Source organism: Stutzerimonas kunmingensis (assembly GCF_900114065.1).
Taxonomy (GTDB): domain Bacteria; phylum Pseudomonadota; class Gammaproteobacteria; order Pseudomonadales; family Pseudomonadaceae; genus Stutzerimonas; species Stutzerimonas kunmingensis.
Map to the genome: position 1 here is coordinate 1 of NZ_FORS01000005.1, position 111,692 is coordinate 111,692.

Sequence of the window (111,692 nt, forward strand, 5' to 3'; positions counted from 1 at the left end):
ACGGCTTCGCTGAAGGCAAAGGAGACGGTGCCATCGTTGTTGATGGTGACGTCGACGGTCGGCGCCTTGGTGTCGACGGTGACCGCATCGCGACCGGCCGAGCCTGCGTTGTCGGCGAGGTCGGTGTAGGACTTGTCGGCCACGCTGACGGCGACCTCGCCCTCGACGTCGCCATTGACGGTCAGGTCGGCCGTCCAGGTAACGCCGCCATCGGTGCTGGTCAGGTTGCTGATGCTGCCATTGGTGACGGTGACGTCACTGGCGGTGAAGCCCTTGACGGCTTCGCTGAAGGCAAAGGAGACGGTGCCATCGTTGTTGATGGTGACGTCGACGGTCGGCGCCTTGGTGTCGATGTCGTAAGTTCGTGTCGTATCAGCCGTGCCAACATTCCCAGCCACATCAGTGTGGGTCACGGACGCGCTGATCTGGTTGTTATCGGCCAGGTCCCCGGTGCCGACGTTGATGCTGAAACCAAGCTCTCCGCTTGGAAGTTCAATGACCACGCCCAGATAGCTGCTGCCGCCCAAGGTCAGCGTCACGGTATCGCCCACTGCAACTTCGCCGGTGACTTTGCCCGTTACGGCAACGATATCGCCGCCGTATTCATTGGCGTTGAGGACGTTATCTTCAGTGATCGGGTCGATTGATATCGTCAGGGCTGGAGGCTGCGTATCGAGCACGAAACTGATAGTCGTAGCGCCGGAAGTATTGCCGGCCACATCGGTCTGGCGGACGGATACGGTGTTGTTGCCCTCGACCGGGGTGAAGGACGAAGTCCATGTCTGGCCGCCGTCGGTGCTGTATTCGACGGTCGCACCGGCCTCGGTGCCGCCAATGGTCAGGGCGCCGTTGTTAGTGATGCGGTCGTTCGGGTCAGCGCTGTCGAGCTGCAGAGAAACGTTTGGAGCGGCCGGTGCGGTGGTGTCGACGAAAGAACTGGTCGGCGCGGCGCTGTCTTCCTCGGTAGCGAGTCCTGCAGAGGCCAGGCCATCGGTGCTGAAGCCGGTGGTGGCTTGCACCTGTTCACCTGTTTCATCCAGCACGATAGCTGTATGGCCGCCACCGGAGCCGCCCGCCCCGCCGCCCGCGCCAGGGCCGGCAGCGGTCGCTTCCAGATCAGTGGTGGGGTCGAAGCCGTCGGCGATTGCTTGCTCAAGCTCCGAGATCGACTCGGAATCGCTTCTGTCAGCCAGCTCGCCGGCTTGCCAGAACGCCGATTCGCCCAGGCTAACCGTCTCGCCATTCGGCAGCTCCAGCGTTACGGCACTGCCTGCCTCGGTCAACACCTGCTCACCGCTGAACAGCCGGTCACCTTCAACCAAAGCGCGGCGAACGCCGTCCGCCGATGTCGCAAACGCCTGGCCGATAACGCTTTTCACGACGACGTAGTTAGAGCTCATGCTCTTTGCTCCGAATGGTAGATGTAGACCAACTTGGGGCCTGATAGAGTGCCGCCGAGCGGTGGATGATATCCGTTATGTTTTTGACGCTAATAAAAAGTCGACGAGTGGAAGGTCAATCTATTGACCCTCGATAGTGTGATGTTAAACAATGCCCGCACTGATGTCACTGTGATATCAGGCGCGTTTTTTCATTAAGCCGAAAACGCTCAAGCAGTAGTGGTAATACGCGCCTGTATGGGTTCCGTTTGCGCTCTGTTGTCGTGTCGGCCTTGCCACTCGCCCAACTTTCGGAACCCGTCGTCATGAAGCCTTTCGCCTTGGTGCTTCCCCTGTTTTTCGCCGTCTCGGCCGCCGCTCATGCCCAGTCTTTGCAGGAGGCAATGCGCAGCGCGCTCGATACCCACCCGGAAATCAGCGCCGGCGTTCACGCTCGTATGGCGGCCGAGGAGCAGCTGCGTTCCGCCAAGGGCGGCTATTTGCCTCGAGTGGATCTGGTGGCGGGTTATGGGCGAGAGGGCACTGACAGTGTCAGTACCCGTCAGGGTGATGAGCACGGTTACCGTACGCTGAGCCGCGGTGAGGCGAGCCTGACGGCCCAGCAGATGTTGTTCGACGGTTTCGCCACCTCCAGCGAAGTGAAGCGCCAGCGTGCTACGGTCAATGCACGGGCCTATGAGTTGCTGGGCAGTGCGGAGCGCACCGCATTGGAAGTGGCGCAGGTGTACCTGGATGTTCTGCGCCGTGAGGCGCTAGTGCGTCTGGCCGAGGAAAATCTGCGCAGCCACGAGCGAATCTTCGATCAGATCAGTCTTCGCAGCCGCCAGGGCGTTGGGCGGATGGCCGACCTCGACCAGGCCGAGGCGCGCCTGGCCCAGGCGCGCAACAATCTGATTACAGAACAGACCAACCTTGCCGATAGCCAGGTCAACTACCTCGCGCTGGTAGGGCAGATGCCGACCGACTTGAGCCGGCCGACGCTGGCTGCGGTGGATCTGGCGCAGAGCTTTGAGCAGGCCCGTGAGAAGATGCTGATGGAAAACCCGCAGCTGCGTTCGGCACAGGCGGACGTGAACGCCGCCGAGGCGCAGGTGCAGGCAGCCAAGTCCGAGTTCTACCCGCGCTTCGCGCTGGAGCTCGCGAGTGGCGCCAATAACGACATCGACGGCGTGAACGGGCACGAGAACGAATGGCAGGCCATGGTACGCATGCGCTACAACCTGTTCGCGGGCGGCAGCAACAGTGCTGATCTACGCGCTCGCGCCAACCAGGTCGGGCAGGCCATGGATATTCGCAACAACGCGCTGCGTCTGCTCAGCGAGGAGATGGGGCTGGCCTGGAACGCGCTGAATAACGCACGCCAGCAGCTTCCGATTGCTCAGGAATACGTCGATCGCAGCAGCCGTGTGCGCGATTCTTACCAGCAGCAGTTCACCCTGGGTGAGCGTACGTTGCTGGATTTGCTCGACAGCGAGAACGAACTGTTCACCGCTGCGCGCCGTCTCGAAGACGTGCGCTTTAGTGAGGCTTTGAGCCATTACCGCATCCAGGCGGTCAGCGGCTCTCTGTTGCGCAACCAGGGGGTCGTGGCACCTCTGGCCGCCGTGCCGATGGATGACGTGCGCGCTCAGGTCCAGTTGCCCGCGATGAATTAAGAGGGCGGCCCTTCGGGTCCCATGATGCACTCTCAGGATGCTGTAACGCCCGAACCGGCCTTGCGCTTCGACCCGCGCTCGAGCCATGACGATCCGCTGCTGGATGGCCTGCTCTCGCTCTGCGCCTTCCACCAGAAGCCAGCCAGCCGGGCGACGCTAAGTGCCGGTTTGCCACTCGCCGATCATCGACTGACTCCTGAGCTGCTGCCGCGTGCGGCAGCCCGGGCAGGTCTGCGCGGTCGTTGGCTGCGTCGTGAGCTGACTCAGATATCCGCCCTCGCGTTGCCTGCACTGTTGCTGTTGCGTGACGGGCGTTGCGCATTGCTATTGGGCTGGCAGCCGGACGGGCGGGCGCGGGTGATGCCCAGCGAGTCCGAGGGTGGTGAGCTGGATGTCGCGCGTGAAATTCTCGAGGAAGACTACACGGGGCAGGCCTTCTTCGCTCAGCCGCAACACCGCTTCGATCTGGATCGCGGTGAACTTATCCCGCGGACGACTCACTGGTTTCGCGACACGCTGAAGCGTTCGCGCTGGCTGTATATCGACGCCGTTGCCGCCAGTTTCGTGATCAGTCTCATTGGCCTGGTTACGCCGCTGTTCGTCATGAACGTCTACGACCGTGTGGTACCGAACCAAGCCGAGGCAACGCTCTGGGTGCTGGCCATCGGCATCAGCGGTGCGTTCGTGTTCGATCTGCTGCTCAAGACGTTGCGCGGGCTGTGTCTGGATCTGGCTGGCAAGAAAACCGATCTGATCATTTCCGCCACGCTATTCGAGCGGGTGGCAGGCATGCTGATGCGCCACCGCCCGGCGCGCGTCGGGACCTTCGCCCAGCACATTCACGAATTCCAGTCACTGCGCGAGTTTCTCGCTTCGCTGACGCTGGCGAGTCTGATCGATATCCCATTCACCTTGCTGATCATTGCCGTGATTGCGCTGATCGGCGGGCATCTGGCGTGGGTGCCGCTATTGGCTTTCCCGCTGGTTGCAGCACTCAGCTTCGCGCTGCAGCGGCCCCTGGCCGACACCCTGGAACGCACCATGGCGCTATCGGCAGAGCGTCAGTCGAGCCTGATCGAAACGTTGGCAGGCCTCGATGCGGTGAAGGTCAACAACGCGGAAAGCGAGCGTCAGCATCTTTGGGAGCAGACCATCGGCAGCCTGAGCCGGCTTGAATTGCGTGCACGCATGCTGTCGAGCCTGGCGCTCAACTCCACGATGGCGCTGCAGCAGTTCGCTGGTGTGGTGATGATCGTGCTCGGCGTGTATCAGATCATCGACGGCCAGCTGAGCATGGGGGGGCTGATTGCCTGCTACATGCTCAGCGGTCGCGCCCTGGCACCGCTCGGTCAGGTGGCGGGTCTGCTCACCCGCTATCAGCAGGCCAAGGTCACGGTGCGCTCGGTGAACGACATGATGGCGTTGCCGCAGGAGCGGCAGAGTGGCGAGCGGCCGTTGAAGCGGGAAAACCTGCAGGGTGCGATCGAATTCCGCGGCGTGGATTTCAACTACCCGGAACAAAAGGACGCCGCCTTGCGGCAGATCAGTCTGGTCATTCGTCCAGGCGAGAAGGTGGGCATCATTGGGCGCAGTGGCTCCGGCAAGAGCTCGCTGGCCAAGCTGATCGTCGGCCTGCATCAGCCCGATGCCGGCAGCCTGCTGGTCGACGGCATCGACCTGCGGCAGCTGGATGTGAGCGACGTGCGCAACAACATCGGCTATGTGGCGCAGGATATCCAGCTGTTTTCCGGCACGCTGCGCGACAATCTGCTGATGGGCGCGCGCTATGTCGAAGACGATCGGGTGGTGAAAGTGGCCAAATTGGCAGGCGTGCATGAATTTGCCCGTCTGCATTCCAAGGGCTACGAACTGCAGGTGGGCGAGCGCGGCCAGAACCTTTCCGGCGGCCAGCGCCAATGCGTGGCGCTGGCGCGCGCATTGTTGCTCGATCCGCCGATCCTGTTGCTCGACGAGCCGACCAGTTCGTTGGACAACACCAGCGAGGAACGCTTGAAACAGCAGCTGGCAGAGATCGTTGCCGACAAGACCTTGCTGCTGGTAACTCACCGCACTTCGATGTTGAGCCTCGTCGATCGGCTGGTGATCGTCGACCGTGGCCAGATCGTCGCCGATGGGCCGAAGGCGTCGATTCTCGAGGCGTTGAAGAAGGGTCAGATCCGTGTCAGCTAAGCATTCGATCCCCCCGAACCAGGCGCGCGGTGGCGTCGGCTCGGTGTTCGGCTCCCGTGGCGAACCGCTGCCGGAGGTGCGCAAGGCGCTCATCGAGGATGCACCGCGGCTGGTGCGCCTGACGATATGGGGACTGGTCGCGTTCGTGCTGTTCCTGGTGCTCTGGGCGCATTTCGCCATCGTCGATGAGGTCACCCGGGGTGAAGGCAAGGCCATTCCCTCGTCACGCCTGCAGAAGATCCAGAACCTGGAGGGCGGCATCGTCGCCGAGCTGTTCGTTCGCGAGGGACAGATCGTCGAGGCCGGCGATCCGCTGCTGCGTCTGGACGACACGCGTTTCGCCTCCAACGTAGGTGAAACCGAAGCTGACCGCCTGGCGCTGGCAGCGCGAGTGGAGCGCCTGTCGGCCGAGGTTGAGGGGCGCGACCTGGCGATGCCCGAACATGTGCTGCGTGATGTCCCCAACCTCGCCGACAGCGAGCGCGCCTTGTTCGAGAGTCGCCGCGACCAGCTGCGCGATGAAATCGGCGGGTTGGAAGAGCAGCTCGCCCAGCGTCGTCAGGAAGTGCGCGAGATGAGTTCCAAGCAGGAGCAGTTCCGCAGCAGCCTGGCCCTGCTGCGCAAGGAGATCGCGATGTCCGAGCCGCTCGTCTCAAGCGGCGCCATCTCACCGGTGGAAGTGCTGCGGCTCAAGCGGGCTGAGGTGGAAAGTCGCGGGCAACTCGATGCCACCACCCTGGCGTTGCCTCGAGCCAATGCGGCGATCAAGGAGATCGAAAGCAAGATCGGTGAGACGCGCGGGCGTTTCCGCAGCGAGGCCCTGACTCAGCTCAACGAGGCACGTACCGAGCTGTCGAAGCTGAAGTCCACCGGCAAGGCGCTGGAAGACCGGGTGCGCCGTACGCTCGTTACCTCCCCGGTTCGGGGCGTTGTCCAGCAGATGCTCGTCAGCACCATTGGCGGCGTCATCCAGCCAGGCAGCGATATCGTCGAAATCGTCCCGCTCGACGACACGTTGCTGGTCGAGGCCAAGGTTCGCCCGCAGGACATCGCCTTCCTGCATCCGGGGCAGGAGGCTATGGTCAAGTTCAGCGCCTACGACTTCACTGTTTATGGCGGCTTGAAGGCGGAGCTGGAACACATCAGTGCCGATAGCATCACGGACGAGGATGGCAACAGCTTCTTTCTTATCCATCTGCGCACCGACAAGAGTCACCTGGGCAGCGATGAGAAACCCTTGCTGATCATCCCCGGCATGATGGCTTCGGTAGACATCATCACCGGTCACAAGAGCGTGCTGAGCTATCTGCTCAAGCCGATCATCCGCGCCAAGGCCGAGGCACTTCGCGAGCGCTAGGTGGTGGCGCAGGAAAAATCTGCTAACAATGGCTGTCAGTAGGGCCGATCCACACTGCGCAATAATGCGCCGTCGACCATCTGGGAGTTTCCATGAGCAGCACTGCGCCAGCCAGCGAAGGCGAAAAAATCCTCATCGTCGATGACGATGCCCGTCTGCGACGTCTGCTCGAGCGTTTTCTCGACGAGCAGGGCTACCGCGTCCGTACCGTGGAAAACACCGAGCAGATGGATCGTTTGCTCAGCCGCGAGCTGTTCCAGCTGGTGGTGCTCGACCTGATGATGCCGGGAGAGGATGGTCTGTCTGCGTGCCGTCGGCTGCGCGAGGGCAACAATCAGATCCCGATCATCATGCTCACCGCCAAGGGCGACGAGGCCAGTCGCATCCAGGGCCTGGAGCAGGGTGCCGACGACTACCTGGCCAAGCCCTTCAACCCCCGTGAGCTGCTCGCGCGCATTCGTGCGGTGCTGCGTCGGCAGGCGCCGCAGGTTCCGGGCGCGCCGGCCAGCGAGGACGAGACCGTCACCTTCGGCGAGTACGAGCTGTCGTTGGCCACGCGTGAGCTGAAGAAGGGCAACGAAGTGCACATGCTCACCACCGGTGAGTTCGCCGTGCTCAAGGCGCTGGTCCAGCACGCACGCGAGCCGCTGACCCGCGACAAGCTGATGAACCTTGCCCGCGGGCGCGAGTGGGATGCACTGGAGCGCTCCATCGACGTGCAGATATCCCGCCTGCGCCGGCTGATCGAGCCGGACCCGTCCAAGCCGCGCTATATCCAGACCGTCTGGGGTGTGGGTTACGTATTCGTGCCGGACGGCAACAAGTGAGTTGGCTGCGGCCTGCTGCAGGCTTCGAGCGCGTTACGCTCGCGGCCTGCCGTCCTGGGCCTGCCGCCGGGACTTCATGAAAACTCCGCTCTGGTTCCCGCAAAGCTTCTTCGCCCGCACCCTGTGGATGGTGCTGATCGTGGTGCTGTTCTCCAAGGTCCTGACGCTGGTCTATCTGATGACCAACGAGGACGTGCTGGTTGACCGCCAGTACAGCCACGGCGCGGCACTGACGCTGCGTGCATACTGGGCCGCCGATCTCGAAGACCGCGATCGTATCGGTCGCGCCGCCGGCCTGCAGCTGGTGGCCGAGCAGAAAGTGCCGCGCAGCGAATACCACTGGCCCTACACCGAGATCTTCCAGCGGCAGATGCGCGACGAGCTGGGCGACGATACCGAGGTGCGCGTGCGTATCCAGCCGTCCACGGCGATCTGGGTGCGCGCGCCCGCGTTGGGGCCGGACTGGGTGCAGGTGCCGCTGTACGCCTATCCGCTGCGTGGCCAGCGCATCTGGAGCGTGCTCGGCTGGTTCCTCGGTATCGGCCTGCTGTCCACCGGTGCGGCGTGGATCTTCGTCAGCCAGCTCAATCTGCCGCTCAAGCGGCTGGTCTTCGCCGCACGGCAGATCGGCAAGGGCCGGCGCGTGCGCCTGCCGATCAGCGATACGCCGAGCGAGATGACCGAGGTGTATCGCGCCTTCAACCAGATGGCCGAGGACGTCGAGCAGGCTGGCCGGGAGCGCGAACTGATGCTGGCCGGGGTTTCCCACGATCTGCGCACGCCATTGACGCGCCTGCGCCTGTCGCTGGAGCTGATGAGCAGCGATGACGAGCTGACCGACGACATGATTCGTGATGTCGAGGACATGAATGCGATCCTCGATCAATTCCTCGCCTTCGTCCGCGACGGCAGCGATGAACCGGTGGAAACCACCGATCTCGGGGAACTGATCCGCGAAGTGGTGGCACCCTACAACCAGCAGCAGGAGATCGTGCGGCTGTGCGTCGAGCCGATGCCGCCGTTCGCCCTGCGTCGGGTATCGGTCAAGCGGCTGCTGGTCAACCTCATCGAGAACGCCTTGCGCTACGGCGGCGGCGGGGTGGAGGTGGCGGCTTATGTGTCGGGCGACCAGCACGCGCCCTACGTGGTGCTGAGCGTGCTCGACCGCGGCCCGGGGATCGATCCCGCCGAGCTGGAATGCATCTTCAATCCGTTCATCCGCGGTGATCGCGCTCGTGGCGGGCAGGGCGCCGGGCTGGGTCTGGCGATCGTCAAACGCATCGCTTCACAGCACGGCGGCATCGTCGAGTTGCGCAACCGTGAGGGCGGTGGTTTGGAGGCGCGCGTCAGCCTGCCGCTAGGATTGCTGCTGCCGCGCGATGCGGTGCAGGGCAAACCGGCCGAGTAGCCGGTTCGCCACGAGGCGGAATCAGCCCTTGCCTTTGGTACGGGTCAGGTGCGGCCCGCCGTTCTTCTCCAGGTACTGGATGATCAGCCCGGCGACGTCCTTGCCGGTGGTCTCTTCGATGCCGGCCAGGCCCGGCGAGGAGTTGACCTCCATCACCAGCGGGCCATGGTTTGAGCGCAGGATGTCAACGCCGGCGACGTTCAAGCCCATCACCTTCGCCGCACGGATGGCGGTCATGCGTTCTTCCGGGGTGATCTTGATCAGGCTGGCGGAGCCGCCACGGTGCAGGTTGGAGCGGAACTCGCCGGGCTTGGCCTGGCGCTTCATCGCCGCGATGACCTTGTCGCCGACCACGAAGCAGCGGATGTCGGCGCCGCCGGCTTCCTTGATGTACTCCTGCACCATGATGTCCTGCTTGAGACCCATGAAGGCCTCGATCACCGATTCGGCCGCCTTCTCGGTTTCGCAGAGCACCACGCCGATGCCCTGGGTGCCCTCCAGTACCTTGATCACCAGGGGGGCGCCGTTGACCATCTGGATTAGATCGGGAATGTCGTCCGGCGAGTGGGCGAAGCCGGTCACGGGCAGGCCGACGCCGCGGCGCGACAGCAGTTGCAGCGCACGCAGCTTGTCCCGCGAGCGGGCGATGGCGACCGATTCGTTGAGCGGGAACACGCCCTGCATCTCGAACTGGCGCAGCACCGCACAGCCATAGAAGGTCACCGAGGCGCCGATGCGCGGGATCACCGCGTCGAAGCCGTCCAGCGGCTTGCCGCGGTAATGGATCTGCGGCTTGTGGCTGGCAATGTTCATGTACGCGCGTAGCGTATCGATCACCACCACCTCATGGCCCCGCTGCTGGCCGGCTTCGACCAGGCGTCGGGTGGAATACAGGCGCGGATTGCGCGACAGCACGGCGATTTTCATGGAGCACCGGAGGAAGTGAGAATCTGGGGTTTGTCTTGGATATAGGTTCGCGACGGATCGATCAGCCATTGCCCTTCGACCAGTGCCTTTGAACCGAGCAGCAGGCGATAACGCATGGTCTTGCGGCAGGTCAGGGTGAACTCCACCGGCCAGACATGACTGCCGAGTGCAAGCAATGTTCGCACCACGTAGCGCGTCTGCACCTGCCCGTTGGAACTCTTGATCAGCTTGCGCGTGACCAGCGGTGCCTCGCAGCGGTGGCGGCGCTGTACCAGCGTGCCCAGGTGGGCGGTGAATCGGACCCAGCGCTGACCGTCGCGTTCGAACTCGCTGATCTCGGTAGCATGCAGCGCCGATGTGCTGGCCCCGGTATCGACTTTCGCGCGCAGGCCCACCACGCCGAGATCCGGCAGGGCGATCCATTCACGCAGACCGATCACGGTATGGGGGTCGAGTCTCTTCAATGGGAGCGTCCGAAGAATTTGCCGGCATTCTAGTCGGGGTGCATGACAACTGCATCCGTCTGTAACACCCTAGAACGACGTGTAGAGGATAGAGCTGGACGATGGCCGAAAAAGACGACGACAAGGTGCGCCTGGACAAGTGGCTGTGGGCTGCGCGCTTCTTCAAGACCCGTGCGCTGGCCAAGGCGGCCATCGAGGGTGGCAAGGTGCACTGTCGTGGCGAGCGTTGCAAGCCGAGCAAGGAACCGAAGGTGGGCGACGAGCTGCTGATCCGCATCGGTTTCGACGAGCGCACGGTGGTCGTCCGCGCTTTGTCGGCGGTGCGCCGCGGAGCGCCCGAGGCGCAAACACTCTATGAGGAAACGCCGCAAAGCCTGGCCGCGCGCGAGGAAGCGGCGGCGCAGCGCAAGGCCGGCGCACTGGGGCTGCAGACCGATGGGCGGCCGAGCAAGAAGCAGCGCCGGCAGATCCAGTACCTGCGCGACTACAAACCGGACTGATCTTCGCAACGCTGGCGAGCTGCATCACTCACGAGGCCGTCCGGCAGCCGCCCTTGGTCCGGGCGGGCTTTGCGCCTAAAATCGCCGGCTTCCTCCGCCGTTCCAGCGAGCCCCGGCATGTCCGACCAAACTCAGCGCTTTATCTTTGACGATTCCGACGTTCGCGGCGAAATCGCCACGCTGGACGAAAGCTTCCAGCACGTGCTGGCCAAGCACACCTACCCCGAGCCCGTCGCCCAGCTGCTTGGCGAGCTGCTCGCCGCTGCCGCGCTGCTGGTCGGCACGCTCAAGTTCGACGGGCTGCTGATTCTCCAGGCGCGTTCCAGCGGAGCCGTCCCGCTGCTGATGGTCGAGTGCTCCAGTGCCCGGGAGGTGCGCGGCATCGCGCGCTATCACGCCGAGCAGATCGAGACGGGCGCAACGCTGGCCGAGTTGATGCCCGAGGGCATGCTGGCGATCACCGTCGACCCGGCCAACGGCCAGCGCTACCAGGGCATCGTCGGCCTGGACGGGGTCAACCTGGCGGAATGCCTGACCAACTACTTCGCTGCGTCCGAGCAGCTGCCGACGCGCTTCTGGCTCAATGCCGACAGCCGCCGGGCCTGTGGCCTGCTGTTACAGCAGCTGCCGGCCGATCGAATCAAGGATGCCGACGAGCGTGACGCCAGCTGGGAGCACCTGCGCACCCTGGCCGACACCCTGACGGCCGAGGAACTGCTCGGGTTGGATGCCGAGACGCTGTTGCACCGGCTCTACCATCAGGAGCAGCTGCGCCTGTTCGACGCGCTGCCGATCCGCTTTCGCTGCAGCTGCTCGCGGGAGCGCTCGGCCCGTGCGCTGATCAGCCTGGGCGAGGAAGACGCCCAGCAACTCGTGGTCGAGCAGGGCGGTGCGGTGAGCATCGATTGCCAGTTCTGCAACGAGAAGTACACCTATGATGCCGCGGACGTGGCCCAGCTTTTCGCCGGTGGCGGCAGCGACGCACCCTCGTGCACCCGTCATTGAGCGGCGCCTGGCGCTCGGCGGCCATCCGCGGAGCGCCAGTACGCTAAGGAATGAGGCAGGGATGGACCTGCAGCCAGCCAGTGAACTATTTGGCCATCACGGCCTCATACCCAGCGCGGTGCATTATCTGGCATAATCGCGCGCACTTTTTTCGATGTAGTTCGTCGCTCGGCGGGCTACAACAGCATGGAGGAATCGGCCCAAGGCCGACGGGAACACTCATGACGCAAGCCACCAACGCCGTGTACACCGACATCAGCACCGCTCAACTGATTGAAGAAGCCGTCAAGCGCGGAGAGGGCGAACTGTCCGCCAATGGCTCTCTGGTGGTGAAGACCGGGCACCGCACGGGTCGTTCTCCGGCTGACCGCTTTATCGTCGAAGAGCCCAGCACCCAGCACAAGATCGCCTGGGGCCCGATCAACCGTCCGTTCCCGGCCGGCAACTTCGAAGCACTGTGGAACCGCGTCGAAACCTACATCGCCGAGCGCGACAGCTTCGTCTCCTACGTCCATGTCGGTGCCGATCCCGAGCACTACCTGCCGGTCAAGATGACCACCGAAACCGCCTGGCACAACCTGTTCGGCCGTTGCCTGTTCATCACCCCGGAACAGTTCAACCAGGCTAGCCTGAGCGAGTGGCGCATCCTCAACGCACCGTTCTTCCAGTGCGTACCCGAGCGTGACGGCACCAATTCCGATGGCTGCGTGATCATCAACTTCGCCGAGAAGAAGGTGCTGATCGCCGGCATGCAGTACGCCGGTGAAATGAAGAAAGCCATGTTCTCCGTGCAGAACTTCCTGCTGCCGGACGTCGACGTGCTGCCGATGCACTGTGCCGCCAACATCGGCGAAGATGGCGACACCACTCTGTTCTTCGGTCTGTCCGGCACCGGCAAGACCACCCTGTCGGCCGACGAGAGCCGCTACCTGATCGGCGATGACGAGCACGGCTGGGGCGTTGGCCGCGTGTTCAACATCGAGGGTGGCTGCTACGCCAAGTGCATCGACCTGTCCGAGAAGAACGAGCCGGTGATCTGGAAGGCTATCAAGTTCGGCGCCGTGCTGGAGAACGTGGTCCTCGACGAACGCACCCGTCTGCCCGACTACGCCGACGCCAGCCTGACCCAGAACAGCCGCGCCGCGTACCCGCTGCAGCATGTCGAGAAGCGCTCCGAGAAGAACCTCGGCGGTGAGCCGAACGCGGTGATCTTCCTGACCTGCGACCTGACCGGCGTACTGCCGCCCGTGTCGATCCTGAACAACGAGCAGGCTGCCTACCACTTCCTGTCCGGCTACACCGCGCTGGTCGGTTCCACCGAAATGGGTTCGGGCAGCGGCATCAAGTCGACCTTCTCCACCTGCTTCGGCGCGCCGTTCTTCCCGCGTCCGGCTGGCGAGTACGCCGAGTTGCTGATCAAGCGTATCAACGGCTTTGGCTCCAAGGTCTACCTGGTCAACACCGGCTGGACCGGTGGTGGCTACGGCGTCGGCAAGCGCTTCAACATCCCGACCACCCGTGCGGTGATCGCGGCGATTCAGAGCGGCGCGCTGATCGGTGCCGAGACCGAGCACCTGCCGATCATCAATCTGGACGTGCCGAAGGCCGTCGCCGGCGTCGATACCCAGCTGCTGAACCCGCGCAACACCTGGGCCGACAAGAGCGCCTACGACCAGGCCGCAAAGGAACTGGCAGCCAAGTTCGTCGAGAACTTCAAGAAGTTCGATGTCTCCGGCGCCATCCGCAACGCCGGCCCGCAGCTCTAAGCTGCCTGCTGCGTGATTCGAAAAGCCGCCTCCGGGCGGCTTTTTCGTTTGTGCCGGGGGGGGGATTCGGATCAAAGGCGTCGATGATTCTTATCGGTCAAGGCGCATGGATTCGATTGGTCGGCGCCCTTAGCATGGCGCCACCTGTTGATCACGAGGAAGCGTCATGAATACCGTAGAAGCCATCCGCACCCGTCGCGCCGTCAAAGTCTACGACCCGAGCTTCCAGCTCAGCCGGGAGGAGAAGGACGAGCTGCTGCAACTGGCACTGCTGGCACCCTCTGCCTTCAACCTGCAGCACGTGCGCTTCGTCGAGGTGAGCGACCCTGAACTGCGGGCGCAGATCCGCGAGGTGGGCTGGAACCAGGCGCAGATGACCGATGCCTCGATGCTGGTGGTGATCTGCGCGCAGGTCGACAGCTGGGAAAAGAATGTCCGCCGGGTCTGGGATGGTGCGCCAGGCGAGGTGCAGAACTTTATGGCCGGCGCCATCGATGCCTACTACCGCGACAAGCCGCAGGTCCAGCGTGACGAAGCCATGCGCAGTTGCGGCCTGATGGCGCAGACGCTGATGCTCGCGGCACGGGCCAAGGGCCTGGATTCCTGCCCGATGGATGGCTTCGATTTCGACGCGGTCGGCAAGCTGATCAACCTGCCGGACAACCATGTCATCGCGCTGATGGTTGCGGTGGGCAAGCGCGCTGCCGAGCCGAAGCCGCGGATCGGCAAGTTGCCGTTCGATGAGGTGGTGATTCGCGACCGCTTCTGAGTCTTCTGGCGAAGGGCGCGTAATGCGCCCTTCCGCCTGGGCCAGCTGGCCGCCAACTTTGCCCACCTCAAAGTCCCATCCGGCCCGCCCAGGGCCATCGCTGGGCTGATGGCCACGCGCTCCGACGACTGGCCGCACATGTCAGCCGCTTTGCAGTACCGTCTCCCTCCTTTTGCTACCCTCCGGCCTCCAGTCAAAGGAGTGACTCAGCATGATCGAACAGACCCTCGCCGCCACATTCGGCTACGACGGCTTCCGCCCCGGCCAGGAGCGGGCCATCCGTGCCGTGGTGGCCGGCCGCTCGGCGGCGGCGATCTTTCCCACCGGCTCGGGCAAATCCCTGTGCTATCAACTGCCGGCATTGTTGTTGCCGCATCTGACCCTGGTGGTTTCGCCCTTGCTGGCGCTAATGCAGGACCAGCTGGCGTTCCTGCACCGGCACGGCATCGCGGCGGCAAGCATCGATTCGGCGCAGAGCCGCGAGCAGGCCAGCGAAACCATGGCCCGCGCCAAGTCCGGTGAACTGAAGATCCTGATGGTCTCGGTGGAGCGGCTGAAGAACGAACGCTTCCGTAACTTCATCAGCCAGGTGCCGATCTCGCTGCTGGTCGTCGATGAGGCGCACTGCATCTCCGAATGGGGGCACAACTTCCGCCCGGATTACCTCAAGCTTCCCGACTACCAGCGTCAATTCAATATCCCGCAGGTGCTGCTGCTGACCGCCACGGCGACACCGCCGGTGATCGCCGATATGCAGGCCAAATTCTCGATTGCGCCGGACGACGTGGTGACTACCGGCTTCTACCGGCCCAACCTCAATCTGCTGGTGGAGCCGGTCAGCGGCTTCAACAAGCAGCGCCGGTTGGTGGAATGGCTGGGCGACAAGAGCGGCCAGCCCATCATCGTCTACGTCACCCAGCAGAAGACCGCCGAACAGATTGCCGAGCACCTGGCGCAGCGCGGCTTCCCGGCCAGCGCCTATCACGCGGGTATGGCGCACGAGCTGCGCGAATCGATCCAGCGCCGCTTCATGGCGGGCGAGCTGAACTGCATCGTCGCTACCATCGCCTTCGGCATGGGCATCGACAAGGCGGACATCCGCAACGTGGTGCACTACGACCTGCCCAAGTCGGTGGAAAATTACAGTCAGGAAATCGGTCGGGCAGGGCGCGACGGCAATGCTTCGGATTGTCTGGTGCTGGCCAACCGGGACAGCCTCAGCGTGCTGCAGAATTTTGTCTATGGCGACACACCGGAGCGCGAGGGCATCCGCTGCGTGCTCGACGAGCTGCTGCAGGCGGCTGCTCCTGATCAAAAGGGCAGCGGACAGTGGGAGCTGATGCTCAACCAGCTATCGGACCAGAGCAACATCCGCCAGCTGCCGCTGAAAACCCTGCTGGTGCAGCTGGAGCTGCGCGGCATCATCGCGCCACGCTTCGCCTATTTCGCCGAATACCGCTTCAAGTACCTGCTCGAACCCGAGGTGCTGGTGGCGAAATTCGAAGGTGAGCGGCGGCAGTTCGTCGAGGCCATCGTGCACAGCTCGGCGCGGGCAAGGACCTGGTGCACGCTGGATTTCGATGCACTCTACCAGCGGCACGGTGCGGACCGTGGGCGGGTGGTAAAGGCTCTGGAGTACTTCCAGGAAAAGGGCTGGATCGAGCTGGAGAGCAAGCAGATGACCGACGTCTATGCGCTGCTCGATCCATCCTTCGACGCAGAGGGTTTGAGCATTGAACTGCATGAATACTTCAAGCAGCACGAAGCGAGCGAGATCACCCGTATCGACAACATGCTGGCGCTGTTCGAATCCAGTGAATGCCTGAGCCAGCGGTTGGCCGGGTATTTCGGTGACTTGCAGGCGCCGCAGCACTGCGGGCATTGCTCTGTCTGCAACGGACAGGTCGCGAAACTGCCGGAACCGCCGGCAATGGCGCCGCTGGAACAGATTGACCTGGCCGCCCGCTGCGCCGAATTCAGTCAGCGCTTCGCGCAGCTGAAGGGCGGTGCGCCCAGCGCCGAGTGCCTGACGCGCTTTCTCTGCGGCATCAGCGTGCCGGTGTTCACCAAGCTCAAGGCGCGCCAGATCCCCGGTTTCGCCTCGCTGGAGGCTTATCCCTACGCCGAGGTTCGCGCGCGCCTAGCTGGTTAGCGCGCGGTCAGGCCAATCAGCCGGTCGGCGACGCCCTTGGTCTGGCGTGAGGTGCCAGCGGTGAGGTTGCTCGAGTTCTCCAGTGCATCGAGCAGCCCGGTCAGCGAGCCGACACCGGCCGATTGCGTCTCGATGTGTTGCGCCACCGCGCGAATCTCGCTGGCCAGGCGGTCGATGTCGGTGCCGATTTCCTCGGCGTTCTTGCCGGTGATCTCGGCCAGCTTACGTACCTCGTCGGCCACCACCGCAAAACCGCGGCCCATGTCGCCGGCGCGCGCCGCCTCGATCGCCGCATTGAGCGCCAGCAGGTTGGTCTGCCCGGCGATCTGCTGGATGGTCTGCACCACCGACTGGATGCGCTGACTGGACTGCGCCAGGTCGCGGGCGCTGCTGACCACCTCGTCGGCCTGGTGGACCATCTGCTTGACCGAGCTGCCGGCCTGTTCGATGACAGTGCCCTGCTGGTTGATGTTCAGCGTCAGGTCGTCCATCGAGCCGTGCAGCTCGTTGGCGCACTGGCTCAGCTGCTCGGACATGGACTGCCGCTCATGGTCGGCCTGAGACAGCACCTGGCCAAGGTCGGCCAGACCACGGAATACCGGGCGGATGTGCTCATCCAGCCCGCTGACGTCCACGGCGCTGCTGTAATCCTGGCGCTTGAACTGCTCGATCTGCTTGACCACCACCTGGCTGAGGCCGGTTAGCTTCTTGATCTGTCGGCGCAGGAAGAACGCTTTGAACTCACCGTGATAAGCGATGAAGTTGTCGGTGTACTCGTCGTGAAATTCGTCCTTGCCGTTGGTGCGAAAGAAAAACACAGCGGTCAGCGTCTGATTGAGGTTGAGGCCGAGAATCTCGCCGAAGGTCGAGTAACCGGCCACCGGTACGTCATCGAACACCGGGTCCATGCCGCCCAGTGCCTGCTCGTTGTTCAGCCGGCGCAAGATGCAGTCGTTGAGGATGCCCACCAACGGTTTGCCGGGTTTGTTCTGCATGAATCGTTGATAGTCGCGGCGGGTGGTTTCGGCCAGCGGCGTGCGCTTGACCATGATCAGCTCCTCGCCGGGCGCGACGTCGCAGAACAGGTGGACGCGTTCGTTGGCGAAGTCGATCTGCGAGATCGAGCGGACGAACACTTCCTCGCCGACGCGAATGGCGAAGGAGTAGTCCGAGAGCCGCTGCTCCAGCTCCTGCGGCGCGCATTTGAGCGCCTCGCACAGCGCCTGGACCATGGTGCGGATGTTGCCGCGAGCGTCGACCACCTGGCTGATGTAGCGGTCTTCCAGGGACGCGCTGAGTACGCTCAGGCTCAGTGGCGTCGGTTCGAAGTTCTGGCTCTTGAACACACCGAAGCGTACGTCCCGCGCGCACTTGAGAAAGACGATCAGCGCGTGGTTCTGGTAGCTGCGTTTGCCGTCATGCAGCTGGGTCTTCTGAAAATCCAGCTTGCCACCGGCTGAGCCGCCGACGAACAGGCAGGGAAAGCGCCCGGATTCGTAGAGCGCCTCCATGAAGAAGGATTCCGAAGCGGAGAGACCATCGAAGAAGATGTTGGCCAAGGTGTCGCGGTAATCGATCTTCATCGACACCTGCACCCGCTTGATCGACGCCGTGAGGCGCGCGATGCGCTCGCTCATCGACAGTCGCTGACCCTGGCCACGGATGTCCTCGCACTCCAGCGGCACACGAACGATCTCGGCGGCGGCGATGACGCTGGCGTCGAACAGCTGCAACACCACCCGATCCCACTGCGCGCCGGTCGCACAATAAAGCCGCTGGCCTTCGCTCGACAGCTCGCCCGCGGTGGTACACAGGCTGATCGTCGCCTGCGGAAAGCGCTGCGCTATCTGCCTGGCGACCTCATCCAGATCCACGTGCGGCGAGACGAAACCGGCAATGTAGGTCGGGTTGAAGCGCAGGGTGGCGAGCTGCTGGGCAAGCTGGTGAGCCGAGCAGAGCAGGCTCGCCGTGCCGCTGGATTGCGTGTGGCCTGGCTTGAATCGGGAGAGCGAAATCATGGGCGTTACTCGCTTGAGGAAGGGAAGCGGGAAACTCGGCCGCTCCCGCACTGATCAGCCGTCGATCAGAGGCTACATTTTTTGTTATCGGCACCCCGGCCGCGAGCTGCATGCCCGTTCGGCGCCGTCACCGTCAGCCACGTTATCGGCCGCCGGATCGAAGATCGACATGCAACCATGGTCTTCATCCGGAAGTACTGGGTGAGGCGGCGATTCCTCTTGATGTGGCGCAACGGAAGTCGCGCGCGGCTGTGCAATTGTCGACCGGTGACCTGTTGCCGCAGTTGTTGTAGCCGATAGCCAAGGAAAGCCTCTCGAGGAGCGACGCCATGCCCCGCCTGTTCACCGATCTTGGATTTTGCTGGAAGATCACCCTGCCCATTGCCGCTCTGGCGCTGTTGCTGGTGCTGATGGGCGTTTTCGGGATGCGTGGCATCGAACGCGTGACCGACTCCAGCGAGGTCTTGGGAACGCGCCATCTGCCGGCCATCGGCTTGCTGCTCAATGCCGATCGCGACCTGTATCAGGCCTTTGTCGCCGAGCGTAGCCTGCTCGACAGCGATGCTGGCGACCATGTGCAGGCACTCAGGGCCAGCCATGCGGAAAACCTCAAGCAAGCCTACGACCGCGTGCAGAAGTACGCAGCCATGCAACCGGGCGCCGAGGCGCTGGCGCTGGTCGAGCAGTTCAATGGCGGCTTTCAGCAGTGGTCCGCGCTATCGCAGCGGGTCATCGAGCAGGTCGATCTCGATCCTCAGGCCGCCAGCGCGCTGAGCTTCGGTGACAGCGAGGTGCGCTTCGATGCCATGCGCGATGCCATCGACAAACTCGGCGAACTCGAAGGCGCAGCCGCCGAGGCCGAGGGCGCGGCGGCGATCGCCGAAGGCGCCGCCACATCCAGGCAGCAGACCGCGGTGCTGATCATCGGCCTGCTGGGCTGCGTGCTGTTGATACTGGGTTTGCCGATGGTGGTGTTGCATCCGATGCGCCGACTGCTCGATCGCCTGAAGCAGATCGCCGATGGCGATGGCGACCTGCGCGCCCGCCTGGAGGTGCATTCGGCTGACGAGCTGGGCCAGCTCGGCAACGCCTTCAACCGTTTTCTCGACAAACTGCAGCCGCTGATTGCCGAGGTCGGACGGGTTACCGCTGAGGTCGAGACCGCCGCGCGCGGCATGGCGGCAATGGCTGAAACCAACGATCAGCTGATCAGCAGCGAACACGCCGCGGTCGATCAGGTGACCACCGCCGCGACCGAGATGAGCGCGGCGGTGCATGAAGTCGCGCTCAATGCGCAGAACGCGTCGGACGCCGCGCGTGCGGCGGAAACCCAGTCGCGCCAGGGCGCGTCGGTGGTCAGCAGTACCATCCAGTCCATCCGCCAGCTGGCCGGGGAGGTCGAAGGCGCTTCGCAGATCATCGGTGCGCTTGCCGAGGAAACCGCCAGCATCGGCGCGGTGCTCGAAGTGATTCGCGGCATCGCCGAGCAGACCAATCTGCTCGCGCTCAACGCCGCCATCGAGGCCGCGCGCGCCGGTGAGCAGGGCCGCGGTTTCGCCGTGGTGGCCGACGAGGTACGGGCGCTGGCCGCGCGCACACAGGATTCGACCAAGGATATCCAGGCGCGCATCGAGCGCTTGCAGAGCGGCGTCGACAAGGCCGTGCAGGCCATGCAGAACGGCAGCGACAAGGCGCGAGACAGCGTCGAGCGGGCATCCGGCGTCGATCAGGTGCTGGCGGAAACGTCCGTGTCGGTGCAGCGGATCAATGACATGGCCGCCCAGATCGCCACGGCGTGCGAGGAGCAGAGCAGCGTTACCGAGGAAATCGCGCGCAACATCACCGATATCCGTGACCTGTCCAACGAGGCGGCCACTTATTCCTCGCAGAGCATGCTCGCCAGTCAACAGCTGTCCGGGCTGTCGAAGACGCTGGCGGAACTGGTTGGCCGTTTTCGTACCTGAGACCTGAGACCTGAGACCTGAGACCTGAGACCTGAGACCTGAGACCTGAGACCTGAAACCTGATATCTGGGCGCTGTCTTACAGCGCGCCCCACAGCAGCCGGCCCAGGCCGCTGTCGTTCGGCAGCAGAAGCAGGCTGAGAATGAACACCAACAGCAGTCCTGCGGCATAACAGAGACTGCTCAGCCGGGAGCGTACCCAGGGACGCGGCGCGGCGGGTGCCTCGCCATCGGGACTCTGCTGGCGCGACTGGCGTAGGTTCAAGGACATGTTCGTCTCGACAGTTACCAACCCGCCGTCAGCGCAGCAGGCATCGGAAGCGGCGCAGTAAAGCGCAAATAGGGGCATATTGCCACTATTGCGGCATCGTTATCGTACGCTTCGGCGCTACATGAAACATCAGGAAAAGCTCCGTACGTCGCCGGGCCGGTATCGCGAAATGACTCGACCATACTCAGAGGTCGATATCGCAAACGACCGGAGACCCCACCCATGCCGACGCGCCGCCAGATCATTCAACGTACAGCCGTGGCCGCAGCGATGCTGGCGCTCGGTCCGCTGTTGCCGTCGCTGGTGCGGGCAGCCGAGGCGCTGCGTCGACGCGAGATTCCCGCCACCGGCGAGATGCTGCCCATCATCGGCCTTGGCACTTCGCGGACACATGACATAGGCCTGGATTATCCCGAGATGACACGGTTGCTCGAGGTGCTGCGCGTGCTGCTCGACGGCGGCGCATCGCTGATCGATACCGCGCCGAGCTACGGCAATTCCGAGCGCGTCGTCGGTGAGCTGGTCGAGCGCCACGGCCAGCGCGACAAGGTCTTCCTCGCCAGCAAGGTGTCCTCCAGCGGTCGCGAGCGCGGCATGGCGCAGATCGAAGCGAGCTTCAAGGCGCTGCAGACCGACACCATCGACCTGATCCAGGTGCACAACCTGCAGGACACCCGCATCCAGCTCGGCCTGCTGCGCGAACTCAAGCAGGAGGGGCGGGTGCGCTGCATCGGCGTGACCCACTATCTGGAGTCGGCCCACGACCGCCTGCTGGAGACGCTGAAGCAGGAGAAGGTCGACTTCGTGCAGTTCAACTATTCGGTGGGCGAGCGCAACGCCGAGAAGCAGCTGCTGCCGTACTGCGCCGACCACGGCATCGCCACGCTGATCAACCGGCCGTTTACCCGTGGCAACCTGCTGTCCAGGGTCAGGGACAAGCCGCTGCCGGCCTGGGCAGTGGAGATCGGTGCCAGCTCCTGGGCGCAGCTGCTGCTCAAGTTCATCCTTGCCGAGCCGGCTGTAACTGCGGTCATACCGGCGACTTCCAACCCGCGCTACATGGCCGACAACCTGCTCGCCGGGCAGGGGCGGCTGCCGGATGCGCGGCAGCGGCAGATGATCGTCGACGCCTTCCGCTGAGCGCCGAATGCCGACTTCGCTAGCCGCTCGCGGGGCCGCGCTGATCAATGCCCGCCCGGGCGAACTGCGTGCTGCGCTAGCCGGGTTCAGCCTGTTCTTCTGCCTGTTCTCTGGGTACTTCATGCTGCGGCCGATTCGCGAGTCGATGGGCATTCAGGGCGGCGTCGAGAACCTGCAGTGGCTGTTCACCGCGACCTTCATCGCCATGCTGGTGGCGGTGCCACTGTTCGCCTGGCTCAACTCTCGGGTCGCGCGCATCCATTACATCGACTGGGTGTACGGCTTTTTCTGCGTCAACCTGCTCGTGTTCGCGGGGCTGTTTTTCCTGCTCGGAGACAGCGTCTGGCTGGCGCGGGTGTTCTACGTGTGGATCTCGGTCTACAACCTGTTCGTGGTCTCGGTCGCCTGGAGCCTGATGGCCGATGTGTTCGACGCGCCACAGGCGCGCCGGCTGTTCGCCTTCATCGCTGCTGGTGCCAGCGTGGGCGGGCTGGTCGGACCGGCGACGAGCGCGCTGTTGGTCGGCGTGCTCGGTCAGTTCGGGCTGATGCTGCTGGCGGCGCTTTTGCTGGTCGCCGCGGTCGCGTTCAAGCACTACCTGATGGTCTGGCGCGAGGAGATGGGTGCCGGCCGTCCCGGCGCCGAACATGCCGAAAGTCCACGGCGACCGGTAGCGGGCAATCCATTCAGTGGCCTGACGCGGGTGCTGGGCTCGGGCTATCTGCTCGGCATCGCGGCGTTCGTGCTGCTGCTGACGACCGCCAGCACCTTTCTCTACTTCGAACAGGCAAGGCTGGTCGCCGAGCTGTTTCCGGATCGTGCCGAGCAGGTGCGGGTGTTCGGTGCGATCGATTTCGTGGTGCAGGCGGGCGCCTTGCTGTCGCAGCTGTTCATCACCGGGCGCATCGCGCAGCGGCTCGGCGTGCGGATTCTGCTGGCCGCCGTACCGGCGCTGGTCTGCCTCGGTTTCGCCGGCCTGGCTCTGGCGCCGACCTTTGCCGTGCTGGCCGCCGTGATGATCGTGCGTCGCGTCGGCGAATACGCCTTCGTCCGCCCGGGCCGCGAGATGCTCTTCGCGCCGCTGGATGCCGAGAGCAAGTACAAGGCGAAGAACTTCATCGACACCGTGGTCTATCGCGGCGGCGATGCCCTGAGCGGCTGGGCCAAGAGCCTGCTCGACAGTCTCGGTCAGGGCGTCTGGCTGATCGCCCTGGTCGGCGCCGTGTGCGCGGCGGTCTGGGGTGTGCTGGGTTGGCTGCTCGGTGGTCGGGCTGACCGTGCGGGCGCCACGCCCGCCGACCCGCCTGGGCCCGCAACCGGACGAAGCAGCTGAACCTCGCCGACGCGCACGCCTCGAACCTTAGTAGGTACGTCATCTATCAGGAGTAGTTGTATGCAAGTGCAGGTCAATAGCAACCACATCCCTGGCAGCGTCGAGCTGCACGAGTGGGTCGGTACGACCGTTGAGGATCGGCTCGAGCGTTTCGACGACTTCCTCACCCGAGTGGAAGTCCATGTCAGCGATGAGAACGCGCAGAAGGCCGGCGCCGATGACAAGCGTTGCCAGATCGAGGCGCGGCCCAAGGGGCATCAGGCGGTGTCGGTGACGCACAAGGCCGAGTCGCTGCAGCTGGCGGTCGATGGCGCGGCGGACAAGATGCAGCACGCGCTGGAGCATCTGATGGGCAAGCTGGACACCCGCGTACTGTCCAGCGGCGAGTTGAATGATCCGCTGCTCGATGAGCAGCCTCAGGCCGTCAAGGATGCGATGCTCGAAGAGGAATTCCTGGAAAAGCAGGACGAGCTCGACAAGTGACCCCGTCGCCCCGGCCGCGTGCCGGGGCGTTTCCACCCGCTTCATTCTCTTTCTATCCCCCTGCTGCCAGGCATGCGTCTTGGCGGCCGGGCCTGTGTATCCGGTAGCCAGATGCAGATCATCCTCGTGCGGCACGGTAGACCCGACCACGGCGCAGCGCGCTGGAGCACGCCGGTTGGCATGAAAACCTGGGTCGAGCGCTACAACGCTGCCGAGGTCGTCGCCGCCGAGCGCCCGGACAGTCTGGTCGCGCTGGCAGGCTCGGTTGGCATCGTGGTCTGCAGCTCCCTGCAGCGCTGCATCGAATCGCGCTCGCATCTGGAATGCGACTGCTGTGAACTGCCTGATCCGCTGTTCGTCGAGCCGCACCTGCCGTATCCCGAGTGGGGCCTGCCGCTGTTGCCGTCGCGCTTCTGGCGCCTGGCGTTTCGCACCGCCTGGTTTCTCGGCTTCGCCAGCCATACCGAGCACATCCGAGAATCCACAAGGCGTGCCAGCGCAGCGGCCGATCGGTTGATCGAGCTGGCCGAGGCCAATGAAAGCGTGTTGCTGATGGGGCACAAGATCATGAATGCGCTGATCGCCCGGCAACTTCGTCAGCGCGGCTGGCGTGGTCCCGCACTTCCGCTGCTCACCGGCTACTGGCAGCCGAGTCGCTACAGCAAGGGCTGAAAGCCAAGCTAGAGCACTCCGTACAGCATGCGTTCCGCCTCCCTTCGGTCATTCGGCAACCGCTTTGGCTTGCCAGATGAAACGTTTCAGCTACCTTGAGCATGAGTCATAACAACAAAGGGAACCCCCATGACCCGTTTGCAGCTTCTCCTCGGCCTGGGCATCTGCCTGGCCACTCCTGCCATGGCCTGGGAACAGGTGCTGATCGACCACGACAAGCCGGCGAAGAACTGGCGCATCACCAGCGAAGAGCTGGGCATCGACGCGCCGACGCCATTCTCGGTCAGCATGCGTACCTTGCATGGCGGCCGGCAGGAAGGCGTCAGCCTGATCGAGATCGACAACGGCAGCATGCGCATGACCGTTGTGCCCACGCGCGGCATGAATGTGCTGGAAGCGGTGGCCGGCGAGGTACGCCTGGGCTGGGATTCGCCGGTGGATGAAGTGGTCAACCCGGCCTTTATCGAGCTCAACGGGCGCGGCGGGCTGGGCTGGCTCGAGGGCTTCAATGAACTGGTCACCCGTTGCGGCTTCGAGTGGGTCGGCCACCCCGGCGAAGACAACGGCGAACTGCTCACGCTGCATGGCCGTGCGGCGAACATTCCGGCCTCGCGGGTAGTGCTGCAGATCGACGAGAAGCCGCCCTATGCCATTCGCTTGCGTGGAGAGCTGCAGGAGAAGGCCTTTAAGAAACTCGACTTCGCAATCCTCACCGAGCTCAGCACAGAGCCCGGCCGCACCGGATTCTCGTTGCACGACACGCTGACCAATCAGGGCGACTACGCCAAGGAATACCAGGTGCTGTACCACACCAATTTCGGCACGCCGCTGCTGGAGGAGGGCGCGCGCTTCGTGGCGCCGGTCAAGCAGGTCTCACCGTTCAACCCCCGCGCGGCGAAGGAGCTGAGCGACTGGCAGCGCTATCGCGGCCCAACCAGGGACTACGACGAGACGGTGTTCAACGTGGTGCCCTATGCGGACGAACAGGGCCAGACCCTGACCATGCTGCACAACCGCGCCGGCAATCTCGGCGTCAGTGTCGGCTTCAATACTGCCGAGCTACCGGTGTTCTCGCTGTGGAAGAACACCGATACCGAGAAGCAGGGCTACGTGACCGGTCTCGAACCAGGTACCAGCTTTTCCTACAACCGCCGCTATCAACGGCCGTTGGGATTGGTGCCGAAGATTGAGCCAGGTGAGCAGAAGCATTTTCGCGTGAGTTACGAGCTGCTGGTCAATAGCGCCGCAGTCGACGCCGCGCGCAAACGGATCGAAGCGGTACAGGCCGGTCGCGACACTGAAATTCGTGACGAGCCGCTGGTTGACCTGTCGAAGGACTAATACGTCTGCTGGACAGGTTTCGCGCGTTTTGGATCTCGTCGCAGCGATGCACCGTCGATTACGATGCATCGCTTGCTCAGGATGGCTCTACGTCGGGCCTTTCAGGGCGACTGCGAGGCGTTCCTTGGGTCTGAAAGTTCCCCGGCTCCTGCAGCTATAGCAAAAGGCTTACAAGAGGCTGCGGCGTTCGACCCTTTTACCGTCCACGGTGTGTAATTAATCTACACCCACTCTGAAGCGCAGGACGCGCTCAGGATCAGGAAGATCGACCATCGCCAGGACGGCAATCGAAGGGAATTCGGAAAGGTCAGAAAAAACCCGCTTCGGCGGGTTTTTGCTTTTCTGAGGAATTCATATGCCGCTGGTGCTGAACGTCGACCGCGCCTATTTCCGACATTCAGAACTAGCACTATTATTTTACGATCATGGGAAAAGCCGTTGCGTCAGATATTACGGACGAAAAAAAGCCCCGCCGAAGCGGGGCTTTTTTGTATCAGGCGTCTTAGGAGACTTGAACCTGATCAGCCTGCATCCCTTTCTGGCCTTTGGTAGCCATGAAAGAGACCGCTTGGCCTTCGCTCAGGCTTTTGAAACCTGTGCTTTCGATTGAACGATAATGAACGAACAGATCTTCGCTGCCATCGGTCGGCGTAATAAAGCCGAAACCTTTTTCATCGTTGAACCATTTGACTGTGCCATTTTGACGAGTAGACATGAGTATCTCCCAAGGTGTTTTAAGGCTGCAGCACTGAAGCATTCGGTGCCGAGACTGAGAAGCGAGAAGCAAAACGAACCGAGGAGATGAAACAGAGAAACATCATGCCGGGTGTCGAAGTGTTAATTGCGAAGCAGTGGGGCGAATATACGTAGTTTTAAATATATGTACAGCTTTTATTTGCAATTTAAATAAATTGGTCCCTTTAAGTAAGCTCGCGAACTCAAATATTTATGGTTTAACTAGTTGTTAATTCTCAATATTTTGTGAGCCTATGGGGGGAAGAGAAATAATTCAACAAATGTTCCACGCTAATAATTCGTAGCGGGAGCATTGTTTGCCGACAAAGCAGCGGGGTGCGTGGCCGCGCAAAGGCAGCCTTCTGTCCCGCCAGGCTGGTAAGCGCGACAGTGAAACGACACGTTCGTTTTAGCTATAGCGAAAGGCTTACAAGAATCCCGGTTTTTGGCTCTTCATTGCCTGCGGCCTGATGATTAATCTATGCCCACTCTGAAGCGCAGGACGTGCTCAGGATCAGGATGATCGACCACCGCCAGGAAGGCAGCCGGAAGGATTCGGATAGGTCAGAAAGAACCCGCTTCGGCGGGTTTTTTGTTGCCCGCGCCATGCGCATCAAGCGCAGATAGGTGATTTTTAAGCGGCGGTGGATAGTCGGTCGGCAACATCAGGCTTCGTCGAGGAGGCCGCGGATCTTGATCAGCAGGTCTGCACCTTCGAACGGCTTGAGCACCAGCTCCATGCGCTCATCGACAAAGCCCTCGCGACTGGATGCGCTCTCCGCATAGCCGGTCATCAGCACCACCGGCAATGTCGGGCGCTCGCGGCGTGCCCATTCGGCCAGCTGGCGACCGGAAAGACGGGGTAGCCCGACATCGGTCAGCAGCAGGTCAATCGACGGGTCGGCCTCGAGCAGAGACTGGGCGGTTTCCACGTCTCCCGCCTGGCTGCAGCGGTAGCCGGCTTCGATCAGCGTCTCGGCGATCAGCATGCGCACGCTGGGCATGTCTTCCACCACCAGCACGTGCTCGTGGCCGACCAGCCGCATCGAACTATCCGGCGCTGCGGCGGGCGTCGCTGCCTGTTCGCCGTTGGCGGCGGGCAGCAGGAGGGTGACTTCGGTTCCGGCGCCGAGCGTGCTGCGAATGCTCGCATCGCCACCCGACTGCAGGGCAAACCCGTAGATGCTCGATAGCCCCAGCCCTGTGCCGCGGCCCTGCGGCTTGGTGGTGAAGAAGGGATCGAAGACCTTGTCCAGCACGCCGGGCTCGATACCCGTTCCGTCATCGCTCACGCACAGACCGATGTAGCGCCCTGGCGCGAGTTCCGCCTCCTGGCTGCCATCCGAGGGAAAGGTACTGATGCGGATATGCCCGCCTTCGGGCAACGCATCGCGGGCGTTGATCACCAGATTGAGCAGGGCGCTCTCGAACTGGCTGACGTCCACGCGCGCCACCGCGGGCTCGGCGGTGAAGTCGAAGGTCAGCGTGATGCGTTCGCCGATGGTGCGCCGCAGCAGGTCTTCCAGCGAGCGGATGCGTTCGTTGATATCCAGCGCCCGTGCATCCAGCGGCTGTTTGCGAGCGAATGCCAGCAGGCGATTGGTCAGCGACGCTGCACTGCGCGCCGAGCTGAGCGAGGCATCGGCAAAGCGCAGCACGCTGTCGGCGCGGCCTTCGATGATGCGCTGCTTCATCAGCTCGATGCCGGTGATGATGCCGGTGAGCAGGTTGTTGAAGTCGTGTGCGATACCGCCAGTGAGTTTGCCCAGGGCGTCCATCTTCTGCGCCTGCAGCAGCTGCTCTTCGGTGCGCGCTCGCTCGGCGACCTCGTGGGCGAGCTGACTGGTGGTAGTCGCGATTTCCTGGCGCTGTGCGCGTTCACGCAGACGCTGTTCGGTTACGTCCTCAACGAACACCAGGCCCAGGCCCTGTGCGCGGTACGGGGAAATTTGCCACTCGGTCTCGCGGGTATCGCCGTTGACCTGCATTTGCAGCGGGGTTTGCCAGCGCTCGCCGGCCTGAAGATGTGCGCTCAGCTCGGCGAGAATCGCTTCTTGGCCGGCGGCGAAACGTTGCGACAGGGGAGCCGTCGGGCCGACGGCTCCCACCAGCAGTTCAAACGCATGGTTGCACTCGTGCAGCTGCAGTTCGGCGTCGAGCACCGCGATGGGCGCGGCGACATGGAAGAAGATTTCCCGGAAGCGCGCCTCGCTGTCACGCAGTGCGCGCTCGGTATCGCGCACCCGCAGCAGGGTGCGCAGCGTTGCCAGCAGCACGTCGGGGTCGACCGGGTGGATCAGGTAGGCATCGCCGCCGGCATCGAGGCCGGTGATGATGTCGTTGGTCTCGATGGAGGCGGCGGACACGTGAATCAGCGGCAGCAGGGCGGTGTTCGCATCGGCGCGCAGCTGGCGGGCGATGTCGAAGCCGCTCATGTCCGGCAGGTTGACGTCGAGGATCAGCGCATCCGGCGCGGCGTTGGCCACCAGTTCCAGGCCTTCGCTGCCAGTGCCGGCTTCCAGCACCTGATAGCCATGGCGTTCCAGTACCCGGCGCATCGCATAGCGCGTCGGCGCGTTGTCGTCGACGATCAACAGACGGCTGTCACGCTCCATCGGAAGGCTCCGTATCAATCGCCAGAGGCAGAACTACATAGAACTCCGAGCCCTTGCCTGGTTCGCTTTCCACACCGACACGGCCGCCGAGCAGTTCGGCGAAACGCTTGCACAACGCCAGGCCGAGGCCGGTGCCGCGCAGGCGCTTCTGCAGCGGCGAGTCGACCTGGGCGAAATCTTCGAAAAGCCGGTCGTGCAGCTCGGGGGCAATGCCGATACCGGTGTCGCTGACGGCGAAGCGGACCTGCTGCGGGTTTTCCATCCGTGCCGACACGCGCACCACCCCCTGGGGCGTGAACTTCACCGCGTTGGAGATGAAGTTGCGCAGGATCTGCGCCAGCTTCTTGTCATCGGTATAGAGCCGCGGAATGCCTTCGGGCTCTTCGAAGATGAGGTCGATCGGCGAGCCCTCGACGATGGGGCGGAACATGCCGCGCAACGCCGAGAACAGGTCGAGCATGTCGAACCAGGCCGGGGAAATGCTGACGCGGCCGGCTTCGATCTTGGCCAGGTCGAGCAGATCATCGACCATTTCGCTCAGCTCGCTGGCGGCCGAGCTGACGAAACGCACCTGCGTGTGCTGTTCCGGGCTCAACGGGCCGTCCAGTTCGTCGCTGAGCAGGCGGGTGATGCTGAGGATCGAGCCCAGCGGCGTACGGAACTCGTGGCTCATGTACGACAGAAAGCGACTCTTCAGGTCCGAGGCCTGGCGCAGCTGCTCGGCCTGGGTGTCCAGCTCGGCATACAGCGCCAAGACACCCTGATTGGTTTCTTCCAGTTCGGCGCGCAGCGACTCGTTATCGCGGCGCAGCTGCTCGAGCAGGCCGGCGTCGCCGGACTCGGGGGACGTCGGATCAGCCACGAGGAGCCTCCAGGTTGAGTGCCAGCACGGTCACGTCGTCGCGACCGCGGCAGAAGTCGCGATGCAACAGTGCGGCGATGATGGCCGGGTGACGGTGAACGAGACCGGGGTAGTCGCGCAGATTCCAGCGTGTTTGCAGGCCATCGCTGTAGAGCACCAGGAGCCGCGCCTCGCCCAGCGGGTAGTCGAAGACATGCGCCTTGCGAAAGCGCACGCCGACGATGCCAGGATGCGAGGCCAGGCCACGCGAGCCCTCGCTAGCGATCAGGCTGGCGCCGATATTGCCGATGCCGGCGAAATCCAGCGTCTGACGCTGGCCGTCGAAGTGCGCGATGGCTGCGGCGCCGCCACGAGTGCCGTTCATCGCCTGGTGCATATTGCTGAACAGGGCGAAGGGGGAATCCAGTGGGGATTCTGCAAACGCCACCGCACCTGCCAGTGCGGCCTGTTGGGCAAGCTCGCCATGGCCGATGCCATCGATGACCAGGGCGCTGCAGCGCTGCCCATCGAAGGCCAGCTGCCAGGCGTCGCCACAGGCTGTTTCGCCTGGATAGGGATGCTGGCTGACGCCATAGCGCCACGGCGGCGGCTGCACGCCGCGAGGAAACAGCTGCGCCAGCACCACCGAGCCGCGGGCATCGGAGTAGGCGTCGAACACCTGGGCCTGACGCGCCAGCGCGCCGAGCCCGATGCCCTGGGTGCCGCGGGTGGAAAAGCCGTCGGTCAGGCATTGATCGAGGTCGAAGCCCGGTCCGCGGTCGACCGCGATGATTTCGACGCCGCACCCCTCTCGTCCAGGAATTACGCGAAGGTGCAGTTCGCCGCGCCCGGCGTGCTTGAGCAGGTTACTGCCCAGCTCGGTGGCGAGCAGGGCGGCGCGCCCGGCATCGGTGGTGTCGAAGTCGTGCTGTTCGGCCAGCCGCTGGGCGACCCGGCGGGCGTGGCCGATCTGGCTGTTGTCTTCGATCAGCAGGACCTGGGTGACGCTTCCCTGAACGTTCATGTCCACCGCGTGATGGTGATTCGGGTGCCCGCGCCGACCGTGCTGTCGAGTTCGAACTCGTCAACCAGCCGCTTGGCGCCGGTCAGGCCCAGGCCGAGGCCGCTACCGGACGTCCAGCCGTCGGTCATGGCCAGTTTGATGTCGGCGATGCCCGGGCCTTCGTCGCGGAAGGTCAGGCGTACGCCGACCCGCGTGCCGTCCTCGATCAGCTGCCAGTCCATGTCGCCGCCGCCACCGTAGACCACGGTGTTGCGCGCCAGCTCGCTGACCGCGGTGACCAGCTTGGTCTGGTCGATCAGGCGCATGGCGCATTCCTGGGTCAGCTTGCGCACGGTCTGCCGCGCCAGCACGACATCCTGTTCGAGGCGCACCGGCTGGCTGCCGCTGCTGCGCACGATCATTGCGCGGCCACGCGGGCGCGCAGCAGCTGCATGCCGCGCTCGACGTTCAACGCGGTGCTGACGCCGGGGAGGTCGAGGCCGAGTTCGACCAGGGTGATGGCCACGGCCGGTTGCATGCCGACTACCACGGTCTCGGCGTCCATGATCCGTGACAGGCCGGAGATGGTGCCGATCATGCGGCCGATGAAGGAGTCGACCATGTCCAGTGCGGAGATATCGATCAGCACGGCCTTTGCCGACGTCGCGCTGATGCGTTCGGCTAGGTCGTCCTGCAGGGTCATCGCCAGTTGGTCGTGCATGTCGACCTGGATGGTGACGAGCAGAAACTCGCCCATCCGCAGAATGGGTATGCGATCCATTAGACGGCCTTCGTCACGGTGAGGCCGGAACGGCGCAGGGCCAGAGCCAGGGCGTCGGCCAGGCTGGCCTTGGTGACGATGCCTTGCAAATCCAGGCCCAGATGCACGATGGTTTGCGCGATCTGCGGACGCACGCCGCTGATGATGCAGTCGGCACCCATCAGGCGAATCGCGGTGACCGTCTTCAGCAGATGTTGGGCGACCAGGGTGTCGACCGTCGGCACACCGGTGATATCGATGATGGCGATTTCCGAACCGGTATCGACGATGCGCTGCAGCAGCGACTCCATCACCACCTGGGTGCGCTGCGAGTCGAGGGTGCCGATCATCGGCAGGGCGAGCACGCCGTCCCACAGCTTGACCACCGGGGTCGACAGCTCCAGCAACTCTTCCTGCTGACGCTTGATCACTTCTTCGCGGGACTTCTGGAAGGTGCGCACGGTGTACAGCCCGAGGCTGTCGATCAGCTCGGATACCGCCCACAGCTGCTCGGCGAATACTGCCGGTTCGTTGGCGTATTCGCTCTGCAGCAGGGTCATCAGCGGACGCTTGATGGCGAAGATGAAACCGGCGGTCTGTTGCGAATCCATGCCGAGCAGGGCGCGGCTGCGCGAGAGTTTTTCCAGGTACAGGCGCATGCTGTCCCAGGCCGGACCGTTGATATCGGCCGAGCCGTCTGCCGTTCCGCTGATCAGCTGACGGATGAAGTCGACGGTCTGCTGGGCCAGTTCTTCGGGCTTGACGTTGTGATAGCCGCCCAGATTCTGCAGGTCGGACTTCCAGCTGCTGAGCAGTTCGGCCTGATTGCGAGTAATGGTGTCGGTGGTACGTTGCAGCAGGGCCGCCATAGGTCTAGCTCCGGATTTGATTTGATCGTCCATGTTCACCATGGCGCATTAGCAAGAGTAGATATCCACCTTGCTGCGATGTTCCGCGCAGCCGGCCGCAGTCGCCTGCTTTCGGGAAATTCCCGACGGAAAAGCTGGGAGATACTAGCAAATGGATATTAGTCAGGCGTGAGATTCGTTGCGCTCGATTCGCGCCTCAGCTAGGCGCCACGGCGTCTATCTGTTCGATCAGCCATTGCAGCGCCGAGTCGTTCTGTCGCTGTGCGACGCTGACGATATCCAGCGCGAAGGTGCCGAGATCGAACGGCAGATCGAAGGTTTGCAGGGGTAGCAGCGTGGCGAAATAGCGCGCCAACTGGGTCGGCAGTACGGCAGCGAGGTCGCTGCTGGCGACGATATGCGCGGCCTGCAGGTAGTTCGGCGTGGTGTAGACAACCTTGCGTTCAAGCCCTTGGGCTTCCAGCCACTGGTCGACCATGCCGCGGGTCTGGCCACCATGCACCCACAGGTGGCGCAGGCGCAGAAACGCATCCAGATCCAGCCCCGCTGTCAGCAGCGGGTGGTCGCGCCGCACCGCCACCTGCAGCGTCTCGCTGGCCCAGCGACGTACGTGAAAGCGTGACGGCACCTCGAGAAAGCGCCCGAGCACCAGGTCGACCTCGCCGTTGTCCAGCGCTTCGACCGGCAGCGTCGGCGTCAGGTGCTGGATCGCCAGCTGGATGCCGGGTGCGTGCTCGGCCAGGCGCCGCATCAGCGCGGGCATGCAGATCAGCTCCACATAGTCGGTCACGGCGATGCGGAAACGCTGGTGGCTGCGCGCCGGATCGAAGGCTTCGCCGGCAATCAGGCTGTGCTCGATCTGCTGCAGCGCGTGGCGGATCGGTGCTTCCAGTGCCAGCGCCCTTGGTGTCGGCTGCATGGCTCGGCCGGCACGCACCAGCAGCGGGTCGTCGAGTAGTTCGCGCAAGCGGGCCAGGGCATTGCTGACCGCCGGCTGGCTTAACGACAGGCGCTCGGCGGCACGCGAGACGTTGCGCTCGCGCAGCAGGGCATCCAGCACGCGGAGCAGGTTGAGGTCGAAGTTGTAGGTATTCATTCGATGAATCCGAAACATCACAAGACTAAATTTCAAAAATAGTAGCGTCTTCGTCTATGGTTGGTCTCCAGTTTTTCCAGCCTTGCAACGAGGACATCTGCAATGAGCCAAGACCGCTTCGATATCCAGACCGCCGCCGTGATCGGCGCGGGCACCATGGGCCGCGGTATCGTCATGAGCCTGGCCAACGCCGGCGTGCAGGTGCGCTGGCTGGACAACAACCCCGAGATGCTGGAGCAGGCGCTGAACGTGGTGGCTGACACCTACGCGCACAATGTGCGGCAGGGCCGGATCGACGAGACTCAGGCGCAGGCGCGCCGGGCCTGCATCAGCAAGGCGGCCGATTACCAGGCGCTGGCCGATGTGGATCTGGTGATCGAAGCGGTCTACGAAAACCTCGAGCTCAAGCAGAACATCTTCCGCGAGCTGGACGGCATCGTGAAGGCGAGCGGCATCCTTGCCAGCAATACCTCCGCGCTGGATATCGACGCCATCGCCGCAGTCACTGGCCGCCCCGAGCAGGTTGTGGGTCTGCATTTCTTCAGCCCGGCGCACATCATGAAACTGCTGGAGATCGTCCGCGGCGCGAAGACTTCCAAAGTGGTGCTCGAAGCATCCACCGAACTGGGCAAGCGCATGGGCAAGGTCAGCGTGGTCGCCGGCAACTGCCCGGGCTTCATCGGCAACCGCATGCTCGCCACCTACGTGCGGGAGGCGCGGATGATGCTGCTCGAAGGCGCCTACCCGCATCAGGTGGACGCCGCGCTGCAGGGCTTCGGTTTCGCCATGGGCCCGTTCCGCATGTACGACGTGGTCGGTATCGACCTGGAGTGGCGCGCCCGTGAACTGTCCGGCAAGGGCCAGGATGAGCCTGAGGTGCAGGTCGACAATCGTCTGTGCGAGCTGGGCCGCTTCGGCCAGAAATCGCGCATGGGCTACTACCGCTACGCCGAGGGCAGCCGCCAGGCCGAGCACGATCCTGAAGTGGACGCGCTGGTGCAGCGTGAGTCCGAGCGGCTCGGTTATGAGCGTCGCGAGATTGGCAGTGAGGAAATCCTCGAGCGCTGCCTGCTGGCGCTGGTCAATGAGGGCGCCAAGATACTCGAGGAAGGCATGGCCGAGTCCAGCGCCGATATCGACACCGTCTACCTCTACGGTTACGGCTTCCCGGCCGAAGTCGGTGGCCCGATGACCTGGGCCGACCGTCAGGGTCTGCCGGCCATTCGTGAGCGCCTCAACGCACTGGCCGAGCGCCACGGCGAGCACTGGCAGCCGGCCGGACTGATCGACAGCCTGGCCACGCTCGGCGGCCGCTTCGCCGACTACAAGAAGGAGGCATGAGCATGGAATACAAGGCTCCCCTGCGTGACATGCGCTTCGTGCTGCACGAGCTGTTCGACGCCACCGGCCATTGCGAATTGCTCGGCAACGGCCTGGACCGCGAGCTGATCGACGGTGTGCTGGAAGAAGCCGCGCGCTACACCGGCGGTGAGATCGCGCCGCTCAATCGCAACAGCGATGAAGAGGGTGTGACCCTGGAAAACGGCGAGGTGCGCACGCCGCAGGGCTTCGTCGAGGCCTACAAGCAGTACGTCGACAACGGCTGGGCGAGCATGACCGGGCCGACCGAATACGGTGGCCAGGGCTTCCCACAGCTGGTGGCCTGCAACTTCCACGAGATGCTGATGGGCGCTTCACTGTCCTTCCGCATCTATTCCGGCCTGACAGAAGGTGCGGTGCTGGCGCTGTACAAGCACGGCAGCGACGAGTTGAAAGATGCCTATCTGGAGAAGCTGGTCAGCGGCAGCTGGAGCGGCACCATGTGCCTGACCGAACCGCAGGCCGGCACCGACCTCGCGCTGTTGCGCACCCGCGCCGAACCCCAGGCGGACGGTAGCTACAAGGTCAGCGGCAGCAAGATATTCATCTCCGGTGGCGAGCACGACATGAGCGAGAACATCGTGCACCTGGTGCTGGCGCGCCTGCCGGATGCGCCGGCCGGCGTGAAGGGCATCAGCCTGTTGCTTGTGCCCAAGTTCCTCGCCAACGCCGATGGAACGCCGGGCGCGCGCAACTCACTGAGCTGCGGCGCCGTCGAGCACAAGATGGGTATCAAGGGCGCCGCCACCTGCGTGATGAATTTCGACGGCGCCACTGGCTGGATCGTCGGCGAGCCCAACCAGGGCCTGGCATGCATGTTCACCATGATGAAAGACGCGCGGTTCCAGGTCGGTCTGCAGGGACTTGGCATTGCCGAACAGGCCTATCAGGGCTCGCTGGCCTATGCCCGCGAGCGCCTGCAGTCTCGCGGACTGGCCGGCGCGCAGCACCCCGACAAAGTGGCTGACCCGATCATCGTGCACCCGGACGTGCGGCGCATGCTGCTGACTCAGAAAACCCTGGTCGAGGGCAGCCGCATGCTGGCGGCCTATTGCGCCCGGCAGCTGGACCTCGAACACGGCCATCCCGAGCCGACTTATCGCAAGGCGGCGAGCAAGCGCGCGGCGCTGCTGATCCCCATCGTCAAGGCGTTCTTCACCGATATGGGCCAGGAAGTCGCCAGCCTCGGCGTGCAGGTCTACGGTGGCCACGGCTATATCCGCGAGTGGGGCATGGAGCAGTTGATGCGCGACAGCCGCATCACCCAGCTCTACGAGGGCACCAATGGCATCCAGGCGCTGGACTACATCCGCCGCAAGCTGCTCGGCGATGGCGGCGCGGAGTTGTCGGCGTTGCAGGCGGAGTTCAGTGAGGTCTGTGATCGGCAGACCGACCGGCCGGCACTGCACGACATGGCCAGCAAGGTACAAGCGCGGATTGGCGAATGGCGCGAGCTGAGTGCCGAGATCATTGCGGCGACCGGGCGCGATCCGCAGGAGATCGGCGCGGTGTCTGTGGATTTCCTCCAGTACTCCGCCTATGTCTTATTGTCCGGGCTGTGGCTGCAGGCCGCGGCGCGCGCGCAGGATGCGTTGGAGCAGGGTACGGGTGAAGAGGCGTTCTATCAGGCCAAGCTGGCAAGTGCAGATTTCTACCTGCGCCGTGTACTGCCGCGGGCGAGTGCGCATCGGGAAGCGATTCAGGGTGGGGCCGAATGTTTGATGGCGCTGCCGGAAAGCGACTTCGCGTTTTGAGCTAATCGATCACAGGAGGCACCGATGCATCCGTTCAGCTTTGCCACAACCGCTCAATTGATCTGCGAGCCTGGCTCGTCGCGCCGGCTGGCCAGCCTTTGCAAGGAGCGCGGGGCACGCTCGGTGCTGGTCGTGACTGATCCGGGCATCACCCGTTTCGGCCTGCTCAATGAGGTATTGCCGGGCTTCGAGGCGGAAGGGCTGCGAGTCGCCGTTTACGACCAGGTCATTGCTGATCCGCCAGCAAACATCGTGATGGCTGCGGTCGAGCAGGCTAAAGCGAGCGGTGCCGATCTGGTGATCGGCTTCGGCGGCGGCAGCTCGATGGATGTCGCCAAGCTGGTGGCATTGCTGGCGCATCCGGGCCGCGCGCAGTCGCTGCAGGACATCTATGGCGTCGGCAATGCCAAGGGCCAGCGGCTACCGCTGATTCAGGTGCCGACCACGGCGGGCACCGGGTCGGAAGTCACGCAAATCGCCATCATCACCACCGGCGAGACGACCAAAATGGGCGTGGTCTCGCCGCTGCTGCTGCCGGATCTGGCGTTGCTGGATGCCGATCTCACCCTCGGCTTGCCGCCTGCAGTCACGGCAGCGACAGGCATTGATGCCATGGTGCATGCCATCGAGGCCTATACCAGCGCGCTGAAGAAGAACCCCATGTCCGACCTGCTGGCCCGAGAGGCATTGCGGCTCTTGGCCGCCAACCTCGACGAAGCAGTACACAACGGCAGCAACCGCGAGGCACGCCAAGCCATGCTGCTCGGCGCCTGTCTGGCCGGGCAGGCGTTTGCCAATGCGCCGGTGGCGGCGGTGCATGCCTTGGCCTATCCGCTGGGAGGCAACTTTCATATTCCGCACGGGCTGTCGAATGCGCTGGTGCTGCCGCAGGTGCTGCGCTTCAACGTCAGCGCGGCGACCACTCATTACGGCGAGCTGGCGCCGATCATCCTCGGTGATCGTTTGCGCGCCGACGACCCGTCCACCTATCCCGAACAGTTGATCCAAGAGTTCGAACAGATGAGTGCACGTGTTGGCCTGCCGACCCGCCTGCGTGATGCCGGTGTGCCCGAGGACATGCTGCCGCAACTGGCCAAGGAGGCAATGCTGCAGCAGCGCCTCTTGGTCAACAACCCGCGCGAAGTCACCGAAGCCGATGCGCTGGCGATCTATCAGGCGGCGTATTGAGCGCCTTTTTACTACTGCACGTGGAAACCACCCATGCCTGAGCAACCCAAGCACCTGCGCCACGATTACCGGCATTTCCAGCCGATCACCACGCGCTGGCACGACAACGATATCTATGGTCACGTGAACAACGTCGTCTATTACGGTTTCTTCGATACCGCGGTGAACAACTATCTGATCCAGCAGGGCGGGCTGGATATTCAGGGCGGTGAGATCGTCGGTTTCGTGGTCAGCTCCGCCTGCGAGTACTTTGCGTCGATCGCTTATCCGGACGTCATCGAGGTCGGGCTGCGGGTGGCCAGGCTGGGCAACTCGTCGGTGCAATACGAGCTGGCAATCTTCCGCGAGGGTGAGCAGGAGGCGTGCGCCGCGGGTCGCTTCGTGCATGTCTTCGTTGAACGCGCAAGCAACCGTCCCACCGCCATTCCCGGGCGCTTGCGCGCCGCGCTGGAAGCCTTGAGTTAACCAACTCGGCGCATCCAGCAGAAGCCCGTAAACGAGATCGCCCGGAGCGGCTGGGCCGGTCCGGGCGAGGCAGTGATGGCTGCGAGACGGCAATGCCTGCCGTCTGCGGTCCTCAGTGATGCTTGTGTTTGTGCTTGTAATGACCTTTGGCTTTGCCTGGATGGCCGTAGTAGCGGCGATCATCCCGGTAGCGACGGTCACGCCGGTAGTCATCATCATCGTCGCCGTAGGCATTGCCGATCGCGCCGCCAGCGCCGCCGCCCACGGCTGCGCCGATCAGCCCACCCGTGCTGCCACCGACCTGCTGGCCGATGACATTACCGCCTGCCGCACCGAGGCCACCACCAATGGCCGCTTCGGTACGGCTGCGTTTGTCCGCACCGACCATGCCGCCGGCCGCGCCGCCAACGCCGGCACCAATGGTGGCGCCGGTCGAGCCCCCCAGGTGTTCTCCCACCACAGAACCCAATGCACCGCCGAGCGCGCCGCCGACGGCGGCTTCGGTGTTGCTGCCGGCGAAGGCTGCAGCGCTGAGCAGGCTGGTGGACAACAGGAATATCGAGGCGTACTTCATGGAGTGATCCCGTATGTGGATTGCGCCGCGATCCTCACGTGCCGCTGCGCTTGCGGCAAGAGCGATCCGATGAAATGCGTGATCCGGTTGGCGTTTGCTAACTATTTGATTTTGCTTAGGAACAAGAGGTGTTTCGAGTGGTCTTAGCTCGCTTGTGGGGCCTGCGCGCAGGGCCTTTACCCGCTCGGAATCAGCATCAGCCTTGCGCGCGCACCGCTGCGGCAGGGCTGTAGATCCGCGGCGGGCTGTGCTGTGGCAGGTGGATGAGGTTGAGGTTATGTCGCTGCGCCCACTGGGCGGCCAGGCCGGTGGGTGAAGACAGGCTCACCAGCGCTGGAATCCCGGCCCGCTGCACTTTCTGCACCAGCTCCAGGCTGCAGCGGCTGGTGACGATCGCCAGGCCACCGGCCGCTGCACAGCCGGAGCGGGCCATGGCACCGATCAGCTTGTCCAGCGCGTTATGCCGCCCGATATCCTCGCGGCCCAGGCGGATCTCGCCGTTGGCGTCCATGAACAATGCGGCGTGCACCGCCCCGCAGTCGCGCCCCAGCGGTTGAAACGCTTCGATACGTTGACGCAGGTCCTGCAACCAGTGCGAGGGCGGCAGTGGCGCTGCCGGCATGACCGGCAGGCGCGGGAGTGCCTGCTCCAGCGCTTCGACCCCGCAGAGCCCGCAGCTGCTGTTGCCGGGTAGCTGGCGGCGTTGCAGCTTGAGGCGCCAGAACGCGCGGCTGGCGATGTCCAATTCGGCGCGCAGCGCACTGCCGCTGCCGTGCAGGCGAATGTCGTAGATATCATCCAGCGACTCGACGAAGCCATTGGCCAGGCTGAAGCCAACCACGAAATCTTCCAGATCGGCCGGCGAGATCATCATCACCGCCTGGCTCAGCCCGTTGTAGGCGATCGCCAGCGCGCACTCCTCGGCAAGATCGACTGCGCATTGCGCGACATCGTCGATCGGCTGGTAGCAGTAACGCTGGCTGGCACCGGCAGGTGGTTGCGCGGCAGCGGCGACGCCGGCATTCAGGCGAGACGGGGCGTTCATCGGCGATTCGGTCCAGTTAGTCGCCTGTTTGGCAGGTTCGGTTGGTCAATTTCGGCGTCCATGGCCCCGATACTGGGTTGCTGCTCCTCGCCATAACCCCCTATGACTCGTCGCAGCGCTTTGTCTCGGCCATTTACATCCGAACCTGCCTCAACCCACTCACCGCACAGGTCACGAGGTCTGATGAGACCGGCGTTCTGCATCGCTGCAACTGCAGTGCATGCTCGCGGCCGGCGGATAGAGTTATGACCCCTGCCGGCCGCGGACGATTCACCGCTGGTCGCTATCCGCCAGCATGTCGCGTACGCGCTTGGCCAGCGCATCGAGGTTGAACGGCTTGCTGATCATGTCCATGCCCGGTTCGAGGAAGTCCGTGCTGGCGGCCTGCTTGGCATAGCCGGTCATGAACAGCACCGGCAGATCGGGACGATGCTGGCGCGCGACATCCGCCAGTTGCCGGCCGTTCATGCCGGGCAGTCCGACATCGGTGACCAGCATGTCGATGGTGGGCGTGCTCTCAAGCAGGCGGATCGCCGCATTGCCGTCGGCGGCTTCCAGCGTCTGATAGCCGAGCATCTGTAGCACGTCGATGACTAGCAGGCGCACCGCCGGATCATCCTCGACCACCAGGACGGTTTCGCCTTGCTGGGCCTGAAGCGGGCCGTCGTCTTCGCCGGCTGGCGCGACGCTGACGCCTTGGTCCTCGAATACGGGAAGGTACAGGCTGACCTGGGTGCCTTCGCCCGGTTCGCTGGCGATCTGGATATGGCCGCCGGCCTGCCGGGTGAAGCCGTAGACCATGGAAAGGCCGAGCCCGGTGCCCTGGCCGATGGGTTTGGTGGTGAAGAACGGTTCGAAGACGCTGGCCAGCACCTTGGGGCTCATGCCGCAGCCGCTGTCTGTCAGGCAGAGGATGACGTAGCGCCCGGCGGCCAGATCGCCCACATCGCCCTGCCTGTACAGTTCGACATTGCGAGTTTCCAGCAGCAGGGTGCCGCCGTCAGCCATGGCGTCGCGGGCGTTGATGACCAGGTTGAGCAGCGCGCTTTCCAGCTGGTTTTCGTCGCTGGAAACCGGCCACAGACCTTGCTGCAACTGATTGCGGATGTGGATGTGGCTGCCCAGCGTGCGGCTGAGCAGGTCGTGCATCGACTCGATCAGCTGGTTCAGCTCGACACGCTTGAGATTCAGCGGCTGGCGCCGGGCGAAGGCGAGCAGGCGGTGGGTCAGGGCCGCGGCGCGATTGGCCGAGGTGACCGCGGCATCGATGAAGCGCTGGGTTTCGCCGTGGCGGCCGGACTGGATGTAGCGCTGGATCAGGTCCAGGCCGCCGATGATGCCGGTCAGCATGTTGTTGAAGTCGTGGGCGATGCCGCCGGTCAGCTGGCCGACTGCTTCCATCTTCTGCGCCTGACGCAGCGCTTCCTGTGCCTGCTCGCGGCTGGCCATTTCCTTGAGCAGGCGTTCGTAGACTTCCGCCAGTGCCTGGGTGCGCTCCTGAATACGGCTTTCCAGCGTCTCGTTGAGTTCGCGCAGCGCCTGTTCGGCGCGCCAGCGCTCAGTGACATCCAGCGCCATGACGAAGAAACCGAGCACGTTGCCCTGGCCGTCGCGGCGCGGCAGGTAGTGCACCAGCATGCGTCGGGGCTGGCCGTCACGGTGCGGGCTATGGGCCTCGAAGGTCACGTCGCGGCCGGCGAGGGCGTCACGGATGCTTGTCTGGCGCTCGGCGTAGCCGCGTTCACCGAGCACTTCGCGGGCGGTCTTGCCCAGCAGCCATTCGGTCGAATGGCCGAACCAGTCGGAGTAGTAGCGGTTGTTAAAGCGAAAACGTTCCTCGGCGTCGACGTAGCCGATGAGCACCGGCAGAGCGTCGGTGACCATCTTCAACTCGGCTTCGCTCTGGCGCAGGGCATCTTCGCTGGCCTGCTGTCCGGTGATGTTCATCACTGCGCCGGGGAAGCGCTGTGGCCAGCCCTGCTCGTCGCAATGGCAGCGCCCGCGCGCCAGCGCCCAACGGGTGACGCCATCGTCGCTGCGCAGCCTGTAGCGCTCGTCGAGCGTACCGCGCTTGACGATGCAGCGCTCCAGCGCGGCGCGCAGGCGTGGCACGTCGTCGGGATGGACATGATCGAAAAAGGCTTCGCTGCTCAGGCCGTTCGGCCCGGACTGGGCCACCGGCAGGATGCGGGAAAGCTCAGCCCCCGCCGGAATCTCGCTGGCCTGGATGGCCCAGTCCCAGATGCCGATCAGGTCGCTGGCCTCGAGTGCCAGTTGCAGGCGCTGTTCGCTGGCGCGATGCACCTCGGCGCTGAGCTTGTAGTGCAGGGCGGTCTGCGACAGGCGGGTTTCGGTGCGCACGCGTTCGCTGGTTTCGCTGAGGCACAGCAGCAGGCCGCCGATGCCGTGCGAGGCGTTGCGAATGGGGCTCAGGGCGAGGTCGAACCAGGCTTCCACCGGAGCGCCATCGCGTTCGATGACCAGTTGCTGATTGCGCAGCACTCGTGGCTCACCGCGGCGGGCAGTGTCGCAGGCCGGCTCCAGCAGGGTCCAGGTCGCGCCCCAGCGGTGGCAAGCGGGCTGGCCGAGTTCGGCCGGGTGGCGATCGCCGATCAGTGCGGCGTGGGCGTCGTTGTACAACTGCTGCGCCTGGTCGCCCCAGAGGATGCACATCGGCAGGGGTGCTTCGAGAATGGTGTCCAGCAGCAGCCGTAGCGAAGCCGGCCAGGCGTCAGGAGTTCCGAGCGCAGTCGCCCCCCAGTCATGCCGGCGGATTCGCTCACTCATCTCGCTGTGACTATGGGGCCAGAATTCGGCGCCTACTACTGCCATGTTGCTTCCTATCGATCATCCGTGGGCGAACTACGAGCGGCAGGGCATGTGCTGCGCACCGCTGCGCTGTTTCGATGCGTGCCGGCCCGGGCTCGTCCTGAGCCGGTTCCCGCCGACGGCAACTGTTGCGTAGTGTAAAGCTTCCGGCTGCCGAAGGCAGCGCCAGCCGTCACGCTGGACCGCCGTGCAGGCTGCGGATCAGGTCGAGGTAATCGTCAACCGCGGCGAATTCCTCGGTGTCCTTCGGTGCGCGGCGACTGTCCGGCTCGCGCACCGCCAGCAGATGCGCAATGCCGAAGCGCTGCGCACTGCGCAGGATCGGCAGGCTATCGTCGATGAACAGTGCGCGTGCGGGCTCGAACTCCAGATCCTGGCGCAGTGCGTGCCAGAATTGCGGCTCCTCCTTCGGATAGCCGTAGTCGTGGGAGCTGATCAGGCGGTCGAACCAGGGCGCCAGTTCGATCTTCTCCAGCTTCAGCGACAACGAGTCGCGGTGCGCATTGGTGATCAGCACCACGCGCTTGCCGGTATGGCGCAACGCGGCGAGAAATTCGTCGGCATTTGGTCGAAGGGCGATCAGCTCGGCGATCTCGCGTTTCATGTCGCGAATCGGCAGGTTGAGTTCGCGGGTCCAGTAGTCCAGGCAATACCAGGTGAGTTTGCCGACGTGCTCGTTGAACAGTGGTGCCAGTTCCAGCTCGGCCATGGCGCGGCTTATGCCGTGCAGCTCGGCGTAGCGTTGCGGCAGCAGTTCGAGCCAGAAATGATTGTCGAAATGGAGGTCCAGCAGCGTGCCGTCCATGTCGAGCAGGACGGTATCGATGTCGGACCAGGGCAGGTTGGCGGTCATGTGCGGGCTCGCGTCAGCGGTGTATGGACGGGACGGCGTCGGTCAGCTGGTCGCAAAGCACTCACGGCCAGCGCAAAAAGCCGGGTTATGATAGCCGCTCGCGTTTCCAGGAGTTTCCCATGCGCCAGAAACCCACCGTGCTAGCCCGTGAGATCGTTGCTAGCAGCCGACTGTTCCGTGTCGAGGAGCTGCAGCTGCGTTTTTCCAATGGTGTCGAGCGCACCTATGAACGCCTGGTCGGCAAGGGCAGCGGTTACGGCGCGGTGATGATCGTGGCGCTAGCCGATGCGGAGAATGCACTGCTGGTCGAAGAATATTGCGGCGGCACCGACACCTATGAGCTGTCGCTGCCCAAGGGCCTGATCGAGCCGGGTGAAGACGTGCTCGAAGCGGCCAACCGTGAGCTCAAGGAGGAGGCCGGCTTCGGCGCGCGCCGCCTGGAGCTGCTTACCGAGCTGTCGTTGTCGCCCGGTTACATGAGCCAGAAGATTCAGGTGGTGCTGGCGCGCGATCTGTATCCGGAGCAGCTGCCCGGCGACGAGCCGGAGCCGATGCGGCTCGACAAGGTCAACCTGCACGAACTGTCCAGTCTGGTGCAGCACCCGCAGTTCAGCGAGGGGCGCGCATTGGCCGCGTTGTACCTGGCCAAGGATCTGTTGACCCAGCGCGGAGAGTTCGGCCAATGAGTCATCCCTATCTGTCGTCGGTCATCGATCTGGTGCGTCAGGCGGGCGAGGCGATCCTGCCGCACTGGCGCAGCGAGCTGGATGTCCAGACCAAGACCGACGAATCGCCGGTGACCGTCGCCGATATGGCTGCGCATCAGGTGTTGCTGGACGGCCTGCTGGCGCTGGATAGCGCCATCCCGGTGCTGTCCGAGGAGGATTGCGAGGTGCCGCTGAGCGAGCGCGCCGGCTGGACGCGCTGGTGGCTGGTTGACCCGCTGGATGGCACCAAGGAATTCATCGCCGGCAGCGAGGAGTTCACGGTCAACGTCGCGCTGATCGAGGCGGGCAAGGTGTGCTTCGGCGTGGTCGGCATTCCGGCATCCGGACGCTGTTACTACGGCGGCGAGGATTTCGGCGCCTGGCGCAGCGAAGTGTCCGGCGCGACTCAGCCGCTGCGCGTGCGCCAGCAACCGGAGCAAGCGTTTACCGTGGTCGCCAGCCGGCGCCACAGCAGTCCGGCGCAGGAGCAGCTGTTGAGTCGTCTGGGCGAACGTTTCGGTGAGCTGGCGCTGGCGAATGTCGGCAGTTCGCTGAAATTCTGCCTGCTGGCCGAAGGTGCTGCGGATTGCTACCCGCGCCTGGCGCCGACCTCGCAGTGGGATACCGCTGCCGCGCAGGGGGTGCTGGAAGGTGCCGGTGGCGAGGTGCTGGATGTCAGTGGTGCGGCGCTGCGCTATGACGCGCGGGAAAGTTATCTGAACCCGTCTTTCCTGGCCCTGCCCAGAGGCGTCGACTGGCGCGACTGGCTGATCGAACTGGCCAATCGCGAGTAACACGGCGCGTCTGCCTGGAGCGGGCATTGCGCCGACTGAGCAAGCCGTCGCAGACGCGTGCAATGTAATCCTTCGCTTATTTGTGCAGCACGAACTGCCCGGTGAAGCGCACCGCGTCACGGCCGTCGGCCGCCAGGATGCGGCTTTTCAGCTCCAGCCGCGAACGGCCACGGCGACGATAGATCGATTCGAAGCGCTCCCAGGCCTCGGGGCTCGGCGCTGAACAGATGGCGATTGCATCGTCCACCACCGGCAGCGGGTACTCGATCTGCCCTTCGTGGATGACGATGTGCCCATCCTCGATGCCCGCCTCGCGCAGCCGCAGATGCAGCCAGCCCCAGCCTGCCAGCACCGAAGCGCAATACAGACTGCCGCCGAACATACTGCTCTTGTGGTTGATGTTCGGCTGCAGCGGTACCTGCAGGCGCAACTCGTGGTTTTCCCACTGCTCGACGCGCAGCCCGAGCGAGCGGGTCAGCGGAATGTCGTGATGGAGGATGGCTTCCAGGTAGCGGCTATCGCGGCTCATGCCGGGGAGGTTCCTAAACGTTACGAAGGTACAGACAGACGCCAAGCATGACTCCTGAGTCACGCTTTGGCCAGTCCGTTCAGGCTATCCGTGGCGACGAATCCGGGCACGCCGCGCTGCTGTCTGCGGTGTTCCGCATCGGTGCTGGCGGGTGCAGCGGCGATATCCGATGGTGCGCCGCGTCAGCCGGCGGTTTTGCTTCGGTAGGCGCAATAACCTGGGCGCGGGCCGATACGCGGGTGGTTGCGGCAGGTGTCCGGGCGCTTGGCATAGACCGTGCAAAGCCGCGTCTTGCGGTCCAGATAGAGACAGTCGCCATTGGTCAGGCGGGTCAGCGTGAAGATCTCGTGCTTGTGATTGAAGTGCTCGACGATGCCCGCCTTGCTCAGGCGCTTGGCGATGTTCTTCGCCGGCTCGTCGCGCTCGAAGGCATCGACCAGGTCCAGCCGGATCAGGTCGTCGATGCGTACCTCCACCGGCAGGGTGCAGCAGGTCGCATGGCAGTCGCGGCACAGGCCGGCGCTGTAGCGCACCCAGGTTTCCAGGCGTTCCGGGTCGGCGGAGGCGATCAATCTTGTCTTCACGGGCAGTCTTCGGTGCGTTCGGGCGCGCGGATCATAACGAGTCGCGCGGCGATTGCCAGCGTCTTCCGACGGCGGCGACCGGACGGGCGGTAGCGCAGATGTAAAGGAAACCTGCAACGCTTTTTCTGGAATGTCGAATGGAGGTGAACGGGCATGGCTGCCGCGAGTCCCTCTTGTGTGTCTTCGCTAACCGAGGTCTGTCCATGACGCAGGAAACAGCCATTGCCACCGCTGAAGAAGTTGCCGCTTTCCGTGAGCGAGTGTTGCGCAAGCTCACCTACTCGGTTGGCAAGGATCCGGAGAACGCCTCCGATTACGACTGGTTCCATGCGGTAGCCTTGGCTACTCGCGACAGCACCATCGACCGCTGGATGGATTGCACGCGCGAGGCTTACACCAGCGGGCAGAAGCGGGTTTATTACCTCTCTCTGGAGTTTCTCATCGGCCGCCTGCTGGTCGACAGCCTGAGCAACCTCGGCCTGTTCGACGTGGCGCGTGAAGCGCTCGCCGGGCTCGACGTGGATATCGAACGCATCCGCCTGCTGGAGCCTGACGCGGCGCTCGGCAATGGCGGCCTCGGCCGGCTCGCGGCCTGCTTCATGGAGAGCATGGCGACCCTCGGCGTGGTCTCCCATGGTTACGGCATCCGTTATGACCACGGCCTGTTCCGCCAGGCCATCGTCGATGGCTGGCAACACGAGCAGACCGAGACCTGGCTGGATTTCGGCAACCCCTGGGAGTTCGAGCGCTCCGAGGTGAAGTATCTGATCGGCTTCGGCGGCAGCGTCACGGCGGCCACCAACGAGAAAGGCGAGGTCCAGCACTTCTGGCACTGGGCCGAAGGGGTACGGGCGATCGCCTATGACACCCCCATCGTCGGTTGGCGCGGCGCCGGGGTGAACACGCTGCGCCTCTGGCGTGCGCGGCCCGAGGCGGATTTCCATCTGGCGCGCTTCAACGCCGGTGACCATATCGGTGCAGCGGCCGAAGAGGCCCGCGCCGAAAGCATTTCACGGGTGCTCTATCCGGCCGACAGCACCGAGGCCGGGCAGGAGTTGCGCCTGCGGCAGGAGTATTTCTTCGTCGCCGCCTCGCTGCAGGACCTGCTGCGTCGCCACATCAAGCAGCGCGGTTCGCTGGACAGCCTGCCCGAGTACACCGCCATCCAGCTCAACGACACCCACCCGGCGATTGCCGTGGCCGAGCTGATGCGACTGCTGGTCGACGTCCATAGTTACGAGTGGCAGCATGCCTGGCGGCTGACGACGGCGACGCTGTCCTACACCAACCACACGCTGTTGCCCGAGGCGCTGGAAACCTGGCCGGTGGGCCTGATGGAGCGCCTGCTGCCGCGGCACATGCAGATCATCTACCTGATCAACGCCTACCATCTCGACCAGCTGCGCGAGCGCGGCGTCCACGATGCCGAGCTGCTGCGCTCGGTATCGCTGATCGAGGAAGATCACGGTCGCCGGGTGCGCATGGGCAATCTGGCCTTCCTCGGTTCGCACAGCACCAATGGCGTATCCGGGCTGCACACCCAGCTGATGCGCAAGACCGTGTTCACCGATCTGCACAGCCTTTATCCGCAGCGGATCAACAGCAAGACCAACGGTATCACCTTCCGCCGCTGGCTCTACCAGGCCAATCCGCAGCTGACTCGGTTGCTGGTGGAGCATGTCGGCGAGGAGGTGCTCGATGAGCCGGAGACGCGCCTGCGCGAGCTCGAACCCTTTGCCGAACAGGCCGCGTTCCGCCAGCGCTTCGCCGAACAGCGGCTGGCCAACAAGCGTCATCTGGCCAATGTGATCCAGGAGCGGCTGGGTATCAGCGTCGACCCGACCGCGCTATTCGACGTGCACGTCAAACGCATCCACGAGTACAAGCGCCAGTTGCTCAACCTGCTGCACACCGTCGCGTTGTACCAGGCGATTCGCTCCGATCCGGGCGGCAACTGGGTGCCGCGGGTGAAGATCTTCGCCGGCAAGGCGGCGGCGAGCTATCACCAGGCCAAGCTGATCATCAAGCTGACCAACGACATCGCCAATACCATCAATGCCGACCCCACCGTGCGCGGCCTGCTCAAGGTGGTGTTCCTGCCCAACTACAACGTCAGTCTGGCCGAGGACATCATCCCGGCGGCGGACCTGTCGGAGCAGATTTCCACCGCCGGCCTGGAGGCTTCGGGTACCAGCAACATGAAGTTCGCCCTCAACGGGGCGCTGACCATCGGCACCCTGGACGGCGCCAATGTGGAGATGAGCGAGCAGATCGGCCTTGAACACATGTTCATCTTCGGCCTCACCGCGCAGCAGGTGAATGTGCGCAAGCAGGCCAACGAGTACAACGCCGAAGCCATCATCGGCGCGTCGCCGCGGCTCAGCGAAGTGCTCTCGGCGATTCGTGGCGGTGCCTTCTCGCCGGGTGATCCGGGCCGTTACACCGGGCTGGTGGATGGCATCAGCTGGCACGACACCTTCATGGTCTGCGCCGATTTCGAGGCTTACTGGCAGGCGCAGCTGGATGTCGAGGAGTGCTGGCGTGATCCGGCACGCTGGTGGCGTTCCTCCGTGCTGAACACCGCCCGCACCGGCTGGTTCTCGTCGGACCGCACCATTCGCGAGTACGCCCGGGAGATCTGGAAAGTGCTGTGATGGCCGGCGCGCCGGAGGGTCATCCGCCGGCGCGCAGCCACAAATGGCGAGGGTTGCCGACCGTGCTGGCAATCTGGCCGCCGCTTCGCTGAACTCTGCAGGGGGCGGACCTGTCTGAGGGGAGTTAGTTTTCCTACGGCCTGCTAAACTGCGCGGGTTTATTCTTCCTCCGGAGTCATTTCCATGTCACGCGTAACCCTCAGTCGCTACCTCATCGAGCAGACTCGCAGTAACAACACGCCTGCTGATCTGCGCTTTCTCATCGAGGTCGTGGCACGAGCGTGCAAGGAAATCAGCCACGCGGTATCCAAGGGCGCCCTCGGTGGCGTACTGGGTAGCGCCGACAGCGAGAACATCCAGGGCGAAGTGCAGAAGAAGCTCGACGTGCTCTCCAACGAAATCCTGCTGGAGGCAAACGAGTGGGGCGGCCACCTGGCCGGCATGGCGTCCGAGGAAATGGACAACGCCTACCAGATTCCCGGCAAGTACCCGAAGGGTGCCTATCTGCTGGTCTTCGATCCGCTGGACGGCTCGAGCAATATCGACGTCAACGTCTCGGTCGGCACCATCTTCTCCGTGCTGCGCTGCCCGGATGCCTGTTTCAGTCAGAACGACGCACTCGGCGAGGAAGCCTTCCTGCAGCCGGGGACCAAGCAGGTTGCCGCCGGCTACGCCATCTACGGCCCGCAGACCATGTTGATTCTGACTCTCGGCCACGGCGTGATGGGCTTCACCCTGGATCGTGAGCTGGGCAGCTTCGTGCTTACCCACGAGAACCTCAGCGTTCCGCAGAGCACCGCCGAATTCGCCATCAACATGTCCAACCAGCGCCACTGGGAAGAGCCGGTGCAGCGCTATGTCGGCGAGCTGCTGGCCGGCAAGGACGGCCCGCTGGGCAAGAACTACAACATGCGCTGGATCGCCTCGATGGTGGCCGACGTGCATCGCATCCTCACCCGCGGCGGCCTGTTCATGTACCCGCGTGACAACCGCGACCCTTCCATGGCCGGCAAGCTGCGCCTGATGTACGAGGCCAACCCGATGGCGATGATCGTCGAGCAGGCCGGCGGCGCCGCCACCAACGGTACGCAGCGCATCCTGGAAATTCAGCCGGAGTCCCTGCACCAGCGCGTGCCGGTGTTCCTCGGTTCGAAGGAAGAAGTCGAGCGCGTCACCGGCTACCACCAGGGCTGACCGATGCAGGCGCCCTGGCAGGACTTGCTCCACTGGTGGTTCGGCCAGGGCACCAGCGCCAGCGAGATCGCGGCTGAAAAGCAACGACTCTGGTTTGGCTACCGCGCAGAACAGGACGACGAGGCGCGCCAGCGCTTCGGCGCACTGGTCGAACAGGCTCTGAACGGCGAGCTGCAGGACTGGGCCGAACTGCCCGAGGGCTGGCTCGCGCTGGTGCTGCTGCTCGATCAGCTGCCGCGCATGATCCATCGCAACACGCCGAAGGCTTTCGCCGGCGACGAGCGCGCCCAGCACCTGGTTCGCGATGGCCTGGCCCACGGCGGCGACATGCTGTTGGCGCCGATCCAGCGCGTGTTCATCTACCTGGTGCTGGAGCACGCGGAGAATCTGGCAACCCAGGATCTGGCCGTCGCGCAGTTCACGGCCTTGCGCGACATTGCCGACGAGGCGGAACAGCCGCTGTTCGTCGGCTTTCTCGACTATGCCGAGCGTCACCGTGAGGTGATCTCCCGCTTCGGCCGCTTCCCGCATCGCAATGCAACTCTCGGCCGCGAAGCCAGCGACGCCGAGCGACTATTTCTGGAGCAGCCGGGCTCGTCCTTCTGAGCGCGGATGCCATTTCCGGCCAAGGCTCCGCGGCACCGCTTCCGCGGGGCATTGAACCTTAGAACAAGCAAGGAGCTCGATATGCCATTGCGTACCCCATTGCTGATTGCCTGCGTCGTCCTGCTGGCTGGCTGCAGTCCGATCACCCAGGAAAACTTCGCCAAGCTCAAGCCCGGCATGGAACGGGTGGAAGTCGAGCAGTTGCTCGGCAAACCCTCCGAATGCGCCGGTGCGCTGGGGATGTCGAGCTGCACCTGGGGCGAGAAGAATCGCTTCATCAGCGTCCAGTTCGCGGGCGACAAGGTGATGATGTTTTCCGGCAAGGGGCTGAAATAACTGCTGATGTAACTCAGGAGAGATCCCATGCGTGCGAGTGTCGTTGCCCTGCTGTGCCTGATGCTGTTGAGCGGCTGCGCAGGAGGCGGGCGCGAACAGCCCCCTGAAACGGTCGGCGAGGTCGACCTTCAACGCTATCAGGGGACCTGGTACGAGCTGGCGCGCTTGCCGATGTTCTTTCAGCGCAATTGCATACGCTCCGAAGCGAATTACCAGTTGCAGGCCGATGGCAGCGTGGCGGTGACCAACCGTTGCGAAACAGAAGACGGCGACTGGCAGGAAGCCAAGGGCGAAGCGGTGCCGCAGGAAGCCGGTATTACCGATCGGCTGTGGGTGCGCTTCGACAACTGGTTCAGCCGGCTCTTTCCCGGTCTGACCAAGGGCCACTACTGGGTGCTCTATCTGGACGAGGGCTACAGCACTGCGCTGGTCGGCAGCCCGGATCGCAAGTATCTCTGGCTGCTTGCGCGGGACACCGAGGTCGACCAGGCGACCCGCGATCGCCTGCTCTCCGAGGCCGAGCGGCGCGGTCACGACACCAGCGAACTGATCTGGCGCCAGTAATCGTTTGGCCTGCTCAGTCCCATTCCAGACGCGCCAGCTGCCATTCGCCTCGGTCCTGGCGCCACTCGAGTCTGACCTGATAATGCCCCGCCTGCTGCGGCAGGAGTGATTCGGCGCCGGCGAGCGTCACCTGTGCCTCGGTATGGCCGCGATCGGGATAGGTCGGATCGACCCAGCTGCGCTGGCTGAGGGCGATTACCCGGACATTGCGATGGCGCAGGAACATCAGTGTTGCCGTGCGCCGCGCCCATTCCTGATCGTACTGCCGCTGCGCCTGGAAATCTGCGTGCAGCAGTTCCATCAGGTCGCCGACCTGCTTGTTCTCCAGGGTCGTCTGCAACTGCTCGGCGGCCTGCTGCAGCGCTGCTTCCGGGTCGTCCCGGCCGCAGCCGGCCAGAGTCATTAATAGCGCCAGTGCCGCTATTTTCCATGCTGACATGCTCAACTCCGTGAACCTCGTTATGATGCCGCTAACGTCATGGGGGCCAGCCGGCCCGCCGCAGATCAGGAGTGTGCCATGCAGACCTTGTATCCGGAGATCAAACCCTACGCCCGACACGAGCTGGCGGTGGAAGAACCGCATGTGCTCTATGTCGACGAGAGTGGGTCGCCGGATGGTCTGCCCGTATTGTTCGTCCATGGTGGTCCCGGCGGCGGCTGCGATGCCCTCAGCCGCCGCTTCTTCGATCCGACCCTGTACCGCATCATCACCTTCGATCAGCGTGGCTGCGGACGTTCGACGCCCCATGCCAGCCTGGAGAACAACACCACCGCACATCTGATCGCCGACATGCAGCGCATCCGCGAGCATCTGGGCATCGACAAGTGGGTGCTGTTTGGTGGTTCCTGGGGCTCGACGCTCTCCCTGGCCTACGCGCAGAGCTATCCCGAGCATGTGCATGCGCTGATCCTGCGAGGCATCTTCCTCTGCCGTCCGCAGGACCTCGCCTGGTTCTATCAGGAAGGCGCCAGCCGGCTCTTCCCGGACTACTGGCAGGATTTCCTCTCGCCGATTCCGCTGGAGGAACGCGACGACCTGATGCAAGCGTTCTACCGCCGTCTCACCGGCAACGACCAGATCGCCCAGATGCACGCCGCCAAGGCGTGGTCCTGCTGGGAAGGTCGCACCGCCACGCTGCGGCCGAATCACAACGTGGTCGAGCGGTTTGCCGATGCGCACCGGGCGCTGTCGATGGCGCGGATCGAATGCCACTACTTCGTCAATCAGGCCTTTCTCGAGCCGGATCAGCTCTTGCGCGACATGCCGAAGATCGCCCACCTGCCGGGCATCATCGTGCACGGCCGTTACGATGCCATCTGCCCGCTGGACAATGCCTGGGCGCTGCATCAGGCGTGGCCGAACAGCGAGTTGCAGATCATCCGCGACGCCGGGCATTCGGCGGCGGAGCTAGGTATTACCGATGCGCTGATACGGGCGACCGGTGAGATCGCCCACCGCTTGCTCGATCTGCCTCCGACAGACGCCTGACGGAGCCGCCCAGCGATGAAAGCGTTAATCCAGCGTGTCCGTCAGGCACGGGTCGAGGTAGCAGGCGAGGTGGTCGGTGCCATCGATCAGGGCTTGCTGGTGCTGGTGGGCGTCGAGCGCGAGGACGATCATGCCCGTGCCGACAAGCTGTTGCACAAGCTGCTCAACTACCGCGTCTTCAGCGACGAGCAGGGCAAGATGAATCGCTCGCTGAAGGATATCGATGGTGGTCTGCTGCTGGTATCGCAGTTCACCCTGGCGGCCGATACCCGCAGCGGGCTGCGGCCGAGTTTCTCCAGCGCCGCGCCACCAGTGCACGGCGAAGCGCTCTACGACTACCTGCTGGCCCAGGCGCGCCAGCAGCATCCACAGGTGGCCTGCGGGCGTTTCGGCGCCGAGATGCAGGTGCATCTGGTCAACGACGGTCCGGTGACCTTTCTCCTCGAAAGCTGACGCGCGTGAATCAGTGCCGGACCGGTTCCAGGTCGTTCTCGCGCAGCCAGGTGATCGCGTACTCGCGCAGCTGCACGGTCTGGTAGTCCAGCCAGGCCTCTCTCACCGCAGGGAAATCCTCCAGTTTGAAGTCGAAGGTGCGCAGCGGCTTGCGGCCGTTCAGCGCACTGCTCAGCACCGCGTGGGCGATCGGGTCGTGTTGGGTGAAGAGGAAGGCCTCACGCATCGCCATGGATTGCGCGAGCTCCAGCGGTTCGATGTGCAGATAGCGATCCTGCTGTACGTCGTATTTCTCCATGACGCCGGGGGCTGGCTCGCTGGGAAAAACGGCGCGGATGGCACCGCTTTCCAGGTCCAGGTAGTACTCGGCGCTGTCGCGTCCATCCAGAGCGTACTCCAGACGGTGCATGTCGATGGTCAATGGTCGCATGGCAAGAACGGCTCTTTTAGGGATTCGTTGGAGTGTCGAGGCCGCAGCGCAGACGCACTGAAGCGTGAGCAGTCCTAATCTGTGACTCCCTTGCACCGGGTGGGTGCGTTACGTTCATCGGGGCGCATCAGTCAGGCGGCGAATGGTGACAGTGGTGAGTCAGCCGTTCAGGCTCAGAACAGTCGGGCCAGCAGCGCGCTGACCGCCGTTTCCACGCGCAGGATGCGCTCTCCCAACTGAACCGGTCGCAGGCCGGCGGCAGCCAGTTTGTCTACCTCGTAGGGGATCCAGCCACCTTCCGGGCCGATCGCCAGGGTGACAGGCTGCGTTACGGCACGGGGGCAATGGGGAAAATCGCCGGGATGGCCGACCAGCCCCAGGGTGTCTGCGGCAAGCTGAGGCAGGTGATCCTCGACGAAGGGCTTGAAGCGCTTCTCGATAATGACCTCCGGCAGGACGGTGTCACGCGCCTGTTCCAGGCCGAGGATCAGCTGCTCGTGGATGGCGGCGGGCTCGAGGAATGGCGTTTGCCAGAAGCTTTTCTCGACGCGATAGCTGTTGAGCAATACCAGCCGCGGAACGCCCATGGCGGCCACGGTCTGCAGCACGCGGCGCAGCATCTTAGGTCGTGGAAGCGCCAGTAGCAGGGTCACCGGCAGCTTCGCCGGCGGTGGTTGGTCGAAGCTGACCTGCAGCTCTACCTCGTGGGCATCCAGGCGCAGGAGCTGTCCGCTGCCCATGTTGCCGCCCACGCGGCCAACTCTGAGCTGCTCGCCCGCCTCGGCGCGATGGACCTGTTGCAGGTGAGTCAGGCGCCGGTCACGCAGCAATACACGGTCATCGGCGATGAAATCGGCCGTGTCGAGCAGCAGCAGGTTCACGGACGCGGCGCGGGGGGCTGGTCGCTGGCTTCTGCAGGGTCTTCCTCGGCATCGCCACGGAACTGCGCTTCACGCGTCTTGATCATGCTGCCGCAGATCACCCCGGCTTCGAACAACAGCCACATAGGTATCGCCAGCAAAGACTGAGAGAACACGTCCGGTGGCGTCAGCACCATGCCGACGGCAAAGCAGCCGACGACCACATAGGGTCGGCTCTTGCGCAGGGTGGCGACGTCGACGATGCCCACCCAGATCAGCAGAAAAGTCGCCACTGGAATCTCGAACGCCACGCCGAAGGCGAAGAACAGCGTGAGCACGAAGTCCAGGTACTGGCCGATGTCCGTCATCATCGCCACGCCTTCCGGCGTCACGCTGGCGAAGAAGCCGAACATGATCGGGAACACGACGAAATAGGCGAAGGCCATGCCGGCGTAGAACAGGAAAATGCTCGACACCAGCAGCGGCACGGCGATGCGTTTTTCGTGCTTGTACAGGCCTGGGGCGATGAAGCCCCATATCTGGTACAGGATGATCGGCATCGACAGGAACAGCGCGACCATCAAGGTCAGCTTGAACGGTGTCAGGAAGGGCGAGGCGACGCCGGTGGCGATCATCGTCGCGCCTTCCGGCAGATAGGCGCGCAGCGGTGCGGCGACTAGTGCGTAGATCTGCTGGGAGAAGTAGAACAGCCCGCCGAACAACAGGCCGATGGCCACGACGCAGCGCAGCAGGCGCTTGCGAAGTTCGGTCAGATGAGCGATCAGGGGCATTTCCTGATCATCGATGGAAGGCTGGCTCATGGTTCTGGCGATCTGTCGGGGCGAGGGGTAGGTGCAGGTTCAGCAACAGGTGCAGCTGGCGGCACTTCCGGGCTGGGACTGGGCGTAACGGCGGCGCCGGTACTGTCCGCAGTTTCGCTCGCCGTGATTTCGGTCGGCGGTGGCGTGGTGGTGCTCGAGCTGGTGGACGAAGTCGGTGGCATGATGCTTTGCTTCATTTCCCGCTCCAGGTCGAGGATGCGCTCGTTATGCAGCTGCCGACGGATCTCGTCGGCACCGATCTCGCGCTCCACCTCGGCCTTGATGTTGCTGAAGCTGCGTTTCAGCCGGCCAACCCACAGTCCCGTAGTGCGAACCGCACCGGGCAGGCGTTCCGGCCCGAGCACCATCAATGCCACCAGGCCGACCAGTAGCAGTTCGGTGAAACCGATATCGAACATCAGGACGTGCTCACATCAATAGGGAGAGCGGCCGGGCAGCGAAGGTCGCCGCTCGGCCGCATGGAACGTTATCACTGGTCTTTCTTGGTCGGTTCTTCGACCTTGCGCGCCTGCGCGTCAATGGTCTGGTTCTGCTTGTCTTCGACGCCGGGCTTTTCCTCGTCGGTGCCCATGGATTTGCGGAAGCCCTTGATCGCATCACCGAGGTCGGAGCCCAGGCCCTTGAGGCGCTTGGTGCCGAACAACATGATGACGATGAGCAGAATGATCAGGAGTTGCCAGATGCTGATGCCGCCAAAACCCATGGTGATATCTCCGATGTGAATCAGGTTTGCGGACGCGCGGCTTTTTCCGCGTGTCCGGAGAGACCGAAGCGTCGATCCAGTTCATCCAGCACGGCCTGCGGGTGCTGGCCGAGCGCGGCGAGCATGACCAGGCTGTGGAACCAGAGGTCAGCGGTTTCGTAGATCAGGTCGCTGGAGTCGCCACTGACGGCGGCGTCCTTGGCGGCGAGAATGGTTTCCACCGATTCCTCGCCGACCTTCTCGAGAATCTTGTTCAGGCCCTTGTGGTACAGGCTGGCAACGTAGGAGCTGTCCGGCGCCGCGCCTTTGCGGGCTTCCAGCACCTCGGCCAGACGGGTCAGGGTGTCACTCATGCTTGTGCTCCGCATAGATGGCGTGCGGGTCCTTGAGGACCGGCTCGACGACCTTCCAGGCGCCGTTTTCGAAAACGCGGTAGAAGCAGCTTTCCCGGCCGGTGTGACAGGCGATGCCGCCGATCTGCTCGACCATCAGGATGATCACGTCGGCGTCACAGTCCAGGCGCAGCTCGTGCAGCTGCTGCACATGTCCGGACTCCTCGCCCTTGCGCCACAGCCGGTTGCGCGAACGCGACCAGTAGATGGCGCGGTTTTCCTGCGCAGTCAGCGTCAGGGCTTCGCGATTCATCCAGGCCATCATCAGCACGCGGCCGGTCTTGTGGTCCTGGGCGATCGCCGGCACCAGACCGTCGGCGTTCCAGTTGATTTCGTCCAGCCAGTTCATCGGATTCTCCGCTCAATGGGCCAAGTGTGCCAGCCTGCACCAGGGATGGCTATCGGCGCACCACGATGAAGATGCCGGCTACCAGCATCACCCACGCCGGCCAGGCGGTTACGGCGGTCAGGCTGTCGGCGCTGGCCGCCAGGGTCGCGCCGCTGCCGAGCAGTACGGCGCCGATCAGACGCAGCGGCCAGCCGTGGTGGCGCTCGCGCCAGGGCGGCGGTGGGTTGTTCGCGTGAGGGTGCGCCATGCGCTCGAGCAGCTCGCGGGTCATGTTGGCCAGGTGTGGCAGTTGTTCAATCTGCGCGTGCACGTTCTTGATCAGCTGCTTGGGGCTCATGCGCTCGCGCATCCAGCGCTCGAGGTACGGCTGGCCGGTGCTCCAGAGGTCGAGATCCGGGTACAGCTCACGGCCGAGACCTTCGATGTTGAGCAGGGTCTTCTGCAGCAATACCAGCTGTGGCTGCACTTCCATGTTGAAGCGCCGCGCCACCTGGAACAGGCGCACCAGCAGCTGGCCGAAGGAGATGTCCTTCAGCGGCTTCTCGAAGATCGGCTCGCAGACGGTGCGGATCGCGGCCTCGAATTCGTTGACCTTGGTTTCCGCCGGCACCCAGCCCGAATCGATGTGCAGCTGCGCGACCTTGCGGTAGTCGCGCTTGAAGAAGGCCATCAGGTTGCGCGCCAGATAATCCTGGTCCTCGGGCGTCAGGCTGCCGACGATGCCGAAGTCCACCGCGATGTACTGCGGGCTCCAGGGCTGGTGGGTGCTGACGAAGATGTTGCCGGGGTGCATGTCGGCGTGGAAGAAGCTGTCGCGGAACACCTGGGTGAAGAAAATCTCCACCCCGCGCTCGGCCAGCTGGCGCATGTCGGTGTTCTGTCGCGCCAGCCCAGCCATGTCGGTCACCGGGACGCCGTAGATGCGTTCCATCACCAGCACCTGCGGGCGGCAGTAGTCCCAGTACACCTGCGGCACGTAAAGCAGCGCCGAGCCCTCGAAGTTGCGCTTGAGCTGGCTGGCGTTGGCCGCTTCGCGCAGCAGGTCGAGCTCGTCGTAGATGGTCTTGGCGTAGTCGTCGACCACTTCCACCAGGTGCAGGCGGCGCGCGTCGATGGAAATGCGCTCGGCGCTGTTGGCCAGCATGAACAGCCAGGCCAGATCCTGGCTGATGATTGGCCGGAGGTTCGGGCGCACTACCTTGACCACCACTTCCTCGCCGGAACGCAGCTTGGCCGCGTGCACCTGCGCCACCGACGCGGAGGCCAGCGGTTTGCTGTCGAAACGGGCGAAGATTTCCCCTACCGGAGCGCCCAGCTGGCGCTCGATGAGTGCCGTGGCGACGGCTGAATCGAAGGGCGGCACGCGGTCCTGCAGCATCGCCAGCTCTTCGGCGATATCCGGCGGCAGCAGGTCACGGCGGGTGGAGAGGATCTGCCCGAACTTGATGAAGATCGGCCCCAGGCCCTCCAGTGCCAGACGCAGGCGTGCGCCGCGCGACAGCTCGCTGTGGCGTCGCGGAATCCAGCGCCAGGGCAGCAGGTAGCTGGTGGCGCGCAGCCACCAGGGCATCGGCAGGTCGAGGATGATGTCATCGAGGCGGTAGCGGATCACCACCAGCAGGATGCGAAACAGGCGGCGTGCGGCGGCGAACAGCTTCATTCGGGGCGATCTGGATTCAGGTTGAGGGCGAGGCGCTCGATGCGGGCTTCGAGTCGGTCGAGGGCAAGTTTCATGTCATCCAGCTCGTCGAAACGCGCCTGGGCTTCGGCCTGGCCGACCAGCATCCGCGCTTCCTCGCTGAGGTAGTCGGCCAGGTCCTGACGCAGCGAGTCGGCGCTGTCGCGCACCCAGTCCACTGGGCTGCGCAGGCTGGAGCCGAGCAGCTGTGCGCCGACCGGGCCGAGCCAGCGGGAAATTTCGTATTCCCAGTCCAGCTCCAGATCCTGCAGCACCTCAGCGAGGTTCATCAGCAGCCCACTGTCGCCGTCGATCTCGACCTCGGGGCCATGCAGCACTGCGGTCTTGTTGCGGCTGACGGCCAGGCGCAAGAGGCTGCTCGCAGGCGCGCGCAGGCGGCAATCGGCATCCGCGCCCCAGTTGCTGGCCAGGCGCAGGCCTTCGTCGTCGGCAAGGATGAACAGCCGCCAGGCCGGCGCCGTGCAGTCGATCTCGATGATCCGGCCGCTCAGGCGTGCCAGTCGTGGCAATGCCGTGGGGTCCAGGCGCAGGACGCGATTGATGCCACGCTCGGCACCGGCCAGCAGGGCAGCGCGCAACATCAGGGTTTGATGCCGCGGTGCAAGGCGACGATGCCGCCGGTCATGTTGTGATAGCTGACGCGCTCGAAACCGGCGGTCTCCATCATGCCTTTGAGCGTTTCCTGATCCGGGTGCATGCGGATCGACTCGGCCAGGTACCGATAGCTCTCGGCGTCGTTGGTGATCAGCTTGCCCATCATCGGCAGCAGGCTGAACGAGTAGGCGTCGTAGGCCTTGGAAAACAGCTGGTTGGTCGGCTTGGAGAATTCCAGTACCAGTAGGCGGCCGCCCGGCTTGAGCACGCGCAGCATCGACGCGATTGCGTCTTCCTTGTGCGTCACGTTGCGCAGGCCGAAGGCGATGGTGACCACGTCGAAGTGATTGTCCGGGAAGGGCAGCTTCTCGGCATCGGCCTGAACGAACCTGACGTTGCCGGCCACGCCCTTGTCCAGCAGCTTGTCGCGGCCGACCTTGAGCATCGAAGCATTGATGTCAGCCAGCACCACCTCGCCGGTGGGGCCGACGATGCGCGAGAACTGGCGGGTCAGGTCACCGGTGCCGCCGGCGATGTCCAGGATGCGATTGCCGTGGCGGGCGCCGGACAGCTCGATGGTGAAGCGCTTCCACAGGCGATGCACACCACCGGACATCAGGTCGTTCATCAGGTCGTACTTGGCGGCCACGGAGTGGAACACCTCGGCCACCTTCTGCGCCTTCTGGCTTTCCGGCACGTTCTTGTAGCCGAAATGGGTGGTCGGTTCTGCGTCATGCGCTTTGCGAGGGTCGGTCATGTCACTTTCGCCGGAAAGAATGTGCCCGGCATTCTAAACCTAAATAGGCGGCTGATAAGCGTCGAGCTGGCGGTCGCGGGCAAAAGGGCTAGCGGCGACCTGTCGCAGGATGGCGCTGGCGGGGACAGGCCTGGGGGACAGAGGGTTCACTGGCATGAGCAGGCGGGGCGGCCAGGCGATCGACGGCGCCGCTTTGCTATAGTGCGCGCCTTTTCGGGCGCAGCCAGGAGTCCTCATGGCCCAGATCATCGTCGAACGTACCCACAATCTTGGCCGCGAGGCCGCACGCGAGAAGGCCGACGAACTGGCTGCACGCCTGGCTCGCGAGTTCGGTGTGAGCTGTCAGTGGCAGGGCGATGTGCTGGCAGTCAAGCGCAGCGGCGCGGATGGGCGTATCGAAGTCTACGAGGACAGCGTGAAGGTCCTGCTCAACCTCGGCCTGCTGCTCTCGGCCATGGGCAGCAGCATTCAGGGTCAGATCGAGCGGGCGCTGGACAAGGCGCTGGCCTAAGCTGGCGGTCAGCCTGGCGGGCGCCTCGATAAGGTGCCGGGCGTAGGGCGGATGTCGCTTTTTACATCCACCGCGACTCCAATCGGTGGGCCGCCACCCGGTGGATCGGTGAAGCGTGATCCACCCTACGGCTTCGCCCTCACAACATCAGCTTGACCACCGACTCATCCGGATCGCGCGACTTGCCGGCGGCCGCCAGTGCCGCGAGATAGTCCTCCCACAACGCCTGCTGATTCAGCGCCAGGCGCTCCAGGTAATCCCAGGTGAACAGGCCGCTGTCATGGCCGTCGCTGAAGGTCAGTTTCAGCGCGTACTGGCCGGCCGGTTCGATCTGCTCCAGGCCTACGTTCAGCTTGCCGGTCTGCAGCACCGGATTACCGTGGCCCTGCACCTCGGCCGAGGGTGAATGCACGCGCAGGAATTCGGCGGACAGCACATGGCGCTCGTCGCTGCCATATTCCAGCTCCAGGGTTTTCGACGCCTTGTGCAGCTTGATTGCGGTGGGGATGCGCATGCAACGCTCCGGAAGAACCGGCCGTGGCGATTGCCACGGCCGCGACGGTTAGAGGATGTAGCGCGACAGGTCTTCGTCCTGCGCCAGCTCGCCGAGATGCTCGTTGACGTAGGCAGCGTCGATGCGGATCGCCTCGCCGTCCTGTTTGGCGGCGATATCGGCAGCGCTGAAGGAAACCTCCTCCAGCAGGCGCTCGAGCAGCGTGTGCAGGCGACGCGCACCGATGTTCTCGGTCTTTTCGTTGACCTGCCAGGCGATCTCGGCGATGCGTTTGATGCCATCTTCGAGGAATTCGACGTGCAGGCCTTCGGTCTTCAGCAGCTCGCGGTACTGCTCGGTGAGCGCCGCGTGCGGCTCGGTGAGGATGCGCTCGAAGTCTTCCGGTGACAGCGCCTTGAGCTCGACACGGATCGGCAGGCGACCCTGCAGTTCCGGCACCAGGTCGCTGGGCTTGGACAGGTGGAAGGCGCCGGAGGCGATGAAGAGGATGTGGTCGGTCTTGACCATGCCGAGTTTTGTGTTGACCGTGCAGCCTTCGATCAGCGGCAGCAGGTCGCGCTGCACGCCCTCGCGGGAGACATCGGCGCCGCTGGTGTTGCCACGCTTGGCGACCTTGTCGATCTCGTCGATGAAGACGATGCCGTGCTGCTCGACCGCTTCCAGGGCGCGGGCCTTGAGGTCTTCTTCGTTGACCAGGCGCGCGGCTTCTTCGTCGCGGATCAGCTTGAAGGCTTCCTTGATCTTCAGCTTGCGGCTCTTCTTCTTGCCCTTGCCCATGTTGGCGAAGAGGTTCTGCAGCTGGTTGGTCATCTCCTCCATGCCTGGCGGTGCCATGATTTCCACGCCGGCCGGGCTTTCGGCGACCTCGATGTCGATTTCCTTGTCATCCAGCTGGCCTTCGCGCAGGCGCTTGCGGAACAGCTGGCGGGTGTTGGAATCGCTCGCCTGCATGGGCTCCTCGGAGAAGCCCACCGGACGTGCCGGCGGCAGCAGGGCGTCGAGAATGCGTTCCTCGGCGGCGTCCTCGGCGCGGTGGCGCATCTTGTGCACCTCCTGCTCACGCAGCATTTTCAGCGCGGCATCCGCCAGGTCGCGAATGATCGATTCGACGTCACGGCCGACATAGCCGACCTCGGTGAACTTGGTCGCTTCCACTTTCAGGAAGGGCGCATTGGCGAGCTTGGCCAGGCGGCGGGCGATCTCGGTCTTGCCGACGCCGGTCGGGCCGATCATCAGGATGTTCTTCGGGGTGACTTCCTGGCGCAGCTCGGCCGGCAGCTGCATGCGCCGCCAGCGGTTGCGCAGGGCGATGGCCACGGCGCGCTTGGCGTCGTCCTGGCCGATGATGTGGCGGTTGAGTTCGTGGACGATCTCGCGGGGCGTCATGGACATTTTTTCGATACTCCGGGAGCTGGGCAGGGAACGAGCAGGCAGCTTGAAAAACCTAGGCGAGGCGGGCATCGCAGTATTGCCAACGCAGCTGGTTTCTCATCGGCCTGTCAGATCGCGCTGTCCAGCTCCTCTATGGTCAGGTTCTGATTGGTGAACACGCAGATGCTGCCGGCGATGTTCAGGGCCGTTTCGGCGATTTCCTGGGCCGACATGTCGGCGCCGGCCTTGAGCAGCAGCGCCTTGGCCGCGGCCTGGGCGAAACCGCCGCCCGAACCCATGGCGATCAGGTCGTCTTCCGGCTGCACCACGTCGCCGTTGCCGGTGATGATCAGCGAGGCGTCCTTGTTGGCCACCGCCAGCATGGCCTCCAGGCGGCTCAGCGAACGGTCGGTACGCCAGTCCTTGGCCAGCTCGACGGCGGCGCGGACCAGGTGACCCTGATGTTTCTCCAGCTGCCCTTCGAAGCGTTCGAAGAGGGTGAAGGCGTCGGCGGTGGCGCCAGCGAAGCCCGCCAGAACCTGGCCGTGATAGAGGCGGCGGACCTTCTTGGCGTTGCCTTTCATGACGGTGTTGCCCAGGGAAACCTGGCCGTCGCCGCCCATGACGACTTTGCCGTTGCGGCGCACTGAAACGATGGTGGTCAAAGGAAAATCTCCACACTGCGGGGCGATGAATGCCCGAATGCGGTTGATATGGGGGACTGCTGCCGGCTTTTCAACGGCTGTCGGCGAGGTTCATCGACAGCCGTGGTTCTGCACGAGGCGCTAGGCAGGCCCGGGTTGTTCGCTGCGCTGCGGGCGACTGGGCTGGCGCGGCACGTCGCCGGCAACCGACGCGGCGATCAGCTTGCGCAGGCGCACCGGAATCGACTTGGCCGCCGGCACCTTGCTGCGTTCGGCATGGTGCCAGACCGGCAGCAGGGCATTGCATTCCGGGTAATAACCGGCGCAGCAGCCTTCGGGGATATCGTACGGCGTGACCCGCAACGGGCTGACCGCGCGGTGCACGCCATCGTCGACCACGGTGATCGCCTCGATGCGGTCGCCTTCGGCCAGGCCGAGGCGGACGATGTCGTTGCGGTTCATCAGGATCACCGCGCGGGTGCCATGGATGCCGCGGAAGCGGTCGTCGTAGCCGTAGACGGTGGTGTTGAACTGGTCGTTGCTGCGCAGCGTCATCATCTGCAGCACGTCGTGCTGCTCGTGGCCGTCTTCTTCGGTGTCGGGGTCGGCAACCAGCGATGGCGGGTTGATGAAATTGGCTTTGCCGGACTCGGTATCCCAGCGTCGTTCGCTGGCGCCAAGTGGGCGATGGAAGCCGCCGGGCTCCATCATGCGCACGTTGAAGTCGTGGAAGATCTCCGGGTAGCTCTCGGCAATGGCGTCGCGTATCAGGCTGTAGTCCGCCACCCAGGCGTCCCAGTCCAGCATCGGGTTGGGTGCCAGTGTGGCCCTGGCCAGCCGCGCGATGATTGCCGGTTCCGACAGCAGCAGTTCGCCGGCCGGCTCGGCGGCCCCGCGCCAGGCGCGGATACAGCCGGTGCTGTCCTCGGTGGTGTGACGCTGCTCGCCGGTGGCCTGACGGTCGATCTCGGTGCGCCCCAGGCAGGGCAGGATATAGGACACCTCGCCGGTGATCAGGTGGTTTCGGTTGAGCTTGGTCGATACCTGTACCGATAGCCGCAGGTTGCGCCATGCCGGCTCCATCAGCAGGGTGTCGGGAATGGCGCGGACGAAGTTGCCACCCAGGCCGATGAAGCCACGGATGCTGCCATCGAGAATGCCCTCGCAAGCCTCCACGGTGTTCACGCCGTCATCGCTTGGCGGCTCGAAGCCGAACTGCCGGCGCAGGTTGTCCGCCGGCACCTTTGCCGCCTTTTCGGTGATGCCGACGGTGCGCTGGCCCTGCACGTTGGAGTGGCCGCGCACCGGCAGGATGCCTGCGCCTTCCTTGCCGATGTTGCCGCGCAACAGCAGCAGGTTGACCAGCATCTGGATGGTCTGCACGCCGTAGCGGTGCTGGGTCAGGCCCATGCCATAAGGGGCGATCACCCGTTCGCAGCGCGCATAGACAGTCGCTGCCGCTTCCAGCGCGGCGCGGCTGAGCCCCGAACGGCGTTCCAGCTGCGCCCAGCTGTAGCTGCGGATGCGCTGTTCGAAATCCTCGAAGCCATGGGTGTGCTGCTCGATGAAGTCCACGTCGAGCATGCGCTTGCGACCCTCGGCGACGGCCTGGTCGTCCATTTCGAACAGCGCCTTGCACATCCCGGCGATGGCCGCCATGTCGCCGCCGATGGCGAGCTGGTGATACTGGGTGCTGATCACCGTGCTGTCTGGGGTGAGCATCTCGCGCGGCGACTGTGGGTTGACGAAGCGCTCCAGTCCGCGCTCGCGCAACGGGTTGAAGGTGACGATCTGCGCACCGCGTTCACGGGCTTCCTGTAGCTGATGCAGCATCCGCGGGCTGGAGGTGCCGGTGTTGTGGCCGAAGAAGAACAACCCGTCGGTGTGTTCGAAATCGTTCAGGGTGACGGTCGCCACCGGCACGCCGATGCTCTCCGGCAGCGCCACCGAGGTGCTCTCGTGGCACATGTTGGAGCTGTCCGGCAGGTTGTTGGTGCCGTACAGCCGCGCCAGCAGGCCATACATGTAGGCCGTTTCCAGCGCCGCGCGGCCGGACATGTAGAACACCACCTGGTCGGGATCGGCCATGGCCTTGAGCTCGGCACCGATCTCGGCGAAGGCTTCATCCCAGCTGACCGGCTGATAGTGATCGCTGGCAGCGTCGTAGCGCAGCGGTTGGGTCAGCCGGCCCTGCTGCTCGAGATCGTAGTCGCTCCAGTTGAGCAGCTCGCTAACGCTGTGCCTGGCAAAGAATTCCGGGCCGCAGCGCAGCGACGTGGTTTCCCACGCAGTCGCCTTGGCGCCGTTCTCGCAGAACGACAGTGGTCGTGACGGATGCGGCTTGGCCCAGGCGCAACTGACACAGGCGAAACCGTCGATAGGTTTGTTCTGCTTGAGCAGCAGGCCGATACCGGCCGGCGAGACGCGCTCACGCAGCAGGATATTGGCGACGGAGTAGGCTGATCCCCAGCCGCCCGCGGGCGCGTGGTAGGGCCTGAACTTGGTCTGGGACACGTCGTTTCTCCTGCTGCCAAGGGAGCTTGTCTGTTTACGACGGGGACCACGGCGGATCGTTCAGGGCCCTTTGTCACAAGGTTGTACCGCTCACTCCATGGCGAAGCCGTGCTGGCGCCAGGCCTCGTACACCGTGACGGCCACGGTGTTCGACAGGTTCAGGCTGCGGCTGTCGGGGCGCATCGGCAGGCGCAGGCGTTGCTCGTTGGGCAGGGCGTCGCGGATCTCCGGCGGCAGGCCGCGGCTCTCCGGGCCGAACAGCAGCGCATCGCCGCGCCGATAGCTGACTTCGTGAAAGGGCTGCGAACCCTTTGTGGTGAATGCGAACAGCCGCGGGCCGTCCGCGTTTGCGGCGTCGATGCCGATCCGCGCGAGGCAGCTCGGCAGGTCGGCGTGGCGCTCCAGCGTGGCGTACTCGTGGTAGTCGAGGCCGGCGCGGCGCAGGCGCTTGTCGTCCAGCTCGTAACCCAGCGGCTCGATCAGGTGCAGGTGGCAGCCGGTATTGGCGCAGAGCCTGATAATGTTGCCGGTATTGGGCGGAATTTCCGGTTGGAACAGGATCACGTGAAACATGCGCAGCACCGAGGTTGAAGACCGGCGGCATTCTACCGGGGCGCAGGACCCGATGCGCCGCATACGCCGGACCTTTTTCGGTTCGCTGGTGCTGATCGGGCTGCTGGTGGGGCTGATGATCGGCCGGCTCACCGCGCCCGGGCCGGTGCAACTGGCACTGGTGGAGGTGCAGCCGCAAGGCCTTTCGTTGCAGTTCGACCGCGAACCCGAGGTATATGACGAGCATCTAGAAGGGGCGTTCGCCCTGCTGTTCCAGGCCGAAGGCGAGCCACAATCCGGACAGCTGCAGATCGACGGCATGACACTGGCCTGGCGCGTGCAGCAGACCGGGAAAGGCCTGTTGCTGCATCTGGTGGCGGCGCGGCGACTGCAGGGGCAATGGCACGGCGAACGCCACGATGGTGGTTGGCGTATCGCCGTGCAGGTGGCGGCCGACAAGCAGCCATGATCCAGGTGACGCCCTTGGCAGGGCGCTAAAACGATGCGGTGTCAGCCGCGCTCAGCTGTCGTCGCCGTCATCGTCATCGCTGCCATCGACGCGCATGCCCAACTCCTTGATCTTGCGCGTCAGGGTGTTGCGACCCCAGCCGAGCAGCAGCGCGGCGTCGCGGCGGCGACCGGCGGTGTGCTTGAGCGCGGTCTCGATCATGATGCGTTCGAAGGCTGGCACCGCCTCGTCGAGCAGGTTGCTCTGGCCGCGCGCCAGGGCCTGATCGGACCAGTTGCGCAGCGCCTGTTCCCAGTTGTGCGCGGGCTGTGCCTCGGCCTGCTGGTTGAGCAGCTCCGGCGGCAGGTCGTCGACATGCACTTCACGGCCGGATGCCATCACCGTGATCCAGCGGCAGGTGTTCTCCAGCTGGCGCACGTTGCCCGGCCAGGGCAGGTGCTGCAGATAATCCTTGGTTTCCGGCTTGAGCACCTTGGTTTCCACCGAGAGCTCCTGCGCGGCGCTGGCGAGGAAGTGCTCGGCGAGTGCCGGGATGTCCTCGCGGCGATCGGACAGGCGCGGGATGTGGATGCGGATGACGTTCAGGCGGTGGAACAGGTCTTCACGGAACTTGCCCGCCTGCACCAGTGTTTCCAGGTCCTGATGCGTCGCGGCGATGATGCGCACGTCGACCCGCACCGGCGTGTGGCCGCCGACCCGGTAGAATTCGCCATCGGCCAGCACGCGCAGCAGACGGGTCTGCGTATCGGCCGGCATGTCGCCGATCTCGTCGAGAAACAGGGTGCCGCCGTCGGCCTGCTCGAAGCGGCCGCGGCGCTGATTGGCCGCACCGGTGAAGGCGCCTTTCTCGTGGCCGAACAGCTCCGACTCCATCAGGTCCTTGGGGATAGCCGCCATGTTCAGCGCGATGAATGGCGACGCCGAACGCGGGCTGTGGCGGTGCAGGGCATGGGCCACCAGCTCCTTGCCGGTGCCGGACTCGCCGTTGATCAGTACGGTGATGTTGGAATGGCTGAGCCGGCCGATGGCGCGGAACACCTCCTGCATCGCCGGCGCCTCGCCGATGATCTCCGGAGTGTGGTGGCGGTTGGCCGGTTCCTGCTGGTTCTGCTGCTCCTGGGCGTGCTGATTGGCGCGCTTGACCAGCGAGACGGCGTCGTCGACGTCGAACGGCTTGGGCAGGTATTCGAAGGCGCCGCCCTGGTAGGAGGCCACCGCGCTGTCCAGATCCGAATGCGCGGTCATGATGATCACCGGCAGGCGCGGGTACTGCTCGCGGATCTGCGAGAGCATGTCCAGACCGCTGAGGCCGGGCATGCGGATGTCGGAGATGATCACATCCGGCTGCTGGCGGGCGAGGCGGGCCAGCACACCGTCGGCGCTGTCGAAGCTCTGCGTGACCATGCCTTCCTGTTGCAGGGCCTTTTCCAGGACCCAGCGGATGGAGCGGTCGTCGTCGACGATCCAGACGTTTTCGCTTCGGCTCATGCTGATGTGGCTCCTTGTTCCAGCGGTAGGAAGATCGAGAACACGGTGTGGCCAGGATGGCTCTCGCATTCGATCAGACCCTGGTGCTGACTGATGATGTTCTGGGTGATGGCAAGGCCCAGACCGGTTCCGTCCGGGCGGCCGCTGACCATCGGGTAGAAGAGCGTGTTCTGCAGTTCGGCGGGAATCCCCGGGCCGTTGTCGATGATCTCGATGCGTGTCACCAGGCGATGACGAATATGGCCGATAGTGAACTGCCGCAGTGTGCGGGTGCGCAGGGTGAGACGGCCGAGGCCCAGCTCGTTCTGCCCGGCCAGTGCCTGCATGGCGTTGCGCATGATATTGAGCACGGCCTGGATCATCTGTTCGCGGTCCATCAGGACTTCGGGAATGCTTGGATCGTAATCGCGCACCAAAATGATGCTTCCCTGGCATTCCGCCTCGATCAGGCTGGCGACATGTTCGAGCACTTCATGAATGTTGGTCATCGACAGCGACGGCAGCTTGTTAGAGCCGAGCATGCGGTCGACCAGATTACGCAGGCGGTCGGCCTCCTCGATGATGACTTCGGTGTAGTCCTTCAGGTGTTCTTCGGGCAGCTCGCGGGCCAGCAGTTGTGCCGCACCGCGAATGCCGCCCAGCGGATTCTTGATCTCGTGGGCCAGGCCGCGCACCAGCATCTTGGTGGTTTCCTGCTTGGACAGCTGGGCCTCTTCCTTGGTGATGCGCAGCAGGCGGTCGCGCGGCAGCACTTCCAGCAGCAGCATGGTTTCCTGCCGGGTCAGTACCGGGGTCACCGCATAGTCCACGGTCAGTGTCTGGCCGGTGGCGGAGGTCAGGGTGGCTTCGCGCTTGGTGAACGGATGGGCTTCTTCAACCGCCTGGCGCAGGGCCGCCAAGGCTTCCGGCGACTCGGTGAACAGCTCGCTGATGAACTGTCCGTGGCTGCGTTGGCCACTGACGGCCAGCAGCATTTCGGCAGCCGGGTTCATGTACTCCAGGCGCAGGCGCGAGTTGAGCAACAGCGTCGCGGTAGTCAGATTCTCGATCAGCAGGCGTTGCAGGGCTTCGTTGATCATGGCTGGTCTGCGTCCGGAAGTTCAGGCAGGAAATGCAAGAACCAAACCAAGCGCGCCATTGCGGCGCGGATCGGCGTGATGCTGCAGCCCTACGGGCTGTCCGGTGACCCAAATTGGTGACGAGCGATCCGCTCACCTGATGGGCGCACCAAACAGGTGCACCCCATGATCATAGAAAGGGCACGAAGGGAATGTCGCGTTTTTCCACCGGCTTGTCCTTTAGCGGGCATTCCGGGCGAACGCCGTAATCGGCCTTCTGGCAAGGATTGACCATGCGCCGCTGGGCCAGCGAGGTGCGGATCAGATGAAAGGGTTGATTCGCGGTGCGTTGCAGCACGCGCTCCTGTTCATCCACGACAGCCACCGCCAGCTGATGGGTGCCACGATCGACGTTACTCAAGGCGAAGGAAGTCTGTTCGCCGGGTGTGCCGAACGGCTGGTCATCGAGCAGTACCTGATAGGCGTGGCCGGGGTGTAGCGTCGGTTCGGCCTGCACGGTGACGCTGACATTGCCGGCGTTGTTGCGGATCGCTTCGTCCGCCGTCGGGCTGAGGATGTGCAACTGATAGATGATGCTCGCGGTTTTCGGTGCTGCCGGCTCCGTAGGGCGTGCGGCGGGCATCGGCGGCGCAGGCATGCTGTTGGACGGCTTGAGGTGAACTTCTTCGGCCGCCTCGCCGGCCGGGCGATCGGTGAAGACCCGATTGCCCTCGGCGTCGACATAGGAGTAGACGCCGGCGAGGCAGGGCAGGGCGGCCGCCAGCAGTGCGACGGCCAGGGTCTGCCGCAGGATGATCAAGGAGCAGGCCTCGGAGGCTTCGGACGCAATGCCGGGCTGGACGTATTCACCCGTTGCACGGTGAACAGCTCCGGCTGGCTGCGCTGGATGACCTTCTCGCCGCTCAGCACCTCGACGTGCAGGCGATGCTCGCCCCGCTCGACATTGTTCAGTTGCAGCGAGGTTGCGGCACTGGCGGCAGCCTGGGGAATGCCGTCCAGCACGAAGCGCAAGCTGTGGCCGGGCCGTAGCGGCGGCTCCAGCAGCGCGCTGACGATGAAGGTGCCGTTGTTGGCGCGCAGGGCTTCATCATCGGGAATCCCGCTCAGCATCAGTGTCTGGTAAGGGGCCGACTGCGTCTGCTGGCTGTCCGGCAGCGGTGGCGGCGGTTCGGGCGTGCGGATATTTACCGTATTGGCTGGCGGCAGGTCGACGGTATCGGCCTGGACACCCTCCGGTGGCTGATTGGTGAACACCGTATTGCCTTGTGCATCGGTGTACTTGTAGATCTCGGCGAAGGTCGGAAGGCTGAGAATGAACAGCAGGCTGAACAGTGCGCTACGCATGGGAGGCTCCGCGGAGTTGGACTGCCGAAGCCTTGCACTGCGCCGAGTTGCAGGCAAGTGGGATCGGTGGGATTTGCGAGGCGTGACAAGCTGCACGAATCGCCGCCGGACTGCAGAAACGAAGAAGGCCACCCGAGGGTGGCCTTCCTGTCACGCGAGCTGGATCAGACGCTGTAGTACAGGTCGTATTCCAGCGGGTGCACGAAGGTGCGCACCTTGATCTCTTCCTCGGACTTCAGCTCGATGTAGGCATCGATGAACTCGTCGGAGAACACGCCGCCCTTGGTCAGGAACGCGCGGCCCTTGTCCAGCTCTTCCAGGGCTTCCTTCAGGCTGCCGCACACCTGCGGGATCAGCTTGCCTTCTTCCGGCGGCAGGTCGTACAGGTTCTTGTCGGCCGCATCGCCAGGGTGGATCTTGTTCTGGATGCCGTCCAGGCCAGCCATCAGCAGTGCTGCGAAGCACAGGTACGGGTTGGCAGCCGGGTCCGGGAAGCGCGCTTCGATACGACGGGCTTTCGGGCTGGAAACGTACGGAATACGGATCGAGGCGGAACGGTTGCGGGCCGAGTAGGCCAGCATGACCGGTGCTTCGAAGCCCGGGACCAGACGCTTGTAGGAGTTGGTCGACGGGTTGGTGAAACCGTTCAGCGCCTTGCCGTGCTTGATGATGCCGCCGATGAAGTACAGGGCGGTCTCGGACAGGCCGGCATAGCCTTCGCCAGCGAAGGTGTTCTTGCCATCCTTGGAGATGGACATGTGTACGTGCATACCCGAACCGTTGTCGCCATACAGCGGCTTCGGCATGAAGGTCGCGGTCTTGCCATAGGCGTCGGCGACGTTGTGTACGCAGTACTTCAGGGTCTGAACTTCGTCAGCCTTGGCAACCAGGGTGTTGAACTTCACGCCGATCTCGTTCTGACCGGCAGTCGCCACTTCGTGGTGGTGAACCTCAACGACCAGGCCCATTTCTTCCATGGCGTTGCACATGGCGGTACGGATTTCGTGGTCGTGATCGCACGGCGGAACCGGGAAGTAGCCGCCCTTGACGGCCGGGCGGTGGCCCTTGTTGCCGCCCTCGACATCCTGGTCGGTCATCCAGGAGCCCTGCTCGGAGTAGATCTTGAACATCGAGCCGGAGATGTCCGACTTGAACTTGACCTGGTCGAAGATGAAGAACTCCGGCTCCGGGCCGACGAATACGGTGTCACCGATGCCGGTGCCTTTCAGGAACTCTTCGGCGCGCTTGGCGATGGAGCGCGGATCGCGGTCGTAGCCCTGCATGGTGCTCGGCTCGACGATGTCGCATACCAGGATCAGGGTCGGCTCTTCGGTGAACGGATCCAGCACGGCGGTTTCGTCGACCGGCATCAGGATCATGTCGGAGGCTTCGATGCCTTTCCAGCCATGGATGGAGGAGCCGTCGAACATCTTGCCGTGCTCGAAGAAGTCTTCATCCTGGGCATCACGAGCCGGAACGGTGACGTGGTGCTGCTTGCCTTTGGTATCGGTGAAGCGCAGATCAATCCACTTCACATCGTAATCTTTGATCAGTTGAAGCGACTTCGACATGGTGTTCTCCAAGTGGTGGAAGCGTGACAGTGAGCTTCCGAATCAGGGTGAAGCCGGGCGGCGATGTTCCGCCAAGGCGACCTGCCTCACAAGGGAGCAAATTGCATGCCAGTGCTCTTTCTTGGGACTGCAGGCCGCTGGCAGCGCTGCGGCAGCGTTTGCGCGTCTCAAAGCGTAGCTGCTGCACTGGATTGATGCGCGGTATTGGTGCGGCTCGCCGGTGATGTGCATTCTTTTGGTGCGTTCTGCTGCGTTTGAAGAAAGCGGTTAAATGTTGAGCAGTTTCCGCTATACTCCGCGCCCCTCTTTTCCTGCCACGTCGGCGCCGCGCTGTTTCCATGAAGCTGATCGTCAAGGTTTTCCCCGAAATCACCATCAAGAGCCCGCCGGTGCGCAAGGGCTTCATTCGTCAATTGGCGAAGAACATCCGCACCGTGCTGCGCGAGCTCGATCCCGACCTGCGGGTCGAGGGCGTGTGGGACAACATCGAGGTGGAAACCGTGCGCAGCGAGCCGAAGCTGCTGCGCGAGATGATCGAGCGCCTGCGCTGCACGCCCGGCATCGCTCATTGCCTGGAAGTGCACGAGTACCCGCTGGGCGATCTCGACGACATCGTCGCCAGATGCAAGGCGCACTACGCCGAGCGCCTGCCGGGCAAGATCTTCGCCGTGCGCTGCAAGCGTGCTGGCAAGCACCCGTTCAGCTCCATGGACGTCGAGCGTCACGTCGGCAGCCAGCTGCGCCAGCAATGCGCTGCCGCCGGCATTTCGCTGAAGGCACCGGAAGTCGAAGTGCGCATGGAGATCCGCGACCAGCGCCTGTTCGTCGTGCACGAGCAGCATGACGGCATCGGTGGCTACCCGCTGGGCGCGCTGGAGCAGACCCTGGTATTGATGTCCGGTGGCTTCGATTCCACCGTGGCCGCCTATCAGATGATGCGCCGCGGGCTGATGACGCATTTCTGTTTCTTCAATCTCGGTGGCCGCGCCCACGAGCTGGGCGTAATGGAAGTCGCTCATTATCTGTGGAAGAAGTACGGCAGCTCGCACCGCGTGCTGTTCATCAGCGTGCCGTTCGAGGAAGTGGTCGGCGAAATCCTGCAGAAGGTCGACAACAGCCAGATGGGCGTCGTCCTCAAGCGCATGATGCTGCGCGTCTCGACGCAGATCGCCGAGCGCCTGCACATCGACGCGCTGGTCACCGGCGAGGCGATCTCGCAGGTCTCCAGCCAGACCCTGCCGAACCTCTCGGTAATCGACTCGGCCACCGACATGCTGGTGCTGCGCCCGCTGATCGCCAGCCACAAGCAGGACATCATCGACACCGCCTTTGAGATCGGCACCGCCGAGTTTGCCAAGAACATGCCCGAGTACTGCGGCGTGATCTCGGTGAACCCGACCACCAAGGCCAAGCGCTATCGTATAGAGCACGAAGAAAAGCAGTTCGACATGGCTATCCTGGAGCGTGCGCTGGCGAATGCCCGCCAGGTCGCCATCGACCGCGTGATCGACGAGCTGGGCCAGGATTTGCAGGTGGAAGAAGTCGTCGAGCCGAGTGCTGGCCAGGTCATCCTCGACATTCGTCACCCCGACAGCGCCGAGGACGAACCGCTCGAGCTGCCGGGCATCGAAGTGCAGACGCTACCGTTCTATGCACTGAACAACCGATTCAAGGAGCTGGATGAAAACCGCCAGTACCTGCTGTATTGCGACAAAGGTGTCATGAGCCGCCTGCATGCTCACCATCTGCTGAGCGAGGGGCATGTCAATGTACGCGTCTATCGTCCGGCCTGACTCATCGGTGAAACAGCCGGGGCTGCTTGGCGGCAGCATCCGCCACCGCCCTCCCGACCGGCACTGATCGCAAGGCCAGGCCGTACAACCCTCGGACAGACTGTCTTCGTCCGGACTTTTTCCAGCTTCCAGCCTCAGCTCGAAGCTATCTACAGAGAAAAGAATCAGTGATCGAGAATCTACGCAACATCGCCATCATCGCCCACGTCGACCATGGCAAGACCACCCTCGTCGACAAGCTGCTGCGTCTGTCCGGCACCCTGGATCGCAAGGAGCTGGAAAACGAGCGCGTGATGGACTCCAACGACCAGGAAAAGGAACGCGGTATCACCATCCTGGCGAAGAACACCGCGCTGAAGTGGAACGGCTACAACATCAACATCGTCGACACCCCCGGCCACGCCGACTTCGGCGGTGAAGTCGAGCGCGTGATGAGCATGGTCGACTCCGTGCTGCTGGTGGTCGACGCCCAGGACGGCCCCATGCCGCAGACCCGCTTCGTGACCCAGAAGGCGTTCAAGGCCGGCCTGCGTCCGATCGTCGTGGTGAACAAGATCGACCGTCCGGGCGCGCGTCCTGACTGGGTCATCGACCAGATCTTCGACCTGTTCGACAACCTCGGCGCCACCGACGAGCAGCTGGACTTCCCGATCGTCTACGCCAGTGCCCTGAACGGCATCGCCGGCATGGACCACGAGAAGATGGACGACAACATGGATGCGCTGTTCCAGGCCATCATCGACCACGTTCCGGCCCCGAAGGTCGACCTCGACGGTCCGTTCCAGATGCAGATCTCGCAGCTGGACTACAACAGCTTCCTCGGCGTGATCGGCATCGGCCGCATCGCTCGCGGCACCATCAAGGCCAACAGCCCGGTCACCGCCATCGGCGCCGACGGCAAGAAGCGCAACGGCCGCATTCTGAAAATCATGGGCCACTCCGGTCTGCAGCGCGTTGAAGTGCAGGAAGCCGAAGCCGGTGACATCGTCTGTGTATCCGGCATGGATGAGCTGTACATCTCCGACACCCTGTGCGACCAGAACGCCGTCGAGGCCCTGCCGCCGCTGACCGTCGACCAGCCGACCGTGAGCATGACCTTCCAGGTCAACGACTCGCCGTTCGCTGGCAAGGAAGGCAAGTTCGTCACCAGCCGCAACATCAAGGACCGTCTGGAGAAGGAACTGCTGCACAACGTCGCCCTGCGCGTCGAGCCGGGCGACAGCCCCGAGAAGTTCAAGGTTTCCGGTCGTGGCGAGCTGCACCTGTCGGTACTGATCGAAACCATGCGTCGTGAAGGCTTCGAGCTGGCCGTAGGCCGTCCGGAAGTGGTGATCATCGAGAACGAGGACGGCGAGAAGCAGGAGCCGTACGAGAACGTCACCATCGACATCGAGGAGCAGCACCAGGGTCCGGTGATGGAGCAGATGGGTCTGCGCAAGGGCGACCTGAGCAACATGGTTCCGGATGGCAAGGGCCGTGTCCGCCTGGAGTACACCATCCCGGCGCGTGGCCTGATCGGCTTCCGTAACAACTTCCTGACCCTGACTTCCGGCTCGGGCATCCTGACCTCGACCTTCAGCCACTACGGCCCGATCAAGGCCGGCGAAGTGACCAACCGCCAGAACGGCGTGCTGGTCTCGATGGCCACCGGTACCGCGCTGACCTACTCGCTGGAAACCCTGCAGGCACGCGGCAAGCTGTTCCTGGCGCCGGGCGACGAGATCTACGAAGGCCAGCTGTGCGGCATCAACAGCCGTGACAACGACCTGGTGCTCAACCCCACCAAGGGCAAGAAGCTCGACAACATGCGCGCTTCCGGCAAGGACGAGGTCATCGCCCTGGTTCCGCCGATCAAGTTCACCCTCGAGCAGGCGCTGGAATTCATCGCCGACGACGAGCTGGTGGAAGTGACGCCGAAGTCGATCCGGCTGCGCAAGAAGTACCTCAACGAGAACGACCGCAAGCGCTTCGAGCGTAGCAAGGTCTGACACCGTTGCGAGACCACAGAAAGGCGCCTTCGGGCGCCTTTTTGCTGTCTGACCTTTCGTTCATATGGCGAAAGGCCTGAGCCGTGGAGCTAAAAAAGAAAGCCGTATCGCTCAGCGTTTTGAGCCGTTGCGCGGGTCATCCGCCGGGTCGAGATAGCTGATGCCCCAGGGGCCGGTGGCAATCAGCTGCACGATGGTTTCCTCTTCCTCAGTCCAGACGTAGTGGGCATGCTCGGCGGGCAGAGCAAAGCTGTCACCAGCCTGCAGAACCTCCCCCCGGGCCTTATCGAATGTCTTTCCCATGCCGTTGCCGAGCTTGCCCTTGAGTACGGTTATCACCTCGCTGAACGGATGCGTGTGGGCTGGAATCGGATAGTTCGGCGGAAACTTCAACATGACCACGAACACCCCGTCCTGGCTGGGGTTGCCGACAAGCAGCGCACTTTGAGCCCCAGGCGGCAGGCTCGTTTCGGCCTGCCAGTCGAGCTGTCCTAGGCGGAATGCCTGCATATCGCTGACGGCGAGCCGTTCAATGGGGTCGGCTGCCCAGGTCGGATTCGCCAGGGTGATAAGCACAGCGGCGCACATTGCTATTGTTTTCATGGAGAGGGTCCTGCACGAGGCTTGTATGAGATGGCGCGAGTCGCCACGCCTCCGCAGGCCAGCTGCAGGGAGTCGGCGCTAGCATGTACGAGCATACTCAGGTATGCCGCGGGGCTTGGGCGTCCGCGCGCGCAGCGATACCAAAAGCCGATAAAAGCAATACCTTCTATGTAGCGAAGGAGGCTCGGGCGGTGCCCGCTGGTACCCCCTTCGACAGAGGCCCGGGGGCTCGCCTAGATTGCCGGCCGTGGAGTTCCTGCGTGCGGCCGCACCAGTCATTGCATACCGGCGACCGGCAAATAAAAAAAATTGTACAAGGCCTCTACAGGTCCCGTACTTGAGCTTGCGATATCTCGCTGCGAACACTAGAACGCCCGAACTCAGCTGTTTCGGGTAGTCAGGATGTCGATAAAACTTGTACAAGCAATGTCACGGTGACATTATGTTGTACAAGTTTTTTCCCGCTTCAAGTATCGCTCGGAGCATCAACGACTGACTGAATGGCTGCCTCGCAGTCTGGCTAGAGGAGTGTTCGATGAACAAGCAGATGTCGGTATCCATGCGCCTGGGCCTGGGGTTCTGGTGATCCTGGCGCTGATGGTGACGGTCGCCGTGGTCAGTGCGCTCAAAGTCGACGTCATCGACCGGAGCATGAGCCAGATCAGCTCGCAGGCCGGCCTCAAGCAACGCTATGCGATCAACTTCCGCGGCAGCGTGCACGACCGTGCGATTGCCGTGCGGGACGCCGTCAGTGCGGCCGATCCGGCGTTCGCCCGTGAGCAGGTGGCGGAGATCGAGCGGCTGGCGCAGCTGTACACCGATTCGGCACAGCCGATGAAGGCGATGCTTGCGCAGCCCTCCGCCGAGGCCGTGGAAAAGCAGCTGATGCTGCAGATCGAGACCATCGAGGCGGAGACCAACGCGCTGACCCAGCAGGTGGTCGAACTGCGCTTCAACGAGGGCTCGGAGCGCGCCTACGAATTTCTCCTGGAAAACGTCGCCGGGGCCTATAGCGAATGGCTGCGGCTGATCAACGCTTTCATCGATCACCAGGAATCGAGCATCAATCAGGACGTGACCGTGGTCCGCGATACCGCCAGTGGCTTCCTCGCGCTCATCGTCGCGGTGACCGGCGTGGCGGTGCTGCTGGGTGTGGCCATTGCGGTGGTGATCATTCGCAAGCTGCGTTCGACCCTCGGTGCCGAGCCCGACGAGGTGGCGCGCGTGATCGGCAACCTGGCCAATGGCGATCTGGGTCAGCTGATCGTCACGCCATACCCAGACAGCGTCATGGGTGCGACGGCGAAGATGGCCAGCCGGCTGACCTCGATCATCGCCGAGGTGCGCGCGGCCGCCGATGGCGTCGGCGTCGCCTCGGGTGAATTGCGTACCTCATCGGCGAACAGCAATCAGCAGATCCAGCACCAGTCGGCCGAGGCTGAGCAGGTCGCCACGGCGATCAACCAGATGGCCACGACGGTGAACGAGGTCGCGAGCTTCGCCGCCCGTGCCGCGGCTGCGGCGAAGAGCGCCGACGAGCAGGTCGAGACCGGTACGCGGATCGTCGGCGAGACGGCCATCTCCATCCATAACCTGGCCAAGGTGCTGGAGAGCGCGACCGAAACCGTCAATCAGGTCTCGGCGCAAAGCGGCGACATCGAGAAGATCCTGCAGGTCATCACCGCCATCGCCGAGCAGACCAACCTGCTCGCGCTCAACGCCGCAATCGAGGCGGCCCGTGCCGGCGAGCATGGCCGTGGTTTCGCGGTGGTGGCCGACGAGGTGCGCTCGCTGGCCAACCGCACGCAGCTGTCGTCCAGCGAGATCAGCGAGATGATCGCCTCGCTGCAGGCTGGCGCTGGCAGGGCGGTGGAGGTAATGCAGTCGAGCAAGCTGCTGGCGCAGCAGACCGTCGAACAGACGCTGCAGGCGGAAAATGCGCTGACCAAGATTCGTCAGGAAGTGGGCTCGATCAACGAGATGAACGCGCAGATCGCGACGGCTTCCGAGGAGCAGAGCGCGGTGGCGGAAGAGGTCAACCAGAGCGTCACGCGCATCCACGACTCGACTGTCGCCAGTTCCGCTGCATCGAATCAGGTGGCGTCCTCCAGCCAGGACCTGACCATGCTGGCCGAGGAGCTGAATCGGCGGGTCAACTACTTCCGCGGTTGACGCAGCCCGTTCGCCGAACAAAAAAGCCCCGACCGCAAGGCCGGGGCTTTTTCATTCCAGGATCACCGTCGCTCAGGTAAAGAACAGCGGCACCACCACGCTGGAGATCAGCAGGATCAGCGCGCCGCCCAGGCGCGAGGAGATCTGTGCGAAGGGCATCAGCGACATGCGACGCGCGGCGGACAATACCGCGACATCACCGGTGCCGCCCATGTTGGCCATGCACAGCCCGGCGGTGATCGCCGATTCAATCGGGTAGAAGCCCACCAGTTTGCCTACCAGGCCCGCGCCGAATGCCGCACCGGCGACCACGGCGAAAACGATCAGCACATAGGTCAGCGAGATGGCGTCGATCACCTGACCGAGGTCGGTGAAGGCCACGCCGATGCCGAACAGCAGGGCGAACGTCCAGTTGCGCGCGACGAAGCGGAACCACTGGGAGGCGGCGTCGTTGATCGACTCGGGCACCAGATTGGTCACCTTGAGCAGCGCCACCAGCACGATCATCAGGGCGTAGGGATGCAGCGGCACGAACTCGCCGAGAATCTGCCCGGCGACGAAGAAGCTCAGCGCCGCGACCAGACCGACGCCCAGCGCCGGCAGGGTGATAGCCCCTTCCTTCTCGTTGACGTCCACGCCGGGCATCATCTGGCCGTTGCCGGTCAGCGATGGATAGCGGTTGCCGAGGCCATTGAGCAGCCCGGCGATGATGATCGCGAAGACGTTGCCCAGCGCCAGGGCCGGCACCAGGATCGAGATGTAGTAGCTGGCCGGCTGGCCGAGCAGCTGCTCGTAGATCTGGCTCATCGGTACCGCGCCGGCGCCCATGCCGCCGCCCATGATGGGCATGGCGATGACCACCACCGCATCCTGCGGCGAGAAACCCAGCAGCGCGCCCACGGCCATGGCGAACAGCGCGGCGAACAGCACCGAGCAGAGCAGCGGCAACGCGTAGCGCGAGCCGACCTTGACCAGCACCTTGGCGTCCATGCCGAGGATGCTGCCGGTGATCAGCGCGGCGATATAGAAGTCGAGAAAGCCGCCGCCCTTCATGAAGCTGGCGACGTCATCGGCCACGGCTGTCGGCAGCCAGCCGAAATAGACCATCGCCGCGGCGCCGAACAGCGCGAGGATCGCGCCGCCGCCGAGGTAGGTCTTGATGATCGGTAGGCGGTCACCGGCGAAGCCAAGCAGCTCGCCGAGCAGCATCATCACCAGCAGCGCGCCGATCATGCCGCTGGGCAGCGTGTCGGTAGTGATGGCGGCGGCCATGACGAGCAAGGCGATGGTGAACAGAGGCAACGGCAGGTTGAAGATGCGTTGGGACAGCAGGGGAATGTTCGGGCTGCCTTCAGGCACGGCAGCGCTCAGCGTGGTCCGATTCATTGTTGTACTCCTTCGAACGTGGCGGCCAGGCGGCGCACGTACGGGTGATGTTTGCGAATGCGCAGTCGGACAACCACGCCGGGGCTACCTTAAGCAGAGATGCTTCGCGGCCAATGTTTGGCGAAGTTAAAAAACCATTACGAAACTAAAAAAAGTGGAGCCGAGCTTGACCCTGGAGCCCCGGGCTGGCTCGATCCGGCCCTCTAGCGCGGCGCGTCGAGCGTCCGCTCATGCACTGGAGTGATGGCTGTGCGCTTGCGCCTGAATACGCTGATCTCGCTGCTGGTCGCCGTCATGGTGGTGCTGGCGCTGGCGCTCGCCCTCTGGCTGTTCAACGTGCAGCTGCAGGACACCCTCGAAGAGGGGCAGGCTTCGCGGGTGACCAACCTGGCGCAGAGCGTGGCCGCACGCACCGATGTGCAGCGAGCGCTGGCCAGCCCGGATGTCGACTTCAGTCCCGGTAATCCGCTGCAACGGGACATCGATGGCCTGCGCCAGCGCCTGGGCGTGGACTTCATCGTGGTGATGAACCCGCGTGCCCAGCGCCTGACGCACCCGGAGCCTGCCCGCATCGGCCAGGCCTTTCGCGGTGACGACGAAGGCCCGGCGCTGACCGGCGAGACCTATGCCTCGCGTGCCGATGGCAGTCTGGGGCGCAGTATTCGCGGTTTCGCTCCGGTGCTGAACGACGAGGGAGCGGTGCTCGGTGCCGTCTCGGTGGGGGTCACCCTGGCTTCGCTCGGCGAGCTGCTCAAGGCTCATCAGCGCGGCGTGGTGCTCGGTGTACTGGCGTTGATGCTGGTCACCGCCCTCGGTGCGCACCTGCTGGCACGCTATATCAAGCGCGTGCTGCTGGGGCTGGAACCCTATGAGATCACCTGGCTGGTGGAGGAGCGTCAGGCGATGCTGGCCTCGGTGCGCGAAGGCGTTCTGGCGGTCGACGACCAGGCGCGCATCACCCTGGTCAACCCCGCCGCCGAGCGCCTGCTGGCCAGCACCGGCCTCGGCAAACCACCGCTGGGCCGGCCGATCGCCGAATACTTGCCCAACAGTGGCCTGCCCGAGGTGCTGGCCAGCGCAACCGAGCAACGGGATCGTGAGTTCAGCCTCAACGGTCGGGCGATCCTCGCCAATCGTGCGCCGATCCGTCATAAGGGCCGGGTGATCGGCGCCATCGCGACCTTCCGCGACAAGAGCGAAGTCAACGCCCTGGCCGAGCAGCTGACCGGTGTCAGCCGCTATGCCGAAGCGCTGCGGGCGGCGACCCACGAATTCAAGAACAAGCTGCACGTGCTGCTCGGGCTGGCACAGATGGGTGATCTGGATGCCCTGCGCGCCTATCTGCGCGACCTCGCCGATCACCAGCTGGCGCCGGCGACATCACTGGTCGAGGGGATCGGTGAACCGGTGCTGGCGGGCTTTCTGCTCGGCAAGCAGAGCGAGGCCCGCGAGCGCGGCATCCTCTTTCAGGTGGATGTCGAACACCCGGTGCCGGCCGCCGTGCCCGAGCAGATCCATGGCCTGGTGACCATCCTCGGCAACCTGCTGGAGAACGCCTTCGAAGCGGTGGCCGACGAGGACGAGCGACGGGTCAACCTGACGCTGGACTACGACGAAGCGCTGCTCTCGCTGCACGTGCAGGACAGCGGTGGCGGAATCGAAGCCGCAGTGCGCGAGCAGATCTTCCAGCGCGGCGTATCCACCAAGGGCGAGCGGCGTGGCATCGGCCTGGCCGCGGTGCAGGAACAGGTCGAGGCCTGGGGCGGCAGCCTGGCGGTGTATTCCGAGGCCGGTCGTGGCAGCCTGTTCGAGGTTGAATTGCCCTATCGGAGCGCCGCGGGAGACGTCGAATCATGAAAGCAGTCATGCGCGTGCTGATCGTCGAGGACGACCCGATGGTCATGCGCCTGAACGTCGATTACCTGGCCCGGCTCGAGGGGGTCGAGCTGGTCGGCCAGTGCGAGAGCGTGCCGACCGCGCTCGAACTGCTGGAGCGCGAGGCGGTGGACCTGCTGCTGCTCGACGTCTACCTGCGCAACCGCTCCGGGCTGGAGGTACTGCGCCATCTGCGCGCGCAGGACCGCAACACCGATGCCGTGCTGATCACCGCCGCTTCGGAGATCGAGACCGTGCGCGCGGCGCAACGTCTCGGCGCGCGGGATTACCTGGTCAAACCGTTCAGTTTCGAGCGCTTCCGCGATGCGGTCGAGGCCTGCCGCCGTGCCCGCGATGCGCTGTCCCGCCTGCCGGATCAGCTCGGCCAGGGCGATATCGACCGGCTGTTCAGCCAGGCGCCCGCCACCGACCTGCGCCGCCCCGGCGACCTGCCCAAGGGGCTGACACCGGCATCGCTGGCGCAGGTGGCGCAGGCGATCCTGGCGCTGGACGAGGACAGTTTCACCAGCGAAACCCTGTTGCCGGCCACCGGCATGTCGCGCGTGTCGGTGCGCAAGTACCTCAAGCATCTGAGTGATGCACAGCTGCTGGAAGAATCCTTTCACTACGGGCAGATCGGCCGGCCCTCGTTTCGCTATCGCTGTCTGGACCGCGCCGCGTTGCTGCGGCTGGTGCAGGGCTAGGGACGCGTGCCCGCTGCAGAGGACGGTTCGTGCAGCGCGCCGATGATCTCGCCAAGCAGCCGGTGCAGCGCGTCGCGATGCCCCATGGCACCGCTGGAGGGCTGCTGGGTGTTGGAGGTCATCACCACCGTCATCTCGAGGCCCGGCATCACGTAGACCATCTGTCCGCCATAACCCCAGCCATAGCGCACCGCTTCTCCGTCCAGCTCGGTGATGAACCAGCCATAGCCGTAGCCGTGCCCGGTGTAGCGCGAGCGGGTGCGGGGTGTCCAGGACGCTTCTATCCAGTCCTGTGAGAGCAGCCGTTCGCCCGAGGCCGTGAGCCCGCCGCGGCGGTAGAGCTCGCCGAAGGCCAACAGCGAGCGTGGCGTCATCGCCATCTCGTTGCCGCCTAGGTAGATGCCCTGCGGGTCGCGCGTCCAGGCGCTGATGGTGAAGCCGTCGAGTGGCGCCAGCCACTGTCGCGCCAGCTGCAATGTGGATTTGCCGGTGCGGCGCGTAAGGATTGCCGAGAGCAGATGGCTGGAGCCCGTCGAATAGATCATTGCCGTGCCCGGGTCGGCCTCGAACGGGCGTGCCAGCGCCGCACGAACCCAGTTGCGACTCGCCACCCAGGCGCCATAGTTGCGCCCGGAGGTGGAGCCTAGCCCGGCCTGCATGCTCAGCAGATTGCCAACCGTCACCTGCTGCAGACGTGGATCGGGCTTGCTCGGCAGGTCGGCTGGCAGCAGCTCCGCAATGGGCTGCTCGACGCTCTCGATGACGCCCTTGTCGATGGCGATGCCGACCAGTGCGGAAATCACCGATTTGGATGCGGACTTGATGTTGCTCGGCGTGGTCGTGCGATGCCCGCGGTAACCGCGCTCGGCAAGGATCTCGCCACGCTGGGCGATGATCAGGGTTAGCAGCTGCTCCAGGCGCTCGGCCTGCTCGAGTACGGCGGTCAGCCGGGTATCGGCGACTGCCAGGGGGCAGAGAAGGAACAGCATCGCCAGGCAGAGTGCGCGGCGAGGGCGGGGGCTCGATGGGTGCAGGAGGCGCAGGGCAAGTGAGTGCATGCAGGGTTCGACCCTGGCCTGGCGCCACCGTGCAGTCCGGGAGCCGGGCGGCGGTCCGGCTCTCGGATGCCGAGCGAGGTTACTGGCGAATCCAGGTCTGCGTACGGCCCAGCGCCTCGATGCCGATGTAGCCGCGGACTTCCAGCTTGTCGCCGCCTTCGACCAGCCTGGCCTTGGCGCGGTAGGTCTTGCCCTTGGCCGGGTCGAGGATGGTGCCGTCGCTCCAGGCCTGTTCGCCGTCCGGCTTGAGGTCCCAGAGAATGGTCATGCCGGTGATGGGCTGATCCTTGCGCTCGCCGTCGCATTCGCTGCAGACCGGGTTCGGTCCGTGATCCGATTTCAAGATTTCGGCGACCTCGCCGCTCAGCGTGCCGTCAGCGGCCTGCTGGATTTCGACGATGGACTTGGGCTTGCCGGTTTCGTCGTCGATGGTCTGCCAGCGGCCGGCAGGCGATTCGGCGGCAAAAGCCAGTGAAGAGAGCGAGAGTGGCAGGGCCAGCAGCAGGGCATTGAAAAGAGGACGCATGGTGTCTCCAGTGATGGAAAAGGCAGCGCCGACTCTAGCACCGGGCATTTGCCTGCACTTGCCCTGGCCGGCTGACCGGTCGGTTCTCGTCGCTTTCGTCATCCTCAGTCGTCCTGATCGCGGGATGGCTGGCGCCCGATCGCGGCCGCCAACGCCAGTGCCACGACCGAGCTGTGTGCGGCGTTGGTGCCGTGGTTGGCTCCCGGAAACAGCTGGAATTCGCTGTGCAGGCCGCGCCCGGACAGCCGCTGCAGACGGTCGATCAGGTCCCGGGCATTGCCGACCATGCGCCGCTCGGCCATATGGCGCTGGCGCGGGTCGTCCATGGCGGCATCCGCCGCCGGCTCTTCGGCACCGCCAGCGGTGACCAGCAGGCGCGCGGCGACGGGCTTGCCTGCGAGACGCCGTTCGAACGCTTCGAGCGTGCGTTCGACGTAGCCCTGGTACCACCAGATCGACGGACTGGCGGCCACATAGCCGTGAAATGCCTGCGGCTTGGTGAACAGCGTGTAGAGGGTGAACAGGCCGCCGTAGGAATGGCCGAACAGCGTCTGCCGTCGCGCGTCTACCGGGTAGCGCTTGGCGATCAGGGGTTTGAGTTCGTGCTCGATAAAGGCCAGAAAGTCATCGGCACCGACCGATGGCGGCGGTTCGCGGCCCGGCAGGCGCTGGCGATCCTCGGCTTTGGGCGTGTAATCCTCGGCACGCGCCTTGAAGTCGTACAGGGCCTCGCCGGGGTAGCCGATGCCAACCACCAGTACCGAATCGCGAAGATTAGGGTCAGGCCGATCCTCCAGCGCCTGGGCCTGGATCGCCAGCCCCGGAAACAGGGCATTGCCATCCAGCACATAGAGCACCGGATAGCCACCCGGCGGTGGCGCGTGTCGCGGCTCCGAGACGAAGATGCGGTAGTCCTTGCCAGTGCGTTGCGAATGCAGGTCACGCTGGCTGCTGTGCGGCAGCTGAACCGGCTGCCAGCCGGCATCTTCCCCGGCTTGTGCCTGTACGGCGGCGAGTCCCAGACTGGCGAGCAGGGCGAGCAGGGCGCCTTTCATGGCTCGACCTGCCTGTGGCTTGGCGGCAGTGGCCCGTCCAGCCAGTTCACCTTCAGTGCTTCCTCGCCCGAGAAGCGATGGAGGTGGTCGTCGATGACGAAGCGCAGGCGCTTTTCCGCCTCGCCGGCCTCGGCCTGGCAGTCGATCAGCAGTTGCTCGTCATCGGCGAGCATCCGGCACTGGCCGAAGGCGAATTCGACCTGCGCCTGACGTTCGTCCAGCTGGACTTCGGCCTTGTGCGCGAAGTGTTTGCACAGCCGCATCATGTTGCGTGACGCGCGGGGTGTCGCCACCTGGGCGTGAAACTGGGGCATGGTGATCTCCGGAAGTCAGCCGCCGACGCCTACGGGCGCAGGCGGCCAGGTGGGTCAGAACTCGTAACGGGCGCCCACCGTGAAGCTGCGCGACGGGCCGTAGAAGTTGAAGGTGCCGACGCTGCCAACCCGCGAAACGTATTTGCGGTCGAGCAGGTTGTTCACGTCGAAGGTGCCGGTCAGCTTGTCGGTGATCGGGTAGGACAGCTTGGCATCCACCACTGCATATCCTGGTGCGCTGAGGCGCGGGCTGCCGGCGCGTTCGATGTAGTAGTCGCTCATCGCGGTCACGCCACCACCGATCCCCAGGCCGCGCAGGGAACCGCCGGGCAGGGTGTACTTGGTCCACAGCGAGGCCTGGTGCTGGGGCATCAGCGCGAAGAGCGCGTTGTCGTCACCGGCCAGGTTCTCGGTTTTCATATAGGTGTAGCCGGCCAGCACTTCCCAGTCGGGGGTCAGGTAGCCGCTGACTTCCAATTCGCCACCGCGGATGCGGGTCTTTCCGGTGGCCTCGTAGACGCCGCTGATCGGCGCGCCGCTGTCATCAATGGCGCCGGCCGCGCGGTTCTCGTCGGTGAGCTGGAAGGCGGTGATGCGCGCGTTCAGGTCGCCGCCGAAATAGCTGCCCTTGATGCCGACCTCGTACTGTTCGCCTTCGCGCGGGTCGATGATGCGGCCGTCGGCACCGGCCTCGCTCTGCGGCTTGAAGACCTGCGAGTAGCTGGCGTAGAGGGAGTGCTGGTCATCCAGATCGAACACCAGGCCGCCGTAGGGCGTGACATAGCCTGACTCGCGAACATCCTGCGTGGCGCTGCTGTTTTCGCCTTCGAAGCTGCTGACCCGCGCGCCGCCGATCAGCGCCAGGCGCTGGATCGGGCGGAAGGTCAGCTTGGCGTAGAGGCCGGCTTCGCGCTCGTCAGTTTCGGTCGGCGTACTGAAGGTGACGTTCGGCTTGCTGGTGTCGCCCGGCTGGTAGCTGGCGACGTCGATGGCGCCGAGATTGCCGCGAGCGTCCGCGTACTCGGTCTCGTAGCGTTTGAAATCGCTGCCGATGACGAACTCGCTGACCTGCCCGAGCAGCTCGAACGGTTGGCTGTAGTTGGCATCCACGGCGAGGGTGTCCTGCTCCAGATCGCGGGCGGTGTAGGCCAGGCTGGTCGCGCCGCTGTTGACGTTGCGTGCGGTGAAGGCATAGAGGTAATCGGTCGCGCGCCTGGAGCCGCGCACCGCCACGCGACCGTAGCCGCCATTGTCGAAGCGATGGGTCAGCTCGGCGACGACGTCGGTGCCGCGACTGTCGAAATCCCCCCAGTCGGCGCCCAGGTAGGTCGAGCGGCTGAAGTCTTCCAGGCTGCCGTCGGTGGCGGCCGGATAGCCGTTGTGCGGAAGGATGTCCTTGGTCTGGTGGATCAGCCCGAAAGACATGACGGTGGAGTCGGACAGGTCGATATCCAGTGCGCCATAGAAGCTCTCGCTGGTGTTGGCGTTGTAGTCGACCTCGCCGTTGGTGTCGGCGCGGGAGATGACCGTACGGCCGCGCACGCGCCCCTGCTCGTCGAGCGGGCCGGACAGGTCGGCTTCCAGGTAATTGGTGTCCCAGCTGCCGTAGCGTCCTGTCAGGCTGCCCTGGAACTCGCGAGTCGGGCGCTTGCGCACCATGTTGACGATGCCGCCCATCTCGCTGGTGCTGTTGAACAGCCCGGACGGCCCGCGCATGACCTCGACCCGATCGAACGGCGACAGCGACGGCAGCGTGCCGTTGATGCTGGCCATCGGCGCGGGCAGGCCATCGATGTTGAATTCGTCGTACTCGTAGCCGCGCGCATAGATCGACGAGCGCCCGCTGTCGTTGCTCAGGGTGCGCAGGCCGGTGGAGTACTTGGCCAGGTCATCCAGGTTCACGAACTGGCGGTCGCGGATGTAATCGCTGGTGTACACGCTGATCGACTGCGGGATGTCGCGCAGTTCGGCCGGCGTCTTGGTGCCGACGGTGGCGGCCGGCACAGTGTAACCGCCGCTTTGCTCCGAAGACGGCATGTCGTACAGGCGGTTGCCTTCTACGGTGATGCTCTCCAGCTGCACCGGTTCGGCCTGAGCGGCGACACTCTGCGCCAGGGCGCTCAACGGAAACGGGGCGAGCAGGCCGGCGAGCAGCAATGGCCTGAGGCTTGAGGTGCGGAGAATTCTGTCCATGGGCGGCTCCTGTCGCGGCGGCGGCGACGTGTTGGCAAACGTTCGCGCTGCTTAATGATAATGATTTGCATCAAAAGATGTCGGCGCGTAGTCTGCCACCCAGCCGCTTCGCGAACCTTTGCGGGGCCGAACATTTGCTTTGCAATCCCGTCAGTTCGAGGCGCAGCGCCGCATGAATCAAGCTGATCACATCATTCGTGGCGATGAGTTGCCGGCCATGAGCAGGCCGGGGCTGCGCCTGCCCAACGAGGATGACGACCGCCTGCTCTACGGCCGGGTGAAGTGGGCGCAGCTGCGGGATGGCCTGTCGCTGCACTGGTCCGATTGCGAAGAGCTGCAGGATTTCGTCACCGAAAACGTGGTTGGTCCGCGGGTATCGTTCGTGCTCTTTCTGCAGGGCCAGAGCCGGGTCAGCTATGGCGATCTGTCGCTGACGCTCGGTCAGTCGGCGTCGCAGCGAGCCCCTGAGGGCGTGGCGGTTTCGATGAACGAGCCCGTGCTGTTCCGCCGCCAGGCGCGCCGCGGCAGTCATATCCGCAAGCTGGTGGTGAGCCTGACGCCGGACTGGTTCAAAGGGCGCGGGGAGGGTGTCGGCTCGAGTGATGGCGCGATCCGCCGCTTCATGGACAGCCACCTGATGCCGCGCATCTGGAAACCCTCGGCGCGGCTGCTGACGCTGGCCGAGCAGATGCTCAACCCGCCCGGCTATGACCCGCTGCTTCAGGGCCTGTACCTGGAAAGCCGCGCACTGGACATCGCCTGCGAGGCACTGATCAGCCTGGGTGATGGCTCGGCGTCGGCGGAACAGGGCCTGCGCCCGCAGGAGTACCGCCGTCTGCAACGCCTCCTCGCGCTCCTCGACAGCGGTGAGGCCGACGACTGGACGCTGGAGCGCATCGCCCGGGAGGTGGGCGTTAATGCCACCACGCTGCAGCGGCAGTTTCGCCTGTTCAAGGGCATGACCGTGTTCGAGTACCAGCGTGCCCGCCGGCTGCAACTGGCGCGGGAGGCATTGGAGCGTGAAGGTGCCAGCGTCAATGAGGCCGCCTGGCGCGCCGGCTACAACAGTCCGGCCAACTTCGCCACGGCGTTTAAACGCCAGTTCGGCATCAGCCCGCGGCAGGTGCGGGCGCGGGTTTGAACTGGCTGGGGCTGAGTCGGGCAGGATTCGTTGCCGCGTCCCTTGCCTGATCGGCTCCGGCCATTCGTCGGTTTGCCGCACCGTTAGCCTGTCGCTGCGGATCAGTGGTTGAAGTTTCCCGGCCGAGCGCCGAAAAAGAAGCATCGCTCGACGAGCAACTGCTGCTCTTCGACGTCACGCTTCGATTCGTTGCCCGGTGCCATGCGCCGTGGGGGACTGCCTCATGAAAACGTCGCTGGCTCGCCTTTGCAGGCTGTTGCCCGCCCTGGTGCTGTGCTGGGCGCCCGGTGCGATGGCGGGGCACGTCATAACCGCGGTCACCGAAGAGCTGCCGCCCTACAACATGACCGTCGATGGCGAGCTGACCGGCATGGGCACCGAGGTGGTGAAGGCGGTACTGGAGGAGGCCGGCGAGGACGTGCGCATCCGTTCCATGCCCTGGGCCCGTGCCTATGACATCGCCTTGAACAACGAGAACGTGCTGATCTATTCCATCGCCCGCACGCCTCAGCGCGAGCCCTTGTTCAAGTGGGTCGGGGTGATCGCGCCGACCCGCTGGTTCCTGTTCTCGCTGCCCGGCACCGAGTTCGACCTGAAAACCCTGGACGATGCCCGGCAATACCAGATCGCCACGGTCAAGGCGGATGTCGGCGAGCAGTATCTGATCGACAAGGGCTTCGCCGTCGGCCGCAACCTGCAGTCGAGCAACAAGTACGAGCACAACTACCAGAAGCTCAAGGCGGGGCGGGTGGATCTGTGGATATCCAACGAACTCAATGCCCATTACCTGGTGCGTCAGGCCAGTGGTGATCCGAACGAGGCGGCGGTGCCGCAGCTGAGCCTGGACGACCTTGGCGGTGCGGATGGCCTGTGCATGGCGTTCAGTCGCGACACTCCGGATGAGGTCGTCGAGCGCTTCCGCCAGGTGCTGGCTCGCGTGCGGGCCGATGGGCGCTACGACGCGATTGTCGCGAAATAGCTGAAATGAACGACGACTCAACCAGCACGATCAGCGAGCCCGTGCCGCGGCCGGTGGGTTCGCTCGGCCGCCGGCTGGTGCTGGCCACCCTCGGTTTCTGCCTGCTGTTCACCCTCGCCACCGTCGGGCTGCGGACCTGGACCGCCTGGCAGAACAACCTGGCGGAGATGAACGCCGAGTTGGCGCTGATCGATCAGGTGTTCCGCAGCACCCTGTCCAAGGCGATCTGGGAAATGGACAGTGATTCCCTGCATTCGCAGCTCGACAGCGTGGTGCAGGCCGCACCCATCGGCCGCGTCGAGCTGCGGATCATCCGCGCCGGCCGCGAGCCGGAACTGGTTCAGCGGCAACGGGGTGAGCAGCCGGCCGAGCACCGCGCGCCGCGCCTGCAGCATCAGTTGAGCTACGAACCCTACGCCGGCGCCAGTGAGACGGTGGGCGAGCTGGTGCTCGAAGGCAATGAAGAACTGCTCTGGGAGCGCATGCTTGCCGAGGTCTACGACATCGTCATCACCCAGGTCATCCAGTCGCTGTTGCTGGCCGGGCTGATCATGTGGATGTTCAACCGCACGGTCACCCTGCATGTGCGGCGCATTGCCCGTCACCTGACGCGGCTGACGCCGGACAATCTCGATCGCAGCCTGCGCCTTGATCGTTCACCGAAGCGGCACGACGAGCTGAGCCTGCTGGAAGGCGGCGTCAACAGCCTGCAGGCGAAGCTCTCGGCCTATCTCGAGCGCCAGCACCAGGATGAGCTGGCCCTGGCCGCACACCGGGACCGCCTTGCCGAGCTGGTTGAAGAGCGCACTGCCGAACTGCGCGCCGCCAATGTGCAACTGGAAGAGCTGTCGCGCAGCGATCCGCTTACCGGACTGGCCAACCGGCGCCAGTTCGACGAGATCAAGGAAGTCGAATTCCGCCGTGCGCTGCGTCAGGACCAGCCGTTGGCGGTGCTGATGTGCGACGTGGATTTCTTCAAGCGCTACAACGACCACTACGGTCACGCCCAGGGCGACCAGTGCCTGCGAATGGTCGCCGACACGTTGCAGTCCGTATTCGCCCGCGCCGGCGAGGTGGTCGCGCGGCTTGGCGGCGAGGAATTCGTCGTGCTGCTGCCCGGCGTCGATGCCGAGGCCGCGCGGCGGGCAGCGGTGCGCCTGCAGCAACGCCTGGCCGAGCGCGAGTTGCCCCACGAGGCTTCCGCCGTTTCACCCTACGTGACCTTCAGCATTGGCCTGGCCGTGCTCGATCCGGACACCATGGACCAATTCGACCAACTGCTGCACCGCGCGGACGAGGCCCTCTATCGGGCCAAGACCCACGGGCGCAACTGCATTTCCGCCTGATCGCATGAGGACTGCATGATGCATCCGTTTACCTGGACCGCTTTCTTCCTTGCGTTGCTCGGCACCACCACGGCCAACGCCGGTCCGCTGCGCGTGGTGACCGAAGACACTGCCTACAGCTACTTGGAGAACGGCAAGGTAGCCGGCACGGCGAGCCGGGTCGTCGAGGCCACCCTGCAGCGCGCCGGCCTCAACGACTACCAGGTCAGCCTCTACCCGTGGGCGCGGGCGTATGACATGGCCCTGCGCGAGCCCGGCGTACTGATCTACCTGATCGCACGCACCTCCGAACGCGAAGCGCTGTTCCGCTGGGTCGGCGAGATCATGCGCATCGACTACCACTTCTACAAACTCAGCGAGCGTGGCGATATCCGGGTGCCGGACCTGGAGGCGGCCAAGGCCTACCGGATCGGCGTCATGCGCGACGACGTCCGGCACCAGTACCTGCAGGCCAACGGCTTCAGCAAGATCGTGGTGAGTGCGCACAACAGCGACAACTTCAAGCGCCTGGTCAACGGCCAGGTTGACCTGGTGCCGATGCCCGAGCGCGACATGCTCGCCCTTTGCGCCGAGGCCGGCGTCGACCCGGCCACGGTCGAGAAGGTCTTCAGCCCGCACACCTCGACGCAGCTCTACATGGCCTACAGCCGCCAGACCGACGACGACACAGTGCTGCGCACCCAGGCCGCCTTCGAGCACCTGCAGGCCGAAGGCGAGGTGGCGCGGATCATGGCGGGGCAGCCGTGAACTGACCTGGTGACGCGGTCTGGCGGTAACCGTTCCAGGCGGCCGAGAGGGGGTTGGGCGAACCTTGGTTCCGTCGCAGTAACGGTGTTTTCCGCGTATGCAGAACCATTGATTCGCCCCCGCTTTTCCTCCCAGCAGCGCCCAGCTGACTCGCCGGGCCACCAAGCTGGCCGGCACGGCAAGTCGTCATTCCAAGCCACCCCGCTAGACTGGCTTCGTCTCCATGAAAACAAGAAGAACGAATGAGTAGCACCGACGGCATAGCACTGGATACCTGGCGCGCCAGCGCGCGCGAGTTCGATTTTGGCGGCAATCGCATCCGCTACTGGACTGCTGGCGAAGGTGAGCCGCTGCTGCTGATCCATGGATTTCCCACTGCCAGCTGGGACTGGCACAAGGTCTGGCAGCCACTTGCGGCGCGCTATCGGCTGATTGCCTGCGACATGCTCGGCTTCGGCTATTCGGCCAAGCCGCGCGGGCACGCTTACAGCCTGATCGAACAGGCCGATCTGCAGCAGGCACTACTGGCGGAGCTGGGTATCGACGGCGCGATTCATGTGCTGGCGCATGACTATGGCGACAGCGTCGCTCAGGAGCTGCTGGCGCGGCATTGCGAAGGGCGCATCGCGCTGACCAGCTGCGTGTTCCTTAATGGCGGGCTGTTCCCGGAAACCCATCATCCGGTACGGGTGCAGAAACTGCTGCTCGGGCCGTTCGGCTTCCTGCTGGGCAGGCTGTTCTCGCGGCGTACGCTCGGGGCGACCTTCGGCCGGGTCTTCGGTGCGCAGACGCAGCCGAGCGACGCTGAGCTGGACGATTACTGGCGACTGATCGCCGAGAGCGACGGACCGGCGGTGATGCACCGGCTGATCCGCTACATGCCCGAGCGGGTCAGGCAACGCGAGCGCTGGGTTACGGCCATGCAGCGCTGCAATGTGCCGCTGCGAGTGATCGACGGCGCGGCTGACCCGATCTCTGGTGCGCACATGGTTGCGCGCTACCGCGAGCTGATTCCGACGCCCGACACCGTGCTGCTGGAGGGCATCGGTCACTACCCGCAGGTCGAGGCGCCGCAGCGGGTGCTCGAATACTACTTCGACTTTCGTGCGCGTCTTGCCTCTGTAGACCGCGACTGTTGAGCCGGCGGCACGTCATCGGCTCTTCGACGGTCGGTGCGATTGCGCGGGGCTCAGGTTTAACGTGGCGAGGTAGGTTCTTGTGGAGCGGCTCCAAGGGCGGTGCTGAATACGGATCTGGGGGTGTTGCCCGACCGGTTGCTTCTCGTCAAATACCCGTTTGAATCCAGCAACTTCAGGGTTCCGGCAGCCAGACGCAAGAAGCCCCGCCGGCATCAGCCAAACGGGGCTTTCTCGTTAGCCTGCGCGAGCTGCCTCAGGCAGCGCCGCGCGGTGTCGGTGATGTAATCACTGCTGCATCATCGCGATCACACGGTTACGCAGTTCCGGGTCGGTCTGCACGGCTTCGTTGATGGCGTTGTATTCGTCGATGCTAATGTCCTTTTCCTCGATCACGCCGAGCATTTTCTCGTTGGCCTGCTGCTGAAGCTCACGGGCCTTGTCGGCGTCTTCGGTCTTTTGCAGCTTGCCTGTGAATTCCTCGCGGATCTCCATGATCTCGCCAAGTGATTCGGCGAAGTTCTCCAGTTTCTTTTCACTGAACTGCTGCGCCTGTGCGCCGGCCGCCGGCTGCGCGGCGGGGGCCGGGTTGGCTGATTGCGCCGATGCAAGGGGGGCGGCCAGGCCGAGGAAGAGCGAGAAGATTCCGGCGAAGGCGAGACGAGCGTTGTGCTGGGTCATGTTCATTCCTGCTTCGGTTAAAGACGCCTTCAATAGTGCAGCAGCCGTGCCAGGTGCTCGGTCTGAACGTAACTAATTGATATGTAAGTAATTTCTCATTTAATCGGAGCGCGCTGGCTGCAGCGGAAGCCCTCCTGTACTGTGCCGGAATGACACATGTATCAATCTGGCAGCGCCCGGCGAGCCTCCGTGGCGCGCTTCTGCTCAAGGTCATCGTGCCGCTCATGGCGATCATGTTCGGCTTCAGTTCGGTGGTGCTCTGGACGGTCGAGCGCAGCAGCGAGCGGCGCCTGCAGGCCGAGGTGGAGCTGGTGGCGCGGGCGGTGCGGCTGCCGCTCAGCGCCAGCCTGGAAAAGAACCATGAGCGCACCCTGCAGCAGGTGCTGGAATCGGTGCTCGGCGTCGGTCGCGTGTACGGCGCCTACGTTTACGATCGCGACGGCAAGCTCGCCGCCTATGCCGGTGCGGTGGAGCCGGATCAGGACGAGTCGGCGATCCAGCAGCTCACCGCCGGTGGCGAGCGGACCGGTACCTATCAGCGCATCAATGGCCGCCCGGTGTATTCCTACTTCGTTCCGCTGGAAGAAAGTGGCGGGCAGATCAATGGCCTGTTGCAGGTGACGCGACGCTGGGGCGATTTCGAGCAGGACATCCGCCGCCTGCGCCTGATCGCCGCGGGCCTGGGCGGCTTGCTCGCCGGCGTGGCGCTGGTGGTGATCCTGCTCGGCCATCGCTCCGCGGTGGGCAAGCATCTGCAGCAGCTGGCGCGCAGCATGACGCGTGTCGCGGCCGGCGAGCGCGAGCATCGTGCACCGCGCAGCGGGCCACAGGAGATCGTGGTGCTGTCCGCTGCCTTGAATCAGATGCTCGACAGCATCGCTGCCGCCGAGCGCCAGGTGGCCGAGCAGCAGGACCGCGAGGAGCAGTTGCAGGCGCGCCTGCGCCAGAGCCAGCAACTGGCGGCAGTGGGGCGGCTGGCGGCCGGGGTGGCGCACGAGCTGGGCAGCCCGCTCAGCGTGATCGATGGCAAGGCGCAGCGCGTATTGCGCGACGACGAGCTGGGCGAAACCCATCGCCGCGCGCTGTTGCAGATTCGCCAGCAGGTAGCGCGGCTCAGTGCCATCGTCCGCCAGCTGCTGGATTTCGGTCGTGCCGCAGGCTCGCCGCTGCGCAAGGTGCCCGCCGAGGTGCTGGCGCATTCGGCAGCCGCGGCGGTGGCCGATGAGCTGGCCGCGCTGCAGGTTCGGCTGGAGCTGCAGGCACCGGCACAAACCCTGTACTGCCGGGTCGACCCGCCGCGTTTCGAGCAGGCGCTGACCAATCTGCTGCGCAATGCCGCCCAGGCCAGCCCTGGCGGATTGGTGCGCCTGCGCTGGTGGCGCGATGGTGCCGAGCTGATGTTGCAGGTCGAGGACGACGGTTCCGGCATTGCCGAGTCGAACCGAGCCGCGCTGTTCGAGCCGTTTTTCACCACCAAAGCGGTGGGCGAGGGCAGTGGGCTGGGGCTGGCAGTGGCCCATGGCGTGGTCAGCGAGTGCGGTGGACGTATCGAACTGGTCGACGGCAGCCTGCCGGGCGCGGCCTTCCGTATCGCATTGCCATTGATCGACGAGGAGGTCGAGCATGACTGAAGTGACGCAGGAGCGGGTCCTGCTGGTCGAGGACGACGACAGCCTGCGCCAGTTGCTGGTCGAGGAGCTGGAAGATCGCGGCCTGCAGGTGCGCGCGCTGGCCAGTGCGGAGGAGGCGGTCGGCTCGCTGGAAAGCTGGGAGCCGGCGCTGGTGGTCAGCGATCTGCGCCTGCCCGGTGCCGATGGCATGGCGTTGCTGCGACGGGTCAAGACGATGCAGGCGGCGCCGGCGTTCCTGGTGATCACCGCGTTCGGCAGCATCCAGCAGGCGGTGGCGGCGCTCAAGGAGGGCGCCGACGAATTCCTCACCAAGCCGCTCGACCTCGAGCACTTCGCCCTGGCGGTGGCCCGGGCGCTGGAGACACGCCGTCTGCGCGACGAGGTGCGGCGCTTCCAGCAGCTGCTAAGCGATGATCGCTTCCACGGCATGCTCGGCCGCAGCCGGACGATGCGTGGCTTGTTCGACCAGATCCGCCAACTCGCCCGTGCCGAGGGGCCGGTGCTGGTGATCGGCGAGAGCGGCACCGGCAAGGAGCTGGTCGCCCGCGCCGTGCATGCGGAAAGCGAACGTGCCAGAGGGCCATTCCTTGCGATCAACTGCGCCGGGCTGCCGGCCGAATTGCTGGAAAGCGAATTCTTCGGCCATGTCTCTGGCGCCTTCACCGGCGCCAACCGCGCGCACAAGGGACTTTTCCAGCAGGCCGACGGCGGCACGCTGTTTCTCGACGAGATCGGCGAGATGCCGCTGCCGCTGCAGGCCAAGCTCCTGCGCGTGCTGCAGGAGGGCACGATCCGCCCGGTGGGTGCCGAGCGCGAGCTGAGCGTTGATGTGCGCATCATCGCGGCGAGCAACCGCCCGCTGGAAACCGAGGCCGGCCGTGAGGCCTTCCGCGAGGACCTGTTCTTCCGCCTGGAAACCTTCATCCTGCAGGTGCCGCCGCTGCGTGATCGCGAGGAGGACCTCGAACTGCTGGCCGCCGGCTTCGTCGCCCACTTTGCCGCGCGCAGCGGGCGGCCGGTGCGCGGCATCGCGCCGGCGGCACTGGCGCAGCTGCGACGCTATCCGTTCCCGGGCAACGTGCGCGAACTGCAGAACGCCATCGAGCGTGCGGTGACCTTCTGCCACGGGCGCAGCATCGAGCTGGAGCACCTGCCCAGCCGCATCGCCGACTATCGTGATGACAAGGCGCGCAGTGCCGGCGCCGAACTGCTCGCTCAGCTCAGCGATGGCCCGCTGCTACCGACTCTGGAGGAGCTGGAGCTGCGTTATATCGAGCATGTGCTGAAGCTGGTGGACGGCAACAAGCGCCGCGCCGCGGCCCTGCTCGGCATCGGCCGGCGCACGTTGTACCGTCGCCTCGGCGAGCGTGAAGACGGTTGATCGGACTCGCCGCAAGGCGCCCGAAAGCGCACACTGCCGGCCTTTTCTCAGTGAGGAGCGAACATGCTCAATAACGACGTCCTGCGCAGCCTGCGCTACACCCTCAAGGCCAGTGATGCACAGATGGCCGAAATTGCCGCCCTGGGTGGCTGCACGGTGGACGAGGCCGAGGTTCGCGCCTGGCTCAGTCGCGAGGACGAGGACGGCTATCAGGAATGCGCGGACGAAGCGATGGCGCGTTTTCTCGACGGGCTGATCTACTTCAAGCGCGGCAAGGACGAAAGCCGTCCGGCACCGCCGCTGGAGCTGCCGGTCAGCAACAACCAGATCCTGAAAAAACTGCGGGTGGCCTTCGAGCTGCGCGACGAAGACCTGCAGGCGATCCTGCATGCCGCCGACCTGCAGCTGTCGAAATCCGAACTCGGCGCACTGTTCCGCAAGCCCGGCCACAGCAACTACCGCGCCTGCGGCGATCAGCTGCTGCGCAATTTCCTCAAGGGCCTTTCGCTGCGCCAGGGTTGAGCGGCAAGGGCGGCTGAGCGTTCTCTACGCGGCCGCCCGCATGACACCTGGTTAGCGGCTGGCCAACCGGCTCGGGTGTTGCGGCGAGCGGGGCCCGCTGAGAATGCCGTTAGGGATGCCGGCAGTCAGCAGGCGACGGCTGGTGATGCCAGCGATCTCATGGCCGCGATCGCTGAGGGTGTTGACGATCTGGTTGACGGCTGCGGTGATGAGCATGCCCACCAGGCCTCCGCTGCTCTGGTTCTGGTTTTCCGCCGAGCTGGCCAGCGCCTTCCCTTCCCAGAGCAGGTCGCCGCTGCGCAGGTCGACGAGCTTGCCGTGCGCTTCCACTGCGACTTCGCTAGTCAGTACCTTGTAGCTGCTGCCGTAACGGGTGACCTCGATATACAGGGCTGCGTCCGCGCCGAAAATCTCGCGAAGTTTCGCCGGCGGGGCCATGTGCATCTCGTCGGCATTCATCAAGCCGTTCTGTTTGAACGTCTTGTCCACCACAGCCACCGGCAGCACGTAATAGCCGGCTTCGGCGAGCGGGTAGCTGACTTGCGAGAGCACGCTGTAGCTGGCCTTGATGTCCGGTGAGCGATTGACCGGGGGCAATACCAAAATCGATGCCGGATTGTTCCGCTCGAATGCACTGTAGTCGTAGGGTGTCGGTGTCGCGCAGCCGCCGAGCACGCTCAGGGCAGCGAGCACCAGCAGGGTTTTCAGACTGATGTTTGGCATCATGGCCTCTTATTTCTCGAAGTTGCGCATCAGAAAGTCCATGTAGGGCGCGGACTCTGGGAACAGGGTTTTCTCGGTTTCAAACTGCTGGCGAACCTGATCGCCCTTGCCAACTTCGGCGTAGAGCATGCCGAGGTGGGCGTGAAAGCCCGGTGCCGGCGTCACATCCCGCGCGCGGGCCTGCTGCAGGCTGGCTTCCAGTGCGGCGATCTGTTCCTGCGGGCCTTTTTCGTTCTTGAAGTGCTCATAGACCTGCTCTTCGTAGCCGGCCCAGTGGTAGAGGGTTTTCGGTTGGCTGGCACAGCCAGTCAGGGCGGCGAGCGACAGCAGTGCGACTGCGAGCGCGCCGGTTTTCAGATAGGTATTCATCGTTCTCGTCCTTGAGGGTTATTGCACGGGGCGCCATGCGCCGCTGTCGACGCCGGTGACGAGGTTGTTCACCGCTTCGCGGATGGCCAGATCCAGCACCTTGCCATTGAGCGTCGAGTCATAGCTGGCGGTGCCGCCGAAGCCGATGACTTCACGGTTGGAAAGGCTGTACTCACCAGCGCCCTGTGCTGAATAAACCACCTCGGAGGTACTGACATTGACGATGTTCAGGTTGACCTTGGCGTAGGCGATCTGGGATTTGCCTCGGCCCAGGATGCCGAACAGCTGATGATCGCCGACTTCCTTGCGGCCGAATTCGGTAACGTCGCCCGTGACGACGAAATCCGCACTGCGCAGGTTTGCGCGTCTGGCCGCGATGGCACTTTCCTGGGCAATCTCGGACATATTGTCGCGGTCGAGGACGTTGAAACGGTTCGACTGCTGCAAATGAGTGATCAGGATGGTCTTGGCTTGGCCGCCGAGGCGATCGACGCCATCGGAAAACAAGCCGCGCATGTAGCTCGAACGATTGTCGAACTTGCCCACCGCAATCGGGCTGCGCTGGCCATGGTAGACGCTCTGTGCCGAAGTCACCTTGGCGACCTCCAGCGTACGCGACTGCTCTGTAGCGCAGCCGCTAAACAGGATGCTCAGGCCAATCAAAGGCGCGGCCATCAAATGCTTCTTCATATCGGGTTCTCGATCAATGACGCCGAGTCACAGGTCCCTGTGGTCGGGCTTGGGGCGAATGTGTGCTGTTGCTTCAGCAATCGGCTGCAGGCGATGCGGCCGGGTGCCGGCGGGGCGGGGTAGGTATTCGGACGCTTCCATGTGTCGGATCCTGCTGATGCTTGGCTGGGAATCGTGCCTGGCCGTTTCGCCGGTCGCGTTGCCGTTCCTTGCAGGCGTGCCGAGCGGTGGCGAGTCTACAAATCCCTTTGGCAATGTGCTAGCACTGGTGCGGTGACAAGGTGCGAGGCGTCACAGCCATTCGTCGGTACGCTGTCGACGGGCTCGCAAACGCTCACCGGAACGTTTATCCCTCTGCATCGGCCTAACTCCTGACGAATCCAGAGAGCACACCCATGACCTTTTCCATCATCGCCCGCTGCCCGCGCACCGGTCAGTTCGGCGTGGCCGCGGCCACGGCGATGCCCGCGGTGGGCAAGTTGCTGACCCACGCGGCGGCCCATGTCGGGGCGGTGGCGACCCAGGCGCAGATCAATCCGTACCTCGGTATCGACGGCCTGCGTTTCCTGCGCCAGTTCAGCCCGGCGGCCGAGGTGCTGGAGCGGCTGCGGCGCACCGATCCCTGTATGAGCCAGCGCCAGTGCGCGGTGATCGACAGCAAGGGCCGCACGTCCTGCTGGACCGGGGAAAAGTGCCTGCCCTGGGCCGGCTCGATCGCCGGCGAACAGTTCTGTGTGCAGGGTAACCGGCTCAAGGGGCGCGAGGTGCTGGAGGCCGCCTGCGAAGCCTATGAGCGCAGCGCACACCTGCCGCTGGTGGAGCGTTTGATGGAGTCGATCGCCGCCGGCGATGCCCAGGGCGGCGATCGCCATGGCGAGTCATCGGCAACGGTGTATGTGGTCGATAACGAGGAATACCCGCTGTGGGATATCCGCGTCGACCATCATCCCGGCCCGTTCGCCGAGCTGCGCCGGCTGCACGATGTGTTCGCGCGCGACGTGGTGCCGGAAATCCTCGCCATGTCGACGCGCGCCAATCCCGCCGGCGCTGCCGAGGAAGATTCCATCTAGTAGTCGCTGCTGACTGCGGCCGGGTTGGCTAGCGGGCTAGCCGATGGCGGCAGCGGCTCCAGACGCAGCGCGCCCTGGGCGCGGTTGCGTACCGCCATCCAGTCCTCCAGTGCCGCCAGCGAGCGCGGCGGCGAGATCAGGTAGCCCTGGAACAGGTCGCAGCCGGCCTGCAGCAGTGCCGACTGCTTTTCCATGTTGTCGACGCCCTCGGCATTCACGCGCTTGCCCTGGGCGTGGCAGAAGGCGATGAGGGCGCTCAGGCTCTGCTGCATCTCCGGGCGGGTCAGCCGGGTGATAATCGCCATGTCCAGCTTGATGGTGTCGGCAGGGTACTCGAGCAGCTGCTGGATCGAGGTATAGCCGACGCCGAAATCGTCGATGGCCACGCGAAAGCCTGCGCGGCGAATCGCCTGGACCACTTCCATGGTGTTCTTGCACAGCTCGGCGGCGTAGGTTTCGGTCAGCTCGATCTCGATCCTGCCCGGCTCGACGCCGTGATGGGCGGCGCGCTCGACCAGATAGCGGCAGATGCGGTCGTCGTTGAGCTGCGCGGAGGACACGTTGATCGCCAGCAGCACGCCTTCGCCGAACAGCTGCACCAGCTTCGGGTACTCCGCCAGGGCATGATCGATGACCCAGCTGTCGATCTTCCGGAACAGCCCGGCGCGTTCGGCGATGGGGATGAACTCGCCGGGCGATACCGTCCCGAGGATCGGTGAATGCCAGCGCAGCAGCACTTCGCAACTGACCACTGCGCCTTCGCGATCCAGCGCCGGCATGTAGACCAGGCGCAGCTGGTCGTCGCCGTCGAGCTCGCGCAGCTGGTCTTCGATCAGGCGGATTCGCTCGTTGCGTCGCTCCAGCTCGCCGCTGAAGGCCACCGCGGTGTTCTTGCCCTCGGCCTTGGCCTGGTACATGGCGGTGTCGGCGCGGGTGAGCAGCTGGGTGATCGAGTCCGCATCTTCCGGGTAGCAGGCGGTGCCGATGCTGACGCTGACCGGATACAGGCGATCCTCCAGACGAAACCCGCCGCGGCAGAGGCCGAGCAGCGCGTCGCACAGTTGCTGCAGGCCGCCGTCGCCGGTTTCGCTCAGCAGCAGGATGGCGAACTCGTCGCCGGACAGGCGCGCCAGGGCCGTTTCCGTCTGCGGGTAGTCGGTGCGATGCCGTTCGAGCACGCCGCGGGCACGCTGGGCGAAGATTCGCAGTAGAGCGTCGCCGGCCTCGTGGCCGTGTTGATCGTTGACCTGCTTGAAGTTGTCCAGATCGAGAAACAGCAGTGCCAGCCGCTTGTGCGTGCGCATGCACTGCTCGTACATGGCATTGGCCAGCACGCCGAAGTGCGCCCGATTGCTGACCTGGGTCAGGCTGTCCTCCCAGGATATTTCGCGGATGCGTTGCAGCGCTTCGGTGTTGCGGTCGTGCAGGGTCTTCATGTTCACCGTCAGCCGGCCGATCTCGCCGCCATCGGTCGGCTCGTCGAGCGCGTCGCGCTTGCACAGCAGCAGGTCGGTGAGCTGGTCGTCCAGCTGGCTGATGGGGCCGGTAATGGAACGGCGGATCAGCCACAGCAGCAGGCCGATGGAGATCAGGCAAATAAGCGCGCCGCCGGCGATGAAGGCGAGCCCCAGGGTCTGCAGGCGCTCGGCGGTGTAGTGCGACGCCGGTGTCAGCCGAGCATGCAGCGAACGCGACAGCGAAACCCCGGCGGACAACCCGGCGACCGCCGGCAACGGCTCGTCGGAGATTTCGACAGGCGCACCGTATTCGCTTTCCAGGCTGCGCTTGAGCTTGAGGAAGCGCTCCGGGCGCACCGCCAGCTGAATGGCGAAGGCCTCGGCGCGCTGGCTTGGCAGTGGCCGGCTGCTGGAGGCCGGCAGGATGAAGTCGGTGTTCATCAGCAGCGGGTCGTCATTGGCCTGCTCGACGTAGAGGGTGTTGCCGGATGCCGAAGACCGTCTGGCTTCGCTGACGATACGCTGCTGGCTCGCATTCATCGAGGCGAATGGCGACAGGCTGCTTTCGAAGTAGTAGGCCGGCCTGCCATCGGGCTGCACGACGGCGAGGGAAACGAAGGTCAGCTCGGTATTGGATAGCGAGCGGATGCTCTGCTGGATGCGCAGCCCGAGGGTGTCGTTGCGAAAGTCGGTGTCCGACTCGCGCAGGAACAGCAGCAGCGCCTCGCTATCCATGATCGAGTAGAGCACGCTGCGATTGAACGCCTCATAGTCCAGGTAGGCGGAGGTCAGCGCCGAGAGCTGCTGCTCCAGGCGCGCCTGCTCCAGCCCCAGCAGCGAGGCGCGCTGGGTCAGGTAGGCGGTGGTCGAGGCAACCAGCTGGATGATCAGAATGACCGGAAAGATCACCAGCAGCGTGCGTTTACCTAGCGTCATGGGCGTTGATCAGTGCACTGATGATGCGCCGCCGCGTCTGCGTGCCCTCCAGCGGTCGCGTCTCGTAGACCTGGCTTCTCTCAAGCACCGCTTCCGGCGGGTAGATGGTCGAATCCGCGCGGATATCCGCCGGTAGCAGGGCCTGCGCCGCAGCGTTCGGTGTGGCGACGCCCAGATCGGCGGCATTCAGGGCGGCGATTTCCGGCTGCTGGAGGAAGTCGAGGAAGCGCCGCGCCAGCGCCTTCTTCGCGGTGCCGGTCGGTATCGACAGGCAATCGACCCAGAGCAGCGTGCCCTCTTCGGGCACCACGTAGCGCCAGGGCCCGCCGTCGACCCCTTCGACTTCGTTGAGCACCTGCTGGTCGCCGCTGTAGGCCAGGGCCATGTCGGCCTGGTCGAGGTAGCGCTGGCTGCGCAGTGAGGTGATCACGTACTCGTAGGTCAGCACGGCGCTGGACTGGGTCATGAGCAGGTCGAAGGCGGCCTTGAGTTCGTCGTTGTTCGAGGTGTTGATCGAATGGTTCTGCAGGATCAGCGGACTGGCGAGGATGTCCTCGTGATCCTCCATCATGATGATGTGTGGCTCGTCGGCGCGAGCCGGTTGCAGCAGGTCCTTCCAGGATCGTGGCGCGCTTTCCAGGCGGTCGCTGCGATAGGCGATGCCGAGCGTGCCCCACAGGTAGGGCACGCCGTAGCGCCCGCAGCTGTTGCGCCAGCGTTGCGGGACATGACGCAGCGTCGGCAGCTGCTTGTCGTCGATCGGGTCCAGCAGGCCGCGGGCGCCAAAGCGCGAGGCGCTGATCAGCTCCGTCAGGGCGATATCGATCTGATGCTCGGGCTTGGCGAGGACTTCGTCGCGCTTGTCGCCGCTATCGAAGTAGATCTGCCTGATCTCGACCCCGGTTTCGGCTTGCCAGCGTTCGATCACCGCTTCGCTGAGGTATTCCTCCCAGGTTAGCAGCGTCAGGTGTTCGGCCGCGTGCACGGGAGTTGAGGGAAACAGCAGGCTGACCGTCATCAGCAGGGTGCTGCGCATACGCCATGGCGCCGGTTTGTTGTTCTTCTCGGTCATTGGTCATCCATCCCAGGCATTGGCCGCCGTCGCAGTGGGCGCACATTCGACGGGTCTGCCCGGGTTATCGGTAGCGGGTGATGGCACTTTAATGGCGTCAGAGAGTCGGCGGCAACGAATTTGTAATCTTGGCCACATCCGTTCCGATCGGCGGTGCGCGAAGCCCGGCAGTCAAACGGGTTGTTCGTCGCAGATGGCCTGCCGGCACTCGATTCTTGAGCCAGACTCCAATACAGCCCGTGCCGGAACCAAGGAGCCTGCCATGACCTTCAAGATCCCCTTTTTCGATCGAGTCCAGGCAGGTGCGGCGCTGGCCGAGCGCCTGGCGGAGGATGCCGACTGGCGCGATACGCTGGTCCTGGCATTGCCGCGCGGCGGTGTGCCGGTAGCATTCGAGGTGGCACAGCGGCTGGGCCTTGAGCTGGACATTCTGGTTGTGCGCAAACTCGGCACGCCGGGCAATCGCGAACTGGCCATGGGCGCCATCGCCAGCGGCGGCGTGCGTGTGATGAACGACGACATCGTGCAGTACATCCACGTCTCCAGGGCCGAGATCGACGGCACCATCGCCCAGGAAACCCACGAGCTGCAGCGGCGCGAACAGGCCTATCGCGGTGAACGACCGCCGCCGCTCATCGCCGGGCGTGCCGTGATCCTGGTGGACGACGGGCTGGCGACCGGCGCGACCATGCGCGCCGCGGTGCAGGCGGTGCGCCACCTGGGCGCGACGTGCATCACCGTTGCGGTGCCGGTGGCGGCTGCGCAGAGCATCGCGCAGCTGGAAAAACTGGCGGATCGCGTCGTTTGCCTGCATGTACCCCATGACCTGTATGCCATCGGTCGCTGGTACGAGCATTTCGAGCAGACCCCCGACCGCCAGGTGGTGGAGCTGCTACAGCGCGCGTGGACCCAGGGAGGGCAGGCGGCATGACCGCGCTTGCGGCGACACCCATGCGCTTCACGCTCGGCAAGGCACGTCTGCATGGCGAGCTGTGCCTGCCGCCCGCGGCCACCGGCCTGGTAGTGTTCGTCCACGGCAGCGGCAGCAGCCGGCACAGCCCGCGCAACCGCAGCGTGGCGCATTGCTTCAACGAAATGGGACTGGCGACCCTGCTCTTCGATCTGCTCACCAAGCACGAGCAGCCCATCGACGAGATCACCCGGCAGCTGCGCTTCGACATCCCGCTGCTCAGCCAGCGCCTCAGCGGCGTGGTCGACCAGCTGAGCAGCGATGCGCGCTTGCACGATCTGCGCATCGGCCTGTTCGGCAGCAGCACCGGCGCCGCCGCGGCACTGACCACCGCCGCCTCGCGGCCGGCGGACATCGCCGCGGTGGTTTCCCGTGGCGGCCGGGTCGACCTGGCGGATCTGTCGCTGGCGCGGGTCAAGGCGGCTTCGCTGTTCCTCGTCGGCAGCGGCGACCTCGAGGTGCTGGAACTCAACCGTGCCGCTGCTGCCCGTCTGCAGTGCGTGCATCAGTTGGTGGTGGTACCGGGGGCGACGCACCTGTTCGAGGAACACGGCACGCTGGAGGAGGTGGCGCGGCTGGCCGGCGACTGGTTCCTGAGACACCTGTGCTGATCCTGCCGCGGGCCGCAGCTGGGAGAAACAGGCGGTGCAGCGCCGCTGGCCAGGCCGAACGGCAATCTGCTGATACAAGGCTCTTCGCGGTGTTTGGTGGACAGCGGCGAACTCTTGGCCTCGACTTGTAACAAAGATCGGAATGCCAAGGAGGTTGTGATGACACAGGCCGCATGGCGTCGCGGAGCCACCGACGCACTCTTCTGGTCACTGCTCTATACCGCACTCTGGGCGCTGTTCGCTGCCGGACAGGGCTGGGTGCTGGGTGTGCCGACGATCACCCTGGCCATCGCGCTGAGCCTCTGGCTCGGCCTGCGCCCGATGGCCATGCGCCTGGCGGCGCTGCCGGCGTTTCTCGGCTTCTTTCTCAAGCACATGCTGCTCGGTGGCTGGGATGTGGCGCGGCGTGCGCTGCAGCCACGCTGTCCGCTGCAGCCGGCGTGGCATCCCTATCCGCTCACCAGCCAGTCGCCGCGGGTGCGCCTGTTGCTCTCGGCGATGGTCGGGCTGTTGCCCGGGACCCTGGCGTCGCGAGTCGATGCCGACGAGATGCGTGTGCACGTGCTGGATGAACGCCTGCCCTGGCAAGCCACCGTGGCCGAACTGGAACTGCGCCTGGAGCGGCTGCTTGGCGCGGAGGGGCGGCCTTGATGGCAGTGTTCTGTGCACTTCTGCTGCTGACCCTGATCATCGGCCTGTGGCGCGTACTGCTCGGCCCGCGGCGGGTCGACCGGCTGCTTGCAGTGCAGCTGTTCGGCACCACCGGCGCGGCGCTGCTGCTGGTGTTGGCGCAGTGGCAGGGCGCGCCGGCACTGCGCGATGCGGCGCTGGTGCTGGCGCTGCTGGCGGCGATGATCAGCGCCGCGCTGGTACAGCTGCTGCGACGTAGCCGCCATGAGTGAACTGCTCGACTTCTTCAGCTGGCTGCTGCTGGCCGGTGGGCTGGGGTTCTTCGCCGCCGGGAGCATCGGTCTGCTGCGCTTTCCCGATACCCTGAGTCGCCTGCACGCGCTGACCAAGGCCGACACCCTCGGCCTCGGCCTGGTGGTCGCCGGCCTTTCGCTGCGCGCCGGCGGGGTGCTGGAAGTCGCGCAGATGCTGCTGATCTGGCTGCTGGTGCTGGCCTCCGGCGCCACCGCCTGTCAGCTGCTGGCACGTCAATCCGACGAGGAGGACGGCGATGACTGACTGGCTGCTGGATGCGGTCCTCGGCCTGTTGCTGCTCGGTCTGGCCGGTGGCGCGCTGCATGTGCGCCAGCTGTATGCCGGCGTGTTGCTGTTCATTGCTTTCGGGCTGGTGCTGGCGCTGGTCTGGGCGCGGCTGGGCGCGGCCGACCTGGCGCTGGCCGAGGCGGCCATCGGCGCCGGGCTGACCGGTGTGCTGCTGTTCGCCGCGCTGGCGCGTCAGCCACGGGCCGGCAGCGAGCCGCAGCTGTCGCGCCGCCGGCGTCTGGCCGCGGTGGCGGTGGTGCTGCCGCTCCTGTTGATGGTGTTGCCGCAGCTAGCGCCGCTGGCCGAACTGCAACCGAGCGTGCCGACGCAGATCGATGCCGCGCTGGCGCAGAGCGGCGTCGAGCATCCGGTCACGGCGGTGCTGCTCAATTTCCGCGCCTGGGACACCTTGCTCGAGCTGGCCGTCCTGCTCCTGGCCCTGCTCGGTGCACGGCAGCTCGGATCGCTGCAGCCGCAGCTGAGCGAGCCCTGGCCTATGCTGCGCGCCTGGGGCCGAACACTCGCGCCGCTGCTGGTGCTGGCCGGCGGCTATGTGCTCTGGCGTGGTGCCGCCTCGCCCGGCGGTGCCTTCCAGGCCGGCGCGCTGCTGGCCTCCGGCATCGTCCTGCTGCGTCTGGCCGGTGCGTTGCCGGCGTTGCGCTGGGGCTTCTGGCCGCTGCGTCTGCTGGTGTTGGTCGGCCTGCTGCTGTTCGTCGCGGTGGCGGCAGCCTGCGCCTGGTTTGGCGATGGCTGGCTGCAGTACCCGACCGGCTGGGCCAAGCCGCTGATCGTCGTCATCGAGGCCGCGGCGACGCTGTCCATCGCCGCGAGCCTGAGCCTGCTGGTGATCGGCGACGACCCGGAGCCGCAGTCATGAGCGTCACGCTGTTCTGGATCGCCGTCGGCTTCGCCCTCTGGCTGCTCGGCCTGCACGGGTTGCTCACATTGCGCCATGCGCTGCGGCGGATCATCGCCATCAATCTGATGGGCAGCGGCGTGTTTCTGGTGATGATCGCCCTGGCGGCGCGTCACGCCCCGAGCGATCCGCTGCTGGTGGCGCTGGTGGTCACCGGGCTGGTGGTGGCGGTGAGTGCGACCGCCCTGGCGTTGCGCCTGAGCAGTGCGCTGGCCACCTCGAAGGCGCAAGAGCGATGAACGCCGCCCTGGTCAGCCTGCTGCTGCCGCTGGCCGGTGCCTTGCTGCTGATCCTGCTGCGCCCGGCGCGCAGCGGCCGCTGGGTGATCGCGCTTAGCCTGGGCGCGCTTCTGGCGGCGATCATGGCGCTGCAGGTGGTGCTCGATCATGGCGAGCGAAGCCTGCTGGTCGGTGGCTGGGAGGCGGGGCTGGCGATCCGTTTCCGCCTGACCCCGCTGGCCGCGCTGCTGCTGGTGTTCACTGCCGGATTGCACCTGCTGGTGGCGCTGTACGCGGCGCGCATCGCACATGCCGCCGGGAATCAGGATTACTGGCCATTGTCCTGCCTGTTGCACGCGGCACTGGCCGCGCTGTGGCTGTCGGCAGACCTGTTCAACCTCTACGTGACGCTGGAGTTGCTCAGCCTGGTCGCGGTGGCGCTGGTGTCGCTGGCGGGGCGCAAGGCCTGGAAGCCGGCGCTGAACTACCTGCTGCTGTCGCTGGCCGGCTCACTGGCCTATCTGCTCGGTGTGGCGCTGATCTACGGGCGCTACGGCGTGCTCGATCTGGCCATGCTGGCGCAACTGACCGAAGCCGATGGCGTGACTTATCTGGCGCTGCTGTTGATGACCCTCGGGCTGATGCTCAAGGCCGCGCTGTGGCCGCTGCACCTGTGGTTGCCGCCGGCCCACGCCGCGGCACCGACTGCGGTCAGCGCGCTGCTCTCGGCACTGGTGGTCAAGGGGCCGCTGTACATCCTCTGGCTGATCTGGAGCGAGATTGCCCCGGCTGAATTCGGCCGCGACGCCGGCCTGCTGTTCGGCGCCGCCGGTGTGCTGGCGCTGGTCGGCGGCGGCTGGTCGGCGCTGCGCGCGCCGCGACTGAAGACGCTGGTGGCCTACTCGACGGTAGCCCAGCTGGGCTACGCGCTGCTGGCGCTGGGGCTGTTGCTGCATCTGGACGAACCGCGCCTGCATGCGGCCCTGTGGCTGTTCGTGCTGGCCCACGGGTTGGCCAAGGTCTCGATGTTCCTCGCGGCTGGCGAATTGCAGAGCATTCTCGGCAGCAAACGGGTGAGCGGCATGAAAGGCGCGAGTCAGAACGTGCCGATCGCCCTGGCGGCGTTCGCCGTGGCCGGCGGCAGCCTGATCGGCTTGCCGCCCAGTGGCGGTTTCCTGGCCAAGTGGCTGTTGTTGCAGCCGCTGTTCGAACGGCCGCAGCACTGGCCCTGGGCCTTGGGCGCATTGCTCGGCACGCTGATGTCGGCGGCCTACGTGTTTCGCGTCGTCGCCCATGGATTCGACCGTGCCCGGCCGAATCCACCGAGCATTCATGCCGACCGTCTGGCGCAGTGGCTGGCGTTGCTGCCGGCGCTGCTGGTCTGGGGGCTGGCGCTTATCAGCGAGCCGCTGTTGCTCTGGCTGGGAGGGCTCGGGCGATGAGCTGGCATGCGTTTCTGCCATTGGGCATCGTGCTCAGCTCGCTGCTGCCGGGCCTGGTGATCTTCGGTCTGCGCGAGGACCAGCAGCGCCTGCGTGTGACCCTCAACCTGCTCGGCGTGACGCTCAAGCTGGTGCTGGTCGGCAGCATGCTCTATGGCGTCAGCCAGGGCAGCGAGTACCGCTTCAGCGTGCCACTGTTGCCGGGCGTGCCGCTGGTACTGCAGGCCGATGCGCTGGCCTTGCTGTTCGTCGCGCTGTCATCGCTGCTGTGGGCGGTGACGACGATCTATGCCATCGGCTACCTGGAAAACTCGCCGCTGCGATCGCGCTTCTTCGGCTACTTCAGCCTCTGCGTCAGCGCCACGGTGGGCCTGGCGCTGGCGGGCAATCTGGTCAGCTTCCTGCTGTTCTACGAACTGTTGACCCTGGCCACCTTTCCGTTGGTGGTGCATCGCGGCACGCCGGAGTCGCTCGCCGCGGGGCGCGTCTATCTGGCCTACACCGTCGGTGGAGGGTCGCTGGTGCTGATGGGCGTGGCCTTGCTGCACAGCCTGGCCGGCACGCCGGATTTCCAGGCGGCCGGCTACCTGCTGGACGTAGTCGGCGAGCATGACCTCGGGCTGCGCGTGGCCTTCGCCCTGCTGATTCTCGGCCTTGGCGTGAAGGCGGCGCTGATCCCGCTGCACGGCTGGCTGCCGCAGGCGATGGTCGCCCCGGCGCCGGTCAGCGCCTTGCTGCACGCGGTGGCGGTGGTCAAGGCCGGGGCCTTCGGCATCGTGCGGGTGGTCTACGACGTCTTCGGCGCCGAGGCGCTGACGCAACTGGATCTCACCACGCCGCTGCTCTGGCTGGCGGCGGCGACCATCCTCTACGGCTCGCTGCGCGCCTTGCAGCAGCAGGAGCTGAAGAGGCGCCTGGCCTACTCGACCATCAGCCAGGTGTCCTACGTGACGCTTGGCGTCGCGCTGCTCGGGCCGATCGCGGCGGTGGGCGGCCTGGTGCATCTGGTCCATCAGGGGCTGATGAAGGTCACGCTGTTCTATTGTGCGGGCAATTTCGCCGAGACTCTGGGCATTCACCGCATCCGCGAGATGGACGGCGTCGGCCGGCGCATGCCCTGGACCATGACGGCTTTCTCCATCGGGGCGCTGGGCATGATCGGCATTCCGCCGATTGCCGGCTTCATCAGCAAATGGACGCTCGGCCTCGGCGCGCTGGAGGTCGGTCAGGACTGGGTGCTGCTGGTGCTGCTCGGTTCGGCGTTGCTGAATGCCGCCTACTTCCTGCCGCTGCTGTGGCGGGGCTGGTTCGCTGAGCCGGCGGACTGGCACCAGAACCGCTGGGTCGATGAGCGTTTCGAAACCCATTGGATGCTGTTGCTGCCGCCGCTGATCACGGCGCTGCTGTCGCTGCTGGTCGGCCTGCTGGCGGCCACCGCGCTCAGCCCGCTGGGCTGGAGCCAGTTGATCGTCGAGCGGGAGTTCGCCATATGAACGCCTGGCTCTGGCTGCTGGTGCCTTTCGCACCGTTGCTCGGCGGCGTTCTGCTGTTGTGGCTGCGCGAACGCAGCCTGCCGTGGCTGTGGCTAGCCTGTGCGCCGGCGTTGCTGGCAGCGCTGCAACCGCCGCCAGCGTTGGAGTTGCCGTGGCTCTGGGAGGGTGTGCGCTGGGGCGCCAGCGATACGCTGACCCGCACCTGGCTGGGCTTTACTGCCGTGCTCTGGAGTTGCGCGGCGACCTTTGCCAACAGCAGCCTGGCCACCGATCGGAAGCGGCTGCGCTTCTGGGCGTTCTGGCAACTGGCGCTGGCCGGCAATCTGCTGCTGATCATCGCCACCGACGCATTGAGCTTCTACCTCGGCTTCAGCGCCATGAGCCTCGCGGCCTATGGGTTGATCGTGCAGCGCGGTGGACCGGGCCCGCGGCGGGCCGGACGCCTCTATCTGCAACTGGCGATCTGCGGCGAGATGCTGCTGCTCGCCGGGCTGTTGCTGCGCAGTCACAGCACCGAACAGGCCTTCGACTTCGCCACCTGGCAGGCGCAGCCGATCGACCACCTGACCCTGGCCCTGCTGGTGCTCGGGCTCGGCCTGAAGGCTGGGTTCTGGCCGCTGCACGTCTGGCTGCCGCTGGCCCATCCGCAGGCCCCGGCACCCGCCAGCGCGGTACTCTCCGGGGCGATGCTCAAGGCCGGCATTCTCGGCATCTGGCGCTGCCTGCCGGAGAGCGATCCGACGCTGGCGGCCTGGAGCACGCCGCTGCTGATCGCCGGCCTGTTCGGCGCGCTCTATGCGGCTGCGCTGGGGCTGTGCGCGGCCAAGTCCAAGGCAGTGCTGGCCTGGTCCTCGGTGAGCCAGATGGGCTGGATGCTGATGATCCTGGCGCTGGCCTGGAGCCCGGAGGCGCCGTCTGCGGCGCTGCTGACGGTGCTGGTGCTGTTCGGCGTGCATCACGGGCTGGCCAAGGGCGCGCTGTTCCTCGCCGCCGGGATGGTCCACGAAGGGCGGCTGTCGCGTCTGGGCTGGGTGCTGCTGA

Annotated in this window: 107 protein-coding genes and 1 pseudogene (1 of these 108 running past the window's edge); 55 read left to right on the forward strand and 53 right to left on the reverse strand. The window is 64.6% G+C overall.

Going from position 1 to position 111,692, the window contains the following annotated elements:
- Positions 1 to 1,400 (reverse strand): retention module-containing protein (locus BM275_RS13370; RefSeq protein WP_139229574.1); only part of this gene is annotated, 1,400 nt, incomplete at its 3' end.
- A gap of 305 nt (positions 1,401 to 1,705) precedes the next feature.
- On the opposite strand from BM275_RS13370, the gene BM275_RS13375 reads away from it, so the two are divergent.
- The 5 genes from BM275_RS13375 (at position 1,706) to BM275_RS13395 (ending at position 8,837) form a co-directional block, all read left to right on the forward strand.
- Positions 1,706 to 3,055: a TolC family outer membrane protein gene (locus BM275_RS13375; protein ID WP_090521712.1), complete on the forward strand. Its 1,350-nt coding sequence runs from the start codon at positions 1,706 to 1,708 to the stop codon at positions 3,053 to 3,055.
- 21 nt (positions 3,056 to 3,076) lie between these two features.
- Positions 3,077 to 5,245, forward strand: a complete 2,169-nt coding sequence (locus BM275_RS13380; RefSeq protein WP_090521714.1) for a type I secretion system permease/ATPase — start codon at positions 3,077 to 3,079, stop codon at positions 5,243 to 5,245.
- 7 nt (positions 5,246 to 5,252) lie between these two features.
- Positions 5,253 to 6,602 (forward strand): HlyD family type I secretion periplasmic adaptor subunit, encoded by a 1,350-nt coding sequence (locus BM275_RS13385; RefSeq protein WP_167362170.1) that lies wholly within the window; start codon positions 5,253 to 5,255, stop codon positions 6,600 to 6,602.
- A 92-nt stretch (positions 6,603 to 6,694) separates the two neighbouring features.
- A complete protein-coding gene (ompR, locus tag BM275_RS13390) occupies positions 6,695 to 7,429 on the forward strand; it encodes an osmolarity response regulator transcription factor OmpR (RefSeq protein ID WP_014821967.1) in 735 nt (244 codons plus the stop codon).
- 76 nt (positions 7,430 to 7,505) lie between these two features.
- Complete coding sequence (locus BM275_RS13395) at positions 7,506 to 8,837, forward strand: ATP-binding protein (RefSeq protein ID WP_090521715.1); 1,332 nt, start codon at positions 7,506 to 7,508, stop codon at positions 8,835 to 8,837.
- Positions 8,838 to 8,858: 21 nt separating this feature from the next.
- Here the strand turns inward: BM275_RS13395 and rimK are convergent, their stop codons facing one another.
- Both rimK and rimB read right to left on the reverse strand, forming a co-directional pair.
- Positions 8,859 to 9,764, reverse strand: coding sequence for a 30S ribosomal protein S6--L-glutamate ligase (rimK, locus tag BM275_RS13400; RefSeq protein WP_023447046.1), 906 nt, complete (start codon positions 9,762 to 9,764; stop codon positions 8,859 to 8,861).
- Complete coding sequence (gene rimB, locus BM275_RS13405; RefSeq protein WP_031298444.1) at positions 9,761 to 10,228, reverse strand: retropepsin-like aspartic endopeptidase RimB; 468 nt, start codon at positions 10,226 to 10,228, stop codon at positions 9,761 to 9,763. The genes rimK and rimB overlap by 4 nt, the downstream gene beginning before the upstream one ends.
- Before the next feature lie 101 nt (positions 10,229 to 10,329).
- Here rimB and BM275_RS13410 point away from each other — a divergent pair, with 101 nt between their 5' ends.
- From BM275_RS13410 to BM275_RS13430, 5 genes are all read left to right on the forward strand, one after another.
- Positions 10,330 to 10,728, forward strand: coding sequence for an RNA-binding S4 domain-containing protein (locus BM275_RS13410; RefSeq protein ID WP_014821963.1), 399 nt, complete (start codon positions 10,330 to 10,332; stop codon positions 10,726 to 10,728).
- A gap of 117 nt (positions 10,729 to 10,845) precedes the next feature.
- Positions 10,846 to 11,733, forward strand: a complete 888-nt coding sequence (hslO, locus tag BM275_RS13415; RefSeq protein ID WP_090521717.1) for an Hsp33 family molecular chaperone HslO — start codon at positions 10,846 to 10,848, stop codon at positions 11,731 to 11,733.
- 221 nt (positions 11,734 to 11,954) lie between these two features.
- Positions 11,955 to 13,499 carry a phosphoenolpyruvate carboxykinase gene (locus tag BM275_RS13420; protein ID WP_090521719.1) on the forward strand — a complete coding sequence of 515 codons (1,545 nt, stop codon included), beginning with the start codon at positions 11,955 to 11,957 and terminating at the stop codon, positions 13,497 to 13,499.
- 166 nt (positions 13,500 to 13,665) lie between these two features.
- Positions 13,666 to 14,268 (forward strand): nitroreductase family protein, encoded by a 603-nt coding sequence (locus BM275_RS13425; RefSeq protein WP_042922639.1) that lies wholly within the window; start codon positions 13,666 to 13,668, stop codon positions 14,266 to 14,268.
- Positions 14,269 to 14,479: 211 nt separating this feature from the next.
- Positions 14,480 to 16,420, forward strand: a complete 1,941-nt coding sequence (locus BM275_RS13430) for a RecQ family ATP-dependent DNA helicase (protein ID WP_090521722.1) — start codon at positions 14,480 to 14,482, stop codon at positions 16,418 to 16,420.
- Here the strand turns inward: BM275_RS13430 and BM275_RS13435 are convergent.
- Positions 16,417 to 18,438, reverse strand: a complete 2,022-nt coding sequence (locus BM275_RS13435) for an FIST N-terminal domain-containing protein (RefSeq protein ID WP_090521723.1) — start codon at positions 18,436 to 18,438, stop codon at positions 16,417 to 16,419. The genes BM275_RS13430 and BM275_RS13435 overlap by 4 nt on opposite strands.
- A gap of 329 nt (positions 18,439 to 18,767) precedes the next feature.
- Between BM275_RS13435 and BM275_RS13440 the strand changes: the two genes are divergently transcribed.
- On the forward strand, positions 18,768 to 20,402 hold the full coding sequence (locus BM275_RS13440) for a methyl-accepting chemotaxis protein (RefSeq protein WP_090521725.1): 1,635 nt from the start codon (positions 18,768 to 18,770) through the stop codon (positions 20,400 to 20,402).
- Between the two features lie 78 nt (positions 20,403 to 20,480).
- Here BM275_RS13440 and BM275_RS13445 read toward each other — a convergent pair whose 3' ends face one another.
- A complete protein-coding gene (locus BM275_RS13445) occupies positions 20,481 to 20,672 on the reverse strand; it encodes a hypothetical protein (RefSeq protein ID WP_042922642.1) in 192 nt (63 codons plus the stop codon).
- Between the two features lie 222 nt (positions 20,673 to 20,894).
- Between BM275_RS13445 and BM275_RS13450 the strand changes: the two genes are divergently transcribed.
- The 5 genes from BM275_RS13450 to BM275_RS13470 all read left to right on the forward strand — a co-directional run bounded on the left by BM275_RS13450 (position 20,895) and on the right by BM275_RS13470 (position 25,641).
- A complete protein-coding gene (locus tag BM275_RS13450) occupies positions 20,895 to 21,812 on the forward strand; it encodes an aldo/keto reductase (protein WP_090521727.1) in 918 nt (305 codons plus the stop codon).
- Between the two features lie 7 nt (positions 21,813 to 21,819).
- Entirely contained in the window at positions 21,820 to 23,145 is a 1,326-nt protein-coding gene (locus tag BM275_RS13455) for an NTP/NDP exchange transporter (protein WP_090521729.1), read from the forward strand.
- A gap of 60 nt (positions 23,146 to 23,205) precedes the next feature.
- A complete protein-coding gene (locus BM275_RS13460) occupies positions 23,206 to 23,628 on the forward strand; it encodes an HPF/RaiA family ribosome-associated protein (RefSeq protein WP_014821952.1) in 423 nt (140 codons plus the stop codon).
- A 111-nt stretch (positions 23,629 to 23,739) separates the two neighbouring features.
- Positions 23,740 to 24,300: a histidine phosphatase family protein gene (locus tag BM275_RS13465; protein WP_042922693.1), complete on the forward strand. Its 561-nt coding sequence runs from the start codon at positions 23,740 to 23,742 to the stop codon at positions 24,298 to 24,300.
- A gap of 129 nt (positions 24,301 to 24,429) precedes the next feature.
- Positions 24,430 to 25,641, forward strand: a complete 1,212-nt coding sequence (locus BM275_RS13470) for an aldose 1-epimerase family protein (RefSeq protein ID WP_044315164.1) — start codon at positions 24,430 to 24,432, stop codon at positions 25,639 to 25,641.
- 502 nt (positions 25,642 to 26,143) lie between these two features.
- On the opposite strand, the gene BM275_RS13475 is transcribed toward BM275_RS13470, so the two are convergent.
- From BM275_RS13475 to BM275_RS13510, 8 genes are all read right to left on the reverse strand, one after another.
- Positions 26,144 to 26,356 carry a cold-shock protein gene (locus BM275_RS13475; RefSeq protein WP_014821949.1) on the reverse strand — a complete coding sequence of 71 codons (213 nt, stop codon included), beginning with the start codon at positions 26,354 to 26,356 and terminating at the stop codon, positions 26,144 to 26,146.
- 685 nt (positions 26,357 to 27,041) lie between these two features.
- Positions 27,042 to 28,991 carry a response regulator gene (locus tag BM275_RS13480; RefSeq protein ID WP_090521731.1) on the reverse strand — a complete coding sequence of 650 codons (1,950 nt, stop codon included), beginning with the start codon at positions 28,989 to 28,991 and terminating at the stop codon, positions 27,042 to 27,044.
- Entirely contained in the window at positions 28,981 to 29,853 is an 873-nt protein-coding gene (locus BM275_RS13485) for a sensor histidine kinase (protein WP_044314312.1), read from the reverse strand. The genes BM275_RS13480 and BM275_RS13485 overlap by 11 nt, the downstream gene beginning before the upstream one ends.
- Positions 29,846 to 30,856 (reverse strand): ATP-binding protein, encoded by a 1,011-nt coding sequence (locus BM275_RS13490; protein ID WP_044314311.1) that lies wholly within the window; start codon positions 30,854 to 30,856, stop codon positions 29,846 to 29,848. Before BM275_RS13490 ends, BM275_RS13485 begins: the two co-directional genes overlap by 8 nt.
- Complete coding sequence (locus BM275_RS13495) at positions 30,853 to 31,257, reverse strand: ATP-binding protein (RefSeq protein ID WP_003281109.1); 405 nt, start codon at positions 31,255 to 31,257, stop codon at positions 30,853 to 30,855. The genes BM275_RS13490 and BM275_RS13495 overlap by 4 nt, the downstream gene beginning before the upstream one ends.
- The gene (locus BM275_RS13500; protein WP_014821944.1) at positions 31,254 to 31,616 is read right to left on the reverse strand and encodes an STAS domain-containing protein; all 363 of its coding nucleotides are present in this window, start codon (positions 31,614 to 31,616) and stop codon (positions 31,254 to 31,256) included. Before BM275_RS13500 ends, BM275_RS13495 begins: the two co-directional genes overlap by 4 nt.
- A complete protein-coding gene (locus tag BM275_RS13505; RefSeq protein ID WP_014821943.1) occupies positions 31,616 to 32,464 on the reverse strand; it encodes an STAS domain-containing protein in 849 nt (282 codons plus the stop codon). The genes BM275_RS13500 and BM275_RS13505 overlap by 1 nt, the downstream gene beginning before the upstream one ends.
- A gap of 196 nt (positions 32,465 to 32,660) precedes the next feature.
- Complete coding sequence (locus tag BM275_RS13510) at positions 32,661 to 33,560, reverse strand: LysR family transcriptional regulator (protein ID WP_090521734.1); 900 nt, start codon at positions 33,558 to 33,560, stop codon at positions 32,661 to 32,663.
- A 102-nt stretch (positions 33,561 to 33,662) separates the two neighbouring features.
- On the opposite strand from BM275_RS13510, the gene BM275_RS13515 reads away from it, so the two are divergent.
- Genes BM275_RS13515 through BM275_RS13530 form a run of 4 tightly spaced genes read left to right on the forward strand, consistent with a single transcriptional unit; the run spans position 33,663 to position 38,347 of the window.
- Positions 33,663 to 34,901: a 3-hydroxyacyl-CoA dehydrogenase gene (locus tag BM275_RS13515; RefSeq protein WP_090521736.1), complete on the forward strand. Its 1,239-nt coding sequence runs from the start codon at positions 33,663 to 33,665 to the stop codon at positions 34,899 to 34,901.
- Positions 34,902 to 34,903: 2 nt separating this feature from the next.
- Positions 34,904 to 36,694, forward strand: a complete 1,791-nt coding sequence (locus BM275_RS13520) for an acyl-CoA dehydrogenase C-terminal domain-containing protein (protein WP_090521738.1) — start codon at positions 34,904 to 34,906, stop codon at positions 36,692 to 36,694.
- Between the two features lie 24 nt (positions 36,695 to 36,718).
- Positions 36,719 to 37,882 carry an iron-containing alcohol dehydrogenase gene (locus tag BM275_RS13525; RefSeq protein ID WP_090521741.1) on the forward strand — a complete coding sequence of 388 codons (1,164 nt, stop codon included), beginning with the start codon at positions 36,719 to 36,721 and terminating at the stop codon, positions 37,880 to 37,882.
- A gap of 33 nt (positions 37,883 to 37,915) precedes the next feature.
- The gene (locus BM275_RS13530) at positions 37,916 to 38,347 is read left to right on the forward strand and encodes an acyl-CoA thioesterase (protein WP_090521742.1); all 432 of its coding nucleotides are present in this window, start codon (positions 37,916 to 37,918) and stop codon (positions 38,345 to 38,347) included.
- A 112-nt stretch (positions 38,348 to 38,459) separates the two neighbouring features.
- Here BM275_RS13530 and BM275_RS13535 read toward each other — a convergent pair whose 3' ends face one another.
- The 4 genes from BM275_RS13535 to yrfG all read right to left on the reverse strand — a co-directional run bounded on the left by BM275_RS13535 (position 38,460) and on the right by yrfG (position 43,648).
- Complete coding sequence (locus BM275_RS13535; RefSeq protein ID WP_003303059.1) at positions 38,460 to 38,921, reverse strand: glycine zipper domain-containing protein; 462 nt, start codon at positions 38,919 to 38,921, stop codon at positions 38,460 to 38,462.
- 196 nt (positions 38,922 to 39,117) lie between these two features.
- Entirely contained in the window at positions 39,118 to 39,966 is an 849-nt protein-coding gene (gene fdhD, locus BM275_RS13540; RefSeq protein WP_090521743.1) for a formate dehydrogenase accessory sulfurtransferase FdhD, read from the reverse strand.
- Positions 39,967 to 40,236: 270 nt separating this feature from the next.
- Entirely contained in the window at positions 40,237 to 42,798 is a 2,562-nt protein-coding gene (locus BM275_RS13545) for a hybrid sensor histidine kinase/response regulator (RefSeq protein ID WP_090521745.1), read from the reverse strand.
- 169 nt (positions 42,799 to 42,967) lie between these two features.
- Positions 42,968 to 43,648, reverse strand: coding sequence for a GMP/IMP nucleotidase (gene yrfG, locus BM275_RS13550; RefSeq protein ID WP_090521747.1), 681 nt, complete (start codon positions 43,646 to 43,648; stop codon positions 42,968 to 42,970).
- 119 nt (positions 43,649 to 43,767) lie between these two features.
- Here yrfG and nudE point away from each other — a divergent pair, with 119 nt between their 5' ends.
- Together nudE and cysQ are read left to right on the forward strand one after the other, a co-directional pair.
- Positions 43,768 to 44,334 (forward strand): ADP compounds hydrolase NudE, encoded by a 567-nt coding sequence (nudE, locus tag BM275_RS13555; protein WP_041015291.1) that lies wholly within the window; start codon positions 43,768 to 43,770, stop codon positions 44,332 to 44,334.
- Entirely contained in the window at positions 44,331 to 45,149 is an 819-nt protein-coding gene (gene cysQ / locus BM275_RS13560; RefSeq protein WP_090521749.1) for a 3'(2'),5'-bisphosphate nucleotidase CysQ, read from the forward strand. The genes nudE and cysQ overlap by 4 nt, the downstream gene beginning before the upstream one ends.
- A gap of 76 nt (positions 45,150 to 45,225) precedes the next feature.
- On the opposite strand, the gene BM275_RS13565 is transcribed toward cysQ, so the two are convergent.
- Positions 45,226 to 45,678, reverse strand: coding sequence for a thioesterase domain-containing protein (locus tag BM275_RS13565; RefSeq protein ID WP_003303048.1), 453 nt, complete (start codon positions 45,676 to 45,678; stop codon positions 45,226 to 45,228).
- Positions 45,679 to 45,860: 182 nt separating this feature from the next.
- On the reverse strand, positions 45,861 to 46,268 hold the full coding sequence (locus BM275_RS13570; protein ID WP_230358060.1) for a YkgJ family cysteine cluster protein: 408 nt from the start codon (positions 46,266 to 46,268) through the stop codon (positions 45,861 to 45,863).
- Positions 46,269 to 46,465: 197 nt separating this feature from the next.
- Between BM275_RS13570 and BM275_RS13575 the strand changes: the two genes are divergently transcribed.
- The 5 genes from BM275_RS13575 to BM275_RS13595 all read left to right on the forward strand — a co-directional run bounded on the left by BM275_RS13575 (position 46,466) and on the right by BM275_RS13595 (position 51,616).
- Entirely contained in the window at positions 46,466 to 48,916 is a 2,451-nt protein-coding gene (locus tag BM275_RS13575; RefSeq protein WP_090521751.1) for a glycogen/starch/alpha-glucan phosphorylase, read from the forward strand.
- A 183-nt stretch (positions 48,917 to 49,099) separates the two neighbouring features.
- Positions 49,100 to 50,110 carry a class 1 fructose-bisphosphatase gene (locus tag BM275_RS13580; RefSeq protein WP_014821930.1) on the forward strand — a complete coding sequence of 337 codons (1,011 nt, stop codon included), beginning with the start codon at positions 49,100 to 49,102 and terminating at the stop codon, positions 50,108 to 50,110.
- Positions 50,111 to 50,113: 3 nt separating this feature from the next.
- A complete protein-coding gene (locus BM275_RS13585; protein ID WP_090521754.1) occupies positions 50,114 to 50,716 on the forward strand; it encodes a DUF924 family protein in 603 nt (200 codons plus the stop codon).
- An 81-nt stretch (positions 50,717 to 50,797) separates the two neighbouring features.
- Positions 50,798 to 51,052: an outer membrane protein assembly factor BamE domain-containing protein gene (gene bamE / locus BM275_RS13590; RefSeq protein ID WP_023447075.1), complete on the forward strand. Its 255-nt coding sequence runs from the start codon at positions 50,798 to 50,800 to the stop codon at positions 51,050 to 51,052.
- Between the two features lie 27 nt (positions 51,053 to 51,079).
- Positions 51,080 to 51,616 carry a lipocalin family protein gene (locus tag BM275_RS13595; protein ID WP_090521758.1) on the forward strand — a complete coding sequence of 179 codons (537 nt, stop codon included), beginning with the start codon at positions 51,080 to 51,082 and terminating at the stop codon, positions 51,614 to 51,616.
- A gap of 13 nt (positions 51,617 to 51,629) precedes the next feature.
- Here the strand turns inward: BM275_RS13595 and BM275_RS13600 are convergent, their stop codons facing one another.
- The gene (locus BM275_RS13600; protein WP_041754610.1) at positions 51,630 to 52,055 is read right to left on the reverse strand and encodes a hypothetical protein; all 426 of its coding nucleotides are present in this window, start codon (positions 52,053 to 52,055) and stop codon (positions 51,630 to 51,632) included.
- A gap of 78 nt (positions 52,056 to 52,133) precedes the next feature.
- Between BM275_RS13600 and pip the strand changes: the two genes are divergently transcribed.
- Together pip and dtd are read left to right on the forward strand one after the other, a co-directional pair.
- Complete coding sequence (pip, locus tag BM275_RS13605) at positions 52,134 to 53,105, forward strand: prolyl aminopeptidase (RefSeq protein ID WP_044315793.1); 972 nt, start codon at positions 52,134 to 52,136, stop codon at positions 53,103 to 53,105.
- A 15-nt stretch (positions 53,106 to 53,120) separates the two neighbouring features.
- Positions 53,121 to 53,558, forward strand: coding sequence for a D-aminoacyl-tRNA deacylase (dtd, locus tag BM275_RS13610; protein WP_044315792.1), 438 nt, complete (start codon positions 53,121 to 53,123; stop codon positions 53,556 to 53,558).
- A 10-nt stretch (positions 53,559 to 53,568) separates the two neighbouring features.
- Here the strand turns inward: dtd and BM275_RS13615 are convergent, their stop codons facing one another.
- The 10 genes from BM275_RS13615 to ubiE form a co-directional block, all read right to left on the reverse strand.
- Positions 53,569 to 53,988, reverse strand: coding sequence for a UPF0158 family protein (locus BM275_RS13615; RefSeq protein WP_014821923.1), 420 nt, complete (start codon positions 53,986 to 53,988; stop codon positions 53,569 to 53,571).
- A 173-nt stretch (positions 53,989 to 54,161) separates the two neighbouring features.
- Positions 54,162 to 54,869 (reverse strand): 16S rRNA (uracil(1498)-N(3))-methyltransferase, encoded by a 708-nt coding sequence (locus tag BM275_RS13620; protein ID WP_090521760.1) that lies wholly within the window; start codon positions 54,867 to 54,869, stop codon positions 54,162 to 54,164.
- Positions 54,866 to 55,669, reverse strand: a complete 804-nt coding sequence (gene tatC, locus BM275_RS13625; RefSeq protein ID WP_045666244.1) for a twin-arginine translocase subunit TatC — start codon at positions 55,667 to 55,669, stop codon at positions 54,866 to 54,868. The genes BM275_RS13620 and tatC overlap by 4 nt, the downstream gene beginning before the upstream one ends.
- The gene (gene tatB / locus BM275_RS13630; RefSeq protein WP_090521762.1) at positions 55,666 to 56,088 is read right to left on the reverse strand and encodes a Sec-independent protein translocase protein TatB; all 423 of its coding nucleotides are present in this window, start codon (positions 56,086 to 56,088) and stop codon (positions 55,666 to 55,668) included. The genes tatC and tatB overlap by 4 nt, the downstream gene beginning before the upstream one ends.
- Before the next feature lie 71 nt (positions 56,089 to 56,159).
- A complete protein-coding gene (tatA, locus tag BM275_RS13635) occupies positions 56,160 to 56,393 on the reverse strand; it encodes a twin-arginine translocase TatA/TatE family subunit (RefSeq protein ID WP_014821919.1) in 234 nt (77 codons plus the stop codon).
- A gap of 20 nt (positions 56,394 to 56,413) precedes the next feature.
- Positions 56,414 to 56,746 (reverse strand): phosphoribosyl-ATP diphosphatase, encoded by a 333-nt coding sequence (locus BM275_RS13640; RefSeq protein ID WP_011911574.1) that lies wholly within the window; start codon positions 56,744 to 56,746, stop codon positions 56,414 to 56,416.
- Positions 56,739 to 57,134 (reverse strand): phosphoribosyl-AMP cyclohydrolase, encoded by a 396-nt coding sequence (hisI, locus tag BM275_RS13645; RefSeq protein WP_014821918.1) that lies wholly within the window; start codon positions 57,132 to 57,134, stop codon positions 56,739 to 56,741. The genes BM275_RS13640 and hisI overlap by 8 nt, the downstream gene beginning before the upstream one ends.
- 49 nt (positions 57,135 to 57,183) lie before the next feature.
- Entirely contained in the window at positions 57,184 to 58,794 is a 1,611-nt protein-coding gene (gene ubiB, locus BM275_RS13650; RefSeq protein ID WP_044315788.1) for a ubiquinone biosynthesis regulatory protein kinase UbiB, read from the reverse strand.
- The gene (locus tag BM275_RS13655) at positions 58,791 to 59,414 is read right to left on the reverse strand and encodes a ubiquinone biosynthesis accessory factor UbiJ (protein WP_090521764.1); all 624 of its coding nucleotides are present in this window, start codon (positions 59,412 to 59,414) and stop codon (positions 58,791 to 58,793) included. Before BM275_RS13655 ends, ubiB begins: the two co-directional genes overlap by 4 nt.
- Positions 59,414 to 60,184 (reverse strand): bifunctional demethylmenaquinone methyltransferase/2-methoxy-6-polyprenyl-1,4-benzoquinol methylase UbiE, encoded by a 771-nt coding sequence (gene ubiE, locus BM275_RS13660; protein WP_014821916.1) that lies wholly within the window; start codon positions 60,182 to 60,184, stop codon positions 59,414 to 59,416. The genes BM275_RS13655 and ubiE overlap by 1 nt, the downstream gene beginning before the upstream one ends.
- A gap of 235 nt (positions 60,185 to 60,419) precedes the next feature.
- Between ubiE and BM275_RS13665 the strand changes: the two genes are divergently transcribed.
- Entirely contained in the window at positions 60,420 to 60,695 is a 276-nt protein-coding gene (locus tag BM275_RS13665; protein WP_014821915.1) for a polyhydroxyalkanoic acid system family protein, read from the forward strand.
- A 139-nt stretch (positions 60,696 to 60,834) separates the two neighbouring features.
- Here the strand turns inward: BM275_RS13665 and BM275_RS13670 are convergent, their stop codons facing one another.
- The 5 genes from BM275_RS13670 to BM275_RS13690 all read right to left on the reverse strand — a co-directional run bounded on the left by BM275_RS13670 (position 60,835) and on the right by BM275_RS13690 (position 66,311).
- Positions 60,835 to 61,209 carry a gamma-butyrobetaine hydroxylase family protein gene (locus tag BM275_RS13670; protein WP_090521765.1) on the reverse strand — a complete coding sequence of 125 codons (375 nt, stop codon included), beginning with the start codon at positions 61,207 to 61,209 and terminating at the stop codon, positions 60,835 to 60,837.
- A gap of 48 nt (positions 61,210 to 61,257) precedes the next feature.
- Positions 61,258 to 62,601, reverse strand: coding sequence for an ATP-dependent protease ATPase subunit HslU (gene hslU / locus BM275_RS13675; protein WP_023447086.1), 1,344 nt, complete (start codon positions 62,599 to 62,601; stop codon positions 61,258 to 61,260).
- 107 nt (positions 62,602 to 62,708) lie between these two features.
- A complete protein-coding gene (gene hslV / locus BM275_RS13680) occupies positions 62,709 to 63,245 on the reverse strand; it encodes an ATP-dependent protease subunit HslV (protein WP_014821912.1) in 537 nt (178 codons plus the stop codon).
- A 120-nt stretch (positions 63,246 to 63,365) separates the two neighbouring features.
- On the reverse strand, positions 63,366 to 65,738 hold the full coding sequence (locus tag BM275_RS13685; RefSeq protein WP_090521767.1) for an FdhF/YdeP family oxidoreductase: 2,373 nt from the start codon (positions 65,736 to 65,738) through the stop codon (positions 63,366 to 63,368).
- A gap of 90 nt (positions 65,739 to 65,828) precedes the next feature.
- Positions 65,829 to 66,311: a tRNA (cytidine(34)-2'-O)-methyltransferase gene (locus BM275_RS13690; protein WP_090521769.1), complete on the reverse strand. Its 483-nt coding sequence runs from the start codon at positions 66,309 to 66,311 to the stop codon at positions 65,829 to 65,831.
- Between BM275_RS13690 and BM275_RS13695 the strand changes: the two genes are divergently transcribed.
- On the forward strand, positions 66,310 to 66,759 hold the full coding sequence (locus BM275_RS13695; RefSeq protein ID WP_003280959.1) for a hypothetical protein: 450 nt from the start codon (positions 66,310 to 66,312) through the stop codon (positions 66,757 to 66,759). The two genes, BM275_RS13690 and BM275_RS13695, sit on opposite strands and share 2 nt — an antisense overlap.
- Positions 66,760 to 66,810: 51 nt before the next feature.
- Here BM275_RS13695 and ntrC read toward each other — a convergent pair whose 3' ends face one another.
- The 5 genes from ntrC to glnA form a co-directional block, all read right to left on the reverse strand.
- Positions 66,811 to 68,247, reverse strand: coding sequence for a nitrogen regulation protein NR(I) (gene ntrC / locus BM275_RS13700; protein WP_090521771.1), 1,437 nt, complete (start codon positions 68,245 to 68,247; stop codon positions 66,811 to 66,813).
- Positions 68,244 to 69,326, reverse strand: coding sequence for a nitrogen regulation protein NR(II) (gene glnL, locus BM275_RS13705; protein ID WP_014821907.1), 1,083 nt, complete (start codon positions 69,324 to 69,326; stop codon positions 68,244 to 68,246). Before glnL ends, ntrC begins: the two co-directional genes overlap by 4 nt.
- Positions 69,327 to 69,495: 169 nt before the next feature.
- On the reverse strand, positions 69,496 to 70,125 hold the full coding sequence (locus BM275_RS13710) for a DUF4124 domain-containing protein (protein WP_090521773.1): 630 nt from the start codon (positions 70,123 to 70,125) through the stop codon (positions 69,496 to 69,498).
- On the reverse strand, positions 70,122 to 70,670 hold the full coding sequence (locus BM275_RS13715; protein ID WP_090521775.1) for a DUF4124 domain-containing protein: 549 nt from the start codon (positions 70,668 to 70,670) through the stop codon (positions 70,122 to 70,124). Before BM275_RS13715 ends, BM275_RS13710 begins: the two co-directional genes overlap by 4 nt.
- Before the next feature lie 164 nt (positions 70,671 to 70,834).
- Complete coding sequence (gene glnA, locus BM275_RS13720) at positions 70,835 to 72,241, reverse strand: glutamate--ammonia ligase (protein WP_014821904.1); 1,407 nt, start codon at positions 72,239 to 72,241, stop codon at positions 70,835 to 70,837.
- Positions 72,242 to 72,579: 338 nt separating this feature from the next.
- Here glnA and thiI point away from each other — a divergent pair, with 338 nt between their 5' ends.
- Positions 72,580 to 74,034 carry a tRNA uracil 4-sulfurtransferase ThiI gene (thiI, locus tag BM275_RS13725; RefSeq protein ID WP_090521777.1) on the forward strand — a complete coding sequence of 485 codons (1,455 nt, stop codon included), beginning with the start codon at positions 72,580 to 72,582 and terminating at the stop codon, positions 74,032 to 74,034.
- 167 nt (positions 74,035 to 74,201) lie between these two features.
- Positions 74,202 to 76,022 carry a translational GTPase TypA gene (gene typA / locus BM275_RS13730; RefSeq protein ID WP_090521779.1) on the forward strand — a complete coding sequence of 607 codons (1,821 nt, stop codon included), beginning with the start codon at positions 74,202 to 74,204 and terminating at the stop codon, positions 76,020 to 76,022.
- A gap of 111 nt (positions 76,023 to 76,133) precedes the next feature.
- On the opposite strand, the gene BM275_RS13735 is transcribed toward typA, so the two are convergent.
- Complete coding sequence (locus BM275_RS13735; protein WP_167362169.1) at positions 76,134 to 76,625, reverse strand: cupin domain-containing protein; 492 nt, start codon at positions 76,623 to 76,625, stop codon at positions 76,134 to 76,136.
- 535 nt (positions 76,626 to 77,160) lie between these two features.
- Between BM275_RS13735 and BM275_RS13740 the strand changes: the two are divergent.
- Positions 77,161 to 78,797: pseudogene (locus BM275_RS13740) on the forward strand (methyl-accepting chemotaxis protein).
- Between the two features lie 72 nt (positions 78,798 to 78,869).
- On the opposite strand, the gene BM275_RS13745 reads toward BM275_RS13740, so the two are convergent.
- Positions 78,870 to 80,183, reverse strand: coding sequence for a 2-hydroxycarboxylate transporter family protein (locus BM275_RS13745; RefSeq protein ID WP_090521783.1), 1,314 nt, complete (start codon positions 80,181 to 80,183; stop codon positions 78,870 to 78,872).
- A gap of 249 nt (positions 80,184 to 80,432) precedes the next feature.
- On the opposite strand from BM275_RS13745, the gene dcuS reads away from it, so the two are divergent.
- Positions 80,433 to 82,040 (forward strand): DcuS/MalK family sensor histidine kinase, encoded by a 1,608-nt coding sequence (gene dcuS, locus BM275_RS13750; RefSeq protein ID WP_090522070.1) that lies wholly within the window; start codon positions 80,433 to 80,435, stop codon positions 82,038 to 82,040.
- Positions 82,037 to 82,762 carry a response regulator gene (locus tag BM275_RS13755; RefSeq protein WP_046618512.1) on the forward strand — a complete coding sequence of 242 codons (726 nt, stop codon included), beginning with the start codon at positions 82,037 to 82,039 and terminating at the stop codon, positions 82,760 to 82,762. Before dcuS ends, BM275_RS13755 begins: the two co-directional genes overlap by 4 nt.
- Here BM275_RS13755 and BM275_RS13760 read toward each other — a convergent pair.
- The 5 genes from BM275_RS13760 to BM275_RS13780 form a co-directional block, all read right to left on the reverse strand.
- The gene (locus BM275_RS13760) at positions 82,759 to 83,820 is read right to left on the reverse strand and encodes a serine hydrolase domain-containing protein (RefSeq protein ID WP_244153881.1); all 1,062 of its coding nucleotides are present in this window, start codon (positions 83,818 to 83,820) and stop codon (positions 82,759 to 82,761) included. The two genes, BM275_RS13755 and BM275_RS13760, sit on opposite strands and share 4 nt — an antisense overlap.
- A gap of 79 nt (positions 83,821 to 83,899) precedes the next feature.
- Positions 83,900 to 84,346 (reverse strand): DUF2147 domain-containing protein, encoded by a 447-nt coding sequence (locus BM275_RS13765; RefSeq protein ID WP_023444494.1) that lies wholly within the window; start codon positions 84,344 to 84,346, stop codon positions 83,900 to 83,902.
- Positions 84,347 to 84,450: 104 nt separating this feature from the next.
- The gene (locus BM275_RS13770; protein WP_090521787.1) at positions 84,451 to 85,401 is read right to left on the reverse strand and encodes an alpha/beta hydrolase; all 951 of its coding nucleotides are present in this window, start codon (positions 85,399 to 85,401) and stop codon (positions 84,451 to 84,453) included.
- Positions 85,398 to 85,715: a DUF2218 domain-containing protein gene (locus BM275_RS13775; protein ID WP_090521789.1), complete on the reverse strand. Its 318-nt coding sequence runs from the start codon at positions 85,713 to 85,715 to the stop codon at positions 85,398 to 85,400. Before BM275_RS13775 ends, BM275_RS13770 begins: the two co-directional genes overlap by 4 nt.
- 54 nt (positions 85,716 to 85,769) lie before the next feature.
- Entirely contained in the window at positions 85,770 to 87,908 is a 2,139-nt protein-coding gene (locus BM275_RS13780) for a TonB-dependent siderophore receptor (protein WP_090521790.1), read from the reverse strand.
- Between the two features lie 172 nt (positions 87,909 to 88,080).
- On the opposite strand from BM275_RS13780, the gene BM275_RS13785 reads away from it, so the two are divergent.
- The 5 genes from BM275_RS13785 (at position 88,081) to BM275_RS13805 (ending at position 93,260) form a co-directional block, all read left to right on the forward strand.
- Entirely contained in the window at positions 88,081 to 89,049 is a 969-nt protein-coding gene (locus BM275_RS13785; RefSeq protein ID WP_090522073.1) for a helix-turn-helix transcriptional regulator, read from the forward strand.
- A gap of 223 nt (positions 89,050 to 89,272) precedes the next feature.
- Entirely contained in the window at positions 89,273 to 90,028 is a 756-nt protein-coding gene (locus tag BM275_RS13790) for a substrate-binding periplasmic protein (RefSeq protein WP_090521792.1), read from the forward strand.
- 5 nt (positions 90,029 to 90,033) lie between these two features.
- Positions 90,034 to 91,374, forward strand: coding sequence for a GGDEF domain-containing protein (locus BM275_RS13795; protein ID WP_090521794.1), 1,341 nt, complete (start codon positions 90,034 to 90,036; stop codon positions 91,372 to 91,374).
- Between the two features lie 15 nt (positions 91,375 to 91,389).
- A complete protein-coding gene (locus BM275_RS13800; protein WP_090521796.1) occupies positions 91,390 to 92,121 on the forward strand; it encodes a substrate-binding periplasmic protein in 732 nt (243 codons plus the stop codon).
- A gap of 242 nt (positions 92,122 to 92,363) precedes the next feature.
- Positions 92,364 to 93,260 (forward strand): alpha/beta fold hydrolase, encoded by an 897-nt coding sequence (locus BM275_RS13805; protein ID WP_090521798.1) that lies wholly within the window; start codon positions 92,364 to 92,366, stop codon positions 93,258 to 93,260.
- A 285-nt stretch (positions 93,261 to 93,545) separates the two neighbouring features.
- On the opposite strand, the gene BM275_RS13810 is transcribed toward BM275_RS13805, so the two are convergent.
- Positions 93,546 to 93,938 (reverse strand): DUF4168 domain-containing protein, encoded by a 393-nt coding sequence (locus tag BM275_RS13810; protein ID WP_090521800.1) that lies wholly within the window; start codon positions 93,936 to 93,938, stop codon positions 93,546 to 93,548.
- A 149-nt stretch (positions 93,939 to 94,087) separates the two neighbouring features.
- Here BM275_RS13810 and BM275_RS13815 point away from each other — a divergent pair, with 149 nt between their 5' ends.
- The 3 genes from BM275_RS13815 to BM275_RS13825 all read left to right on the forward strand — a co-directional run bounded on the left by BM275_RS13815 (position 94,088) and on the right by BM275_RS13825 (position 97,472).
- Complete coding sequence (locus BM275_RS13815) at positions 94,088 to 95,569, forward strand: sensor histidine kinase (protein ID WP_090521802.1); 1,482 nt, start codon at positions 94,088 to 94,090, stop codon at positions 95,567 to 95,569.
- On the forward strand, positions 95,562 to 96,950 hold the full coding sequence (locus tag BM275_RS13820) for a sigma-54-dependent transcriptional regulator (RefSeq protein WP_090521804.1): 1,389 nt from the start codon (positions 95,562 to 95,564) through the stop codon (positions 96,948 to 96,950). Before BM275_RS13815 ends, BM275_RS13820 begins: the two co-directional genes overlap by 8 nt.
- A 63-nt stretch (positions 96,951 to 97,013) precedes the next feature.
- Positions 97,014 to 97,472, forward strand: coding sequence for a YehS family protein (locus tag BM275_RS13825; protein ID WP_090521806.1), 459 nt, complete (start codon positions 97,014 to 97,016; stop codon positions 97,470 to 97,472).
- Between the two features lie 51 nt (positions 97,473 to 97,523).
- Here the strand turns inward: BM275_RS13825 and BM275_RS13830 are convergent, their stop codons facing one another.
- Genes BM275_RS13830 through BM275_RS13840 form a run of 3 tightly spaced genes read right to left on the reverse strand, consistent with a single transcriptional unit; the run spans position 97,524 to position 99,254 of the window.
- Positions 97,524 to 98,195, reverse strand: a complete 672-nt coding sequence (locus BM275_RS13830) for a DUF799 domain-containing protein (protein ID WP_090521808.1) — start codon at positions 98,193 to 98,195, stop codon at positions 97,524 to 97,526.
- A 9-nt stretch (positions 98,196 to 98,204) separates the two neighbouring features.
- Positions 98,205 to 98,564 carry a DUF4810 domain-containing protein gene (locus BM275_RS13835; RefSeq protein ID WP_090521810.1) on the reverse strand — a complete coding sequence of 120 codons (360 nt, stop codon included), beginning with the start codon at positions 98,562 to 98,564 and terminating at the stop codon, positions 98,205 to 98,207.
- Positions 98,565 to 98,582: 18 nt separating this feature from the next.
- The gene (locus BM275_RS13840) at positions 98,583 to 99,254 is read right to left on the reverse strand and encodes a CsgG/HfaB family protein (protein WP_090521812.1); all 672 of its coding nucleotides are present in this window, start codon (positions 99,252 to 99,254) and stop codon (positions 98,583 to 98,585) included.
- Positions 99,255 to 99,649: 395 nt separating this feature from the next.
- Between BM275_RS13840 and BM275_RS13845 the strand changes: the two genes are divergently transcribed.
- Positions 99,650 to 100,324, forward strand: a complete 675-nt coding sequence (locus BM275_RS13845) for a DUF1028 domain-containing protein (protein WP_090521814.1) — start codon at positions 99,650 to 99,652, stop codon at positions 100,322 to 100,324.
- On the opposite strand, the gene BM275_RS13850 is transcribed toward BM275_RS13845, so the two are convergent.
- Together BM275_RS13850 and BM275_RS13855 are read right to left on the reverse strand one after the other, a co-directional pair.
- Positions 100,321 to 102,717, reverse strand: coding sequence for a putative bifunctional diguanylate cyclase/phosphodiesterase (locus BM275_RS13850; protein ID WP_090521817.1), 2,397 nt, complete (start codon positions 102,715 to 102,717; stop codon positions 100,321 to 100,323). The genes BM275_RS13845 and BM275_RS13850 overlap by 4 nt on opposite strands.
- Positions 102,704 to 103,789: an ABC transporter substrate-binding protein gene (locus BM275_RS13855; protein WP_090521819.1), complete on the reverse strand. Its 1,086-nt coding sequence runs from the start codon at positions 103,787 to 103,789 to the stop codon at positions 102,704 to 102,706. Before BM275_RS13855 ends, BM275_RS13850 begins: the two co-directional genes overlap by 14 nt.
- 262 nt (positions 103,790 to 104,051) lie before the next feature.
- On the opposite strand from BM275_RS13855, the gene BM275_RS22320 reads away from it, so the two are divergent.
- From BM275_RS22320 to BM275_RS13900, 10 genes are all read left to right on the forward strand, one after another.
- Positions 104,052 to 104,720, forward strand: a complete 669-nt coding sequence (locus tag BM275_RS22320) for a phosphoribosyltransferase (protein WP_208607464.1) — start codon at positions 104,052 to 104,054, stop codon at positions 104,718 to 104,720.
- A complete protein-coding gene (locus BM275_RS22325) occupies positions 104,717 to 105,370 on the forward strand; it encodes a dienelactone hydrolase family protein (protein WP_023444515.1) in 654 nt (217 codons plus the stop codon). Before BM275_RS22320 ends, BM275_RS22325 begins: the two co-directional genes overlap by 4 nt.
- Before the next feature lie 159 nt (positions 105,371 to 105,529).
- On the forward strand, positions 105,530 to 106,021 hold the full coding sequence (locus BM275_RS13865; RefSeq protein ID WP_090521821.1) for a Na+/H+ antiporter subunit E: 492 nt from the start codon (positions 105,530 to 105,532) through the stop codon (positions 106,019 to 106,021).
- Positions 106,021 to 106,272, forward strand: coding sequence for a monovalent cation/H+ antiporter complex subunit F (locus BM275_RS13870; RefSeq protein WP_044314691.1), 252 nt, complete (start codon positions 106,021 to 106,023; stop codon positions 106,270 to 106,272). Before BM275_RS13865 ends, BM275_RS13870 begins: the two co-directional genes overlap by 1 nt.
- Positions 106,265 to 106,558, forward strand: coding sequence for a cation:proton antiporter (locus BM275_RS13875; protein ID WP_014821872.1), 294 nt, complete (start codon positions 106,265 to 106,267; stop codon positions 106,556 to 106,558). The genes BM275_RS13870 and BM275_RS13875 overlap by 8 nt, the downstream gene beginning before the upstream one ends.
- On the forward strand, positions 106,551 to 107,459 hold the full coding sequence (locus BM275_RS13880; RefSeq protein WP_023444517.1) for a hydrogenase subunit MbhD domain-containing protein: 909 nt from the start codon (positions 106,551 to 106,553) through the stop codon (positions 107,457 to 107,459). Before BM275_RS13875 ends, BM275_RS13880 begins: the two co-directional genes overlap by 8 nt.
- On the forward strand, positions 107,456 to 107,737 hold the full coding sequence (locus tag BM275_RS13885) for an NADH-quinone oxidoreductase subunit K (RefSeq protein ID WP_090521823.1): 282 nt from the start codon (positions 107,456 to 107,458) through the stop codon (positions 107,735 to 107,737). The genes BM275_RS13880 and BM275_RS13885 overlap by 4 nt, the downstream gene beginning before the upstream one ends.
- Complete coding sequence (locus BM275_RS13890; protein WP_090521825.1) at positions 107,734 to 109,158, forward strand: complex I subunit 5 family protein; 1,425 nt, start codon at positions 107,734 to 107,736, stop codon at positions 109,156 to 109,158. Before BM275_RS13885 ends, BM275_RS13890 begins: the two co-directional genes overlap by 4 nt.
- Positions 109,155 to 110,651 carry a complex I subunit 5 family protein gene (locus BM275_RS13895; RefSeq protein WP_090521827.1) on the forward strand — a complete coding sequence of 499 codons (1,497 nt, stop codon included), beginning with the start codon at positions 109,155 to 109,157 and terminating at the stop codon, positions 110,649 to 110,651. Before BM275_RS13890 ends, BM275_RS13895 begins: the two co-directional genes overlap by 4 nt.
- Positions 110,648 to 111,692, forward strand: the 5' portion of a protein-coding gene (locus BM275_RS13900; protein ID WP_090521829.1) for a complex I subunit 5 family protein. The gene runs 605 nt beyond the window's last position; only the first 1,045 of its 1,650 coding nucleotides appear in the window; its start codon is at positions 110,648 to 110,650; its stop codon lies beyond the right edge, outside the window. The genes BM275_RS13895 and BM275_RS13900 overlap by 4 nt, the downstream gene beginning before the upstream one ends.

Bases quoted from the DNA above. Each gene is read 5' to 3' on its own strand.
- BM275_RS13375 (WP_090521712.1), top strand. From the start codon at position 1,706: ATGAAGCCTTTCGCCTTGGTGCTTCCCCTGTTTTTCGCCGTCTCGGCC.
- BM275_RS13380 (WP_090521714.1), top strand. From the start codon at position 3,077: ATGATGCACTCTCAGGATGCTGTAACGCCCGAACCGGCCTTGCGCTTC.
- ompR (WP_014821967.1), top strand. From the start codon at position 6,695: ATGAGCAGCACTGCGCCAGCCAGCGAAGGCGAAAAAATCCTCATCGTC.
- BM275_RS13395 (WP_090521715.1), top strand. From the start codon at position 7,506: ATGAAAACTCCGCTCTGGTTCCCGCAAAGCTTCTTCGCCCGCACCCTG.
- rimK (WP_023447046.1), bottom strand. From the start codon at position 9,764: ATGAAAATCGCCGTGCTGTCGCGCAATCCGCGCCTGTATTCCACCCGA.
- BM275_RS13410 (WP_014821963.1), top strand. From the start codon at position 10,330: ATGGCCGAAAAAGACGACGACAAGGTGCGCCTGGACAAGTGGCTGTGG.
- hslO (WP_090521717.1), top strand. From the start codon at position 10,846: ATGTCCGACCAAACTCAGCGCTTTATCTTTGACGATTCCGACGTTCGC.
- BM275_RS13420 (WP_090521719.1), top strand. From the start codon at position 11,955: ATGACGCAAGCCACCAACGCCGTGTACACCGACATCAGCACCGCTCAA.
- BM275_RS13425 (WP_042922639.1), top strand. From the start codon at position 13,666: ATGAATACCGTAGAAGCCATCCGCACCCGTCGCGCCGTCAAAGTCTAC.
- BM275_RS13430 (WP_090521722.1), top strand. From the start codon at position 14,480: ATGATCGAACAGACCCTCGCCGCCACATTCGGCTACGACGGCTTCCGC.
- BM275_RS13435 (WP_090521723.1), bottom strand. From the start codon at position 18,438: ATGATTTCGCTCTCCCGATTCAAGCCAGGCCACACGCAATCCAGCGGC.
- BM275_RS13440 (WP_090521725.1), top strand. From the start codon at position 18,768: ATGCCCCGCCTGTTCACCGATCTTGGATTTTGCTGGAAGATCACCCTG.
- BM275_RS13445 (WP_042922642.1), bottom strand. From the start codon at position 20,672: ATGTCCTTGAACCTACGCCAGTCGCGCCAGCAGAGTCCCGATGGCGAG.
- BM275_RS13450 (WP_090521727.1), top strand. From the start codon at position 20,895: ATGCCGACGCGCCGCCAGATCATTCAACGTACAGCCGTGGCCGCAGCG.
- BM275_RS13455 (WP_090521729.1), top strand. From the start codon at position 21,820: ATGCCGACTTCGCTAGCCGCTCGCGGGGCCGCGCTGATCAATGCCCGC.
- BM275_RS13460 (WP_014821952.1), top strand. From the start codon at position 23,206: ATGCAAGTGCAGGTCAATAGCAACCACATCCCTGGCAGCGTCGAGCTG.
- BM275_RS13465 (WP_042922693.1), top strand. From the start codon at position 23,740: ATGCAGATCATCCTCGTGCGGCACGGTAGACCCGACCACGGCGCAGCG.
- BM275_RS13470 (WP_044315164.1), top strand. From the start codon at position 24,430: ATGACCCGTTTGCAGCTTCTCCTCGGCCTGGGCATCTGCCTGGCCACT.
- BM275_RS13475 (WP_014821949.1), bottom strand. From the start codon at position 26,356: ATGTCTACTCGTCAAAATGGCACAGTCAAATGGTTCAACGATGAAAAA.
- BM275_RS13480 (WP_090521731.1), bottom strand. From the start codon at position 28,991: ATGGAGCGTGACAGCCGTCTGTTGATCGTCGACGACAACGCGCCGACG.
- BM275_RS13490 (WP_044314311.1), bottom strand. From the start codon at position 30,856: ATGAACGTTCAGGGAAGCGTCACCCAGGTCCTGCTGATCGAAGACAAC.
- BM275_RS13495 (WP_003281109.1), bottom strand. From the start codon at position 31,257: ATGATCGTGCGCAGCAGCGGCAGCCAGCCGGTGCGCCTCGAACAGGAT.
- BM275_RS13500 (WP_014821944.1), bottom strand. From the start codon at position 31,616: ATGGATCGCATACCCATTCTGCGGATGGGCGAGTTTCTGCTCGTCACC.
- BM275_RS13505 (WP_014821943.1), bottom strand. From the start codon at position 32,464: ATGGCGGCCCTGCTGCAACGTACCACCGACACCATTACTCGCAATCAG.
- BM275_RS13510 (WP_090521734.1), bottom strand. From the start codon at position 33,560: ATGAATACCTACAACTTCGACCTCAACCTGCTCCGCGTGCTGGATGCC.
- BM275_RS13515 (WP_090521736.1), top strand. From the start codon at position 33,663: ATGAGCCAAGACCGCTTCGATATCCAGACCGCCGCCGTGATCGGCGCG.
- BM275_RS13520 (WP_090521738.1), top strand. From the start codon at position 34,904: ATGGAATACAAGGCTCCCCTGCGTGACATGCGCTTCGTGCTGCACGAG.
- BM275_RS13525 (WP_090521741.1), top strand. From the start codon at position 36,719: ATGCATCCGTTCAGCTTTGCCACAACCGCTCAATTGATCTGCGAGCCT.
- BM275_RS13530 (WP_090521742.1), top strand. From the start codon at position 37,916: ATGCCTGAGCAACCCAAGCACCTGCGCCACGATTACCGGCATTTCCAG.
- BM275_RS13535 (WP_003303059.1), bottom strand. From the start codon at position 38,921: ATGAAGTACGCCTCGATATTCCTGTTGTCCACCAGCCTGCTCAGCGCT.
- fdhD (WP_090521743.1), bottom strand. From the start codon at position 39,966: ATGAACGCCCCGTCTCGCCTGAATGCCGGCGTCGCCGCTGCCGCGCAA.
- BM275_RS13545 (WP_090521745.1), bottom strand. From the start codon at position 42,798: ATGGCAGTAGTAGGCGCCGAATTCTGGCCCCATAGTCACAGCGAGATG.
- yrfG (WP_090521747.1), bottom strand. From the start codon at position 43,648: ATGACCGCCAACCTGCCCTGGTCCGACATCGATACCGTCCTGCTCGAC.
- nudE (WP_041015291.1), top strand. From the start codon at position 43,768: ATGCGCCAGAAACCCACCGTGCTAGCCCGTGAGATCGTTGCTAGCAGC.
- cysQ (WP_090521749.1), top strand. From the start codon at position 44,331: ATGAGTCATCCCTATCTGTCGTCGGTCATCGATCTGGTGCGTCAGGCG.
- BM275_RS13565 (WP_003303048.1), bottom strand. From the start codon at position 45,678: ATGAGCCGCGATAGCCGCTACCTGGAAGCCATCCTCCATCACGACATT.
- BM275_RS13575 (WP_090521751.1), top strand. From the start codon at position 46,466: ATGACGCAGGAAACAGCCATTGCCACCGCTGAAGAAGTTGCCGCTTTC.
- BM275_RS13580 (WP_014821930.1), top strand. From the start codon at position 49,100: ATGTCACGCGTAACCCTCAGTCGCTACCTCATCGAGCAGACTCGCAGT.
- BM275_RS13585 (WP_090521754.1), top strand. From the start codon at position 50,114: ATGCAGGCGCCCTGGCAGGACTTGCTCCACTGGTGGTTCGGCCAGGGC.
- bamE (WP_023447075.1), top strand. From the start codon at position 50,798: ATGCCATTGCGTACCCCATTGCTGATTGCCTGCGTCGTCCTGCTGGCT.
- BM275_RS13595 (WP_090521758.1), top strand. From the start codon at position 51,080: ATGCGTGCGAGTGTCGTTGCCCTGCTGTGCCTGATGCTGTTGAGCGGC.
- BM275_RS13600 (WP_041754610.1), bottom strand. From the start codon at position 52,055: ATGTCAGCATGGAAAATAGCGGCACTGGCGCTATTAATGACTCTGGCC.
- pip (WP_044315793.1), top strand. From the start codon at position 52,134: ATGCAGACCTTGTATCCGGAGATCAAACCCTACGCCCGACACGAGCTG.
- dtd (WP_044315792.1), top strand. From the start codon at position 53,121: ATGAAAGCGTTAATCCAGCGTGTCCGTCAGGCACGGGTCGAGGTAGCA.
- BM275_RS13615 (WP_014821923.1), bottom strand. From the start codon at position 53,988: ATGCGACCATTGACCATCGACATGCACCGTCTGGAGTACGCTCTGGAT.
- tatC (WP_045666244.1), bottom strand. From the start codon at position 55,669: ATGAGCCAGCCTTCCATCGATGATCAGGAAATGCCCCTGATCGCTCAT.
- tatB (WP_090521762.1), bottom strand. From the start codon at position 56,088: ATGTTCGATATCGGTTTCACCGAACTGCTACTGGTCGGCCTGGTGGCA.
- tatA (WP_014821919.1), bottom strand. From the start codon at position 56,393: ATGGGTTTTGGCGGCATCAGCATCTGGCAACTCCTGATCATTCTGCTC.
- BM275_RS13640 (WP_011911574.1), bottom strand. From the start codon at position 56,746: ATGAGTGACACCCTGACCCGTCTGGCCGAGGTGCTGGAAGCCCGCAAA.
- hisI (WP_014821918.1), bottom strand. From the start codon at position 57,134: ATGAACTGGCTGGACGAAATCAACTGGAACGCCGACGGTCTGGTGCCG.
- ubiB (WP_044315788.1), bottom strand. From the start codon at position 58,794: ATGAAGCTGTTCGCCGCCGCACGCCGCCTGTTTCGCATCCTGCTGGTG.
- BM275_RS13655 (WP_090521764.1), bottom strand. From the start codon at position 59,414: ATGTTGCGCGCTGCCCTGCTGGCCGGTGCCGAGCGTGGCATCAATCGC.
- ubiE (WP_014821916.1), bottom strand. From the start codon at position 60,184: ATGACCGACCCTCGCAAAGCGCATGACGCAGAACCGACCACCCATTTC.
- BM275_RS13665 (WP_014821915.1), top strand. From the start codon at position 60,420: ATGGCCCAGATCATCGTCGAACGTACCCACAATCTTGGCCGCGAGGCC.
- BM275_RS13670 (WP_090521765.1), bottom strand. From the start codon at position 61,209: ATGCGCATCCCCACCGCAATCAAGCTGCACAAGGCGTCGAAAACCCTG.
- hslU (WP_023447086.1), bottom strand. From the start codon at position 62,601: ATGTCCATGACGCCCCGCGAGATCGTCCACGAACTCAACCGCCACATC.
- BM275_RS13695 (WP_003280959.1), top strand. From the start codon at position 66,310: ATGCGCAGCACCGAGGTTGAAGACCGGCGGCATTCTACCGGGGCGCAG.
- BM275_RS13690 (WP_090521769.1), bottom strand. From the start codon at position 66,311: ATGTTTCACGTGATCCTGTTCCAACCGGAAATTCCGCCCAATACCGGC.
- ntrC (WP_090521771.1), bottom strand. From the start codon at position 68,247: ATGAGCCGAAGCGAAAACGTCTGGATCGTCGACGACGACCGCTCCATC.
- glnL (WP_014821907.1), bottom strand. From the start codon at position 69,326: ATGATCAACGAAGCCCTGCAACGCCTGCTGATCGAGAATCTGACTACC.
- BM275_RS13715 (WP_090521775.1), bottom strand. From the start codon at position 70,670: ATGCGTAGCGCACTGTTCAGCCTGCTGTTCATTCTCAGCCTTCCGACC.
- glnA (WP_014821904.1), bottom strand. From the start codon at position 72,241: ATGTCGAAGTCGCTTCAACTGATCAAAGATTACGATGTGAAGTGGATT.
- thiI (WP_090521777.1), top strand. From the start codon at position 72,580: ATGAAGCTGATCGTCAAGGTTTTCCCCGAAATCACCATCAAGAGCCCG.
- BM275_RS13735 (WP_167362169.1), bottom strand. From the start codon at position 76,625: ATGAAAACAATAGCAATGTGCGCCGCTGTGCTTATCACCCTGGCGAAT.
- BM275_RS13745 (WP_090521783.1), bottom strand. From the start codon at position 80,183: ATGAATCGGACCACGCTGAGCGCTGCCGTGCCTGAAGGCAGCCCGAAC.
- BM275_RS13755 (WP_046618512.1), top strand. From the start codon at position 82,037: ATGAAAGCAGTCATGCGCGTGCTGATCGTCGAGGACGACCCGATGGTC.
- BM275_RS13760 (WP_244153881.1), bottom strand. From the start codon at position 83,820: ATGCACTCACTTGCCCTGCGCCTCCTGCACCCATCGAGCCCCCGCCCT.
- BM275_RS13765 (WP_023444494.1), bottom strand. From the start codon at position 84,346: ATGCGTCCTCTTTTCAATGCCCTGCTGCTGGCCCTGCCACTCTCGCTC.
- BM275_RS13770 (WP_090521787.1), bottom strand. From the start codon at position 85,401: ATGAAAGGCGCCCTGCTCGCCCTGCTCGCCAGTCTGGGACTCGCCGCC.
- BM275_RS13775 (WP_090521789.1), bottom strand. From the start codon at position 85,715: ATGCCCCAGTTTCACGCCCAGGTGGCGACACCCCGCGCGTCACGCAAC.
- BM275_RS13780 (WP_090521790.1), bottom strand. From the start codon at position 87,908: ATGGACAGAATTCTCCGCACCTCAAGCCTCAGGCCATTGCTGCTCGCC.
- BM275_RS13785 (WP_090522073.1), top strand. From the start codon at position 88,081: ATGAATCAAGCTGATCACATCATTCGTGGCGATGAGTTGCCGGCCATG.
- BM275_RS13790 (WP_090521792.1), top strand. From the start codon at position 89,273: ATGAAAACGTCGCTGGCTCGCCTTTGCAGGCTGTTGCCCGCCCTGGTG.
- BM275_RS13795 (WP_090521794.1), top strand. From the start codon at position 90,034: ATGAACGACGACTCAACCAGCACGATCAGCGAGCCCGTGCCGCGGCCG.
- BM275_RS13800 (WP_090521796.1), top strand. From the start codon at position 91,390: ATGATGCATCCGTTTACCTGGACCGCTTTCTTCCTTGCGTTGCTCGGC.
- BM275_RS13805 (WP_090521798.1), top strand. From the start codon at position 92,364: ATGAGTAGCACCGACGGCATAGCACTGGATACCTGGCGCGCCAGCGCG.
- BM275_RS13810 (WP_090521800.1), bottom strand. From the start codon at position 93,938: ATGACCCAGCACAACGCTCGTCTCGCCTTCGCCGGAATCTTCTCGCTC.
- BM275_RS13815 (WP_090521802.1), top strand. From the start codon at position 94,088: ATGACACATGTATCAATCTGGCAGCGCCCGGCGAGCCTCCGTGGCGCG.
- BM275_RS13820 (WP_090521804.1), top strand. From the start codon at position 95,562: ATGACTGAAGTGACGCAGGAGCGGGTCCTGCTGGTCGAGGACGACGAC.
- BM275_RS13825 (WP_090521806.1), top strand. From the start codon at position 97,014: ATGCTCAATAACGACGTCCTGCGCAGCCTGCGCTACACCCTCAAGGCC.
- BM275_RS13830 (WP_090521808.1), bottom strand. From the start codon at position 98,195: ATGCCAAACATCAGTCTGAAAACCCTGCTGGTGCTCGCTGCCCTGAGC.
- BM275_RS13835 (WP_090521810.1), bottom strand. From the start codon at position 98,564: ATGAATACCTATCTGAAAACCGGCGCGCTCGCAGTCGCACTGCTGTCG.
- BM275_RS13840 (WP_090521812.1), bottom strand. From the start codon at position 99,254: ATGAAGAAGCATTTGATGGCCGCGCCTTTGATTGGCCTGAGCATCCTG.
- BM275_RS13845 (WP_090521814.1), top strand. From the start codon at position 99,650: ATGACCTTTTCCATCATCGCCCGCTGCCCGCGCACCGGTCAGTTCGGC.
- BM275_RS13850 (WP_090521817.1), bottom strand. From the start codon at position 102,717: ATGACGCTAGGTAAACGCACGCTGCTGGTGATCTTTCCGGTCATTCTG.
- BM275_RS13855 (WP_090521819.1), bottom strand. From the start codon at position 103,789: ATGACCGAGAAGAACAACAAACCGGCGCCATGGCGTATGCGCAGCACC.
- BM275_RS22320 (WP_208607464.1), top strand. From the start codon at position 104,052: ATGACCTTCAAGATCCCCTTTTTCGATCGAGTCCAGGCAGGTGCGGCG.
- BM275_RS22325 (WP_023444515.1), top strand. From the start codon at position 104,717: ATGACCGCGCTTGCGGCGACACCCATGCGCTTCACGCTCGGCAAGGCA.
- BM275_RS13865 (WP_090521821.1), top strand. From the start codon at position 105,530: ATGACACAGGCCGCATGGCGTCGCGGAGCCACCGACGCACTCTTCTGG.
- BM275_RS13870 (WP_044314691.1), top strand. From the start codon at position 106,021: ATGGCAGTGTTCTGTGCACTTCTGCTGCTGACCCTGATCATCGGCCTG.
- BM275_RS13875 (WP_014821872.1), top strand. From the start codon at position 106,265: ATGAGTGAACTGCTCGACTTCTTCAGCTGGCTGCTGCTGGCCGGTGGG.
- BM275_RS13880 (WP_023444517.1), top strand. From the start codon at position 106,551: ATGACTGACTGGCTGCTGGATGCGGTCCTCGGCCTGTTGCTGCTCGGT.
- BM275_RS13885 (WP_090521823.1), top strand. From the start codon at position 107,456: ATGAGCGTCACGCTGTTCTGGATCGCCGTCGGCTTCGCCCTCTGGCTG.
- BM275_RS13890 (WP_090521825.1), top strand. From the start codon at position 107,734: ATGAACGCCGCCCTGGTCAGCCTGCTGCTGCCGCTGGCCGGTGCCTTG.
- BM275_RS13895 (WP_090521827.1), top strand. From the start codon at position 109,155: ATGAGCTGGCATGCGTTTCTGCCATTGGGCATCGTGCTCAGCTCGCTG.